The sequence below is a fragment of the Trichocoleus desertorum ATA4-8-CV12 genome, from assembly GCA_019358975.1.
GTDB lineage: Bacteria > Cyanobacteriota > Cyanobacteriia > FACHB-46 > FACHB-46 > Trichocoleus > Trichocoleus desertorum_A.
On the sequence record JAHHIL010000014.1, the window covers coordinates 1 to 108,855 of the forward strand.

95 protein-coding genes and 1 other RNA gene are annotated in these 108,855 nt (G+C 49.3%); 44 read left to right on the forward strand and 52 right to left on the reverse strand.

Annotation, left to right across the window (positions count from 1 at the left end; translation table 11 throughout):
• Window positions 1-207: 207 nt before the first annotated feature.
• Both KME12_12505 and tgt read right to left on the reverse strand, forming a co-directional pair.
• Window positions 208-345, reverse strand: coding sequence for a photosystem II reaction center protein K (locus KME12_12505; protein ID MBW4488601.1), 138 nt, complete (start codon window positions 343-345; stop codon window positions 208-210).
• 99 nt (window positions 346-444) lie between these two features.
• Window positions 445-1,575: a tRNA guanosine(34) transglycosylase Tgt gene (tgt, locus tag KME12_12510; GenBank protein MBW4488602.1), complete on the reverse strand. Its 1,131-nt coding sequence runs from the start codon at window positions 1,573-1,575 to the stop codon at window positions 445-447.
• Window positions 1,576-1,902: 327 nt separating this feature from the next.
• Here tgt and KME12_12515 point away from each other — a divergent pair, with 327 nt between their 5' ends.
• Window positions 1,903-2,703, forward strand: coding sequence for a tetratricopeptide repeat protein (locus KME12_12515; GenBank protein ID MBW4488603.1), 801 nt, complete (start codon window positions 1,903-1,905; stop codon window positions 2,701-2,703).
• 331 nt (window positions 2,704-3,034) lie between these two features.
• Here KME12_12515 and KME12_12520 read toward each other — a convergent pair whose 3' ends face one another.
• Entirely contained in the window at window positions 3,035-3,433 is a 399-nt protein-coding gene (locus KME12_12520) for a response regulator (protein ID MBW4488604.1), read from the reverse strand.
• Window positions 3,434-3,619: 186 nt separating this feature from the next.
• On the opposite strand from KME12_12520, the gene gyrA reads away from it, so the two are divergent.
• The 4 genes from gyrA (at window position 3,620) to KME12_12540 (ending at window position 8,297) form a co-directional block, all read left to right on the forward strand.
• The gene (gene gyrA / locus KME12_12525) at window positions 3,620-6,142 is read left to right on the forward strand and encodes a DNA gyrase subunit A (GenBank protein ID MBW4488605.1); all 2,523 of its coding nucleotides are present in this window, start codon (window positions 3,620-3,622) and stop codon (window positions 6,140-6,142) included.
• 204 nt (window positions 6,143-6,346) lie between these two features.
• On the forward strand, window positions 6,347-7,618 hold the full coding sequence (locus tag KME12_12530; GenBank protein MBW4488606.1) for an ABC transporter ATP-binding protein: 1,272 nt from the start codon (window positions 6,347-6,349) through the stop codon (window positions 7,616-7,618).
• Between the two features lie 124 nt (window positions 7,619-7,742).
• Window positions 7,743-7,922, forward strand: a complete 180-nt coding sequence (locus KME12_12535; protein MBW4488607.1) for a high light inducible protein — start codon at window positions 7,743-7,745, stop codon at window positions 7,920-7,922.
• 195 nt (window positions 7,923-8,117) lie between these two features.
• On the forward strand, window positions 8,118-8,297 hold the full coding sequence (locus KME12_12540; protein ID MBW4488608.1) for a high light inducible protein: 180 nt from the start codon (window positions 8,118-8,120) through the stop codon (window positions 8,295-8,297).
• Window positions 8,298-8,476: 179 nt separating this feature from the next.
• Here KME12_12540 and rpoD read toward each other — a convergent pair whose 3' ends face one another.
• The 4 genes from rpoD to KME12_12560 form a co-directional block, all read right to left on the reverse strand.
• On the reverse strand, window positions 8,477-9,619 hold the full coding sequence (gene rpoD / locus KME12_12545; protein ID MBW4488609.1) for an RNA polymerase sigma factor RpoD: 1,143 nt from the start codon (window positions 9,617-9,619) through the stop codon (window positions 8,477-8,479).
• A gap of 1,016 nt (window positions 9,620-10,635) precedes the next feature.
• On the reverse strand, window positions 10,636-10,920 hold the full coding sequence (locus KME12_12550) for a hypothetical protein (protein ID MBW4488610.1): 285 nt from the start codon (window positions 10,918-10,920) through the stop codon (window positions 10,636-10,638).
• Between the two features lie 339 nt (window positions 10,921-11,259).
• Complete coding sequence (locus KME12_12555; GenBank protein MBW4488611.1) at window positions 11,260-11,949, reverse strand: polysaccharide deacetylase family protein; 690 nt, start codon at window positions 11,947-11,949, stop codon at window positions 11,260-11,262.
• A gap of 115 nt (window positions 11,950-12,064) precedes the next feature.
• The gene (locus tag KME12_12560) at window positions 12,065-12,460 is read right to left on the reverse strand and encodes a hypothetical protein (protein MBW4488612.1); all 396 of its coding nucleotides are present in this window, start codon (window positions 12,458-12,460) and stop codon (window positions 12,065-12,067) included.
• Window positions 12,461-13,262: 802 nt separating this feature from the next.
• Here KME12_12560 and KME12_12565 point away from each other — a divergent pair.
• Window positions 13,263-13,808, forward strand: coding sequence for a hypothetical protein (locus tag KME12_12565; protein ID MBW4488613.1), 546 nt, complete (start codon window positions 13,263-13,265; stop codon window positions 13,806-13,808).
• Window positions 13,809-13,816: 8 nt separating this feature from the next.
• Here KME12_12565 and thyX read toward each other — a convergent pair whose 3' ends face one another.
• Window positions 13,817-15,190, reverse strand: a complete 1,374-nt coding sequence (thyX, locus tag KME12_12570; protein ID MBW4488614.1) for an FAD-dependent thymidylate synthase — start codon at window positions 15,188-15,190, stop codon at window positions 13,817-13,819.
• A gap of 177 nt (window positions 15,191-15,367) precedes the next feature.
• Between thyX and KME12_12575 the strand changes: the two genes are divergently transcribed.
• Window positions 15,368-15,847 carry a CRR6 family NdhI maturation factor gene (locus KME12_12575; GenBank protein MBW4488615.1) on the forward strand — a complete coding sequence of 160 codons (480 nt, stop codon included), beginning with the start codon at window positions 15,368-15,370 and terminating at the stop codon, window positions 15,845-15,847.
• On the opposite strand, the gene KME12_12580 is transcribed toward KME12_12575, so the two are convergent.
• Together KME12_12580 and KME12_12585 are read right to left on the reverse strand one after the other, a co-directional pair.
• A complete protein-coding gene (locus KME12_12580) occupies window positions 15,833-16,432 on the reverse strand; it encodes an HAD family hydrolase (protein ID MBW4488616.1) in 600 nt (199 codons plus the stop codon). The genes KME12_12575 and KME12_12580 overlap by 15 nt on opposite strands.
• A gap of 7 nt (window positions 16,433-16,439) precedes the next feature.
• The gene (locus tag KME12_12585) at window positions 16,440-17,414 is read right to left on the reverse strand and encodes a glycosyltransferase family 9 protein (GenBank protein MBW4488617.1); all 975 of its coding nucleotides are present in this window, start codon (window positions 17,412-17,414) and stop codon (window positions 16,440-16,442) included.
• 199 nt (window positions 17,415-17,613) lie between these two features.
• Here KME12_12585 and ispD point away from each other — a divergent pair, with 199 nt between their 5' ends.
• From ispD to KME12_12600, 3 genes are all read left to right on the forward strand, one after another.
• Window positions 17,614-18,306: a 2-C-methyl-D-erythritol 4-phosphate cytidylyltransferase gene (ispD, locus tag KME12_12590; GenBank protein ID MBW4488618.1), complete on the forward strand. Its 693-nt coding sequence runs from the start codon at window positions 17,614-17,616 to the stop codon at window positions 18,304-18,306.
• Window positions 18,307-18,428: 122 nt separating this feature from the next.
• Window positions 18,429-19,175 (forward strand): SDR family oxidoreductase, encoded by a 747-nt coding sequence (locus KME12_12595; protein MBW4488619.1) that lies wholly within the window; start codon window positions 18,429-18,431, stop codon window positions 19,173-19,175.
• 336 nt (window positions 19,176-19,511) lie between these two features.
• Window positions 19,512-19,847 (forward strand): hypothetical protein, encoded by a 336-nt coding sequence (locus KME12_12600; protein MBW4488620.1) that lies wholly within the window; start codon window positions 19,512-19,514, stop codon window positions 19,845-19,847.
• A gap of 14 nt (window positions 19,848-19,861) precedes the next feature.
• On the opposite strand, the gene KME12_12605 is transcribed toward KME12_12600, so the two are convergent.
• The gene (locus KME12_12605) at window positions 19,862-21,886 is read right to left on the reverse strand and encodes an alpha/beta hydrolase (GenBank protein ID MBW4488621.1); all 2,025 of its coding nucleotides are present in this window, start codon (window positions 21,884-21,886) and stop codon (window positions 19,862-19,864) included.
• Window positions 21,887-22,015: 129 nt separating this feature from the next.
• Window positions 22,016-23,134, reverse strand: a complete 1,119-nt coding sequence (locus KME12_12610; GenBank protein ID MBW4488622.1) for a transcriptional regulator — start codon at window positions 23,132-23,134, stop codon at window positions 22,016-22,018.
• A 1,038-nt stretch (window positions 23,135-24,172) separates the two neighbouring features.
• Here KME12_12610 and KME12_12615 point away from each other — a divergent pair.
• The 7 genes from KME12_12615 to KME12_12645 all read left to right on the forward strand — a co-directional run bounded on the left by KME12_12615 (window position 24,173) and on the right by KME12_12645 (window position 29,403).
• Entirely contained in the window at window positions 24,173-25,603 is a 1,431-nt protein-coding gene (locus tag KME12_12615) for a form I ribulose bisphosphate carboxylase large subunit (GenBank protein ID MBW4488623.1), read from the forward strand.
• Window positions 25,604-25,686: 83 nt separating this feature from the next.
• Window positions 25,687-26,097, forward strand: a complete 411-nt coding sequence (locus KME12_12620; GenBank protein MBW4488624.1) for a chaperonin family protein RbcX — start codon at window positions 25,687-25,689, stop codon at window positions 26,095-26,097.
• Window positions 26,098-26,143: 46 nt separating this feature from the next.
• Entirely contained in the window at window positions 26,144-26,479 is a 336-nt protein-coding gene (locus KME12_12625) for a ribulose bisphosphate carboxylase small subunit (GenBank protein MBW4488625.1), read from the forward strand.
• A 215-nt stretch (window positions 26,480-26,694) separates the two neighbouring features.
• Window positions 26,695-28,023: a ribulose bisphosphate carboxylase small subunit gene (locus KME12_12630; protein MBW4488626.1), complete on the forward strand. Its 1,329-nt coding sequence runs from the start codon at window positions 26,695-26,697 to the stop codon at window positions 28,021-28,023.
• A 51-nt stretch (window positions 28,024-28,074) separates the two neighbouring features.
• Window positions 28,075-28,171: signal recognition particle sRNA small type (gene ffs / locus KME12_12635), an RNA gene on the forward strand.
• Window positions 28,172-28,445: 274 nt separating this feature from the next.
• Window positions 28,446-28,814, forward strand: coding sequence for a phasin family protein (locus KME12_12640; GenBank protein MBW4488627.1), 369 nt, complete (start codon window positions 28,446-28,448; stop codon window positions 28,812-28,814).
• Window positions 28,815-28,995: 181 nt separating this feature from the next.
• Entirely contained in the window at window positions 28,996-29,403 is a 408-nt protein-coding gene (locus KME12_12645) for a hypothetical protein (protein MBW4488628.1), read from the forward strand.
• 28 nt (window positions 29,404-29,431) lie between these two features.
• On the opposite strand, the gene thiD is transcribed toward KME12_12645, so the two are convergent.
• The 4 genes from thiD to KME12_12665 all read right to left on the reverse strand — a co-directional run bounded on the left by thiD (window position 29,432) and on the right by KME12_12665 (window position 33,456).
• Window positions 29,432-30,250: a bifunctional hydroxymethylpyrimidine kinase/phosphomethylpyrimidine kinase gene (thiD, locus tag KME12_12650; GenBank protein ID MBW4488629.1), complete on the reverse strand. Its 819-nt coding sequence runs from the start codon at window positions 30,248-30,250 to the stop codon at window positions 29,432-29,434.
• Between the two features lie 69 nt (window positions 30,251-30,319).
• Window positions 30,320-31,609: a cell division protein FtsZ gene (gene ftsZ, locus KME12_12655; protein MBW4488630.1), complete on the reverse strand. Its 1,290-nt coding sequence runs from the start codon at window positions 31,607-31,609 to the stop codon at window positions 30,320-30,322.
• A 194-nt stretch (window positions 31,610-31,803) separates the two neighbouring features.
• Entirely contained in the window at window positions 31,804-32,667 is an 864-nt protein-coding gene (locus KME12_12660; protein MBW4488631.1) for an FtsQ-type POTRA domain-containing protein, read from the reverse strand.
• Between the two features lie 369 nt (window positions 32,668-33,036).
• Window positions 33,037-33,456, reverse strand: coding sequence for a hypothetical protein (locus KME12_12665; GenBank protein ID MBW4488632.1), 420 nt, complete (start codon window positions 33,454-33,456; stop codon window positions 33,037-33,039).
• A 115-nt stretch (window positions 33,457-33,571) separates the two neighbouring features.
• On the opposite strand from KME12_12665, the gene KME12_12670 reads away from it, so the two are divergent.
• Window positions 33,572-35,353 carry a S8 family peptidase gene (locus tag KME12_12670; protein ID MBW4488633.1) on the forward strand — a complete coding sequence of 594 codons (1,782 nt, stop codon included), beginning with the start codon at window positions 33,572-33,574 and terminating at the stop codon, window positions 35,351-35,353.
• Window positions 35,350-35,574 carry a hypothetical protein gene (locus KME12_12675; protein ID MBW4488634.1) on the forward strand — a complete coding sequence of 75 codons (225 nt, stop codon included), beginning with the start codon at window positions 35,350-35,352 and terminating at the stop codon, window positions 35,572-35,574. Before KME12_12670 ends, KME12_12675 begins: the two co-directional genes overlap by 4 nt.
• Here KME12_12675 and KME12_12680 read toward each other — a convergent pair.
• Together KME12_12680 and KME12_12685 are read right to left on the reverse strand one after the other, a co-directional pair.
• The gene (locus tag KME12_12680) at window positions 35,571-35,897 is read right to left on the reverse strand and encodes a thioredoxin family protein (protein ID MBW4488635.1); all 327 of its coding nucleotides are present in this window, start codon (window positions 35,895-35,897) and stop codon (window positions 35,571-35,573) included. The genes KME12_12675 and KME12_12680 overlap by 4 nt on opposite strands.
• A gap of 83 nt (window positions 35,898-35,980) precedes the next feature.
• Entirely contained in the window at window positions 35,981-36,685 is a 705-nt protein-coding gene (locus KME12_12685) for a hypothetical protein (GenBank protein MBW4488636.1), read from the reverse strand.
• Between the two features lie 490 nt (window positions 36,686-37,175).
• On the opposite strand from KME12_12685, the gene KME12_12690 reads away from it, so the two are divergent.
• Window positions 37,176-40,268 (forward strand): CHAT domain-containing protein, encoded by a 3,093-nt coding sequence (locus KME12_12690; protein ID MBW4488637.1) that lies wholly within the window; start codon window positions 37,176-37,178, stop codon window positions 40,266-40,268.
• Between the two features lie 129 nt (window positions 40,269-40,397).
• Here the strand turns inward: KME12_12690 and KME12_12695 are convergent, their stop codons facing one another.
• Together KME12_12695 and KME12_12700 are read right to left on the reverse strand one after the other, a co-directional pair.
• The gene (locus KME12_12695; protein ID MBW4488638.1) at window positions 40,398-41,705 is read right to left on the reverse strand and encodes a DUF3131 domain-containing protein; all 1,308 of its coding nucleotides are present in this window, start codon (window positions 41,703-41,705) and stop codon (window positions 40,398-40,400) included.
• A 23-nt stretch (window positions 41,706-41,728) separates the two neighbouring features.
• Complete coding sequence (locus KME12_12700) at window positions 41,729-42,883, reverse strand: OpgC domain-containing protein (GenBank protein MBW4488639.1); 1,155 nt, start codon at window positions 42,881-42,883, stop codon at window positions 41,729-41,731.
• A 467-nt stretch (window positions 42,884-43,350) separates the two neighbouring features.
• Here KME12_12700 and KME12_12705 point away from each other — a divergent pair, with 467 nt between their 5' ends.
• The 7 genes from KME12_12705 (at window position 43,351) to KME12_12735 (ending at window position 53,338) form a co-directional block, all read left to right on the forward strand.
• On the forward strand, window positions 43,351-43,986 hold the full coding sequence (locus KME12_12705) for a pentapeptide repeat-containing protein (protein MBW4488640.1): 636 nt from the start codon (window positions 43,351-43,353) through the stop codon (window positions 43,984-43,986).
• A gap of 83 nt (window positions 43,987-44,069) precedes the next feature.
• Window positions 44,070-45,647: a hypothetical protein gene (locus KME12_12710; protein ID MBW4488641.1), complete on the forward strand. Its 1,578-nt coding sequence runs from the start codon at window positions 44,070-44,072 to the stop codon at window positions 45,645-45,647.
• A 170-nt stretch (window positions 45,648-45,817) separates the two neighbouring features.
• Window positions 45,818-47,278: a DUF3131 domain-containing protein gene (locus KME12_12715; GenBank protein MBW4488642.1), complete on the forward strand. Its 1,461-nt coding sequence runs from the start codon at window positions 45,818-45,820 to the stop codon at window positions 47,276-47,278.
• Between the two features lie 39 nt (window positions 47,279-47,317).
• Window positions 47,318-50,230 (forward strand): DUF3131 domain-containing protein, encoded by a 2,913-nt coding sequence (locus KME12_12720; GenBank protein MBW4488643.1) that lies wholly within the window; start codon window positions 47,318-47,320, stop codon window positions 50,228-50,230.
• A gap of 67 nt (window positions 50,231-50,297) precedes the next feature.
• A complete protein-coding gene (locus tag KME12_12725; protein ID MBW4488644.1) occupies window positions 50,298-52,274 on the forward strand; it encodes a glycosyltransferase in 1,977 nt (658 codons plus the stop codon).
• 87 nt (window positions 52,275-52,361) lie between these two features.
• On the forward strand, window positions 52,362-52,682 hold the full coding sequence (locus tag KME12_12730; GenBank protein MBW4488645.1) for an STAS domain-containing protein: 321 nt from the start codon (window positions 52,362-52,364) through the stop codon (window positions 52,680-52,682).
• A 221-nt stretch (window positions 52,683-52,903) separates the two neighbouring features.
• Window positions 52,904-53,338: an ATP-binding protein gene (locus KME12_12735; protein MBW4488646.1), complete on the forward strand. Its 435-nt coding sequence runs from the start codon at window positions 52,904-52,906 to the stop codon at window positions 53,336-53,338.
• Between the two features lie 45 nt (window positions 53,339-53,383).
• Here KME12_12735 and KME12_12740 read toward each other — a convergent pair whose 3' ends face one another.
• The 4 genes from KME12_12740 to KME12_12755 form a co-directional block, all read right to left on the reverse strand.
• Window positions 53,384-54,025: a pentapeptide repeat-containing protein gene (locus tag KME12_12740; GenBank protein ID MBW4488647.1), complete on the reverse strand. Its 642-nt coding sequence runs from the start codon at window positions 54,023-54,025 to the stop codon at window positions 53,384-53,386.
• A gap of 265 nt (window positions 54,026-54,290) precedes the next feature.
• The gene (locus tag KME12_12745) at window positions 54,291-56,018 is read right to left on the reverse strand and encodes a succinate dehydrogenase/fumarate reductase flavoprotein subunit (GenBank protein ID MBW4488648.1); all 1,728 of its coding nucleotides are present in this window, start codon (window positions 56,016-56,018) and stop codon (window positions 54,291-54,293) included.
• Between the two features lie 191 nt (window positions 56,019-56,209).
• The gene (locus KME12_12750) at window positions 56,210-56,521 is read right to left on the reverse strand and encodes a hypothetical protein (GenBank protein ID MBW4488649.1); all 312 of its coding nucleotides are present in this window, start codon (window positions 56,519-56,521) and stop codon (window positions 56,210-56,212) included.
• Between the two features lie 171 nt (window positions 56,522-56,692).
• Entirely contained in the window at window positions 56,693-57,676 is a 984-nt protein-coding gene (locus KME12_12755; protein MBW4488650.1) for a GntR family transcriptional regulator, read from the reverse strand.
• A gap of 328 nt (window positions 57,677-58,004) precedes the next feature.
• Here KME12_12755 and KME12_12760 point away from each other — a divergent pair, with 328 nt between their 5' ends.
• From KME12_12760 to KME12_12770, 3 genes are all read left to right on the forward strand, one after another.
• Entirely contained in the window at window positions 58,005-58,757 is a 753-nt protein-coding gene (locus KME12_12760) for a dienelactone hydrolase family protein (protein MBW4488651.1), read from the forward strand.
• An 85-nt stretch (window positions 58,758-58,842) separates the two neighbouring features.
• Window positions 58,843-60,201, forward strand: a complete 1,359-nt coding sequence (locus KME12_12765) for a serine/threonine protein kinase (protein MBW4488652.1) — start codon at window positions 58,843-58,845, stop codon at window positions 60,199-60,201.
• A gap of 49 nt (window positions 60,202-60,250) precedes the next feature.
• Entirely contained in the window at window positions 60,251-61,591 is a 1,341-nt protein-coding gene (locus KME12_12770) for a serine/threonine protein kinase (protein MBW4488653.1), read from the forward strand.
• Here the strand turns inward: KME12_12770 and KME12_12775 are convergent.
• Entirely contained in the window at window positions 61,566-63,821 is a 2,256-nt protein-coding gene (locus KME12_12775; protein ID MBW4488654.1) for a recombinase family protein, read from the reverse strand. The two genes, KME12_12770 and KME12_12775, sit on opposite strands and share 26 nt — an antisense overlap.
• Before the next feature lie 227 nt (window positions 63,822-64,048).
• Here KME12_12775 and KME12_12780 point away from each other — a divergent pair, with 227 nt between their 5' ends.
• Window positions 64,049-64,957, forward strand: a complete 909-nt coding sequence (locus KME12_12780) for a S1 RNA-binding domain-containing protein (GenBank protein MBW4488655.1) — start codon at window positions 64,049-64,051, stop codon at window positions 64,955-64,957.
• On the opposite strand, the gene KME12_12785 is transcribed toward KME12_12780, so the two are convergent.
• The gene (locus tag KME12_12785) at window positions 64,958-65,101 is read right to left on the reverse strand and encodes a hypothetical protein (protein ID MBW4488656.1); all 144 of its coding nucleotides are present in this window, start codon (window positions 65,099-65,101) and stop codon (window positions 64,958-64,960) included.
• Between the two features lie 65 nt (window positions 65,102-65,166).
• Between KME12_12785 and KME12_12790 the strand changes: the two genes are divergently transcribed.
• Window positions 65,167-66,291 carry an alpha/beta hydrolase gene (locus KME12_12790; protein ID MBW4488657.1) on the forward strand — a complete coding sequence of 375 codons (1,125 nt, stop codon included), beginning with the start codon at window positions 65,167-65,169 and terminating at the stop codon, window positions 66,289-66,291.
• A gap of 253 nt (window positions 66,292-66,544) precedes the next feature.
• Window positions 66,545-67,165, forward strand: a complete 621-nt coding sequence (locus KME12_12795) for a TMEM165/GDT1 family protein (protein MBW4488658.1) — start codon at window positions 66,545-66,547, stop codon at window positions 67,163-67,165.
• A 125-nt stretch (window positions 67,166-67,290) separates the two neighbouring features.
• Here the strand turns inward: KME12_12795 and KME12_12800 are convergent, their stop codons facing one another.
• Window positions 67,291-68,187 carry a tetratricopeptide repeat protein gene (locus KME12_12800; GenBank protein ID MBW4488659.1) on the reverse strand — a complete coding sequence of 299 codons (897 nt, stop codon included), beginning with the start codon at window positions 68,185-68,187 and terminating at the stop codon, window positions 67,291-67,293.
• Window positions 68,188-68,555: 368 nt separating this feature from the next.
• On the opposite strand from KME12_12800, the gene KME12_12805 reads away from it, so the two are divergent.
• Entirely contained in the window at window positions 68,556-69,677 is a 1,122-nt protein-coding gene (locus tag KME12_12805) for a hypothetical protein (protein MBW4488660.1), read from the forward strand.
• A 141-nt stretch (window positions 69,678-69,818) separates the two neighbouring features.
• On the opposite strand, the gene KME12_12810 is transcribed toward KME12_12805, so the two are convergent.
• Together KME12_12810 and KME12_12815 are read right to left on the reverse strand one after the other, a co-directional pair.
• On the reverse strand, window positions 69,819-71,018 hold the full coding sequence (locus tag KME12_12810; GenBank protein MBW4488661.1) for a homocysteine biosynthesis protein: 1,200 nt from the start codon (window positions 71,016-71,018) through the stop codon (window positions 69,819-69,821).
• An 85-nt stretch (window positions 71,019-71,103) separates the two neighbouring features.
• The gene (locus KME12_12815; protein ID MBW4488662.1) at window positions 71,104-71,304 is read right to left on the reverse strand and encodes a hypothetical protein; all 201 of its coding nucleotides are present in this window, start codon (window positions 71,302-71,304) and stop codon (window positions 71,104-71,106) included.
• Between the two features lie 492 nt (window positions 71,305-71,796).
• On the opposite strand from KME12_12815, the gene KME12_12820 reads away from it, so the two are divergent.
• Window positions 71,797-72,282 (forward strand): hypothetical protein, encoded by a 486-nt coding sequence (locus KME12_12820; protein MBW4488663.1) that lies wholly within the window; start codon window positions 71,797-71,799, stop codon window positions 72,280-72,282.
• Between the two features lie 118 nt (window positions 72,283-72,400).
• On the opposite strand, the gene KME12_12825 is transcribed toward KME12_12820, so the two are convergent.
• Window positions 72,401-72,652 carry a hypothetical protein gene (locus tag KME12_12825; protein MBW4488664.1) on the reverse strand — a complete coding sequence of 84 codons (252 nt, stop codon included), beginning with the start codon at window positions 72,650-72,652 and terminating at the stop codon, window positions 72,401-72,403.
• A 204-nt stretch (window positions 72,653-72,856) separates the two neighbouring features.
• Between KME12_12825 and glcD the strand changes: the two genes are divergently transcribed.
• Entirely contained in the window at window positions 72,857-74,326 is a 1,470-nt protein-coding gene (gene glcD, locus KME12_12830; protein ID MBW4488665.1) for a glycolate oxidase subunit GlcD, read from the forward strand.
• Here glcD and KME12_12835 read toward each other — a convergent pair.
• Genes KME12_12835 through KME12_12845 form a run of 3 tightly spaced genes read right to left on the reverse strand, consistent with a single transcriptional unit; the run spans window position 74,306 to window position 79,083 of the window.
• A complete protein-coding gene (locus tag KME12_12835; protein ID MBW4488666.1) occupies window positions 74,306-75,409 on the reverse strand; it encodes a response regulator in 1,104 nt (367 codons plus the stop codon). The two genes, glcD and KME12_12835, sit on opposite strands and share 21 nt — an antisense overlap.
• Window positions 75,387-76,547, reverse strand: a complete 1,161-nt coding sequence (locus KME12_12840; protein MBW4488667.1) for a response regulator — start codon at window positions 76,545-76,547, stop codon at window positions 75,387-75,389. The genes KME12_12835 and KME12_12840 overlap by 23 nt, the downstream gene beginning before the upstream one ends.
• A 31-nt stretch (window positions 76,548-76,578) precedes the next feature.
• Window positions 76,579-79,083 carry a PAS domain-containing protein gene (locus KME12_12845; protein MBW4488668.1) on the reverse strand — a complete coding sequence of 835 codons (2,505 nt, stop codon included), beginning with the start codon at window positions 79,081-79,083 and terminating at the stop codon, window positions 76,579-76,581.
• A 353-nt stretch (window positions 79,084-79,436) separates the two neighbouring features.
• On the opposite strand from KME12_12845, the gene KME12_12850 reads away from it, so the two are divergent.
• Together KME12_12850 and KME12_12855 are read left to right on the forward strand one after the other, a co-directional pair.
• Window positions 79,437-80,786 carry an FAD-binding oxidoreductase gene (locus KME12_12850; GenBank protein MBW4488669.1) on the forward strand — a complete coding sequence of 450 codons (1,350 nt, stop codon included), beginning with the start codon at window positions 79,437-79,439 and terminating at the stop codon, window positions 80,784-80,786.
• Window positions 80,787-80,791: 5 nt separating this feature from the next.
• On the forward strand, window positions 80,792-82,177 hold the full coding sequence (locus KME12_12855) for a (Fe-S)-binding protein (GenBank protein ID MBW4488670.1): 1,386 nt from the start codon (window positions 80,792-80,794) through the stop codon (window positions 82,175-82,177).
• Here KME12_12855 and proC read toward each other — a convergent pair.
• From proC to KME12_12930, 15 genes are all read right to left on the reverse strand, one after another.
• Complete coding sequence (gene proC / locus KME12_12860; protein MBW4488671.1) at window positions 82,174-82,983, reverse strand: pyrroline-5-carboxylate reductase; 810 nt, start codon at window positions 82,981-82,983, stop codon at window positions 82,174-82,176. The genes KME12_12855 and proC overlap by 4 nt on opposite strands.
• Window positions 82,984-83,129: 146 nt before the next feature.
• Window positions 83,130-83,633 (reverse strand): cell division protein SepF, encoded by a 504-nt coding sequence (locus KME12_12865; protein ID MBW4488672.1) that lies wholly within the window; start codon window positions 83,631-83,633, stop codon window positions 83,130-83,132.
• Between the two features lie 490 nt (window positions 83,634-84,123).
• Complete coding sequence (locus KME12_12870) at window positions 84,124-84,819, reverse strand: YggS family pyridoxal phosphate-dependent enzyme (GenBank protein MBW4488673.1); 696 nt, start codon at window positions 84,817-84,819, stop codon at window positions 84,124-84,126.
• Window positions 84,820-84,869: 50 nt separating this feature from the next.
• Window positions 84,870-85,139 carry a PipX family protein gene (locus KME12_12875; GenBank protein ID MBW4488674.1) on the reverse strand — a complete coding sequence of 90 codons (270 nt, stop codon included), beginning with the start codon at window positions 85,137-85,139 and terminating at the stop codon, window positions 84,870-84,872.
• Between the two features lie 196 nt (window positions 85,140-85,335).
• Window positions 85,336-85,761 carry a holo-ACP synthase gene (acpS, locus tag KME12_12880; GenBank protein ID MBW4488675.1) on the reverse strand — a complete coding sequence of 142 codons (426 nt, stop codon included), beginning with the start codon at window positions 85,759-85,761 and terminating at the stop codon, window positions 85,336-85,338.
• An 82-nt stretch (window positions 85,762-85,843) separates the two neighbouring features.
• Window positions 85,844-87,346, reverse strand: a complete 1,503-nt coding sequence (locus tag KME12_12885) for an anthranilate synthase component I (protein ID MBW4488676.1) — start codon at window positions 87,344-87,346, stop codon at window positions 85,844-85,846.
• A gap of 15 nt (window positions 87,347-87,361) precedes the next feature.
• The gene (locus KME12_12890) at window positions 87,362-88,378 is read right to left on the reverse strand and encodes a CbiQ family ECF transporter T component (GenBank protein MBW4488677.1); all 1,017 of its coding nucleotides are present in this window, start codon (window positions 88,376-88,378) and stop codon (window positions 87,362-87,364) included.
• Between the two features lie 37 nt (window positions 88,379-88,415).
• Complete coding sequence (der, locus tag KME12_12895; protein ID MBW4488678.1) at window positions 88,416-89,777, reverse strand: ribosome biogenesis GTPase Der; 1,362 nt, start codon at window positions 89,775-89,777, stop codon at window positions 88,416-88,418.
• Window positions 89,778-89,924: 147 nt separating this feature from the next.
• Window positions 89,925-90,131, reverse strand: coding sequence for a hypothetical protein (locus KME12_12900; GenBank protein MBW4488679.1), 207 nt, complete (start codon window positions 90,129-90,131; stop codon window positions 89,925-89,927).
• Window positions 90,132-90,269: 138 nt separating this feature from the next.
• The gene (lpxB, locus tag KME12_12905) at window positions 90,270-91,490 is read right to left on the reverse strand and encodes a lipid-A-disaccharide synthase (GenBank protein ID MBW4488680.1); all 1,221 of its coding nucleotides are present in this window, start codon (window positions 91,488-91,490) and stop codon (window positions 90,270-90,272) included.
• A 63-nt stretch (window positions 91,491-91,553) separates the two neighbouring features.
• On the reverse strand, window positions 91,554-92,405 hold the full coding sequence (gene lpxA / locus KME12_12910) for an acyl-ACP--UDP-N-acetylglucosamine O-acyltransferase (GenBank protein MBW4488681.1): 852 nt from the start codon (window positions 92,403-92,405) through the stop codon (window positions 91,554-91,556).
• A 25-nt stretch (window positions 92,406-92,430) separates the two neighbouring features.
• A complete protein-coding gene (fabZ, locus tag KME12_12915; GenBank protein MBW4488682.1) occupies window positions 92,431-92,955 on the reverse strand; it encodes a 3-hydroxyacyl-ACP dehydratase FabZ in 525 nt (174 codons plus the stop codon).
• A gap of 60 nt (window positions 92,956-93,015) precedes the next feature.
• Complete coding sequence (locus tag KME12_12920; GenBank protein MBW4488683.1) at window positions 93,016-93,954, reverse strand: UDP-3-O-acyl-N-acetylglucosamine deacetylase; 939 nt, start codon at window positions 93,952-93,954, stop codon at window positions 93,016-93,018.
• A 24-nt stretch (window positions 93,955-93,978) separates the two neighbouring features.
• Entirely contained in the window at window positions 93,979-96,387 is a 2,409-nt protein-coding gene (locus KME12_12925; protein MBW4488684.1) for a BamA/TamA family outer membrane protein, read from the reverse strand.
• Between the two features lie 141 nt (window positions 96,388-96,528).
• A complete protein-coding gene (locus tag KME12_12930) occupies window positions 96,529-97,287 on the reverse strand; it encodes a phosphoribosylaminoimidazolesuccinocarboxamide synthase (GenBank protein MBW4488685.1) in 759 nt (252 codons plus the stop codon).
• A 410-nt stretch (window positions 97,288-97,697) separates the two neighbouring features.
• Here KME12_12930 and KME12_12935 point away from each other — a divergent pair, with 410 nt between their 5' ends.
• Window positions 97,698-98,741, forward strand: coding sequence for an isochorismatase (locus KME12_12935; protein ID MBW4488686.1), 1,044 nt, complete (start codon window positions 97,698-97,700; stop codon window positions 98,739-98,741).
• Window positions 98,742-99,361: 620 nt separating this feature from the next.
• Window positions 99,362-100,045: a response regulator transcription factor gene (locus tag KME12_12940; protein ID MBW4488687.1), complete on the forward strand. Its 684-nt coding sequence runs from the start codon at window positions 99,362-99,364 to the stop codon at window positions 100,043-100,045.
• An 8-nt stretch (window positions 100,046-100,053) separates the two neighbouring features.
• On the opposite strand, the gene KME12_12945 is transcribed toward KME12_12940, so the two are convergent.
• The gene (locus KME12_12945) at window positions 100,054-100,560 is read right to left on the reverse strand and encodes a low molecular weight phosphotyrosine protein phosphatase (protein MBW4488688.1); all 507 of its coding nucleotides are present in this window, start codon (window positions 100,558-100,560) and stop codon (window positions 100,054-100,056) included.
• Window positions 100,561-100,879: 319 nt separating this feature from the next.
• Between KME12_12945 and KME12_12950 the strand changes: the two genes are divergently transcribed.
• A complete protein-coding gene (locus KME12_12950) occupies window positions 100,880-102,193 on the forward strand; it encodes an SGNH/GDSL hydrolase family protein (protein ID MBW4488689.1) in 1,314 nt (437 codons plus the stop codon).
• A gap of 194 nt (window positions 102,194-102,387) precedes the next feature.
• Here the strand turns inward: KME12_12950 and KME12_12955 are convergent, their stop codons facing one another.
• The 3 genes from KME12_12955 to KME12_12965 form a co-directional block, all read right to left on the reverse strand.
• Window positions 102,388-102,732, reverse strand: a complete 345-nt coding sequence (locus tag KME12_12955; GenBank protein ID MBW4488690.1) for a YbaB/EbfC family nucleoid-associated protein — start codon at window positions 102,730-102,732, stop codon at window positions 102,388-102,390.
• Between the two features lie 139 nt (window positions 102,733-102,871).
• Window positions 102,872-103,891, reverse strand: coding sequence for a UDP-N-acetylmuramate dehydrogenase (gene murB / locus KME12_12960; protein MBW4488691.1), 1,020 nt, complete (start codon window positions 103,889-103,891; stop codon window positions 102,872-102,874).
• Window positions 103,892-104,026: 135 nt separating this feature from the next.
• Complete coding sequence (locus KME12_12965; protein MBW4488692.1) at window positions 104,027-105,589, reverse strand: UDP-N-acetylmuramate--L-alanine ligase; 1,563 nt, start codon at window positions 105,587-105,589, stop codon at window positions 104,027-104,029.
• Between the two features lie 507 nt (window positions 105,590-106,096).
• Between KME12_12965 and nadD the strand changes: the two genes are divergently transcribed.
• From nadD to KME12_12980, 3 genes are all read left to right on the forward strand, one after another.
• A complete protein-coding gene (gene nadD / locus KME12_12970) occupies window positions 106,097-106,792 on the forward strand; it encodes a nicotinate (nicotinamide) nucleotide adenylyltransferase (protein ID MBW4488693.1) in 696 nt (231 codons plus the stop codon).
• 399 nt (window positions 106,793-107,191) lie between these two features.
• Window positions 107,192-108,205 (forward strand): type I glyceraldehyde-3-phosphate dehydrogenase, encoded by a 1,014-nt coding sequence (locus KME12_12975; protein MBW4488694.1) that lies wholly within the window; start codon window positions 107,192-107,194, stop codon window positions 108,203-108,205.
• A gap of 222 nt (window positions 108,206-108,427) precedes the next feature.
• On the forward strand, window positions 108,428-108,742 hold the full coding sequence (locus KME12_12980) for a cupin domain-containing protein (GenBank protein ID MBW4488695.1): 315 nt from the start codon (window positions 108,428-108,430) through the stop codon (window positions 108,740-108,742).
• Window positions 108,743-108,855 lie beyond the last annotated feature (113 nt).

Here is a 108,855-nt window from a genome sequence, read left to right on the forward strand (position 1 = left end):
TTGAGAGAGTTAATTCGAGAGTTCGTAAAACCCGATAGATAGTAGGGCAACTCCGCTTTACTCCATTGCCGCGACATCTCATCCCCACCTTGTAGAAGGATGGGGATTTCCCGTCTAGTTAGTTAAAAAAGGATGGCTGCTCATAAACAGAGGGGCCATCCTTTTGCAATCAAGTATCTTATCGGTGATTGAACCAGGTTTATCAGCTTATCTAAAACCTACAGCCGCTTGCCAAACAAAAGCGAGCAATAAGAAAAAGACTGGGATGATGGGTAAAACGTCCACTAGGGGATCGAAGATTGAGTAAGCTTCAGGCAGTTTTGCCAACAGCAGTGCCGCTTCCATGAATAACTCTACCTCTCCAACACAGATTTCAGAATTGGTACGTATCTTAACACGCTTTGCTGGGCGGCGCTGAGGTTACAACGATTTTGACTGGCGCTTCTAGGGGACCGAAGCAGGGGTTGAAGCAGGTGCTAACCAGTGAGCAAAATCCTCTGCAAAGGAGCCTTGTAAGAGCGAGGCGCGAATTTCTTGAGTAAAGCGAACTAACTCAGTGATGTTGTGAATGGATAGCAGGGTGTAAGCGAGAATTTCCCGCGATCGCAATAAATGACTGAGGTAGGCGCGAGTAAACTTTTGGCAGGTATAGCAAGGGCATGTGGCATCCAGGGGGGTAAAGTCTTCCCGAAACCGAGCGTTCTTGATGTTCCAGCGATCGCCTCGGACTAAAGCGCTGCCATGCCGAGCCAGACGGGTGGGAATGACACAATCAAACAAATCCATACCAGCCGCGATCGCCTGAGCCATTTCCCGGTAGGTGCCCACACCCATGAGATAGCGGGGTTTGTCTACAGGTAGCAAAGGCGTCGTTGCTTTAACAATTTGTTCAATTAGTTCAGGCGGTTCTCCGACACTCACCCCTCCGATCGCGTATCCAGGGAGATTTAGGGCGGCTAGAGAGCGAGCGGCTTCTGCCCGTAAATCCAAGTGAACCCCACCTTGTACAATCCCAAACAAGGCTTGATCGGGCCGCTGATGGGCCGTGATGCAGCGTTCTAACCAGCGATAGGTTCGAGCTGTGGCTTCGGCGATCGCTTCCCGAGTCGCTGGGTAAGGCGGGCATTCGTCGAAGGCCATGATTACATCCGCGCCCAGTTGATTTTGGATCTGAATCGATCGCTCTGGGGTCAGGTGAATAATTTGACCATCTTTGGGAGAGCGAAACTTCACGCCTGCCTCATCAATTTGGCGCATTTCGCTCAAGCTAAACACTTGAAAGCCACCAGAATCAGTCAGCATCGGGCCAGACCAACCCATAAATTGATGCAACCCTCCCGCCTGCGCCACAATCTCCTCACCTGGTTGCAGGTGTAGATGGTAGGTGTTGGCAAGTACCATCTGGGCACCAGTGGCTTGGAGCTGGTCTGGTGTGATGGTCTTAACATTCGCCAGCGTCCCCACTGGCATGAATCGAGGCGTTTCTACCACACCATGTGGCGTTGTAAACAGACCTGCTCTAGCCTGAGTGCGGCAGCATCGAGCCTGACATTGAAAGGTAAACTGAGCGCTCAAGACAAATTCAACCTAGAAAGTGAATAAATGCTCTCTGGCAAGGAGGGTGGAGGCTAAGAGCGGAATACAAGGGGATCAACCTTACAGCATAGACGATGAATTACACTGGAAGTGCTACCAATGCCAACTTCCCTCCCAAATCAGCTATCTTTTCTTGGCTGACTTTTGCTTCAGGGTGTTGCCATGATTGGGGTGAGATGGTCTAAGCTAACTGAAAACTCGTGTTCTTTATCTTAGGACTGTACTGTGCCTAACCGCTTTCCTCTGCTTCCTCTCCTAATCGCCCTTGGTTTGTGGAGTGTTGCTCAACCTGCCTCGGCGCAAGCAATGATTCCCCACACACTGCAATTGAACTCTAGTCAGCTAGAGCAGCAGGGCCTCAGTCTAGCACAGGAAGCAGCTCAGCTTGCTCAGTTTCAGCAATACGAAGTAGCGCTGTCTAGAGCGCAGTTGGCGTCTCAACTGGCTCCCAATAACTCGCAAGTCTGGTCATTGCTCGGCAGTTTGTATTTACAAGAAACTGAGCTAGATAAAGGCATTAAGTCACTAGAGCGGGCGCGATCGCTAGACTCTGAAAATAGTGCCATTCTATTTGCGCTGGGTTCAGCTTATTTCCAAAAATCCCAGTACGCTAGGGCGGCTGAGTACCTGCAAGCGGGCTTGAAGTTGAAGCCAGATACATCTGGAGCTTTATTTGATCTAGGCAATGCCTACTACATGCTGAAGCGTTATCAAGAAGCGATCGCCCAGTACGAAACTGCGGTGAAGCAAGAACCCAAGTTTTGGCCAGCCGTTAACAACATTGGCCTGATTCGATATGAGCAAGGCTCGGTAGATGCAGCTATTAAGCAATGGCAGACTGCGGTTGCGATTGATGCCAAAGCTGCTGAACCCCAGCTAGCCCTGGCAGTCGCGCTCTACAACAAAGGCGATCGCGAACAAGGATTAGTGTTGGGCGAAAAAGCAATTGACTTAGACAGTCGCTATGCTGACATGAAGTTTCTCAAGGAAAACCTCTGGGGCGATCGCCTGCTCACAGATGCCAAGAAGCTACTAGATACGCCGAGAATCCAAGCAACACTAGCTCGGAACCAGACCCAGCCAGCCCCTCAGCAGGCTCCCCAGTAGCTACAAGCAGGAAAAAGCAAAGCTATAACAAGCTAGGAGCAAAGCTCCAGGTAATATTCGTAGTCGCTAGGTGAACTCAGTTTGAGACGGCTCACATGAACTCGTTGCTGACCTGAGCTAGGTGGCCTTGCTAGTAAGCCTATCAATAGGAGCCAATCAGCTGAGTAGAGGCTCTCAGCCAGTCTGAGCCCATTGTTCAGCAAGACTTGCTACAATTTCCTTAGTAGTACATTTGTATAAAATTGGCAAAACCTGCTGCATGGTTCAACCTAAGCAGTTTCCACCTGCTTGCACAGGAGGATGCTGGAATTGGACCCAGCCTTGAAGCACTCTAGTCTTGAGGCAATAGAGCGGTAATTTGATCAACAAACTGTTGATGATCGACGACAGGCTTAGAAATATAGCCGTCAGCTCCACTCTGCTTCAAAAAAGTCTCGCGATCGCCCTGCATGGCATGAGCCGTAACTAGGATGATGGGGAGTTGAGCTGTCTGCGGATCTGCTTTCAGCATTTGCGTAATTTTGATGCCATCAACCGATTTGCCTTGATAAACACTTCGAGCCAAAGAAACATCCATCAGAATAATATCGGCTTCACCAGAGCGGGCAATTTGGATTACCTCTTCGACATTTTCCGTGTGTTTCACAGCTAGACCCCCACGTTTAGTCAAAATTTTGCCAAAAACGCGAGCGTTTACCAAATCATCCTCCACAATTAAAACGGTTTTCATCTTGGTTTCCTTAATCATGGCCCCACAATGCAGTAGTTTACCCTTCGGTCTGCCGATGCCACATCCCTCCGGTTTGATCCTACTCTGAGGGATGCTGTAAGTAGGGTCGTTTGAGGTATGCTGTGCCTCACTATTCTCAAGTTATCAAGATATTGGTTTGAAGTCAGGAACTAAGGAATAAAGCTCATGGCGAAACAGTTGAACCTGATCCAAAACGGACAGGTCATCCCCACTGCCCTGCATATAGAAATGCAACAGTCCTACCTGGAATACGCCATGAGTGTGATTGTCGGGCGGGCGTTGCCAGATGTGCGGGATGGCATGAAGCCAGTGCATCGGCGTATTTTGTATGCCATGCACGAACTGGGTCTTACCCCCGATCGCCCCTACCGGAAATGTGCTCGTGTGGTTGGGGATGTGTTGGGTAAATATCACCCCCACGGCGACCAAGCGGTTTATGACGCTTTAGTCAGGCTGGTGCAAGAATTTTCCAGTCGCTATCCGCTCTTGGCAGGGCATGGCAACTTTGGCTCGGTGGATGACGACCCTCCTGCCGCCATGCGTTACACCGAAACTCGGTTAGCGCAGATTGGCAATGAAGGCTTGCTGAGTGAAATTGGCGAAGCCACGGTTGATTTTATTGGCAACTTTGACAACTCGCAGCAAGAGCCTACCGTTCTACCAGCCCAGCTACCATTTTTGCTACTCAATGGCAGTTCTGGTATTGCTGTGGGCATGGCCACCAATATTCCTCCCCACAATTTAGGCGAAGTGGTCGATGGCTTGATCGCTTTAATCGATCGCCCACAGTTATCCGATGAGCAATTGCTAGAAATTATTCCTGGTCCCGATTTTCCGACCGGAGGAGAAATTGTCGGCAAAGAGGGGATTCGCGATGCCTACACCACGGGGCGAGGCAGTATTCCCATGCGAGGAATTGCCCAAGTTGAAGAAATTCCTGTGGGTAAGGGACGACAGCGCCGCACGGCAATTGTGATCACGGAGTTGCCCTATCAAGTCAACAAAGCGGGCTTGATTGAGAAGATGGCTGACTTGGTGAACCAAGGCCGCATTGAAGGAATTGCTGACATCCGGGATGAAAGCGATCGCGATGGCATGCGGATTGTGATTGAACTGAAGCGGGATGTGAGTCCGCAACTTGTGTTACATCACCTCTACAAGCAAACTCCGTTGCAGACTAACTTTGGGGCCATTTTGCTAGCCCTCGTCGATAGCCAACCCCGCCAGCTCACTCTCAAGCAACTGCTCCAGCATTTCCTCGACTTCCGCGAAGTCACCTTGACGCGGCAGTATACCAATGAGCTGAATCAAGCCCAGAGCCGCGCTCACTTAGTAGAAGGGTTATTAACTGCCTTATCCCACCTCGACCCTGTCATCGAGATTCTGCGCCATGCTCCGGATGGCACCACTGCCAAAATCAGCTTGCAAAACGAGCTGGATCTCAGCGATCGCCAAGCCGATGCCATTTTATCCATGCCAATGCGGCGCTTGACCGGACTGGAGCGACAGAACTTGCAGACCGAATATGAGGAACTCACCCACCGGATGCAAAGTTTGCAGCGGTTGTTGGGCGATCGCCATGAACTTCTGAAAGCTCTTAAAAAAGACCTCCGGGCATTGAAGAAAAAGCATGGAGATGTTCGCCGGACTCGCATCGCTGGCAGCATTTCAGTGACCACAGTCCCGGAAGAAGAGCTCCTAGCTGAGGCACCCAGCGCCGAAGAGGAGACAGTCTTGGAGCTAACTCAACGCGGTTATGTGCGGCGGTTGTCTGTAAAAGCTTTCCAGCGGCAAAATCGTGGCAAAAACGGTCACTCCACTCCGACAGCGCCAGCGGAAAATAGTGATGTAGTCAATCAGACCCTCTGGACTAACACCGCGCAAGAACTGCTCGTGTTTACCCGGAGTGGCAAAGCCTACACCATTAAGGTGGGCGATATTCCGGTTAGTACAGGACGCAATGCCAAGGGAACGCCTCTTGTCATCTTGTTGCCTAACGCCGTCCAAGGTGATCCAGAAACAATCAGTTCTCAACTCCTGATTCCAGAGAATGTGGAAGAACTGAGCTTGGTGATGCTGACTCGACAGGGGCGAGCTAAACGGGTACCGCTTTCAGAATTTACTAACCTGACCAGTCGGGGGTTAACTGCCCTAAAGCTAAAAGACGACGATGAATTGGTCTATGCTTGTCCAGCCTTTATTGGTCAGCAAATTGTCCTTGCAACTTCAGGAGGGCGATTGCTGCGATTTGAGGTAGATGAAGACCAATTACCGCTGATGGGACGAACCGCCCAAGGTAATCAGGCTTTACGTCTCCGCAAGCAAGAGAAACTAGTAGGCTGTGTCATTCTAGAAGCCGAAAGCAACCTCTTGCTAGTCTCGGAGCGGGGCTATGCTAAACGGATGCCTGTCACTGCTTTACGGTTGACCAATCGGGGTGAAATTGGCATTCAAGCGATTCAGTTTACCGCCAAGACCGATAACCTAGCAGGCATTACAGCGGCTTTGCCTGACACTGAGGTATTGTTATGGACGAATCAAAATCGTTTGGCCCGCTTGGCCGTAGAGACGGTGGCGATTCGCGGCAAGGATAGCGCAGGCGATCGCCTCTTCCCTCTTAACTCTGGGGAGAAAGTTGCCTTGATTACAGCGCTAGAAACCTCAACCAGTTCCTTGGAGACAGATTAGCGACAGATTCATACAGCTAGCAAGGCTAGAGACCGTGCAATCTGGAGATAAAGTCCAGTAAGCTAAATTTCAACGCTATGGATCGGAGCTATCGTGGCGCAGGTTGTTCTAGAAAATATCTATAAAAGTTTTGCCAATCGGCAGGGAGAAGGGACGAGCGTTCCTGCTCCAGCGGAGCCTTTACTCGTCAAGGGCATGGCACCTATGAGTGAAGCTGAATCCACTCCAGCGGCATCTGCTACACCGCCAACGCTGAGTGTGAGTGTGCTGCGGCGCATCAACCTGACTGTGAATGATGGCGAGTTTATGGTATTGGTAGGGCCGTCAGGTTGTGGCAAAAGCACCCTGCTCCGCTTAATCGCTGGCTTAGAAGATCTCACTGGCGGCAACATTTGGGTAGGCGATCGCTTAGTCAACGATTTGCCCCCCAAAGCGCGGGATATTGCGATGGTGTTTCAGAGCTATGCGCTATACCCGCACATGAGCGTCTATGACAACCTGGCTTTTGGCCTTAGACGCACCAAACTAGGCAACCCAGAATTAGCTCATCCAGAATTAACTAATCCAGAACCAATCAGAACCCGGAGAAATAGCAGGCAGCAAGGATTACCCGTTTGGGCTGAGAATCTGCTGGTCAGCTCCACGCGATCGCTCCCTAAAGGGCTACGTTACTGGTCAGATCGCGAACGCACGGTTGATGAGCGGGTGCGAACGGTCGCCCAAATGTTGCAGATTGAGGCACTTTTGCGCCGCTTGCCCAAACAACTTTCCGGTGGGCAAAAACAACGAGTGGCTTTGGGACGAGCCATGGCCCGCAATCCCCAAGTCTTTTTGATGGATGAGCCGCTATCTAACTTGGATGCCAAACTCCGCACAGAAACCCGTGCCCAAATTGTGAAACTACAGCGGCAACTGGGCACCACCACCATTTACGTTACGCACGACCAAGTGGAAGCGATGACGATGGGCGATCGCATTGCTGTGATGAATGCGGGGCAGATTCAACAAATTGCCTCACCGCTAGAGCTGTATAACCGACCCGTGAATCGCTTTGTGGCAGAGTTTATCGGCTCTCCTACCATGAACTTTCTACCCGTCCAGGTCAAAGCTCCGTTGCTAATTACCCATCCCCAGTTCCGCCTTACCTTGCCTGAAGTTTGGGCCACAACCTTGCAAAAATATGATGGGCGATCGCTCCTGCTAGGAATTCGGCCAGAGCATGTGAGTGTCAGTGTGCCCGCACCCAAGAATTTACCCGTACAAGTAGAACGAGTCGAAGCCCTGGGCAATGAAACCCAAGTGCTTGTACGTTTAGTGGGATCTGAAACTCCAGAATCAATCCTGCAAGCGCGAATTAGTCCTGACCAAGCGGTGCGCTTAGGCGAGGAAATGTGGTTGGCGATCGCGACTGAAAAAATTCACCTCTTTGAACCTGAAACAGGCCAGGCGATTTTTGCTAATCAGCGGAAATTTTAATCGGTTGTGTTGCTGTTGCTGTCTATTCCTTATGAAAGAGGCTTTTTGAGGCCAAACTGGTTTACATTTATTTACATGGTGTTACAGCCTGCTTAACAAATTACGGCCATAGGAAGAGAAACTGATGCAAAACACTACGAAAGTAACTCCTCCAACCCTAGACGATCGCAACGCTTGGCGGCTTGGCTTTACACCTCAAGCCGAAGTCTGGAACGGTCGCCTCGCCATGATTGGGTTTTTGGCAGCTGCTTTAATCGAGTTGACCTCTGGTCAAGGCTTCCTGCACTTCTGGGGTTTGATGTAGGTTAAAGGCAGTTGGGCTGTCGTCCTCTGCTTGATAGGGAGAGCGATCGCAACAAATCCATGTTGCACATAGCAAGATTTTTGGCTACATTGTTTTACATAAGTTTATAAGACTTTGTGTTAACTCTCTTGCTTAGCTAAACCTCACTGTTCGCTGAGTGATCTCTGTTAATCTCACACCTTTGGAGAGAAAACGATGCAAGACATCACCAAGACTACTACTCCTGTCATGGACGATCGCAACGCTTGGCGTTTTGGTTTTACGCCTCAAGCAGAAATTTGGAATGGCCGCCTTGCGATGCTAGGCTTCTTAGCCGCTACTTTAATTGAACTCTTCTCCAATGAAGGCTTTTTACATTTTTGGGGCCTAATGTAAACGCTTTAGGCGAATCGTTTTGTCAACCTCAAATTACCAAAGCACTGGAAGTTTCAAATTGAGCTTCCAGTTTTTTCATGTCTGCTTTTTCGAACCACAAAAAAAGCTCAATAGCAATTGTGCTACGAGCTTTTTTTGTTGGGGCACCCACAAGTGATGCCCTGCTTGTGCTGTAAAGCTTAGCGAATGTACTCTTTAAGCACGCTGTTGCGGTTGGGGTGGCGCAGTTTACGCAACGCTTTCGCCTCAATTTGACGAATCCGTTCCCGTGTGACGTTGAAGATTTGGCCGATTTCTTCTAGGGTCTTCATCCGTCCATCGTCTAGGCCGTAGCGTAGTCGCAGTACATCCCGTTCGCGAGGGCTGAGAGTACCCAAAACGCTTTCTAAATCTTCCCGCAGTAGATTCTTAGAGACTTGATCTTCAGGTGTTTCGCCATCGGATTCAATAAAGTCACCCAAGCGAGAATCTTCTTCTTTACCAATGGGAGTTTCTAAGGAAATTGGTAATTGGGCAGACTTGGCAATAAACCGTAGCTTCTCGATGGTCATTTCCATGCGAGTCGCAATCTCTTCCTCGGTGGGCTTACGACCCATTTCTTGAGAGAGCAGCTTTGTGGTTTTCTTAATCCGAGAAATGGTTTCGTACAAGTGGACTGGTAGGCGAATCGTCCGAGATTGATCCGCGATCGCCCGTGTAATTGCCTGACGAATCCACCAAGTTGCGTAGGTCGAGAACTTGTAACCCTTTTCGTGATCAAATTTCTCGGCAGCTCGGATCAAACCTAAGCTACCTTCCTGAATCAAGTCCTGAAACGAAAGGCCCCGATTCATGTACTTCTTGGCAATGGAAACCACCAAGCGCAGGTTAGACTGCACCATTTTCTCTTTAGCCCGCCGACCCAAATGGAGGCGAGAGCGGAAAGCTTGCAGCCCCATATTGACTTCGCTCGCCCACTCACCATCATGAGGTTCGCGCTCAAGCTTATCGGAGAGCCGTTCGCGAATGCGTTCTAGTTCCAATAAATCCGCAATTTTCCGCGCTAGCTCAATTTCTTCATCTGCCCGGAGGAGTCGAATGCGGCCAATCTCTTGAAGATAAAGACGGATTGAGTCTTCGGTGTAATGCTTCTTTTTAGCTTGAGCGCGTCGTCGGGTAGCCCGACCCTTGGCAGACTTACCATCTCCTTCATCCGGTTGCACATCTAGAGAGTCATCATCTTCTTCTTCAGGTAAGAAGTCATCCAGCTCACCATCAGGCTGTTCGTCAGAAGCGTCGCGAAGCGATTCGATGGTTTCGAGTACGTTATGGGCCTGGGTCATGCCGCGTTCCTCATGCTCCTTATATGTAGAGAATCAAAAAAGTTGAGACCATTCAAGGTCTAAAGGATTGAAAAACTTGCTTGAACAAATCTCAAACAAGTTGCTTAGGTGATCATGCCGTCGAGCACGCGACGCTCATCTAGCTTTGGTATCGCCTTCCCTACAACAGCATTCACCTCAACAAGCTAACAGAGATAAAGATCTCTATCCATCATTGGTAACATGCTTTTTCAGAAGATAACCCTCTGAAGTTAGAGAATTTGGTCATAAATTTGCGAAATACTCCAATTGCTAATTGTTAGCAACGCAAAAACTGACCCCATCCCCAAACATACGATGTTTAGTTGAGGCTCTGCCAAGGTATCGGTGAGTACTGAAATTTTGAATGTCTCTCCGATTGTAGCTTTTCTCACAAAAGTTGCATCCTTTTCCTTGCCATAACTTACGAGGTGAAAGTTAGCAGGATATGCACAGTCAGCATGATGCAACCATGAGGAAGTTTGATTTTCATCGACTACACTCGTGAAGAATCCATGAGCTTTTGATGATAGCGTAAACATCACAAAGAAGTAGAACTCAGGCAAACATTTCATGCAATAGCGGGTTGACAATAACGCTAGCAAGCTCGGAATGTGACTTCCGGACCAGTGAAGCTGTGAAAGTCAGTAATTTTGACAGGGTCGTTCAGCTCCCTCGTTTTAGAATGATGAGTTTTTCATCAAGAGAAGTACCAAACCGAGAAATGTTTCGGAGAGCCTTTAGTGTGCAGCTTAATGAGCGCCAACGGCAACATTGAGATGTGTGAAATTAGCCGCAAAGGCGATCGCCCTTGCCGTAGGTTAGCTCAAAAGTCTCCAACTGTGCGGCATTGGCTGATAACTCATCAACGGCTGATTCAACTTACCCACCCTAGCTCAGCGAACCTACAGCTAAATCAGGATTATTTCGAGAGGAGATTAAAAGATCTAAATTGCTTTACTCAGATAATCAAATTTTTTCCATTAAAGCTTATGGAGCTAGTAGCTAGTTTCCTCAGGTTGAGGAGGCTCAAAAGGCTCTACTAATGAGAACGGGGGCATGTTAGGTAAGTCTGAAATTCCTGAGTTTGCCAACATGGTTTTGATGGCAGGATCACGCAGGCTGATCCAGAGGCTGCAAGTATTGATGCCAGAACTGATCACAATCGAAGTGCCTTGCTGGGAGAGTTTGCAGCCAAAGTGGTAGAGCTGAGGACGATAGCGTAGCTCTAAGGTTTGCAGGCGGCAAAACAACTCTCCTTGATAGGACAACCCATCTTGCACCTTGTTATCAAACCAAAACTTGAAAATAAGAATTTTTCTCTCATCTATAACGAAAGGTAACACTTGATGTACCTGCCAGAGAGTTGCTTGATTTTAGATTCAGTAACCTTCAGTCATAAATGAGGAAATTGCTGAGGCTCCGCAGAGCCTTGCTTCCTGATCTCTTAAGCGAGAGGGTGCAAAAATCTAGAAGACTAGAAGATTGTGGAGTTATTTAATTTTGAGTTGAACTGAAATTGTGCAGTCTGCTATAGCACCCTAAAACCTAGCTTAGGAATGAAAATCAAATCCACAAGTTGGAAAGAGAATCAAATCATGCAACCCTGATGATTATTTATTTTAGTGTTGGCTTTGCATCTGCCAAAGTTGATCGACTGTGACAAAGTGATAGCCGAGTTGTAGAAGGCGAGGAATCAACCCAGCGACGGTGGCTGCCACATCAGCTCCTCCAAAATAGCCGTCATGTAAAACAATCAGCGAACCCTGCTGCACTTGTTTGAGCACCCGCTGCGTCACAACGGAAATGCCAGGTCGCTCCCAGTCTTCAGGCACAACGCTCCACATCACAGGGCGGTAACCCCAGTTTTTTAGCAGGCTTAAGGTTTGAGGGGTAAATAAGCCGTTAGGTGGCCGAACATCGATCATGTGCTGCTGTACGTAAGCCAACTCTAAGTGACAGGCTTGGGCGATCGCGCTTTGAGTTTGCTCTAGGCTTTGTTTGAGCGCAGTAGGGGTGAGTTTAGGAAAAGCCCGATGGTCGTAGCCATGCAAGCCAATCCAGTAACCTTGTTCATAAACGCTTTGAGCGACAGTGGGAGCTTGATTCACACAAGCACCAAGCCAAAAGAAGCTAGCCGGAATCTTGTAAGTATTTAAAACTTCTAAAAGTCTAGGAGTGTGCTCTGGGTGAGGCCCATCATCAAATGTGAGGGCGATCGCGGGTGAGCTGCAATGACCGCTCCAGAGACAGCCCGGAAAAGCAGGCTTGAGAAGCTGATATAAGACTGGATAGAGGGGAGCGAGTTGCATGACTGATGGGATTCGCCTTAGATGGATCTAACTCAGTTGCTGAAGCTCAGTTGCCTAGGTTTAGCTGCCTACTAGTTGCCCAAGTGAGCGTCAACTGCCTCGATCTTACTGAACTTCAACTTCCGACTAAGCAACTGCGCCGCACTTTAGCCGATTGCACTAACGAAGAAAGAATGTCGCCACTGATCGGTTTGACTAAAAAACCATCGAATCCAGGGTTTTCTTCCTGTGGCAACCAACTAGGGGCATGACAATCGGTTAGGGCCACAATGGTCGTATTGCTAGTCCGGGTCATGCTGCGTAAATGATGAACCAAGCCCCCTGACCAAGCATGGCGATCGCCTGACAAAATTACTAGATAAGGTAGTTCTTGATTCGCTTGAGCCATTGCTTGTGCTTCTGAGCCAGCTACACTGACAGCACAGCAGAGTCGGCCTAATAGCGACTTTAATATCTCTAAATCATCTGATTGTTGGCTCAGAACCAACACATAACTCGAAAGTGACTGCATAAATAACCCAGCACGCTATCTGCCACTATATCTGTAGAGAAATCCTTATTTCATGGCCTTTGAACTGCTGGAATCTCTTGCCTAATTATCTTCTGGTTGTTTGTGAGGTAAATGTGGCTTTTCACTTTCTTCAGCTTTGAGCCACCAAGTTAACACTGGCAATATTGCTAAAGATTAAGGTCTGCTTAAATAAATTAGGTTGTTTGTAGCAAGCTGCTAACTGGGAACAGCCTCATATTCAGAATACTAAGATTTGTCTTGGCCTGACTCTGAATATATTTAATGCCCTTAGGAAAGATTGTTGTTTTTGTTTTTGACCACCAAAGCCCTTGAAATCAATACTTTCAGGGTTTAGATAAAAGAGTTTTCCGGATGAAGGCGGAAAAGTTTAAATTAAATTAAAGGAAGTCAATCCTTGAGACAGCTTTTGTTTTAGCCAAGTATTCGTAAAGATTTGGTGACACTGGCGATACCAAATAATTAAGAAATAGTTTTAAGGCCAACCCCTCCATATAGATTATGGATTCCTTTCTTAAGGAGAGATGATAAATCCTGTTAGTAGAAAGCTTGGAATCTAAGTGGAAGCCGCTATTTATTTTCTCTTGCCTTACTAAAAAACGAAATTAAATAAAAAAGGATTGAGCGGAAAAGTTAATCCTTTCTGTACTTGTTTTGTGGGAAATTAACTTGGTCGTTAATGGGTAGAGAGAAAATCTGTATTTTTAGTTTAATAAATTTTATGCCGCATTCCCTAAAAACTTCTATGAGACTTTTGTCGCCAAGCCTAAAAAATTCTAGTTGCATGGATGTAACTGAGCGATTCAAGTGCAAGCGATCGCATCAATGGCCAAGAATTCGCTGCATCTTTATGGGGCTTGGACTGGCGATCGCGCTGGCAGGGTGCGAAACTCTAACTGCCAGCCAATATGAAGCGACCGCTCGCACCACCTATACCTGGCAGGTAGAATACTCTACCAACCCAGGCCGTGATCAAGCGACTCGTACCGAAGCCTTTTCGACGACTTCTCTGCTCAATCGCAACGGCAATCGACCCGAAGGTGCAGTCACAGGGCCAGACGATCGGGGACTATGGTGGCCTGCTTTACCGCCTCGCCCTACCGTAGATGAAATGGAGCAACGACAGCGTACCTACGAGAAAATCAGCACTCCCCAGATCCTCAAAACTGTGGAGTATCAAATTACTTATCAGAGTGGCGATCGCGCAACCACCGCCGCCGCCAACTATGACGTATACCGAACCGTCGTAAAGGCATTACCAAACAACACACCCCTAGAGCTGACTTTGGGGGTAGATGAGCAATCTGTCACTAAGGCTGAGCCACAATAACTAACTAGCTATGGCGCTAAGCGAGCTTTCTTTAATCGGTTGGTTTCATACCAGTCAGCGATCGCGGGCACCCAAGCCTGGAAGTGCGGCCAGATTAGCTCACATAGCTTTTGGGCTTCCAGTTGAGCATCTGCTTTCCATCTGAGGTCGATCAAATGCATCAGCGATCGCACGTTGGCTGACATGACCCAATGCTGCCGTACATCAAAGGGAATTAAGCTGCGGGCATGTTCCTCAGAAAAGCCTTGGTCAATCCGGAGTTTGTAGCGTTCGCAACCCGCAAAACACCATTCCAGATCTTGCCTTCTCAGTTCTTCGGTGTATTCGTAGCGCTTGCCTTGGCGATCGGTGTAAAAACCAACGGGGCGTAGATAGAAGACATCTTCCACATCTCGCTTTCCCTCCACCACATCAATAATGCGCTGCCCTGTGTAACGGAAAGAGTTGTGTACTACTACGCCATTTGCTACAAAGTTATGCCAACGACCAGCCACTTCAATGTCATAGGTTTGCTGCCGTCCTAGGTACTTAACCTGAACCACTTTCATCGGATGAGCTTTGAGCTTTCGACCTTGGGGTTTTGGCTTAGGAAGTAACTCGGTAATCGGCATAAGGTTTTGCGCGAACTCTAGTTTTGGCCTCTCACCGACGACAACTCCATTTGTCATCAAATGGCAATCTTGTTTGAAGGATAAGACTTCACCATCAGCATTGGTTAGGAGTTCCAGCGCTTCACCCATGCGACTCCAACCCTCGGCAGTAAATAGCTGGTGGTTTTCGGTGCAGTCGAGGGTGCGACCGTCTTCAAGGGTGAGGCGATAAACTGGCTGCATGCCTTGATTGAAAATGTGCTGGATATGGCTGGTCTCGAAGATGCCAGTTTCTTCATTCAAGACCCGCAGCGACATTTTCTTCAAACGATTTTTGCAATCACGGCGATACTCTCCCGGCGGTTCACCGTTACGTCCTCGAACATTTCTAGTTCTGACGGCTTTTTCACCATTGGCCCAGAGGTCATAGAGGTCAGCAATTCTAATTTTGCGGAGGCTACCCGATGCTTTGACGAAGGTAATTTCTGTATCCCCCGCAAGACATTGAACATCAAAGCTCACGCCGACCCTGTGAGTTCGGATTTGCTGCATGGTGGAGTGAGGGAACCAGCCGCAGTTGAGGATAATTTGTGGATGTTCTAGCGGGCCGTAGTGTCCCCGATTGCCCGCCAGGAGGTTCTTGGTGATTAACTCGCCACATTTAGCTTCATCGGGCCAGCGATCGCGCTCTCCATAGACCCAGGCTTCGCTGTAGTCCTGGTGCATGGCTAAATAAATCGCCTGTTGGGGATTTGAGGTTGCCCTCAGGACTTCAACCTGGAATCTCTGCATGACCGCCCATCTCTAAAAATCACGGGAACTGATCATAACTTCTTTTCTGACTTCCTTCTCACCTCCCTCTCGGGCCAAGAAATTGGTAAGAATGCAATATTGCGGTTGAATTCAGCGAAAATTGAAACATTCCTAGCACACTTGCTGCCAAAACAATTTCTTCAGCCTGGAAAGTCAATGACAATCACAATTTCGCTCAAGCCTGAACATTTCAACAGTTTAGATGTATCGCCCGTGCAAACTGTGATTGAGAAGTTAATTAGAGAAGGGGCGATCGCGGCTTCTGAACAGAAGATCACCTTTGAAATTGAATATCCGCGTGAGCCTGAAGACCCAAGAGAGTTGCCCGAAATTCCTGAGATCCGCCTGTGGTTTGTGCGACTAGATGCGGCTTATCCTTGGTTGCCCTTTTTGCTCGACTGGAAAGCGGGGGAACTGGCTCGTTATACAGCCATGCAAGTGCCACATCAGTTTCATCGGGTGGAAGGGATTCAATACAACCCAGAGGCTTTGGAGTTGTTCGTGATGAAAAAAGTGTTTGTCTTGGCGGATTGGCTGAAGCAGTATGGTATCCCCAGCAAAGCTCGTGTCAAGTCAATGGCTCAGATGTTTGGCTATGAACTGGATGATGAATTTTTCAACCTAGTGGTTTCGTAGTGACAAAATCCAATCAACAGCAGCAGGGAGATCTGCGGCAATGTAGTCGGGGCGGGTGTGATGTTGGTATTCGCCACCTAAGACGCGATCGCCAAATCCAGTCTGAACTAATATCCCGGTGCAGCCTGCATTGTGAGCCATGTCGATATCAGTCGCTTTATCTCCGACCATAAAACTTTGGCTGATATCGAGGTCATGCTCCCAGGCCGCAGCAATCAGCATGCCTGTATTGGGTTTACGCCAAGTGCTCCAGCGAGTCAAATCGGGATTAATACCACCCTCCGGAGGACTTAATGTGGGGCAAAAGTACAGTGCATCCAAGTAGGCACCTGCTGCTTGGTTCAAGAGAGAGCATAGCCTTCGGTGTAAGGCTTCAACATGGCTAATTGGATAGTAGTTGCGGGCTGGCCCCGATTGGTTAGATACCAAGCAGCAAAACAAGCCTTGGTCATTCAACCGCCGCACTGCCTGAGCCACACCGGGCATTAAATGCAAGTCTTCAACCTGGTGAATGTAGCCAGCCTCAACATTGAGGACACCGTCACGATCCAAAAAGACCGCAATTTTACCTCCTGCCCCCTTCATCCGGTTTCTAATTGCCCCAAACTTTCTTGAGCACCGTTTCTGGCGTAATGTCCGCCATCTTGTCAGTAGGAGATTTGATCCCTACAAAGCGAGTTTCGCCTGAACCATCGGCTTGGGGAAGAAGTTTATTAGGATCGGTAGGCCCAAACAAGGCTAGGGTGAAGGTTTTGACGGCAACCGCGAGATGCATGGGGGCACTGTCGGTGCAGAGCATCAAGTTAGCTCCCGCAATCGTAGCTGCGAGCTTGCCAATGTCACTGGGTTTGGTCACTTTGACATCTGGGGCCGCTTCTTGTAGTTCAGTGACAAACTCCGCATCATCTGGCCCTTGAACCACCACAATGGGGAGATTCGGTTGACGCTGCCGGAAATCTTGAATAATTTTTTGCCAGTTTTGCACCGGATAAATTTTATCAATACCTTTGGCCTTAGACAGGTTGCTCGATCCACCGTGGATCAGGACATAACCACTTTCTTGAATGCCTAAGCGTTTTTGTTCTGCTTCGGCCCATTCGATATCTTTTTTAGGAACGTTAATTGTGATTTCTGGGCAGGGGGTAGAAATCCCAAGACCTTGCAGGAGGTCATGGTACATTTGCGCCGCGTACTGTTCTTGCTTCAGGGGGACTGGTTGAGTCAGGAAGCGTTCACCGCCTGCCGCATAACCAACTCGCGTAGGGATGCCCGTGAGCCAGAGGACCAGTCCGATCGCCCAACGTTGCCCTAAGGACAAGACAGTATCGTACTCACGATCGCGAATAATACCTAGGAGATTGCCCCAGTCTGCCAAGCTATTGTTTTGTTTAAAGTCGAAGGGAATGGTGTCGTGAACAGACTTACAGACTCTGTAAGCATCTTTGGCTCGCGGTTCTACGACGATATCAATTTGGGCATCGGGGTATGCCCGTTTTAGGTCATCAAGGGTCGGGAAGAACAGAAGTTGATCGCCGATCCCACCAGGGACAAGGGCCAGTACTCGCATTATTTAGAAGAGTTTAAGTTGACTGACGCTCCCTATTTTAGGTGAAGATATACCTAGCAAAACAATCCTTCTAAAGGAGTCAGTCTCCAAAACACCAATGGGACTGATGATTTTGGGTTAATTCTTAAAAAACACTGCAATTATTCCAAGCATGGTCAGTGCATGGGTCACTTAGTCATGAGCAAGTTAGGGGAGTAGCGTGTACTTATTAATTCCAGCCGCCGGAATGGGTCGTCGCATGGGTAGCGATCGCAATAAATTGTTGTTGACCCTCCTAGAAAAACCTTTGCTCGCTTGGACACTGTTGGCGGCTGAAGCGTCTCGACACATCCAATGGATTGGCATTGTCGGCCAGCCAGAAGATTGGCCTGAGTTCAAAGAAATCATGGCCAGCGTTTCTCTTTCTAAATCCGTCGAGCTGATTCAAGGTGGATCGACCCGCCAAGAATCAGTTTATAACGGCCTGCAAGCACTACCTCCAGAAGCCGATCGCGTGCTGATTCATGATGGAGCCCGATGTCTAGCTACCCCAGAACTGCTCGATCGCTGTGCCGAGGCATTGTTCGAGTGCTCCGGGCTGATTGCAGCGGTGCCCGTCAAAGATACGATCAAGGTCGTAGAGCCAGGAACCCACTGGATCAATAGCACACCCGATCGCCAATTTCTGTGGGCCGCTCAAACTCCTCAAGGCTTTGATGTCGCTCAGCTGAAGCAGTGTCACGAAACAGGGCGATCGCAAGGCTGGGAAGTGACCGATGACGCAGCGTTGTTTGAAAAATGCAACCTGCCCGTCCGAATCGTGCCCGGAGAAGAAACCAATCTGAAGGTGACAACCCCAGTGGATTTAGCGATCGCAGAATTCATCCTCCGACAACGCTTAAATTTTCTGTAGAATTAGGGGCTGTTTGAGCGGCCAATATTCTCTTAATCTCTACTACTAGTGAATTCGTGTTGCTTTACTTTCAGAAAGTTGAGTCCCTACAATGACGCAGTTGAAAACGTGGGGATGCTGGAATGGGTAAAAGATTGGCAGGTAAAGTCGCTGTAGTCACGGGCGGCTCTAGAGGGTTGGGGCAAGCCTTCGCTAAGCGACTAGCCGAAGATGGAGCGGATGTCGCGATCGCTGCAACTTCGCTAGCAACCGAAACCGAAGAAATAGTCAGAGCAACTGGACAGAAGGCAATCGCGCAAATTTGTGACGTTACCTCTCCCGAATCTGTGGCTGAGTTTGCAGCAGTTGTGCAAGCCCAACTAGGACAATGCGACATCCTGGTCAACAACGCAGGCATTTATCCCTTTCATGCCTTTGAGGACATGAGCTTTGAGGATTGGCGCAAAGTTTTAGCCGTGAGCTTGGACGGCACATTTCTCATGTGCAAAGCCTTTATTCCAGGCATGAAAAAGCGTCGCTTTGGCCGAATTATTAACCTCACTTCCACCGCCAATTGGCTCGTGATTCCTAACCTGGCACACTACAACGCCGCCAAAATGGGTGTAATCGGTTTAACCAGAGCCTTAGCCACCGAAATGGGCGAATTTGGCATTACCGTCAACGCCGTCGCTCCCGGTTTAGTTCGCACCGGAACTACAGAAACAGGGCCACAAGTGCATATGTTTGACGCGATCGCTCAAATGCAAGCCATCAAACAAACCCTCAACCCAGACGAGATTGTCGGCGTTGTGTCTTTTCTAGCCTCCGAAGACGCTGCCTTCATCACCGGACAAACACTCGCGATCGATGGCGGTTTGGTGAGGCTGTGAAAGAAGGATGAAGGAGGAGGGATGAAGGATGAAGAGGGAGGGGAGAGAAGAATCAGGAGGTAGGAGTCAGGAGGCAGAAAAAAGGAGGTAAGAGAAATGAAATAAAGAATCGAAATGCTAACAGCTAGGCTCGTTTGGAGGGGGGCTGGGGGACGCAACCGTCCCTCAGTGGGGGTTTGGGGGCAAGCGCCCCCAAGGGTTTGGCTCCATTGAATCAAAGTTGCATTAAATACTCACAGGCGATCGCCAGAACCGAGAATCGAATATCAATAAGTTGAGAGCAGGTTGGGACTGGGCATGCTAGAACTGACTAAAAATTTAGCGTGCCCTCAACTCATGCGACTTTTAAACAAATTAATCGGTTTAGCTTTGGTTTTGGTGGGGGTTTATTTCCTCGGCCAAAACATCATTTTCACCACCCGAATATCACCTTATTGGTGGCGAGACATTCCAGCTGCGGGCTCAGTGATTTCTATAGCCAGCGGTATCGGCATATTAGTTTTGGGAAGTCGAAGTATTCGCCAGACAGGATGGTTATTTGTGGGTTTGGGAATTCTCCTGGTATTTATGAGCGGAGGAGTCGTGTTGCGGCCTACTAGCCTGTGGACACTATTTCTATGTTTGCTCTGCTTAGGTGGGGGTTCCAAATTAATCACCACAGGCCGAATTTAGCGATCGCATAACTCCTACCGCTTGTCTGTAGTTGAGGTGGAGCTAGGGGGAGGGGTAGCAGTTGAGTTAGGCATGACCCAAGGCTGGCTCGGTAAGAACTTGATGGAAGTCCCTTCAATTAGAGTTTCGATTGTGCTTTGAATCACTCTGTCATCTAAAAAATTGGCAGTGATTAAGAACTTCAAAATCTGAAACGATCGCGTATTGACTTGGAAGTAACCACCATGTACATCCAGTTTTTTGATGCCAAACAAAAATAACGTTGTGTTGATTAGGTCAATCAGCAGACCATTGAAACGATTGAGCTGAAAACCTACTGCATTAATCCCACCCGTTCCTTGATCACGCCGCATTTTCCCACCCGTTTTTTGATCACCCCCCATTTCCGAGCAATCTAGGTAATTGAATTTGCGGAACAGCTCATAGGACGAAGTAGGTTGTACCGCCCGCTCTGAATGGATCATGATGCGGATATAAGGGCGGTGTTGCGTATTGCCGTCAACCTGAATCGGCTTTAGATAAATATTGCCCAGCCGCATTCCAGCCATTTGAATACTTGGTTCACTAAACCAATTACTCACTGTAGAAAGGTAGCGCAGCACAATATCGCGATCGCTCGACATCAAGTAAATCCGCCGACAGCGCCGCATGGCCGAGCGTACATAGTTGTTGCGCCCCTCCCGCATAAATTCTAGAGGGATATCCGGTGATGCCAAAATCAGCGTATCCAAGCGGAGATGCTTGCCAATGTTGTCAGCTTCCTCATTCACTGGACTGCTGGGGTCAGGTAGTAAGCTACCCTGGTCATCTTTACCAAAGCGATCGGACAAAATTCGCAGCACGCTCACAACCAACAGTCCACCCATGCTGTGACCGATGAGATTAAGGCTCAGATGGCGATCGCCTGTGGTTTGCTCCTCTATCTCGCTTGCCCGAAGTGCATCAGAAGCTGGATGGCTGGCGAGGTTGCTTAAGGCTCGATCCAGCCGCCAGAAAAACTCGGCTAAATCTGGCGCACCATAGTGAATTGCTCGGTAGCGATCGCGCAGATAAACCACAATTCGTAACAGCAGAAACACAATCGTCCACAGCAAAAACACCGTGGGCACAATCCAATACCATTGCACCGCCAAATCGACAGTTGCGACAAAATCGCTCCACTCCCATACCTGAGCAATGCCCGGAAGCAGCCCCAACAGCTTCAGCACTGGAACGCCAAACAGTTTCAAAAAAACATAGAGAATCGTGCCAAAAATCCCTGCAACGCCGCTCAACACAAACAAAAACTTGAAGACGATTCCCAAATGGCTTTGGTAGTCGGCCCAGAGCCCTGGACTGGTCACAGGTTGTTCGCTCGGCCACTGATAGCCAACGTAGAAGTGGTCGTTTTGTAGCGTGCGGGCTTGAGTGTTTGGATCGGTCTGGTTCAGCTCGTTAGCTTCATTAATAAACGATTGGTAAAAGCTGGTAGCAGGACTGGAGTAGCCGTGAGTTCTGAGGCTGAGCCGCTTGGCATCACGCTCCTCAATGATGCGAGCAAACTCATCGACGTTGAATAGAGGCCGAAATCGATGTAGGGGAGGCAGTTGGCGATCGACCTCTAGCGATACCGGAGCGGTACTCGTCACCAAAAAGGTGTTGGCATGCTCCCGGTCGGCGTAAACCTCAAAGTTACGACTAATAGCCTGCGAAAACTGACGTAACTTCCAATAGTTGAGCGTTTCAATCACAAACTCGACATCCACTTTGCGGTGAAAGTCAGGATACTCTTCTGGACTGCACAAACTCTGCAAAACTTCAGCGATCGCAGCTTCTGAACCTAGCCCCGCATAGATTGGTAAATGCCCTGGCGCTGTGACAGGTGGGTTAGGAGGTGCTGGGTAAGCCAACTGGATAATCCGCGCTTTAGTCCACCAGTCCGAAAATGGGGCGGCATTGCGCGTAATGGATTCTAGCCAACGGCGATCGTTCTGAATCGTTTCGGCAGATTTTCCTTCCCACGAGAACGGTAGATTGTCGAAAAAGCGCCGAGTTGCCATAAGGTATCTCAGAAAGGATTAGTAAACAGGCCCAGGCCAGGGAAGACACAGGCGAATTGGCAAAATTCTAAGCCTTGATGTTTCTCTTGACCTTAGAAATAACTAATCCTTTACAGTTGCTGACCTCAGTTAAGGCGTTTGAGCCTGATCGAAGTCAGTTCTTTCACGGGTGAACGCGAGATGTGACTTGGCTTCTCCCGTGGTCAAACTCACCCAACCTAGCCCTTCACTGGTGCCAACCCACACTTTATTGCCTGTGTCGGGGGAGATAGCCAAGATTTCGTCGGAAGGCAAGTTGGGAATCTGACCTGCGATCGCTCCGTTGTAGGGGTTGAGTCGGACCAATCCCTTACTAGTACCAACCCAAAGACTTCCCACTTTATCAAACTGCACCGATAAAACATTGCGACCCCGCAACTGAGTCACCGATCGCAGCACTTGTCCAGTTCGAGGGTCAACTTCCAGCAGCGCATTGGGAGTGCCAGCCCACAAAGTCCCTCTAGGGCCGAGGGTCAAAGCCTGGACACTAGTTCCAGGTACCTCCGGCTGTTGTCTGACGATTAAACCACTAGCAGTGTCGATCTGCACTAGCCCTTCTAAAGTACCAACCCAAAGTTGTCCTTGGGGGTCCAACGTCAAAGCGTTGGCGCTGACTCCGGGCAAATCCTTGACGGTGGTCATCAGCAGCCCTTGGTCGGGGCTAATCAGTGCCAAGCCACGATCGGTGCCGACCCACAAATAACCTCGGCGATCGGTTAAAAGAGACAAAACCCGGTTAGAGGGCAAGGAGAAATTTTGGGCGGTCGTCTCATTACTCCGAGGGTCAACCCGTAAAAGCCCTGTGTAAGTGCCTACCCAAACTCGGCCCACTTTGTCTTGAGCCAAGGCCCCTATCGTGTAGTTCGGTAATTTAATCCGCGCCAGAATTCTGCCCGTGTTCGGGTTGACACGTGCTAAGCCTTGCCAAGACCCTACCCACAAGCTGCCCGTGTAATCCGGTTGCAGCGCACTGACTCGGAAATCTGCCCCTAAGTTTTGGGTTTCTTGTAATTGGCGATCGCCTGGTAACGGCCTAACCCGCAGAGGCGGTGCTTCTTTGGGGTAAACAGGTGCGGCCTCCCCGCTTGCCGCTGGTTGGGCTAGGGTGCGGCTAGATGACCCATTAAACTGACTGACGATCCCCGGCAAGCTTAGCCATAGCAACGTAGCACCAAAAATTACACCAATCTGAGTTCGCGAAATTGCCATGACAAAGCTCCTACCTGGGCTCCTACCTTGGGGAAGTAAGCAATGAATTAATCAACTTATCTAGGTGATGCTCTCAGCTTAATTCAACTGCCCAAGACAATTGCCAGTTCTAGAGAGCGATCGCGCTGATCGGGAACGCGCCTTAATTACCTAGAAGTAGAGAATTTCAGCTCACCCTACTATAAGCCTTAGAGGCAGCTGAGTTGAGCCTCTAGAGCTAGAACAGTCGAGTCTGAATAGCATCTTGTGCATCAGCATACCCCGCTAATCTCTGAATCAGTCAGGAATTAAGGGGAAAATGTGCTGCTACTTAACCTGCTACTTAATCCTGCTTCTTACCCCTGGTTCAGCAAACGACTAAAAATTACTTGATCAGGAAAAATTAGCTGATCTCCATAGGACCGCGATCGCTAGTCTCGCGCTGATTAACTACCGCTACGCTAGCCTGCGGCTAGTTCTGTTGAGTACCAAATACCCTGCGCTTTTTACAGCTAAGCATCAGCTAGTCCTCTATCCGCCTTCAAAAACTCTGAGTTGCTTTCCTAGATGGAGTCAACTTAACGAATCTTGTCAAAATACTTCTAAGCTTCTTGATCCCTGATTGATTTGATTGGTTCGCAATTACGGCTTAAGGGCATAAAATGGCAAAAAAACAAATAAATTTAGTTTAGGAAAACTGCAAATCTATTGAGCCTTTACCTGGGTCATTTTTAAGAAAAGTGAAGAAAAATATTGGAAATTTACTTTTGAAATTCATCTATAAGAAAAGAATATAAGCGAGTAAAGAATGTTTAAGGTTTAGCTTATTGAATTCCTGATATATTTTGTTTAGAGCGTACTGATGGGCGCAAAGTGGACCCGGTAAAAGGTGGGGTTGCACCAGCTTTATGAAGCTTTGGCAATGGCTCAAGTCCACAGGCAGAGGTGCCTACGCACAGTATTCAGACTCAGTTAGAGAAGTATCTCTGAATGTCTCAATTTGGTCTGGATGCACTCAGTTAATCGATGTAAGTTGAGTGATTCCTAGGAAGGGAAAGTATGTCATATTCGCAAACTAAGACTCAGACAAAAACTGGGTATCAGGCTGGTGTTAAGGATTACCGCCTGACCTATTACACTCCAGACTACACACCTAAAGATACAGACCTGTTGGCTGCTTTCCGGGTAACTCCTCAGCCTGGTGTCCCTCCCGAAGAAGCTGGCGCGGCTGTAGCTGCTGAGTCTTCCACAGGTACTTGGACCACTGTTTGGACCGACCTGTTGACCGACCTCGATCGCTACAAGGGTCGTTGCTATGACATCGAACCCGTTCCTGGTGAAGACAACCAGTTCTTCTGCTACGTAGCTTATCCTCTCGACTTGTTCGAAGAAGGCTCTGTTACCAACATGTTGACCTCAATTGTAGGTAACGTGTTTGGTTTCAAAGCGTTGCGGGCTCTGCGTCTAGAAGACTTGCGGATTCCTGTGGCTTACCTAAAGACCTTCCAAGGTCCTCCTCACGGGATTCAAGTTGAGCGCGACAAACTGAACAAGTACGGTCGTCCTCTGCTAGGTTGCACCATTAAGCCTAAGCTCGGTCTGTCTGCTAAGAACTACGGTCGTGCAGTTTACGAGTGTCTGCGTGGTGGTCTCGACTTCACCAAAGACGACGAAAACATTAACTCTCAGCCTTTCATGCGCTGGCGCGATCGCTTCCTGTTCGTTCAAGAAGCTATCGAAAAATCTCAAGCTGAAACTGGCGAAATCAAGGGTCACTACCTCAACGTCACCGCTCCTACCTGCGAGCAAATGATGCAGCGGGCTGAATTCGCTAAAGAAATCGGCACCCCCATCATCATGCACGACTACCTCACCGGTGGTTTCACTGCAAACACCACCCTCGCTAAGTGGTGCCGTGATAATGGCATTCTGCTCCACATCCACCGTGCGATGCACGCGGTTATTGACCGTCAGAAGAACCACGGTATCCACTTCCGCGTTTTGGCGAAGTGCTTGCGGATGTCTGGTGGTGACCACCTGCACTCCGGTACCGTTGTAGGTAAGCTCGAAGGTGAAAAAGGTATCACCATGGGCTTCGTAGACTTGATGCGTGAGAACTACGTCGAGCAAGATCGCTCTCGCGGTATCTTCTTCACCCAAGACTGGGCTTCCATGCCTGGTGTAATGCCTGTGGCTTCCGGTGGTATCCACATTTGGCACATGCCTGCCCTGGTAGAAATCTTTGGAGATGACTCCTGCTTGCAGTTTGGTGGTGGTACCCTCGGTCACCCCTGGGGTAACGCGCCTGGTGCAACCGCTAACCGTGTGGCTTTGGAAGCTTGTATCCAAGCTCGTAACGAAGGTCGCAACCTGATGCGTGAAGGCGGCGACGTCATCCGTGAAGCTTGCAAGTGGAGCCCTGAATTGGCTACTGCCTGCGAACTGTGGAAAGAAATCAAGTTCGAATTCGAGGCAATGGATACCCTGTAAGGTTGAAGGAAATAGGAGGGATGAATTTACTTTCATCCTTCATCCTTTGTCCTTCACTCTTTTCCATTGGCTGGGGTTGTTGAATGGATATCAAGAGAATTGCCAAAGATACAACGAAGGTGCTGGTTAGCTACCTGACTTATCAGGCAATGCGGACAGTCCTAGCTCAACTGAGTGAAACGAATCCACCATTAGCGCTTTGGTTGCATCACTTCTCTGGTCAAGGCACCATCCAAGATGGGGAACTATATCTCCAAGCGCTCCTGAAGGAAAATCAGGAATTGGCATTTCGCATCATGACTGTGAGAGAGCATCTAGCGGAGTCAGTGACCGAATTTTTGCCTGAAATGGCATGCACTGACATTAAGCAAGCCAACGTTGGGCATCGGCGTCAGCAGCTGGAGCGAATCACCCAGCTCACTACGACTGATGCTTCCCCCCAGCCGGAACCAGTACAAGATTCTGAATCTAGTCTGGATAACCTTCCTGGTTAGCAGTGAGATTTAATTCCCGTAAACGTAAGAAATAGCAACAGGACCCATGAGAACTCTACCCAAAGAGCGTCGTTACGAAACTCTATCCTACCTTCCTCCTCTGTCTGACGCCCAAATCGGCAAACAGCTCCAGTACATTCTCGACCAAGGCTACATCCCTGCTGTAGAGTTCAGCGAAGATTCTGATCCTGAGCAGCACTACTGGACCCTGTGGAAGTTGCCTCTGTTTGGTGCTTCTAATACTCAAGAAGTTCTCAGTGAAGTGCGCGCTTGCCGCTCTGAGTACTCCAGCTCCTACATCCGTGTAGTTGGCTTCGACAACATCAAGCAGTGCCAAGTACTGAGCTTTATCGTTCACAAGCCCAACGCCAACCGCTACTAAGCTTGTATCTACCAAGCAAGCCAGGACAACAGTTTGCCTGTGCTTAATATCAACCTAGTGCAATCACTCTCCTAGGTGAAAGTCTGGAGGGGTAGAAAACTCTACCTCTCCTTATTTTTTGGATTAGTAAGCTTTCATCGCTCAATTTAGCGATCGCATTTGTCAGAAAAACTTAACATTAGTTTTAAGCCCAGCAGTTTACTTCCCCCAACGTCATGAGCTACTACATCTCGCCTCGCTTCCTCGACAAGCTAGCTGTTCACATCACGAAAAACTTTCTCGATTTACCCAACGTCCGGGTTCCCCTGCTCTTGGGCATCCACGGTCGTAAAGGAGAAGGAAAATCCTTTCAGTGTGAATTAGTCTTTGAGCGTCTAGGGGTGGAAGTTGTCCATATGTCGGCGGGAGAGCTAGAAAGCCCTGATGCGGGAGATCCAGCTCGCCTGATTCGCTTGCGTTACCGAGAAGCTGCCGAACTGATTCGGACGCGAGGCAGAATGACCGTGCTGATGATTAACGACTTAGATGCAGGCGCTGGCCGACTCGATCAAGGGACGCAGTACACCGTCAACACCCAGTTGGTGAACGGCACCTTGATGAACATCGCGGACAATCCTACCAACGTCCAACTCCCTGGCAGTTACGACTCAACCCCATTGCATCGGGTGCCAATCATCATCACGGGTAATGACTTGTCAACCTTATATGCCCCTCTGATTCGGGATGGGCGAATGGATAAGTTCTATTGGGAACCAAATCGAGACGACAAAATTGGCATTGTTGGTGGCATTTTTGAAGCAGATACGATTCAGCAGCAAGCGATTGAACAACTTGTCGATCACTTTATTAATCAATCGGTGGATTTCTTTGGGGCGCTCCGGGCCCGCCTTTATGATGAACAGGTGCTGAACTTCATTAAAGGTGTCGGGTACGATCGCGTTTCGCTACGAGTGGTTAACAGCGGCGATCGCCCTCCCGAATTCCACAGACCTGACTTTAGCTTGCCGCATCTGATTGAAGTCGGCGAATTCATGGTGCAAGAGCAGCAACGGGTGCAGCAAATGCGCTTGTCAGAAGAATACAATCGCAATTTGCGGCTAGGATTCCATCGGACTAACGAGGAGGAATCCCGCCCTGCTCCTCAGCCTCGTCCCGAACCAACTGCTGTCACTGCTCAACCTGGAAATGGCAATGGTTCTAAGGGCGCGGGTACTGCCGCCAACTATCGTCAGGAGCCCGCCCCTCAACAGCCGCAACCGACTGGAAAACATTTGCAGGGTGCGGTGGCAGACAAGGTGCAGCAAATTTTGGCTCAAGGCTATCGCTTAGGCATTGAATTTGTGGATGAACGGCGTTTTCGTACCAATTCTTGGCAATCCTATGCTGCGGTTCAAGGGCATGAATCAGAAGCGATCGCGGCAGTGGAAGCTTGCCTCGCAGAGCATAGTAAAGATTACGTCCGTGTGGTGGGTATTGACCCCAAAGCCAAGCGCCGCATGATGGAAACAGTCATTCAACGCCCGAATGGCAAATCGAGCTACTAATTTGAGTTGCTAGATAGAAAAATTGACGTAACTCAGGTTATAATAAGGATCGACTCGGACCCACGCGGCCATAACGCCCAAATCTTGTCAGGACCGGAAGGTAGCAGCAATACGGGATGCTTATAGCAGGCGTGGTCTCCGGGTCTCCTTTGCTTTAAAGGGTGCTGGGAAAATGCCAGAGGCGATCGCTACATCTTCCGCCTACTTGTGCTGATAGAATTTGTTCCAATATGAAGCCAGTTGATCTTCACTAGGGCTTTGGCTAGTCGAAGAAAAACTCTCAGTGGGCACTGGCTTGGATTTCTGCCTATCCTAGAATTATCTATCTGACCAATCGCGCTGTTAGGAGTTGGACGACTGTTTCACTTCTTGCCCGACTGACTATGATTAAACTTTTAAGATGCTAAGGAGCGGTTATTACTATGGCTGGATTTGGTGATCTTGTGCAAAAAGCATTTTACCTGGGTGTGGGTCTAGCCTCCTACGCAGGTGAGAAAGCAGGTGGCAAGATAGGAGAACTGCGGATACAAGCTCAAAAACTAGCGGATGAACTTGTTGCTAAAGGAGAGATGAGCACGGAAGAGGCTCGTCGATTTGTCGAGGACATGGTGAATCGAGCCCAGCAACCAGGAGCCACTCCTGCTCCGGAACCGACCAGCTCCGAACCGCGACGGATCGAAATTCTCTCGGATGATGAGGAGCCGACCAAAGCTGAAACTCAAGGTGTGGATAATTTGCGTCAGCAAGTGCTGGATTTGCAGGAGGAACTACGGCGGCTAGAGCGAGAGTAGTTGCTGTGTGTAAACAGAATGCTACGAAGTCATCTATCTAAGTTATGATTTTTGATCAGTCTCCCTCGACCAATTGCTAAGGCTGAAGTTGGTAGGTGGGGTTTTCATCTAATGTGTTGGCGCTGACTAGAGACAAGCTCGGCGCAGTCCCCGATCTCGCTTGCAGGCAAGCCACAAACCTATGGAAGATTGGTCAAAAGATTTCTTTACTAGCTTCGACCTAATAGCTGATGAAGTAGAGCTATTCTTTTTAGAAGTAAAGCGAGATATTGATGATGCAATTGATATCTTTGCCAAGCTTTCTGAAGAAATTGTAGAACAGGTACAAAGCACAGTTTTTGTTGAGGTTGATCAGCGACTTGATGAGCTAACAAGCTCGCTACTAGAGCTGTATTTTGGCTTGGAGAGTTCTGACGCAGAAGCCATTGAGCCTTTGTTCTACAATGTAGAGCCGATCGCTACTAAACATCGTGCCTGTATGGGATGCAGTCACTACCACGGACAAGTTTATGGGGGGAATCCCTTAGTCTGTGGTATGCACCCCTATGGAGTAGAAACTGAGAAATGCTCTGATTGGGAATCGTTCTAAAGGTTCGCTATACCTATAGCTAAAACTTTTAATGGGACAGTAGAGGAAAAAAGTGGCCTACGGGACCTTGGCCTTGCCCAATATTTAAGGCATGGGTTAAGGCTGTTGTGACGTAGTCTTTGGCCATTCTGGTGGCAGATAGTAAATCTTTGCCATTTGCCAGGTTGGCTGCGATCGCGGCTGAGAGGGTACAGCCAGTACCGTGGGTATTTTTTGTGTCAACGCTAAAGGTGGTTAAGGTTTCTAGATGCTGGCCATCAAACCAGACATCCACCCCTCGCAGATTGCCAACCATACCACCCCCTTTGACTAAGACTGCTTTGGCCCCCAGCTGATAAATCCGTTGAGCCGCTGTTTGCATGTCATCGAGTGTTGCGATCGTCAGACCGCTTAAAAGCTGAGCTTCGTAGCGGTTTGGCGTCACGATCGCAGCCTGGGGAATTAAGGCATCTCGTAAGGTGGCGATCGCTTGGTCATCAATCAATTGTGCTCCCGTCCGAGACACCATGACTGGATCGACCACCAAATTCTGCAATTGCAAAAGCCGCACTTGCTCTGCCACCGACACGATAATTTCTTGGTTCAGCAGCATTCCTGTCTTGGTTGCCTGCACCCCAATGTCTTGCACCACTGCTTCCATCTGAGCCACTACAGCCGCAGCAGGCAACGCATCGACCCGATTGACTCCTAGGGTATTTTGAGCCGTGATACAAGTCAGGGCACTGGTGCCATGCACTTGATGAAAAGCAAAAGTGCGTAGGTCAGCCTGAATTCCTGCTCCACCGCCGCTATCAGAACCTGCGATCGTCAGTGCCACAGGAACCTGCAAATCCCCTGTAACTGTCATATCAAATTAATCCAAAGTGACGAACTGAAGGTATCACTACCTAGGGGGACTCAAGTCTTTAGCGAGTCTTTAGCGAGTTGGGGGTCTATCTCGTCTTCTTTGGAGAAACTCAGGAATGTCGGGTTCACCCGGTCTATTTCTCGGCTCGTTAACAGAGGTTTGGGGAGCCTGAGGAGTCATTGGTGGTGTGAGACCTCGACGTAGTGGCGCGACTTTAGCAGGTTGAGCTGCGGGTTGGGCCTCGCCCGTAAAGCCTGTGGCAATGACTGTGATCCGAATTTCTCCCTGCATGCGCTCGTCGATGACTGCCCCAAAGATAATGTTGGCATTAGGATCAACGACTTCATAGATGATTTCGGCAGCCGCATTGACTTCATGGAGCGTTAAATCGGTACCGCCCGTGATATTGAAGACGACCCCTTTGGCTCCATCAATGGAGGATTCTAAAAGGGGTGATGAAATGGCTGCCATCGCCGCTTCTCTAGCCCGCGACTTGCCAGAACCAATGCCAATGCCCATCAAGGCAGAGCCTGCATCGGCCATGACGGCTCGTACGTCAGCAAAGTCAACGTTGACTAAACCAGGGATAGTAATGATGTCGGAAATGCCCTGTACCCCTTGGCGCAGAATATCATCGGCGACGCGGAATGCTTCTTGAACCGGAGTCTGCTCGGAGATCACCGACAACAATTTATCGTTGGGAATGACAATCAGGGTATCGACTCGACTTTGTAGGGCTGCAATCCCTTCATCCGCTTGGCTGGTGCGGCGTCGGCCTTCAAAGGTAAACGGACGAGTCACGACTCCTACTGTTAAAGCGCCCACTTCCTTGGCAATCTCCGCCACAATCGGAGCTGCACCCGTTCCGGTGCCACCGCCCATACCAGCGGTGATGAACACTAAGTCAGAATTTTCTAGAGCCGCTGCAATCTCATCGCGTGACTCTTCTGCTGCTTTCTGTCCGATCGCAGGATTACCACCCGCCCCTAAACCACGAGTCAGTTTTTGACCAACTTGTAAATGCTTGGGAGCCATCGCTTGAGCTAAGGCTTGAGCATCTGTATTGACGGACCAAAACTCAACTCCTGATACGTCGCTGGCAATCATGCGATTGACTGCGTTGCCACCCCCTCCCCCAACGCCAATTACTTTGATTTTGGCAACACTGCTGGGGACAATCCCATCCATTCGAGATTCTTCTAGCACAACTTTTGCGTCGCGAGATTGACCAAACCGAACTGTAGAGTTGCCAAACGGGTTTTTGGCAGTATCTGCCACTGAGAAGGAGGACTGCTCTTCTGCGTGGGAGCCTTCGGTGATAGAGCCCAATTTACTATTAGATGTACTATTAGATGTCATTGGAATCGGGGATGGTATATAAACAACTTTTTAATTCTGGACAGTGCTGGCAACTCTAATTAACTATAGGGTAAGTCGATTGAAAAACCAATGATAGCATTAGGCTCCTACTCATCTTTGCTCTGATTTGATCTGACTGATCAACAGCATTACAAAGACATTTATCGCTCACTTATTGCCAACAGGCGGCAAACTCAATTGGCAGTGGCCGTATTAGATTTTACCGAGTTATTGGGCTTCAGCATTTGAATTGAGGGTGCATCTGGATTTTGCAGATTGATATAAGCAACTTGCTTAGGATTCAGCTTCTCTGAGAGTTTTCGGAGCTGATCCATTGCCTGGATTTGCTCTGTAAATCTAGAACTATAAGACCCGAAATGAAAGATTCCTAACTCAGTTTTAAGAATTAAATTGCTTGGATCACGCCAATCAATTTCTGTCACTTTCACAGGGCTTTGGCTAACTGCTTGATAAAGCTCAGCCCACTGCGATCGCTTCTGTTCTTGGTAGCCAACAATTTTGAGAGTTGGTAACTTGAACGATTGATCAAAGGAAGTATAGCTCTCAATCGGAATCCAGACACCCTTCGCATCCAGAAACCCCACGTTTGAGAGATCGGCTGTAGGTTTTGTGTCTTTAGCGGTCTGAGCATTAGGTAGGTCAGAGATCATGGCGACGGGATATCGCTCTTTGACCTGCACGATTAGTCTGGGGGGAAACAGCTGACGCGCCACGGTTGCTTCCGCGATCGGGGCTTTAGATTCTAGTTGGGCTGCGATCGCCTGGGGTTCTAGTTGCAGCAACGATTGAGGATAAGCCATCGGTAGCAGCGATTGAATGGCCTGAGCGGAGAGAAACCGATTGCCTGCGATCGCCACTTGTTCGGGTTGCTGAATGATCCAACCGGGCAGGGTAATGACCCAAGCGAGTCCTCCCGCCAAACCGCTGACTGCAAGGGTGCGCCAACTGGCTTGCAGTGCTTTTAAGCGTCGTTCTTGGCGGAGCTTTTGGCGTCTTTGCGCGAGTTCTGTTTGAGAGACGGATGAAAGGCTAGTCATCAGCACCTCTCAGTTCGCATGAAGAGTATGGAGGGATTGGCGGAGATGCATAAGTTTGTGGGAGCAACCAGAAGGGGCAGTTGGGCGGAAAGAGAATTGGACAACAAACCATCGACTGAATTGTCTAGAAATTGACTAGAAATTGTCTATGGCTGCAACCAACCCTGTAGAAGTTTAATCGCTACTGGCTCAATTTGCGATCGCTATAGCCAAACCTAGAGTGAGGATCGCTTCAAGTCGGGGGACTAGTGGGCCGATCGCCGTCATAAGTTTGCCAGATTTAGCATTCGTCGGGGTAATTTCCTAGAATCTTACTAGCTCTCATGAAATATGAGTTTGCGATCGCCAGAGGTGCGAGGCGCTCAGTTGCTAGGAGTAGCTGGCAAGTTCCTGTTGTAGATAACGCCCCCAATCCGCTGCCAATGTGACATCCGTAAAAGGAATGCGAATGGGCGATGCTGAATTGGGCAAGGCAAATTCTAGAAGAACGCTACGGCCTTTTTGCGGTAATGCGTTTAAGTCTACTGGCTGGTCGTCCACTAGTAGGCGAATAGCTTGAACTTCCTTGAGGGAAAAAGCAGCTAAATTAATCGGGCCGCGACGGGTGGGTTGTCCCCAGGTGAGGTCACTGCCCTGCTGCCCTAGAACTGCATAAATATCGTACTTAGCTCGCTCAAATTGCTCTGCCCAGCGACGGTAAGCTTCTACTTTTTGATATTCGTTCCAACCCGCCCAAGCTAGCCAAATAAAAACACCTAGCAGGGGTAGCCACAAAAGACCTCTTTCCATAACTGATAGGAATGATCCAGAGAAATTATTAATCCGTAACTATCCTGCAATATTACCGCTACCTTCTAGTGCGTGAGTTATGGTTGAAGGCAACGAGCTGTAGTGATGAGTTTCTATGAGAAGGCTGGGGCTGGTGGGCTTGTTTTTGGCGGGGCTAATGGTAGCGATCGCCAGCTTTAAAGGATTGGCAGCAAACGGAATCTACGAGTCGATTGTGCTGGATTTTCGCGAAGATATTCCAGCGGTGCAAATTCAACAACAGCTAGATGCGATCGCGCAGCAATATCAGGTGAAGCCTCGTTTAAATAGCGAGTTTTCCCAAGCCGATCATATTTACATTGTGGAAGGAAATTCCCAACTTCTACGGTCGCTCAAAAAATCTCAACTGGCCAAAGCTACTGAGTCGATCGAGCCGAACTATATTTATCGAGCCTTTTTCGCCCCTAACGATCCTGAATACAGCAAGCAATGGAACCTCAGAAGTATCAATGTGGAAGCTGCTTGGGATGAAACCAAGGGCAGTGGTGTCACCGTCGCCGTAATTGACACCGGAGTTAGCCGTGTACCTGACCTCAAGGACACCCAGTTTGTTGAGGGTTATGACTTCGTCAGCGATCGCACCGATGCCAGCGACGATAACGGGCATGGCACCCATGTGGCAGGGACGATCGCTCAATCCACCAACAATGACTATGGCGTGGCAGGAGTCGCCTACGAAGCGAGTTTAATGCCCTTAAAAGTTTTGAGTGCAGAGGGCGGCGGTACAGTGGCCGACATTGCCGAAGCTATTAAGTTTGCGGCAGACCATGATGCTGATGTCATTAACATGAGCTTGGGGGGTGGCGGCGAAAGTGAAATCATGCAAGAAGCGATCGCCTATGCCCACAGCAAGGGTGTAGTGATTATTGCCGCAGCGGGCAACGCCAACCAGAATTCAGCTTCTTATCCCGCTCGTTATCCCCACGTCATCGGGGTTTCCGCGTTACGCCCTTCGGGGGAAAAAGCGATCTACTCCAACTATGGAGCGGGCGTCGATATCTCAGCCCCAGGCGGCCAAACTGAAGGTGACAACACCATAGGTGGAATTCTGCAAAACACCATTGATGCGGAGACTGGCGAATCCATCTTTGCCGCTTTTCAGGGCACTAGTATGGCGGCCCCTCACGTAGCGGGCGTGGCAGCGCTAATCAAAGCGTCTGGGGTACAAGAACCGGATGCAATTCGGAATGTCCTTTTGGAGTCAGCTCGCGCCATCCCAGACGATGGCCTCAACCACTATGGGGCGGGTCACTTGGATGCTGCCAATGCTGTGAAGCTGGCAATGCGTGGTCAAATCAACTTCCGCGATTTCTTCCGCTGGCTACGGGATAACGGTTATCTCAACCCTCGCTTCTGGATTGATGGCGGTGCAGTTGCTCTGCTACCCAAAGTGGCGATGGTGTTGGGGTCTTACTTGCTAGCTTGGTTTCTCCGCAACTACTTGCCTTTCTGGAGTTGGTCGCTCACTAGTGGGTTAGTCGCTGGCAGTGCGGGTCTATTTGTCTTTCGTGGCTTCTACATCATGGATTTGCCGCAATGGCCTTTCCGGGTGATGGGTAGCTCCATTCCCGAACTAGGCACAGCGCTTCAGGGAACCAGTGCGCTAAATCCCATCTTTGCCAGCGTTTTGGTTCCTTTCATCTTGCTAGCTTTGTTCCTCGGCCATGCGGAATGGAAGTGGTTTGCCATTGGTACCACCTTAGGAGTCGCTTCTTGCCTAGCGGTGAGTGCGTTTATGTCTCCGCAACTGCTGTGGCTCGGCACCGGAGCGATCGCCCAGACTTTCTTGGTGGTTAACGCCCTGCTGTGTTTCGGGTTAGCCTATCTGGTAACCAGAGGAGAAGGAGAAGCCGCATGAGTATTAAAGTCACGGGCAAGATCGAACGTAAAGGCATGGGGCCTGGTACTTGGGCGCTAGTAGGTGAGGATGGCCAATCCTACGAATTACACAATGCTCCCAGCGACTTAAAAAAGTCTGGTGTTCAGGTGACAGTAGAAGGCAAAATCCGAGAGGATGTGATGACATTCGCCATGATTGGCCCCGTTCTAGAAGTCACCCATTTTAAGGTGAAAGATTAGCTATCCCTCCCAGAAGCTGTCTCTAAGACTGCCTGCAACCGAGTCCTAAACTCACCTTTGGGGTGGCCGCCTTTGACTTCTCCCAGAATCTGAAATTCTGCATCAGGAGAGTCGCAAACAATATAGGTGGGCCACCCCATTCCTTCTTTGTCCGGATATTGGGCCAACAAAATCTTGCGGTATTGACGATAAGTGGCCGTATCTTGCATCATGCAGTTGATGAAGCGGAGACCGAGTTCTTCAGCCACTTTTTGGTCATAGAAAGACATCTTGTGGCAAGTTCCACAGTCTTCTGAAGAAAACTTGATAACAGCTCGATCCATAGAATTCCCTTGCCTTTGCTGAGCCAAACTAAAAGTAACCCTGCGATCGCGGCTCACAAGCTGACGCTAGGGTTTAATTTCGATCATAGGCTCTGATGAGCATTTACAGGGGTGGGTTGAGGATATCGCTGGAGCGATCGCAAAACTTCCTGTTGGCATACTAGCCACCAGTACAAGGCCAAATTCACCAGTCCTAAAAGCTTGCTGCCGTCTTCTAGCAGCATTCTAGCGGGTGCTCCCGGAGCCGCAATACCCAGCAAATCTACAACTCTAGAAAGCACTACTAAGCCGATTGCTGCCAACAATAAAGCGTAGGGGGTTGAGTAGATGCGTCGCCGAAAGCTAAAAATATAGCCCAAAGCAGCTAGACCATAAAGGCTCGCAATTAACACTTTGGAAACACCAAACCAAGTGACTAAGCTAATAGTAATGCGGTAAACTTCATCGATCAAAATGACCGAAATTCCGGTGGCAGAGATTAGGAGAAAAGGGTCTAACTGGCCCTGAGGATGAATCCGCTTGATCAAGCCTAAGCTAAAGGCACAATAGGCCACTGGCAAGCCCCACAGCACATTGGAGATAAGGGTGAGAAACCCAAGGTGAGGCTGTTTGGTGGGGTCTGCTTTGTGAAATAAAAACCCAATTTCTTGCGGACTACCCCAGACTTTGGCATGAGTTAGCAAAACTAGGAAAAGTATCAAGGTTAAGCCATTGATCCACAGCACAGAACGATCGCCCAAAAGCTGCTGACGAATATTTTTCGTAATCGTTAATAAAGTGGATGGCATCTGCAAAACCAGGAGCTAGCTGCTTTCCGACCATAGCATCGAGCTTATAAAGCTGCAATCAAGGCAGTTGAGCGATCGCGTCAAGCTCCAGTGAAGATTAAGATCTTGGATCAAGCTGGGATTAAGCTGCTAGAGCTGCAAAAGAAAATCCCCCAACTGCCAAAAGGAGCCAGGGGATTAAAATCAGGGTGCATCTACCAAACTACTTTTCTAGACCCCACGCCTAGATCCGGAAACTTAATCCAGATTGGGCTGTAAATTGGCAAATAACGGGTAACTTTTTGCCTCAGCCCGTCGTCATAAAACCGTAGACAAATAGTGTTTAGGCTGAGAAAACCGAGTTCTATCTACCGCATTTCCAGCTTTTGACTGGGATTGTTATTAGAGTAGAGTGAGGGCCACTTTGGCATCGGTGGTAGATGAAAGCTCTCATTTTAGACCTTGGGAGCAGGAGTGCATTTGTAGGTTAGAGGTCTTGCGGAGTGTAGCTGTGACGCAGGAATTTCATCTTTCTGTTACCCCAGTTGGGGAAGATGAGTATTTGATTCGGACGGAGCGGGTTGCCCCAGGGGTGCCCCTAGCAGAGGAACAAGTTATTTGGCCTGTTGAGGAGTGGCTCAATCAGGCACGTCAATTGATGAACGATCCACTGTTGGGGTTGTTGCAGGGAGATGCAACCCATCCTGCCGCAGATAAACTGCGTGACCCTAGCGATCGCGACTTGGACTTAGTATTAGGCAGCAGTGACCCTAGCCAAAGCCAACCGCCGCGTCACTTGGTGGATTTAGGCCAACAGCTTTACAATGCTCTATTCCAAGGCACGATTCGCGATAGCTGGATGACCGCACAAGGCATTGCCCAGCATCGACGAGAAGTTTTACGGTTACGCATCGGCCTCAAGGGTCCACGTCTAGTACGTTTGCCTTGGGAAGTTTTGCACACTGGGGAGCGGCACCGCGTTGGTGGAGCTTCGCGGCCTGTCGCTACTGGGACTGACGTTTTATTTTCTCGCTATCAACCCAGTCCAGGGTTAGTCGGGGCAACCACCGCTCTACGAGATTTGAGGCTGGAATCGCAGCAACCTCTCAGGATTTTGATGGCGATCGCTGCTCCCACTGACCAAGAACAGTTAGAACTGAAACGTGAGGCGTTACACCTACAAGAAGAACTGCGGAGTCGCAATGGCACTGTCTCAGAAACAGGTAGCGGTACGGCGGAAATTCAGCTAACTATTCTCGACCAACCCGATCGCGAGCAATTAACCCAAGCTTTAGAACAAGGGCAGTTTCAGGTATTGCACTACGCTGGTCACAGTAACTTGGGGGCCGCAGGAGGCAACCTCTACCTGGTGAACGGCAAAACTGGGCTAACCGAGGTGCTGAGTGGAGATGACTTGGCTGGGCTGTTGGTCAACAATGGCATCCGCATGGTGGTGTTTAACTCTTGCCGTAGTGCCTATACCGCTACTTCAGATTTAGAGCATGAAATTGGTGAACAAAATTTAGCCGAAGCTTTGGTACAGCGGGGCATTCCTGGCGTATTGGCGATGGCGGAGCGGATTCCCGACGATGTAGCGCTGACTCTGACCAGACTGTTCTACCGTAATCTCAAGCAGGGGTATCCAGTTGACCTTAGTTTGAGTCGGGCGCGTCAGGGGTTGATCTCTGCCTATGGCTCTCACCAGTTGTACTGGGCGTTGCCGATTCTCTACTTGCATCCTGAATTCGACGGGCAACTGGTCACCGGAACTGTACCAGACCTCTACAGTGCTGCTCAAGAAATGGCGACTGCCCGCTGGCGGAGTCCTAGCGATCGCTCCAACCCTCGTTTAGCGGCGGAAGCAGCTCACCTATCTGACAGCAACGAAGCGGCTTATCCAGCCCTAGATCAAGCTCTCGATGGCTTACCTCCAGAATTGCAAGATGATCTTTACGACTACAGCGATGAGGACTTTAGCGATTTAGATAACTTAGAGTTTGAAGACGAGTTTGGCTCTGAAGCGGATTCGGCACTGGTAGCAGAACTGCTTGAGCAATTGTCGCAGAATCCTACAGATGCCCGACTGGACACCGAAGAACCGTTTTTATCTGCCTCTGCGACTGACAGTTTGTTCGCAGAATCGCAGCCGTCTGATCTAGATTGGCCAGAGCCCGTTCCGCCTAAACCTCCTCTTAAACCTGCTGCTCTCCCAGCGATCCCTACCTCTTCAGCGTCATCCCCAAAGTCGCCTGCCAACTCAGCTGTTGATCCTCGCTTAAGCCAAGTTTTTTCTGATTTGGAGCGTGGATTAGCGGCCCCGATCAATGCCAGTACCGCGATCGCTACAGCCAGAAAAGCGATTCAAGCTAATCCCAATGATGTAGATGCCTACAACCAGTTAGGTCTGGCTCTCCATCAGCAGGGCAATTTTCCAGATGCGATCGCAGCTTACCAAGCAGCCCTAAAAATTAACCCTAGTTTGGCTGAGGTGTATAGTAACTTGGCTTTGGCGCTGTACAAGCAAGGTAAAGCCGCAGAAGCCAGAACAGCGTATCAACAAGCGTTGAGTTTGTCAGCATTGGCTGGAGGAACGCACTCAAGCGCCGGAAGGAACCCAGCGTTGCAACCTGAATACCCTGGTCGAAATCCTAGCCGCTGGGGTGCCTGGTGGCAGCAACCTCGTGGGCGCTCTAGGGTGTGGCTAATCTTGGCAGCAGCAGGAGTTACGGCGATCGCTTTAGTTGGTTTTTGGGGGTTTCAGCGAAATCGGAGTCCACAAATCTCGATTCCAGCCCTACCCGAATCGACGCCCAATAGCGTCAGCGCTTCCTTTGCCATTGACCCACAAACCAACCAAACCACCTTAGACCTAAAAACGACTAATACGGCTACAGTGACAGCGGCTGCTATCGATTACCTCAGCCGAAAGCAACTTGTAGCGGGCCAACAAGCGATCGCAGAATTGCTCGATCGCGGAGCCTTACCCCAAGCTAGTGCGGCTCTGGCTGCTGTTCCTAACACTGTGATTGATGATCCAGCCGTGAGTTTTCTGCGCGGTCGCCTTGCTTGGCAATCGATGCAAACGGGCAACCAAGACTATAGCGTAGATGATGCTCGCCGTTACTGGGAGACTGCGGTGCGTCAACAAGCTGAAGCAGAGCAGCCAGATGCCCCGACCCTGGCGCTTTATCAAAACGCGCTAGGCTTTGCTTATTACGGTGAAGGGAACTGGGAGCGAGCCAACCGAGCTTGGTTCCAAGCGCTCTATTTACAAGAGGAAACGACCGCACCAGTGTCGGCAGCGGAAACTGTCGCGCCGCCAACTACGGCAGCGAGCCCAGGGGCAACGATCGCTGCACAGCCAATCAAGCAAGAGAATCTCATGGCTTATGCTGGCTTAGCCTTAGTGATCGCCAAGTCAGCCCAAAACCAGCCTGCCGAACAGCGAGCCAGTCTCCAGAATGAAGCGGCAAAGCTGTATCAAAAAGTGATGACTGAGAATCCTGTGGCGTTTCAGCCGGAGGCTTTAAGCAAAAACTGGATGTGGACTGAAGCAGCCATCAATGACTGGGTAGCCCTAGCTAAGCTGCAACCCCAGCCATAAATTGGTCTGCTTCGATATTCACGCTTTAATACTTACGCTCTTTGGTTTGGAACATTGAGATGGTTACGGGGCGATCGCTTGAGGTAGAGTTTTCTAGTTTTTATTAGGCAAACTGGAGCTGCTGAATGATTACGAGGAAACTTGTGAACTCTTAGCCCAAACTTCTAAAGGTTGTGATGTCTGGTTATAAAGTAGCGCTTCCAAAATGATGGCGTTTGTATTTAGGGTCAGAGCCCGGTTAGGCTGTTGACTTGCTTCGTAAAAGCCAGCGAATACTCCCTGTTGGGGATCAGCTAGCCAGCGCATCCCCTTGTAGGCCCGCTCTGTATAACGAGTCCGGAACAACACATTCCAAGCGGTTGCAATCTTGGTACTGTTACCGCGAAAAGCAGTGGCATCCTCTCCCCAAGGTGTGATGGTTTGCCAAGGACGACCATTAGCAACTACGCAGTTGTAGACCTGCCAAGGAGCCTGATCTAGATTCGTTTCTGACCAGGCTGTGAGTTGATTCGTCTCTATATACCGATGCTGTTGGGCTTGGAGCAAGCGAGCCGCATATTCGACGGGCAGCGCTTTAAAGCCGCTTTCCAGGCCATCCAAAACATAAGGCTCGCTCACAACACAGTTGGGCGGCGCTCCCTGTTGGTCGGTTGGCACCTCCACATTCATCACATCGACGAATTGGGTTTGCGTCTTCACATCTAGAGCTTGGGTCGGCTTCAGCCCCAGCTTGCTCAACCCATAAGCTGCATATTGCTCGTAGCCCAGTGTGCCTTCTGGCTGCCAAACTTCCTTACTAGAGACCTTGTTTGCTGCCATCAACTGGCCATCCTTCACCAGTCGGCCCAACTTCCAACGACTTGTTACCGCTTGAGTAGCCGCCGCATGTTGGGGATAGCGTACTGCAACAATGTCCAGCCAGCGAGCCAATCTGCCCAGGTCTACTGCCGAAAACCCAACTTCCTGCCGTTTGTCTGGTTGTCCGTAGTCAATCGGCACCAAAGTCGTAGCGTTATAAGCTTTGTTGGGTAGCTCGTTACGATACAGCGGCAACTCTTTGAGAGTGGTTAGAACTTGAGCCATCCAGGGATCAAACTCTTGCGGAGAAATTAGACCCAGTTCTCGCGCTGCCACCATCCCTGCTAACTGATTGGCCGCATCCCACATCGTCGTTGCGGGGAAACCTGCGGCTGAGGTTACTAGACCCGTGGGTGAGCGATTGAGTTCAAAGTAGCGCCAAGCATTGCGAGCCAGATTTTTATCTTCGCCACTCAAGGGAATTTTTCTGGTGAGGGGAGCAGGTAAAACCGAGGTTTCGCGCCAAGCTAATGCTTTATGGACGCCAAAGGCAACCAAAAAGATAGCACTGCACAAGGCAACCTGCTGGATCAGATTTAAACGGCGATCGGAGGTTTCCATAACAACTTTTTTAATCATGAGGCTAGCGAGGGATAGGGAGCTTAGCGAGGAACCACGTTAAACAAGACTTGTTTTTTCACGAGGAACCAGAAAAATCCGATCGCGATCGCCTGTAATAGGGTTGTGACTGGAGCGCTACCTGTGGTGAGACCAGGAATCATAAACCACAGGACCGTCATGGGCACATGCATCACATAGACATAAAGGGAGTTTTGCCCCAAAGGAATTAAGAGTCTGCCTAATGCTTTGTTGAGGGGTAGCCAAAATGTGTTGACCACCATATACAGCAAGGGAAACAAACCCAATAAGGTGATTAACCGAATAGGACCATTGATACTACGGTCAGTCCACTGCAACCACTGAACTCGCTGTGAGACATTAGCAGGCCAGATACCTAATTGCATGTCGTACTGAGCCGCCACCAACGCCGCAATCACAATCGTGAGTAAAACTGTGACCAGTGGCACTTTAGGAATGCGCGCCCAAAGCTGCTGTAACTGCGATCGGTAGTAGCCTGCGGCTAAACCATGCACATACAAAATCTGCCAAGAGGCAAAGGAGAAATAAGGATGATCGCGATCGAGCGGGCTAAAGCTTAGGGCATAAGGATGTAATTGTTGCAGGCTCCACAAAGACCAAGAAATGGCCAGCAGGGGTGCCCATAAACCTTTCCGCAATAACCAAAACAGACCGGGAGAGGCTACTAAGCACAACACATAGAGCTGCAAGATATCTACCACCGGAGGAGCCAGATGAAAGGTGGCCGCAGCTAAGAGAATTTGCCACCAAGTTCCGGGAGCGGTTTCAAAGGCAGGGCGAGTCCATCCTGGAAAGAGGATCGACAACAGACCCAAAGTTGCCATCAGGATAAAGCTGGTTTTGTAGAGAGTCCAAGCCCGCTCCAGTAGCTTTTTCATCGCTTCAGGCAGGCCAATTTTTTGAATGCGCTGCCGTGTCACCAGCCCCAAAACCATGCCAGATAAAAAGACAAACCCTTCTGCCGAACTGGCGTAGATATGCCCCTGTGTGATGTTGTTGAAGTAGGAACGGCTCTCCAAGTGATTGATCACCATTGAAGCGATCGCCAAACCTCGCAGGAAATCTAGGCGAAGATCTCGCTTGGCATCCACACTAGGGTCATAAACCCACTGTTTGAGGGAGAAGAGGTAAGTCTTAGGACTGGCTGTATCAGCCATGATAGGCTTTGGCTCTGAATTGGACATTTAGTCTAGGGCAACAAGCTACTACGAACGAGAAAGCAGGAATATCGAGATAAGTCTATTTTGTTATCTGGGTTACCCTTGTCTCTCCGCGTCCATCAAATGGCTGAATTTTTGCTGAATTTGCTGCCCCCGCTGATATTAGCGCTGACATTAGCAAGGAAATAGCGATGAACTACAGCTCAATCATCCGACTAGGAGCTGGTGTGCATTACATGACAATGCGGCGCTATTAGTCACGCTTTGGGCTAGGACACATCCTGTCTTAAGGGGCAATGGGAAGCCAAACAAAAGAAGATATCTTAACGCTAGTAGAGTTGAGTAGCAAATTTCACCAGTTGCGATCGCATCTACGTAGAGAGCGAGTCAGGATTTAGCTTGCCACCCTTTTCCCCATAAGTTCGGTTTGTTAGTAATAGATTAATCAGCCAAATGTAGGATTTATGGATACTGAGACGCTCCAGAAGCAATATGACTCCGGAAAACGAGATTTTATTCAGATTGATTTGGTGGGTGCTAATTTAGCAGGCGTGAACTTAGCGGGAGCGAATCTCAGCGAGGCAAACCTGATGGGTGCTAACCTCAGCAATGCCAATTTGATGGGCGTAGACCTGTCCAAAGCCAACTTGATTGTCACCAAGCTGGTAGGCGCAAACCTTACAAGGGCTAAACTTGTGAGCGCTAACCTAGATGGAGCTAATGTCAGTCAAGCCAACTTAACGCGATCGCATTGTAATGAGGCCAACATGACAGGGGCCAATCTTTGTATGGCCGATCTGACGGAGGCCAACTTCCAAAAAACCGTTTTGAAGGGAGCAGTCTTGCTGATAGGAGCAGATTTAGTTCGGGTGGATTTCAGTGGGGCCAATTTAAGTGGGGCGGTTTTGAGTGGAGCCAATTTGACAGCAGCCAATTTAACAGGGGCCAATTTGAGTGAAGCCAATTTAAGTGGAGCGAATCTACGCCGAGCCAACTTCGATGGAGCCAATTTGCGTGGGGCAAACTTACTAGAAGCAGATCTCAGTGAAACCAATTTAGAAACAGCCAATGTGTTTGGCATCAAACGCTCAGAGTCCTAAAAAGTCAAACATAATCGCATCGTGCAGATGTCTAGAAAACCTGTGAGGCCGACTTCGAAGTGAATTTGCGGAATAAAATCACCATGTTTTTTCCAGGTTTACCACATCTGCGATCGCCCTCATTACCGCTTTGGAGTTTAGGCATCTGGATATTAGGAAGCACCGGAACTCAAGCGATCGCGACAACCTCTGTTTCCCTAGATTCCTCATCCTCCTCAATCCTGGCCGAGCTACAGCCGCACCCCGAACTATCCACTTTAGAAGTAGCCTCCAGCCCAGCTACTAAGACCGTTACAGACACCGTTGCAGACACAGTCACTCAGCAGCCATTACCTTTTCCAGACCCTAGCTTATCTACCTTAGAAAAATATTCAGAGCCTCCTAATTCACTAGAAGACTTAGAACCCGCCTCGATTGATCCAGATCATTTCGACTCTCTAGAACTTAAATCTCCTGCATCTATAGAGATTACTAACTCCCAAGCTTTAAGTCCTGATGCTGCGGTCATGGCTCCAAAAGAGGAGCAGTCCCTAGCAGAGTACCAAAAGCATCAAGCCCGCTCCGCTGCTTCACTTTTGCCCACCGTTACGATCGCACCAGAAACAGCGATCGAGCCAGAAACTATGGCTGAAGTAGCCCCGACAACCCACATTGCTGTCGCAGGGCCAGAAAACTTTAACCCTGAATTACGAGTACCCCCGCCACCGCCACCGCCGTTACCACCACCGCCCCCACCCCCAGCACCAGTAGAAACACCACAGAAGACGGAACCAACCGCATCTAGAGAGCCTGATCTTTTCAAGCTAGAAAATTTGCAAATCGATTTTCGTGATAATCAAGCTCAATCAGGGCAACATAATCAGTGGATTGAGCCAACTGCTCAATTTCAATTGGGTAATAAAGGCGATCGCCTGCTAGTCAAAACGGGATTCAATACGTTTGAGGAGCCAGACACCGAAACCGTTACCAACATCCCCATTCAAATCGGATGGCAGACCAAAGTTGGTAAATCAACCCTACAAATTGCAGCGGGTGCAGACTTCTTTAACCGCTTACCTGCGGCTTTCAATCTCAATGTGCAAGCCAGCGTTCCGCTCACACCTTCCCTGACCTTAACGGGAGTTTTAGAACAAGGCCCCTATAAAGCCAATGCCAGAACCTTAGAAAACCAAATCACTGCTTGGCGATTTGGGCCTAATTTATTTTGGCAAATCGATCGCAAAACAACTCTCTTCTCGTCCTTTCGGGTAGGACTTTATAACGACGGCAATAGTGAAACTCAATCCTTTAGCCGATTGGAACGCAAGTTTGGTCAATTTCACGCAGCTGCTAATTTGTTCAGTTGGAATGTAAGAAAGGATATGCAAGCAGAGAGTGGCTACTTCTCACCGCCAAATTTCTTGGTCTACAACGGAGAAATCGGTTGGCAGGGCCAGCCCTTCGAGTTCCTACGCTGTCGGTTAACTGCCAATCTAGGAGGTCAGCGCTTAAAAGAAACAGTCACCAGTGGCTACAGCTATCAAGGTCTTTGCACAGCCGAGTTATCACGTTCGATCGAGCTAGATCTGGGCTATACCGTCAGCAATATCTTTACGAGAGAAAGTGGGGAGAGTGGCTCCCAGAGCAACGCCATCGTCAGCCAGTTTCGGGTCAAATTTTAACCTTTTTCAGCCTTAATGCGTAGGTAAATCTCCTATAGGGTATATTTCAGGCGGCAGCTCCTCAAGTATAAAAAGTATTAACGACTACCCCCACAGATTACAAAATCATAAGACCTTGATTTTCCTGTTTATCAAACTAACGTCATTCTTGTAGTTGAACTATTTTCTCAATGGATTTTGAACCCCCTTCTAAAAGATTATCGTTACTGGCAATAGTAGGTGGAGTCCTCACCGCTGCCATCGCGATCGCTGGACTGGAGACACTTTCTCGCAACTCTCGTCAAGCTCCCCAAGCCGTGACCTCCACCAAGCCAATCGCCAAGCCGCTGCCGTCGCTCCCTCCAGGTCTACCCCCCGAAGCCACTGAGATCGCGAAGATAGATTCAAAATCCTGGAGTCTGCAAGGCACCCCTGTCCCGCAGCAACAACTCCAAGCAGCCAAAACTCCTTACGTGGCCGCAGGGGTTGGTAGCCTAACTCCAGCAGAACAGGCGATCGCGCAGACCGCTTGGAAATATTTCAAGGCCAATTGGAATGAGAAAACAGGACTCGTCAATGCGGTAGATGGTTTTGCCTCGATCACAATGTGGGACCAAGCAGCAGCGCTGGCGGCGTTAGTCAGTGCTAAGGAGCTTGGAATAGTCCCGGAAACAGAATTTAACGCCAAAATGAGCGTTAGCTTGAAAACCTTAGCCACCATGCCGCTCTACAAAGGTGAGCTACCCAACAAGGTTTACAACGCTAAAACACTGTTGCCTGTGGGCTATGGCCAGTTAGATAAGCGGCAGGAAATTGGCTGGTCGGCTCTCGACATCGGACGCATGGCCATATGGCTGAAAATCATTGGCGCTAAATATCCTCAGTTTCAAGCAGAAACCGAAGCTGTTTGGAAACATTGGAAGGTTGACCGACTTACCAGAGATGGCGAGATGTTCGGTACAGCCGTGGTTAAAGGCAAGGAACAGCTAAATCAAGAAGGCCGTTTAGGATATGAGAGCTACGCGGCTTATGGCCTCAAGCTCTGGGGTCTAGAGGTTGATAAAGCTTTAGACTACCAATCTAAGGTGGCTTACGTTAATCTCTACGGGCAAGGCGTTCCCTACGATCGCCGCGACTATTCCAACAGTCAAGCCAACAACTATGTCCTCAGCGAGCCTTTTATCCTCGATGGCATAGAAACAGGTTTCCAATCATTACCCAAGCCTTTCGCCGATCGAGTTTTAGAAGCTCAGGCTGCTCGTTATCGCGCTACGCAGAAGCTCACGGCTGTGACTGAGGATAACCTCGATCGCGCCCCCTACTTTGTCTATAGCACCTTGTTTGTCAATGGGGAACCGTGGTCAACCATTACCTCCGAGCAAGAGCCACACTACCATCTCCGCTTTCTCAGCACCAAAGCGGCAGTTGGCTGGCATGTCCTCTACAACAACGACTACACCCAAAAACTATTCGACTTTGTTAACACCAACATGAAAGCTGAAAAAGGTTGGTACAACGGCTTTTACGAATTATTGAACGAACCGAATGCAGCGTTGACTGCGAACAACAACGGAGTGGTACTAGAGAGTTTGTTGTATCGAAAAGTAGGCAAACCCCTCACGGTATGGGCAGGAGTGCAATCTACGCCATAGATCCTAGCAACAGTCTGCGTCCCTAATTTGGTTTCCAGAATGCGGAGAACTTTTCAGCCCAGATGGATTCGAGCGATCGCCCTATTTTTGGTCGGGGTCTGCTTTCAATTCCTGCTTAATACCTATCTTGCCAAACCAGTAGTAGCTCAGCAACCTGGAGCCACAGGCGGAGCTTGTGCCGAAATTACGGCTCCTTTGACCCCAGAAGAGCAAGCTTATGCCACCACTGCTTGGCAATATTTTGTCAAGAACTATCAGCCCACCACGGGGTTTGTGAACTCTGTAGGTGGTTATCCCTCTGGCTCCCTCTGGGATATGGGCAACTACTTGACGGCTCTTAATTCTGCCCGTTGGTTGAATCTAATTGATCAAAAAGAGTTTGATAACCGTCTCAACAAGTTTTTAACCACACTGGCTAGTTTAAGACTGTTTGAGGATACCTTACCGAACAAAGTTTACAACGCTGCCACTGGAGCATTAACAGATTATACGAATAAGCCTGTGGAGCGAGGGATTGGTTGGTCTGCCCTTGATATCGGGCGTCTGCTAGCCGCCATGCACATTATTCGGACTTGCCACCCTCAATATGCTGACTGGACGAAAGGTGTTCTGTCCAAGTGGCAGTTGGCTCGCTCCATCAAAGATCAACAGATGTATGGAGCCGCAGTCCTACCAGATGGCAAAACGCTTCCAGTGCAAGAAGGGCGATTAGGCTATGAAGAATATGCTGCCAGAGGCTACGAGCTTTGGAATTTGAAGCCCGCCAAGGCCTTGGAAATAGAACCTTTTAAGTTTGTTGATATCAATGGGGTGCAAATTCCAGTTGATACCCGCGACTATCAAAGCTCTAGTGCCAACAACTATGTTGTGAGTGAATCCTATATCCTTGATGCCATCGAATTTGGTTTAGACGGAACATTGGCCGATTATGCGGCTAGGGTGCTAGAAGTTCAAAAGCGCCGCTATGAATCGACAGGGCAACTCACTGCTGTTTCTGAAGATAACCTCGACCAAGCTCCCTACTTTATCTACAACACCGTCTATTCCAATGGTGTAGCTTGGGCTGCGATCAACGAAAAGAATGAGCCTTTTCCTCAATTCCGCAACATCAGTACAAAGGCCGCGTTTGGCTGGCGTTATCTCTACCCCGATAATGCCTACGCGCAAAAAGTTTTTGATGCTGTCAAAACCTTAAAAGATCCAGAGAATGCTGGTTTCTATGCAGGACTGTATGAAACCACCAAGCAACCCAACAAAGCCCTGACAGGTAACACCAATGGGCTGATTCTAGAGATTCTGTACTACAAAGCTCGTGGCAACCGTCCGTTAATTGGCTCTACTAACGTGACCTTCGCCTCTCCTCGCGGTGCTGCTACCGCATCGCAACCTGCCCCAACTCCTTCAGCACCACCTAGTGCGGCTGCGAGTCCCGCTGCACCTCCATCTACGACTGCTGCGGCTCCCTCGGCTACACAGCAACCTGCGGCTCAAGCTCAAACGCCTCCTACTCCAACGACTCCAACGACTCGTGCTACTGTGCCTCCTGTAAAGGTTGCCGCTATCTCTAGTGTCGGTTCTCAACGTTCCAAGTCTCCCTTAGCAGTTAAACGATTGACTGTGGCAGAACGTCGTTATGCAGAGGCAGCTTGGAATTATTTCAAGTCCAATTACAACCCAGATACAGGCTTAGTTAGCGATCGCAGTGATCTTAAAACTGCCTCTCTCTGGGGCATGGGTAACTATTTAGCAGCGCTCAATGCCGCGCGATCGCTAGATATTGTCTCTGCTTCCGAGTTCGACCAACGGGTGCGGCTATTTTTAGGTGCGATAAGGCAGATCTCACTCTTTGGCGGAGAACTGCCTTATCGAGGTTACGATACGAAAACCTTGCAACCTGTGGATTACGGTGGCAATCCTGTAGCAGAAGGAAATGGCTGGTCTGGAACTGACGTAGGACGGCTTCTAGCAGCCCTGCATAACTTAAAGAGTTACTATCCCGAATATACAGATGCGGTCGATCAAACCGTTCTAGATTGGTCATTTCTGCGCGTGATTCGAGATGGCAAGATCTTTGGTGCCATCACCACACGAGATCAGCAACCCCAAGGATCTGCCCGTTGGTTAACCCGAATCAAACCTGTTAACTACCTGGGATATGAAGAATATGCCGCTCGCGGCTTTCAGTTGTGGGGCTTTGGGGTCGATCGCTCTGCGGTTGGAGGTCGCTATGAAACGGCGACAGTAGATGGTGCTCCAGTGCCAACACAGCGATCGCAATCTGGTAATAAAACAGAAGGGCCAACTTACACCGTCAGCGATCCCTTCGTGTTATATGCCTTGGAGTTTGGCCTCGATCCGCAGATGAAGGAACTGGTACAACCCATCCTGCAAGCCCAAGCCGAGCGCTATCGTCGCACTGGCACCTTTACCGCCGCCGGAACCACTTTAATCAACCGTAAACCCTACATTGTGCACAGCACGCTCGTAGGAAAACAGCAGCCTTGGGCCACGCTTGCAGATGATGGTTCGGCAATTCCAGAGTTGCGGATTGTCAGCACCGCGATCGCCTTTGCGTTCCGAGCCTTGCTGCCAGAAAACAAGTACGCACGCCAACTAGGAGAGCAAGTCACAGACTTGTATAGTCCTCTGTTGGGCTACTACGAAGGGTTTTATGAGCAAACTGGGAAACCAACCGTTGCAGCTTTTAGCAGCGGCACCAATAGCTTGATTCTGCAATCCTTGCTTTACCTAAGCAGCAATCAGCAACCCCTGATTCGGCCCACCCAGTTAACAAAATCTCCTTGGTGGGAGGCGATCGCGGCAGGAGATTCCGGACGAGGATTGCCTGAGAGAGCGACGCAAGCGATCCAACTGGTGAAGGATAGAGCGGGGACTTACTGGGCCTCAGTGCCAAACAGTGCTGCGGTTCAGTCTCGCCGACCGGATCTCTAGCTCTATACCTCCCTCGCTATCACCCTCTAGTGTCATTCAATCCCTGGAACTTCTAAAGCCGTTTCGTATGATCAGCCCCATCTCCATCGTTGAAGGTAGCCCCAATTTTGCGGGTAACACCCGCTCTCGATTAAAGCAACGAACTCTCCTGTTCCGCTACTTAGCTGAAGTCAATCTGATTTTAGGAGCATGGTATTTATATTGGCGAATCAACCACTCGATCAATTTTGATGTACTGTGGCTGTCGATTCCCTTGCTCCTGGCAGAGATTTACAGCTATATTGGCGGACTCATGTTTACCATCGGGCTTTGGCGGCCCCTGACTCGGCAAGTCAAATCGCTCGATCAGCTAACTCCTGCCATGCCTCCATCTAGTTGGCCGACGCTGGATGTGTTTGTCACCTGCTACAACGAAGCAACAGACATTGTGGAGCGGACTGTTCGAGCTGCCTTAGCGATGGACTATCCTGTTACCAAATTGCGGGTTTACATCCTAGATGATGGTAACTCCCCAGAGATGCGAGCCATGTCTGAGCGTCTGGCTTTAGAAGATTTACAGCTACCACAACTGCAAGCAGAAAGCGCTCGATTAAGTCGTGAAAGAGTGCAGCTAGCCACTCGCTTAGAGGAACTAAAACAACTAGAACCTGACACGCAAGCCGCCGAAGATTTTTTGGCAGATCCCTCAACCATTAACCAAGGCAACTTAGTCTTTGGGTGGTTACAAAGCCTGCAAAAGCTGGTGCTGCTGCTAAATCCAGGCCATGCCAGCCTACGCGATCGCCTCTTAGCAGAAGCAAAGCATACAGAGGACTTGTTACATCGAAAAGAATTAGAACTGAGTGAACTGCTACGGTGCCGTTATATTGCTCGCCCAAAACCTGCGGGCAAGCCCCACTATGCCAAAGCGGGCAATATTAACTACGCTATTTTTGCAGGCGGCACCTCAGGAGAATTCATTCTCACCTTAGACGCTGACCACATCCCCAAGCCCCACTTCCTCAAGCGAGTACTTTCCTATTTCTACACTTACAACGTAGCCACAGGCCGCTACGACAGTAATCGCATTGCCTTCGTACAGACTCCGCAGGACTTCTACAACATTCCAGTGGGTGACCCGTTTGGGCATCGCGCTAATCTTTTTTATGGTCCAATTCAGCAAGGCAAAGACGGTCTCAACTCTGCGTTTTACACAGGCACAAATGCCATCCTTCGCCGGGAAGCTTTGGTTAGCGTCGGTCTCCGCTATTTCTTCAACGAGTACAGCAAAAATGAACGTCAGTTAAGTGATTTTGACCTCGTGGGTGGCATGTCGAGCAACAGCATTACCGAGGATATGAATACGGCGATGCGTTTACATGCAAATGGTTGGAAGTCGATCTACCATAACGAAATTTTGGCGGAAGGATTAGCGCCTGACGACCTGAGTTCTACGTTAAAACAACGATTACGTTGGGCACAAGGAACGATGCAAGTTATGGTTCGGGAGAATCCTTTCACGAAGCCAGGGCTGACATTTTGGCAGCGATTGCAGTACTTCCAAACCATGTACAGTTACCTGTCGGGTTTCGCGACTGTAATCTTTATTGCCTGCCCCATCATTTACTTCTTCACAGGTATTATTCCGGTTACATCCTTTGGCCCTGATTTTGCGATACACTTCTTTCCGGCATTTATTCTGAATCGCCTCACCTTTATGGTGGCAGGTTGGGGCGTTCCAGCTAGGGAGATCTGGCGATCGGAACAGTATGCGATCGCTCTTTTTCCCTTGTTTATCCAGGCCGTAGTCAGCGTTTTCACCAACCGTTCCATCAAATTCCAAGTCACTCCTAAACAGCGGCAAGCTGGCATTTACTTAGGGTTGGTCATTCCGCAATTGGCTGTTTTTGTACTGACCATACTTGGTATAGTTTGGAGTCTGTACCGCTTAGCAACAGGCACATTAGAGGACCCTGCGGTTCACCTAATCAACGCAGCGTGGTCAATTTATAACCTAGCGCTGTTATTAGTCATTATTCGTGCAGCCGTTTGGCAGCCTGAATAAGCCTTAAAAACTTACTTTCACTACTACCAACTACCAAATAGTGAGAGCAAGAGAAATTAAACCTAGTTCGTGAATGGATAGATGATGATGGATTCTCAAGTCAAAGTAATTCAAGCTTCTGGATCAATTGATAGCATTAGTGGCAATCAACTCCGGCGAGATGTGAGTGATGCGATCGCATCAGGTGCAAAAATAATTTTAATCGACTGTGAAAAAGCCACTTTTATGGACAGTTCAGGGTTAGGAGCTTTAGTCATGATCCTGAAAACCGTACGGGAAGCAGGCGGCAGACTCGCACTTTGCTCAATTATTGATCAAATTGAAATGATCCTTCAGTTAACTAGTATGGACAGTTTGTTCGAGATCTTTCCCAATCGAGAAGCCTTCGAGCAAAAGGTTGCCAGCTAGTCTGGATTTCGAAAAGCAGCTAATATTTTTTGTCAGTGTACCTACATTCATTCGCATTCTCTAGTCCATCCCTGTTTTCCCTAAGGCAATTTTTAGGAATCAGGGGTGGCATGAGTTTTAGTCACCTTAAATCTGATAGCAATTCTGGCATATCAGAAATATAATAAGCCTGTGTTTCCACTCTCAGAATCTCGCCTTATTGTTTGGTTAAGATAAACTAAATCAGGTTCCAGGTGACTCTACAAAAGCGCCTTCAGGTAACGACAGATCTTACGGAACTCAAGCAAGTATTGCTGTGGTTCGAGCAGTTACAGCAGCCAACGATTCCTAGAAAAATCTGGATTCAGTGCCAGACGGCTTTAGCCGAAGGATTTACCAATGCCGTCAAGCATGCTCATAGCAATTTACCGCCTGACACTGTTGTAGAGATCGAGGTAACTATTACACCTCAACAACTAGAAATTTACGTCTGGGATTCTGGTCCACCTTTTGATCTGATTCAGAAGCTGAAAAGCCAAGAGCAAACCTTTGATCCGACTGCTTCCAGTGGTAGAGGTTTACAGTTAATCGCTCGGATCGCTGACCAAATTAACTATGTTCGTACTGACGACCAGCGTAATTGCTTATCAATGATTAAGTACTACCAAGCATCTTAGGATTTAGGCAATCAGACGAGCGATCGCAGACATGATGTTTTGGGCTTAGAGATGACAGGTTGGATCTGGCAAAATGGCTCGACTAAAGTTCGCTGAACTCAGATCAATTTCGCCCAGATCAGCTCCGTGACAATTGGCATCACTAAAGTCAGCTTGACTGACATCAGCACCTCTAAAATCCGCTTCTCTTAAGTCGGTTAAGCTAAAATCTGCTTTAGTTAAACAAGCATTCACTAAATTTGCTCTAAGCAACTTAGCTTCACAAAGAGTTGCTTTGTTTAAGTTAGCGGACTTCAGAATTGCACCAGAGAGATCAGCGCCGCTAAAATCTGCTTCATCCAGGCTTGCTCCGTTGAAGTCTGCGTCTACTAGGGTTGCTCCCATAAATTTTGCCTGGGTAAAAATCGCTCCCTGAGCGATCGCACTCACTAAATTACTACCGTTGAGATTAGCTTGTTTGCAATCCGCTTGACTGAGGTTGCTGTTGAGTAGAATCGCTCCGCTTAAATTCACTCCACTTAGGACAGCACCTTGGAGATTAGCAAAGCTCAAATTGGCTTGAACCAAACTAATTTCTCTTAGGTCTAAGTTGCTTAAATCTACTTGAATCCCAGGGTTTTCTTTTCGCCACTGGTTCCACTGAGAAACACCTTGTCGCAATAAAGATAAATACTCTTCGTTTTTCATATCAGACTAACCTAATCATTCTCTTGCGATCGCACAGCTATGAGTTACCTGTGAGGGATTCCCAACAATTGTATTATCGAACTTGCGAGCTACAGTAGCGCTTTGCGTAGGAAGTTCTTAAGAAAAATCGTTTCGTACCTGAAGGGTGCCTCCAAGGGTAGTGTTCCACCGCGTTATGTTTTGCAGTTTGGGGAAAGGCATCATGAGATGATTGAGTAAGTGCGATCGCCGTGACCACACCTACTCAATCATTCACCACCTCGCCTCAATATTTACGCTCTTTGGGTTGGAACATAGTAATGGTCACGGGGCGATCGCGCACATCAACTCCCGCCGGAGAGTAATAAGACAGCGTGTGCTTCAGGAAGTTGTCATCATCTCGTTCTGGGTAATCTTCTCGTGAGTGTGCCCCTCGGCTTTCTTGTCGCCATAGAGCTGACGTGATGATCATTTCTCCTACGGTCATCACACTCCGCAGTTCTAGGGCTTCTAGAATTTCGGTGTTCCAGAGCTTGCCTTTGTCATCCAAGTAGATTTGTCCGTACTGTTGTTGGAGCGATCGCACTTTTTCCAGACCCTCACGCATGCGAGCCTCGGTACGAAACACTCCACAGTAATCGGTCATGCAGTCTTGGAAGGCTTGCCGCACTTGATCGATGCGGTACTCACCGGGTTGATCGAGCAAAGACTGAATTTGGTTTTGGGTGTCAATGAGGTAACGGGACTCATCTACATCGGGCAGCTTTCGGTTCTGTACATACTGCGCGATCGTTGCTCCGGTTTTGCGCCCAAAGACCACACACTCCAGCAGTGAATTGCTCCCTAAGCGGTTGGCTCCATGCACTGAGACGCAAGCGGTTTCTCCTGCTGCAAAGAAACTCTCAACCAACCCCTCAGCACTGCTTCGCACTTGACCGTCTGTATTGACAGGGATGCCACCCATTGAATAGTGAATCGTCGGTCGCACAGGCATGGGCTGATGCACCGCGTCAATACCTACCAGACGATGCGCTTCTTCCCAACAGAAGGGAATGCGGCTCATGATTTTTTCTTGGCCCATGTGCCGTAGATCTAGGTAGACAAACGGCCCCCCCGCACTGCCATCGCGATGAATGCCTCGCCCTGCCTGAATTTCTCGCGCGATCGCCCGTGAGGTAATATCCCGTGGAGCTAGTTCCATGCGGCTCGGCGCATAGTTAGCCATAAACCGCTCCCCTTCACTATTGATCAAGTAAGCGCCTTCTCCCCGCACAGCCTCGGAGATCAACACCCCCACCGGATACAACCCAGTCGGGTGAAATTGGACAAACTCCATATCCTCTAAGGGCAGACCCGCGATCGCTGTCATCGCCAAGCCATCGCCAGTAGAAGCAAAGTCATTGGAGGTGGTGTTGTAAACGCGGCCATAGCCTCCCGTGGCAAACATTACTGCCTTGGCCCGCATCACTTCCAGTTGTCCATCCTGGATGCGGTACATCACCACACCCTTGGCCTGCCCCTCTTCCAAAATCAGGCGCGTGACATACCATTCTTCGTAAAGGTGGACACCGTAACGCATCAAGTTAGTCACCAGCTCATGCAGAATTGCATGGCCCGTTTTGTCTGCTGCGTAGCAAGTACGGTTATGAGAATGCCCACCAAAGGCTCGCTGAGCAATCCGACCATCCGGTAGGCGGGAGAACAACACTCCCATGTGTTCTAAGTCAATCACCACTCCTGGCGCTTCTTTGGTCAGGATTTCGACCGCATCTTGATCCGCCAGATAGTCGGAACCCTTCACGGTGTCAAAAGCGTGGGCTTCCCAAGTGTCGCTGCTGTCCACGTTTTTGAGTGTGGCGGCAATGCCACCTTGGGCCGCTACTGAGTGGGAACGGATCGGATGGGTCTTGGCCACCAGAGCCACACTGAGATTGGGGTCAGTGCGGATCATTTCCAAGGCAGCTCGACAGCCCGCCAAACCGCCCCCAACAATAATCACATCATGGTCAATCATGCTCGAACCAGCTGGAAAACGCTTGTTCTACTATGGTGACGCAACTCAAAGTTTCCTACCCGTTGGTCGAGCACTTCTTTAGAAATCTTGAGCGCTTCAGCAAGCATAGGCAGACACAACAAAACATCACACGCCTAGTAAAGAGTGTGATGTTAATGCAAGCTCCTATGAGATTGAAAAACTAAACCAACTTAGCTAGCAGCCTGAGCGGGTCTCTGAGCTGGGATGTTGTTGGGAGCGGTTTGTGGTTTGGTCGCTGTATCTGTAGCAGTGACTTCAATGTGGTTAAACAGCGTGGTGACAAAGGCAAACAGTAGAAATGGCAGGGACAACACCAAAATCAAACCGACCGTTGCTAAGGCATAAACGGGACGACTGGCACCCATCAAAGCCAACGCTGCCGCCAAACTTAAGAAAATCACAATTAACCAAACAATAATTTGACCGTAAATATCCCCAAAGGTCAGAGTACAGATAAAACGATATTTCTGTATGTTATTCATGATGGCTCTCTAGGTATTCCTTTAAATTCCTAAGTTAATTCGCGGCTCAATTTTTGGACAACTTCTCAACGTTTCTAAATAGGATGAAATATCCCGTTACAAAACAATTACTTTAACGTTACATAAGTCATCTTTCAGGGTGCTCATTGCGATCGCTCTCCCTGAGGCGAACTATTCCAAGCCCAATTCTCGTTTGAGTAAATTAATTGACTTAGTGTTGATGTAGTTTTCACAACAGATCACCTGAGGAGGGCGAATAATATCCTCTCTCGCCGCCGCTACCGTCGCTTTCACGATCGAAAAACTGGCTTGGTCACTGATGATAATTTGAGCACTCCGCACGATCGCATTGAGCTTGTAGGTGTCTTCCAACTGCGAAGTCATCACCAGCACGTCATCTCCCCGCAAGCTGTGAATAATCACTTCAGCCGCGCGGATAATCCCAGAACTGAGACTAATTAAACCTAGGCAACTATCCTTCGAAAGCTTCTGAATGACTTGAATTTCTTGGGCGTAGTCGTAGATATCAACTGGAATTACCCGGACTGATTTGGGAGCCGCGATCGCCTCTGCGTCGCCAATAAAGTAGCGGCTAGTAACGACCGTTCCGGAGCGAGTTTGAGCCAGGGTTGATTCTAACTCCTCCATTGGCACTAGTTGTACAGGAATTTGGAGTTCTTGCTCTAGTTGGCGCACCATCAGTTCTCCCGCCCCAATATCTTGAGTGGGAGCCGTGACCAAAACTCGCGCGCTGCACCGGAGTCGCCAGTCCACTTCAGCTAAAAACAGCTCTCGCGCTTCATTCAAAGAACTGCCTTGCTTCAGCAATTCATCTAAGTTTTGCCGAATCAATTTATGGGCTTGAGGATACTGCTCTAACAGGGGCGATCGCTGTTTGGAAGATCCCTCATCTCCTTGAATCCGCACGTAGATGCCAGAGCCAGCAATAGACTCCACAAATCCCGCTTCTTCTAGTTGGCGATAGACCTTGCTGATCGTGTTGCGATGCAATCCAGTCTGCATGGCGAGCTGGCGGGTACTCGGCAAACGGTGCCCTGGTGGAAACTGCCGCGAGGCGATCGCGAAGCGAATTTGGTTGAAGAGTTGGGTTGACGCCGGAATTTCACTATCCGGTTGAATATGAAACTGGATCATGCCAAAGCCTCCAGAAGCCCCGATACAGAAACTAACAATAGACTAACCAGTAGGGGATATGAGTGTGACTCGGTGCTGTTCTTGATTATCGAAGGTTATTAAGCTCTAGGTCGTAACTTTTATTAAAAAAGTGTTTTGTCTGCCAATAGGAACGAAAAGTAGGAACAAAACCACTCCAGTATGAGGGGCGATCGCGATTAATCGCTTCCCTAGATTGGTTCACCCGATGGCATGAGTCAGCGATCGCCCTAGCTTTCTAGCTGGATGCAGCTAAATAAATTTCTTCCTCTAGAATTTGGAGGGGCACTTCACTCAAGTTGAATGGTATATGGCAGATCAAGAAATTCAAACTCAACAGGTCGAGATTTCTAGCGGTGACTTAGCGATCGCCGCTTATCTAGCTCAGCCCAGCGCTACCGGGACGTTTCCTGGCGTTGTGGTACTGCAAGAAATTTTTGGCGTGAACTCGCATATCCGGGATGTGACTGAGCGGATCGCGAAACAAGGATATGTCGCGATCGCCCCTGCTTTGTACCAGCGCCAAGCACCGGGATTTGAAACGGGCTATACACCAGAAGACATTCAAGTTGGCAGAGAGTACAAGGACAAAACCAAAGCCAGCGAGCTGCTGGGCGATATTCAAGCCGCGATTAACTATCTGAAGAGCTTGCCCAATGTGGTAGGCGATCGCATTGGCTGTATTGGTTTCTGCTTTGGCGGTCATGTGGCTTACCTAGCAGCAACTTTACCCGACATTAAAGCCACTGCTTCCTTCTACGGCGCTGGGATTGCTACGATGACTCCAGGGGGTAGTCTGCCCACCGTCAGCCGCACAGGTGAAATTCAAGGGAGCCTGTACGCCTTCTTTGGCGAGCAAGATACTAGTATTCCTCCAGAGCAAGTGCAAAAGATCGAAGCTGCTCTCAAGTTGCATCAAATTCCGCATCAGGTCTTCCGCTACCCCGAAGCTGAACACGGCTTCTTCTGTGATCAGCGAGCCAGCTACAACTCAGAGGCCGCTCAAGATGCTTGGCCGAAAGTGCTGCAACTATTTGAGACAACCCTAAAAGCTGCTAGCTAGCGCTAAAACTTCACATTTTTGGAACTCAGCAAATCTGCGGCTAGATTGGGAATGTCAATTCTCCAAGGTTCATAACCACCATCTGATGTTGCAAGCAGACCAGGTGCTTCAGGAGCGCTACCAACTCAAACAAAAACTAGGGCAGAATGCAGGACGGCAAACCTGGCTGGCTGAGGATTTACAAGTAGCGCCCCCAGAGCCTGTGATTATCAAGCTCCTCACTTTTGGCGGGGATGTGCAGTGGGATGACTTGAAGCTGTTTGAACGCGAAGCCCAAGTTCTGAAGCAACTCGATCACCCCCGCATCCCCAAGTGCCGAGATTCTTTTGCCATAGATGACCGAACGCTCTGGTTTGGGCTAGTGCAGGATTATATTCCTGGGGATTCGCTCAAGGATCTCCTTAACAAAGGCAAAAAATTTACCGAAACCGAAGTTCGCAAAATCGCGGTTTCAGTGCTGAAAATTCTGATTTACCTGCACGCACTCAACCCGCCTGTCCTCCACCGCGATATTAAGCCCAGCAACTTAATCTGGGGAGACGACCAAAACGTTTACTTGGTTGACTTTGGGGCGGTGCAAGACCGCGCAACGGCTGAGGGGGCAACGTTTACTGTGGTAGGAACTTACGGTTATGCCCCGATGGAGCAATTTGGCGGTCGCACTGTCCCTGCTTCCGACTTGTACGCCCTGGGCGCAACTTTGGTGCATTTGCTGACGGGTGTGGCTCCTGCCGACTTGCCTCAATCTGATCTGACGATTGAATTTCGCGATCGCACCAGTGCCAGCGATCGCTTACTGACTTGGATTGGAAAATTCATAGAACCCTCCCTCAAGCAACGCTTTAGCCAAGCTCAACAAGCCCTAGATGCACTCAAATCAGGTAGTTTGTCCAACACCACGAGCCGCAAACTCAGCCCGCCTACCAGTACCGGTGTCAAGGTCCAGAGGACTAAAAAACAGCTTATGATCGTGCTTCCTCCCATCAAACAGCCGTTTTGGGCAACACCAGGAGCACAAGTTCAATCCTGGTCAAGAGCAGTTGTTGCACTTCTCATGGGAAGCATGACATTGCCTTTTTTTATTTTCTTTTTTGCTCCATCCCTTCCTGGGTTCGCCATCTTTAGTGGCATCTTTTTGCCCGTGTTATTCAGCTACTTCCTAAATGTCTCTGATCAAGAAAAAATTCTTATTACCCAAGGGATCTTTTCGATTCAGGTATGGCGGTCAAATAGATGGATAGCTAGTAAACGTCAAGACTCTTCTAAAGAGATTCAAGATGTATTCCAAAGCCTACAAATATTGCCTGACAGCAACAAAGCAAAGGAAATGGTTACGATTCAAACTCAAACTGAGCGCTTTTCTTTTGGGCTCGGTTTAAGTGGGGTGGAGTGTGTTTGGATTGCTCAAGAAATTAAAAGCTGGTTAGGGTTGGAGCGTCGATAACTTGATTCCGCTAGATTGGAGAAGAACAAGCTCCAGGTGCGGCTCAGTAATGCTACAGCTACAACAGGTGATTGGCGATCGCTATCAACTCCAAGCCCAATTCAACGATCATCCTGTACGGCAGACTTGGTTAGCAGATGACTTAGCGGAACCGGAGGATGCCGCCAACCAGGTCATTATTAAACTACTAGCCGTTGAAGGGAGCACCCAATGGGAGCATGTGAAGCTGTTTGAGCGAGAAGCACAAGTCCTGGAACAGTTAGATCATCCCCGCATTCCCCGATATTACGATTACTTTTGCCTAGAAGAGAAGCCGCTGTGGTTTGCTCTGGTAGAGGAGTATATCCCTGGCGCATCTCTCAAAGAGTTAATCGTTCAAGGTGAGAAGTTTACCGAGTTAGAGCTTCGCGATATTGCCACAGCAATTCTGGAAACGTTGATCTACCTGCACGAACTTAGCCCTCCAGTGCTGCACCGAGACATCAAACCCAGCAATATTATCTGGGGCGATGATGGTGAGATTTATTTAGTAGATTTTGGGGCGGTGCAAGACCGAGCCGCTGCGGAAGGCTCTACGTTTACTGTGGTGGGAACTTACGGTTATACGCCTCTAGAGCAATTTGGCGGTCGTGCCGTTCCTGCTTCCGATCTCTATGCCTTGGGAGCCACTTTGATTCACCTAGTTACAGGCGTTGCTCCTGCTGATTTACCTCAGAAAGATTTGCGGTTGCAATGGCGCGATCGCGTTAGTCTCAATCCTCAATTGCTCGACTGGATCGATCGCCTAACGGAACCTGCTCCGGAAAACCGTTTTAGTACCGCACGTGAGGCTTTGGCTGCGTTGGAATCAGGTTTGCAGCAACAGGAGCGATCGCGCCCAAACTCTACTGCACTGACAAAACAGCCGGAGGGCACCAAGGTCCAACTCCGCAAGGCTGCAACGGAGCTACAAGTGGAAATTCCGGCGCGAGGCACAGGATTTACCTTGCCTTTTTTGTCGTTGGGTTTATTCTTTTTTGTCTGTTCGTTTTTGATTGCACTGAGCCGAGGTTATTGGGATTGGGCCTTTGGCTACTTAATTTTGTCGCTGACGCTCTCCTTTTTGACCTACACCTCCGTTTGCCCGACTCGCGTTTACTTTGATAAACACTGTTTTGTCATTTATAGAAAAATCCTGGGCTATATCCCCGAAAGTCCCGATGGCAGTATTGCTGAGATTGAGGACATCTTTTTAGATAGCGCTGAATCTAAGGTGGCGGCTGGAGCGGAACCTCGACGCAGAATCACGATTCAAGCAGGGATGCGAGAGTACTCTTTCGGGGAAGGTTTGAGTCGGGCTGAGTGTTTGTGGCTGGTGCAGGAAATCAAGAGCTGGCTGAACTTGCCATAAGTGTCTCTTCTGCCACCATCGGTTCTGTCACCATTGGCACCGAAGCATTCACCAACGACAGCAGCGTGCCCATTTGCTCTTGACCATTCGTTGCCAAGTCGCTATGGCAGAGAAACACACGATCGCCAGCTCGACCCAACAAATCCAGCAAAATCCGTTGCAACCGTCGCTCTAGAGCAGCCATCGAATCTGCCTCTGTCCAAGGCGTACTCGACCAGTTTTGCAAAAACAAAGGGGCACCAAACAACGTTTCTGAGCCTGTCAGCCAACGGGGCGAACCCGCATCGAGCCAGAATTGCCAACGATGAGATAGACGGTTGGAGCAGTACTGAAAAATCGTCGCCAGGGTCACGGCTGGGTTGGCAGCTCTGCTACTCCGCACCGGATAAGGGTCGGCGGTGATCGTGCCACCCCGCAACAGTTGAATAAAGTTGCCCACCGTGACTGACGCGGGTGTGTCTGCATTCTCGCTTTGTCGTAGCCGTGCGTCCACTTCCCAGTAGTGCTGCGCCGTTTCCATCAGTTCTCGCAGGGTCGCCAGTTGGTCAAAGGGCAGGTGACTGCCGTTCCACAAAAACTTTTGCATCGCTCGGTCGAGAATCGCGATCGCTCCTGGAACTAAGCGTTGTTCTTGTTGCACCTTCTGAGTTTCGATCCACTGCACAATCTCGTCATAAGCTTTGGTAGCTTCGTAACCCAAGCGATCCCAGCGGGGGAATTCGGTGGTGGGGAGTAAGCGGGGGCGATCGGGGTGCGGTTCAAAGCAGTGATCGGCTAGGAGGCCAGCACGGACGGGGTCTATACAAGGATGAAGGAGGAGGGAGGAAGGATGAAAAGAAGAGGCGCTAGTGTTGCTTGGATCTGGGGGTTTGGGTTGAGGAGTTTGGCTGAGGACGACTAGCATTTCGGCGACGGCGTCTCGGTTGATCAGTCGGCCTAAGTTGGGATAGACCAAAGTGAGCAGCGTCAGTAAAGCTCGCACCATTGCGGAACTGGCTAAGGGGCGCTGATCATTGATCGACTCGACGGCGATGCCATGTTTACCCAAAATTTCTCGCAGGGTGTAACGGGCGATCGCGTCCACACCGGGGCCAATCACGGCGATTTCGTGGGGTTGCGCCTGCCCTGACTCTACAGCTTCCACGATCGCTTGAGCCGTTTGCCGCAATAACTGAGCGCGAGAAGTGGTTTGTAGCGATTGCACTGCTTCTGGTAGCTGAGTGAGAAATAAGGGATCGGTGACGACTTCCACTACAGATAAACCCACCTGATTCGCTAAGCCAGGATTGACGCTGGCGGAAAGTTCTACTACCTGACATCGCGTTGCCAGATCTGCTAAATGCTGCGGATCAGCGCCCAGTCCCAGACGAATGCCACCCTTAGGGTTGTAAGTAAACGCACCTACAGCACCGTGATCCAGCAAGCATTCAAACAACTGCCGAGCGATCGCTGGGTAATTGTCCACATCATCGGCTAGGACTGCTTGATAACGCCGACTCAAATGTTGCTGATAGGTGGGGTTGGGCAAGAGATAGCGCCAGTACAGTTCGCAGAGTAAACCGTAGGTGAGCAAGCCGCGATCTAAGCACCAACTGCGCCACTGACATAACAACTCGCCAAACAAAGCCCAATCTTGTCCCGATAGTCCCACTTCAAGAATGCCAGGAATATTCTCCGTGGCAATGCCCGCCAGAGCCGCCAGTTGTAACCAATCTAAAAGCCGCCGCACTAGCCGATACTCTCCCACACCGGAGCGTTGCAGCACTTCTGGAGTCAGTTGCGATCGCCACAACCGAGTTGCCAGTTCTTGCTCATTTTCCGGTCGGAGCCGCACGGGAAATTGCGCTTTCAGTTGCAACTGCTCTACCAACAACGGCCAAAACAACAGCACTTCATCTTGGAAGAAACCGATTGGTGTAGCCGACTGAATGGGGCATTCCCCTTGCGTCGCTGAAGTCAGGCGATCGACTAGTTCCAGACGGTTATCCCCGGTGGCAGCAAACACCAAAATGGCGGAGGCCGTTTCTTGCATCCGGGCTCGTTGCGATCGCTCTACCATCAATTGTTGCAATCGCTCCGAAACTGGATGCCCCGCTTTGAGAGTGGGTTCTGTTTGGCGATCGCCGTTTGGGTCTAACCCCGCTTGCACCCAAGCTTTGAACTGGTTTACCAAATCAGTCGTCTTACCGCTACGGGTTGGCCCCACAATCCAAACAGAGTCAGCAGCCACCGGAATGCCTCAAGCGCTTATCACCCCTAGGATAGACTTTTTCCCAACTGTCCTGAATCGCCGAAGAATTGACTATATTGGGGAAACCCACTTTCTGCCGTTGACGATGCTTCGTGAAGAGTCCTGACGGAAAGCCTTCAGTTGCATCTGAGCGCGATACCTTAGAGCAAGTGGGACTGAGAATTATTGCCTCAGTTCATCTCATTATTTTCACTGTTCAATCTCATATGACTTCACAATCGCCCCGTTCTCAAGCTACTCCGTCCTTTTCGATGGATGATTTTGCGAGAGCCTTGGAACAACATGACTACGGATTTCAATCAGGTCAAGTTGTGCGAGGAAAAGTGTTCAACTATGAAGCGAATGGCGCTTATGTGGACATTGGTGGTAAATCTCTCGCCTTTGTACCAACTGAAGAAGCTGCCTTGAGACGGGTTACAGATTTATCGGCAGTTCTGCCGCTGAACGAAGAACAAGAATTCGTCATTATTCGTGACCAAGATGCAGATGGTCAGGTGACATTGTCTCGCCGCCGTCTAGAGATGAATCGGGTTTGGGAAGAAGTGGCTGAGCTGCAAAACAGTAGCCAGTCAGTGCAGGTGCGCGTCACAGGTACCAACAAAGGCGGCGTCACCGTGGATGTGCGCGGTCTGCGGGGCTTTATTCCGCGATCGCACTTGGTAGAGCGCAACGACCTGGAAGCCCTCAAAGGCCAAACTCTCACTGCAAGCTTCCTAGAAGTTGACCCCAACCGCAACAAACTCATCCTCTCTAACCGGATGGCAACTCGTGCAGCTAGCATGAGCAACCTGCAAATCGGACAACTGGCAGAAGGAAAAGTCACCAGCATCAAGCCGTTTGGTGTATTTGTAGACTTCAGCGGCACCACGGGGCTACTCCACATCAACCAAGTGAGCAATCGCTTTATCGAATCTCTCGCTGCACTATTTGAAGTGGGCCAACCCATCCAAGCCATGATCGTAGATTTGGATGCGACCCAAGGCCGTATTTCTCTCTCCACTAAAGTTCTAGAAAACTACCCTGGAGAAATGGTGGAGCAAATGGCAACCGTCATGGCCGAAGCAGAAGCCCGCGCCGAAAAAGCCAACAAGAAGCGCGATCGCGATGATACTTAATTAATTCGTAGTTCGTAATTGTAAGGTGGGCGATCGCTCACCTTTTTTTGTGCGCCAAGCCCATGAATTTAATCCGGTGCATTGCACGCACCCTACGGGGCTATGGAGAGTTCTAACTTCTGGTGGTTGCTTAGGTTGAGGCATTGCTTCTAACGTACTTCTCAATGTCGCAAGGCATTTGTTTAGGAGTCGGAGCCAAGAGGTCAACCATGATATTTACGCCCCTCGATTTTCTGCTGCGATGGCTGGCAGGACTTTTCTCGATCGCGCTGCTAGGCGGCGGAATCTACATTCTGCACGAATGGTATGAAGGGGATTTAATCTCAAACAACTGGTTGATCGCAGGTTCACTGATGACCCTTTGGTCATTTGTAGGTTTCCTGCCACTCCTACTCTTCCGCCGTCCTGGCAAGGATGAACCTAAAGCCATTCGCAGTAATGCGGTTCGCAAGATTCCTCGACCGGATGGCAGCGAAATTCATGTTGAGTTTTACGGTCCCGTCGATGCTCAACCGATTATCTTCACCCACGGTTGGGGACCGAATAGCACTGTTTGGTACTACGCCAAGCGACAACTGGGCGATCGCTTTCGTTTAGTAATTTGGGACTTACCAGGACTCGGTAAATCTAAAAAGCCGCAAAACGAAGACTACTCCCTAGGAAAATTTGCTGGTGACCTAGAAGCAGTGTTGTCAGTGGCAGGAGACAGGCCAGCGATACTCCTCGGGCACAGCATGGGTGGCATGATCATCCTCACCTTTTGCCGCTTGTTTCGGGAGCAGTTGCGCGATCGCGTTGCTGGCATCGTTTTGGTAGATACAACCTATACAAACCCGCTAAAAACCGCAATTCTCAGCCGCTTTTTACAAGCACTCCAGAAACCTTTAATAGAGCCGCTATTACACCTAACCATTTGGTTATCACCGCTGTTTTGGCTAATCAGTGGCTTGAGCTACCTCAACGGTTCCATGCACATCACCACTGAAATTTCTGGATTTACCGGACGAGAAACGCGCGGTCAGCTCAATTTCTCCACGATTCTAGGACTGATTGCTCAACCAGGCATCTTAGCGCGAGGTGTGTTAGCGATGTTGCGCTACGAGGAGCAAGCCACGCTACCAACGGTTGATGTGCCAGCGCTCGTCATTGCAGGTCGTTCAGATATTGCTACTGTGCCCGCTGCCCACGAATACATGAGCAGTCAGATTCCCAACGCCGAATTAAAGTTTCTTCGCCCCGCCGGACACATGGGCCTAATGGAACGCAACGAACAGTTTTCCGAAGCCGTTGCCTCATTTACTACTGCTTGTTCTCTCTTTAAAGGCTTGGCCTAGTTTATAGTTGGGCGATCGCGAAACTCGCAAATCCATGTATAATTACTCTAGTTTGAAGGGGAGTAGCTGCTAGCAGAGAATAGCTAGCCCATCTGAATCAACATACTGGCGATAAGCCTGGTTCAGGTGACAAGTTTTTAGATTACTTGGAAGCGAGACCTTCACTAAGTTCACATCTGTGGTGAGCTTAGTGGGGTCTTTTGCTCTACTTAAGCCACCTCAGGGCTAGAGAGATGTTGAGGAGCTTGAGTCAGTGCTAACAGCCTTTACCGCTGGGTTATCGCTAATTACGGTTTCCGAATTAGGAGACAAAACTTTCTTTATCGCGGCAATTTTAGCGATGCGTCACCCGCGTCGGTGGGTGTTTACGGGTGCAGTTTTAGCGCTTGCCCTCATGACTATTTTGTCTGTGCTGTTGGGGCAAACGGTTTCCCTGTTTCCCAAGACCCTGATGCACTATCTGGAAGTCATTTTACTCGCTGGCTTTGGGCTGAAGCTCTTGTATGACGCTCAGCAAATGCCTGCCGAGAACGCCTGTGACGAAGCCGAAGAAGCCATGAATGTGGTTAAGGAAGCGGAAGAAAAGTTACCTCAGCGCCAAACTTGGTTAGCCATTTGCATTGAGGCTTTCTCGCTGACTTTCGTCGCTGAATGGGGCGATCGCACGCAATTCGCCACCATTTTTCTATCTGCGGCTCAAAATCCGATTGGTGTCACTTTAGGAGCAATTCTGGGTCATGCCATTTGTGCCGCGATCGCCGTATTCAGTGGCCGCATGCTCTGTCAGCGCATCTCTGAACGATTCATGACCGCTGTAGGTGGCTTGCTCTTCCTCGTTTTTGCCGGAGTTGCCTGGTTAGAAGGGAATCACTAGATTGAGAAGCCAGGAGCCAGAAGTCAGAAGGGCAGGAAGTTAAAGTAAGAGTTTACGCCTGCTCTGTTGAACTTCTGATTTATGGCTCCTCTCATCCTTCATCCCTCATCCTTCCTCCTTACCTTTTAAGGTGCAACAGGGGAGGGTTGAGGCGTTGGGGTATTGATAGGTGCCTGATTCGGCGCAGTGGTCGGGGCTGCTGTGGGTGGTGTTGGCGGTTTACCACTAGCCAGTTGGTTAATCTGATCTTTGTATTCAGCGGGCGCTAGGCTGATGGCAGAGTTGAACAAGGGTTTGGCGGCTTCATCCTTACCCTGCTGCTTGAAGACAAGGGCTTTGGCTAACACGGGACGGAAATCTTTGCCGCTGCTCTTGATTGCTTCGTCGTAAATCGCGATCGCTTCATCGTAGCGTTTTTGCTCCGCGTACACCTGCCCCAGTAGCAACTGAACTGAGGGCACATCTACGCTTCCGGGTTTCACCTGATTCGCTTCATCGGCACTTTTGAGGGTGTCTTGCAGCAAGCCCACCGCAGCTTCAGGTCGTTTCTGCTCAATTAGCAAGCCCACCAACCCTTGCAACGCGATCATATCTCCTGGCTGTGCGGTCAAAAGGGTGCGATACGCTTCTGCCGCTCCTTCGCGATCGCCTGCATACTGCTTAGCTTGGGCCAGCAACACTCCATAGCGACTTTGGTCAGGATTCAGCTTGGCCAGCTTTTCTAAAGGCTCTACTACACCCTTGATGTCTTGTAGTTGCAGCCGCGCCTCTACCAACCCCCGTAAAGCCGTTTGGTTGTCTGGTTCTCGCTGCAAAACGGCCTCATATCCTTTGACTTGAGCCTTCAATTCTTCCTGCTTTGCGCTTGGCGTGGCTTGAGCTGAGGAGGGAGTTGGCTCACCCCCAGAGCGATCGGCCTTAAAAGCATCCCCTAGGAGCGGGAACAGAGAAAAGCCGACAAAGGCAACGACTGCCAGAATTAGCACAACATTAATGATCCAGCGACGCCGCTTCTCAGTCACACAACTGCCTTGAACTCTACGAACATTTTAACGGTCTAGGGGGCAGACCTTTGCTTTCAGCCAGCACCATTAGGAAGCACTCGGTAGCGCGATCGCTCCAAACCTAGAAAGTTTTTAATTTTATTTCATCCGCAAAAAAGACCTTGACAGAGCTAGATTGAATTCCTAGCGGCATAGTTTATGAACTTACAGACCCAGAATCTTGTGCTAGACACTTCTACACTTTGCGAGAATTTACGCAAGGGTTGCTTAAATCACTAATTACAATTAAAGATTGCAGAAACTTTGCGGATCGGTCCGTAGAGTGATTGCATTCAGTAAAATAAGCAGACTGATGCAATCATGCCTCCTGTCTGCAAACAACATCTATGAGTTCCTCTCCCAAGCGGCCCCATAAGCCCCCTGAGTCTGTATCATCTCATCAGGCTTCGCCTGCCTCTGACCCAACTTCCAACTTGGGTTCAGACATTGCCCATGAGCAGACTTCAAGTTCATCTACTGCTCCCACCCCTTTACAGACTCCAGCAGATCAACCATCTGAAATGACCTCAGAATTAGCTTCGACTGTAAATGCAGCAGAACTGACTCCACCGACTGCTCCTGCGGTCCCTGGGGCCAAGAGTTCTGCCGACCTAGTCTCCTCTAGCGAGGGTGACGAACTATCCGAGCAGGCATCAGTTATGCGGCAACAACCCATCCCTCCTCCAAGCGAACCCAAGCAATATCGGGCGATTGGCTTAATTCGAGGGCGATACGTTGCATCGCCAGACCACTTTACCCGTGGCAATCTAGTCACCTCTGATGGCACCGCCATTGACGCTGTGTTACTAGGTCGGGTGATGAGCTTGGTCAGAAAGCACTTAGACCTAGAACAAGAGCACCTCTGGGTTGTGTATCCGCGTACTAGGGAAAAAGAGGCAAATTTGCATGCTCAAATAGTGGGAGTTTGGGAGCCAGAGAAACTAAATCAGGCTGATGAAGGCACCGACCAACCCGCTACTCAGGAGCCGACGGAGGCTAGTACCGCCGGAGGAGCAGCTTCCACTGAGCATGAAGATGGCTATTTCTCAATTCGGGGTGAGGTAATTTATCAAGCTCCTGACGAGGAGCGAATTATTGTCAAAATTAGACAGTCTCCTCGCAAAGATGCCGATGAGGAGAAAACTTTTAAGTTATTACTTCAGGGTAATTTAGCGGGTAAAGCAGTTGGCCACTTCTGGGATTTAAACACCTATCGTCAAGGCGACGTTTTAGTGATCCGCGATGGCACCTCTATCGGTCTGTTGCCTCCGCGCAAGCGCCAAGCCCACGAAAGGCCCAGCGGAGGAGGCGCTGGTGCCAGAAGACCCAGAGATGGGCAACGTCCCAGCCGTCCGAACACACGTCCTATAGGTAATGCTGGGGGTAGTGCCGGAGTCGCACCAGTCAGAAAGGCACCCTTGCCTAAGCCTGTAAAGCGGAAGGACAGTTCAGACCCGCAACCCGAATAAAGTTAGTTTTTGCAACAGTAGGTTGAAAGGTTAGTTTTTGCTTGCGAAAGTTAACCGAACTCATTCATTATCAATGCATCTAGAAGGGGGGACAATGTCTCCCCTTGTTTATTTATGACCTGATTTATGAGCTGATCCCAGTTAATCTAGGCTCACCTGAGAACCCCACAAATTTTGGGGCATAAAAGCGCGGTCTTGAGGAATGGGAGCCACCGATTCACTGAGCAAGAATTTGCCTGCCTCAATCCACTGCTTTAGCTCTGTGGCAACTTGGCGCGACAGAAAGATGCTAGCCAAGGAAGCCACACGGACAGGTTTGCCATCAATCGTAATTCGCCCCGATTTGAGTTGGGCATAACTGATTAAGCCAAAGGTGGGGCGGACGCGGCGAGGAATTGAGAAATCGACAATGGGTGCGACTAAATCTTTATCCTGCACGGCACAGCGAGCGATGACTTCTTCGTGGAGGACAGGTAATGGTATGCCAACTCCCATCATGAGCGAGGGGCCGTAGTTTTTAAAGTAGCAACCCCTGACCCAACGCGAATCCATTTCTTTGGCATCCCCAATTAAGGCTAGTGTGGCCGCAGGGCCGATGGGAGCCCGGTTAGGCAAGCGCTTTTGCAGCGGGAAGTGTTGGGTGCCTTCCCAAGCGATGTAGCCCGTGCCACCGCCTAGAAAAATGCGAGAGCCAATGCCAATTAGTTCTAAGTCTGGGTCATTCAGTAGGGGTGAAATTGCACCTGGGTTGGAATAAACTGCATTGCCTAGGCGAGGCTGTAAAGGGCCTAGATAAGTAAAAAGTGGGCGATCGCCTCCATTCACCCCCACAATGAAATTTTGGTATAGGTTGCGGGGATTGAATAAGTAAAACTGGTTAATAGTGTCACGGGTAATCGTCGTCTCAAAAGCAGCCCTTGGATAACAGTCTGTCACTTGTCCTAAAGCTCTCAGTTGTACAGGTTTACCGGCAATCAAATCTTCGATGACATGTCCCCCACCTCTTTCGCGATTTTCTTCCCCATCAGCGGCCTCTGCCATGCCAGGGTAATCGACCACCTGGGTTGCGCCTAAGTAGAGATCAACCGCACCGAATCCTGAATAAGCCAAAACTCCATCGAGCCAGCATTGCCGAATCTTAATCGGTGGGTCAGTATGGCCCAGGTTCAGGATGGCTCCCGATGATTCCATTGGCTCAAACGTACCTGTTGTGACCACATCCACGGTTTTGGCTGTTTGGGCCACTCCAACTTCTGCGACTCTGGCTTTGACTTCTTCCGCTGTGCAAACTACGGCAGCTTGTCGGCTAATTTTGTCGTTAATTTCAGTAATCGTTCGCATAAAAGGATTTGTCTAGCCAGAGTTTGTCCAGAATTTATCGAGAATCGCTGCTGTTTAGGTTCAGCAATTCAGACGAGTTTGAAGTTCAAGATAGCGATCGCTGCCGCCAAGCGCGCCAACCTAAAGCCATTGCTAAGGCAAACGTTGGAAGCAACACCACAAATAATACAAGTACATTTCTGGGCATTGTGGGTATGGCTGACAGGGATGCCGCATATTTGATGGCGATCGCGATCAGCGCTGAAATCACCATTACTTTCGCTACAAAGCCAAGATTAGTTCTCATACAGCTGGCTCGCTCAACAAAACACGATTGCCGAATCTGTACTTGTGCCAGATCAGCACTTGGATTTAGTTAAACACTTTTGTGCCAATGTTGATTGCCATTGAGAGAACTCAGCTTAATCAGATACAGCCTCTATCCTGCTCAGGAGCGGGTTTCTCAGAATAACTGTAAGAGTCATAGACCGTAATCTCTAGCTTTGGTTTTGTAGCTTTAATAACTGCCGCTCATTTGCTCTTAAAGATTCTTTCCAGTACTGCCTTGGTTCCGTGTTAGCCAAACCTCGTATTAGCACGGAGGTGCAGAGAGCTGACTTTTTCACTTACTTGGAACTGCTTAAGCTTTGAAAAGCTTATCCGCAAAAGGATCTGAGAAGAATTAGTGTTTCTCTTCAAAAAGATCTTATCTAAAAGAAATGAATTTTTTCCGTAACTACTAAATCAGATCCTGTAGAAATACGCAGAGAGCCTGATAGACAGTTACAGAATCGTCACTATGCAAGATTTACGCACAGAAGTGGTCTTAAAACTGGCCCAAATTATTAATCCGCAAGTTCGTGCCAACGAAAAATTTTCGCTAGACATAGAGTTCTTGCGTCAGTTACCTGATGGCACCCTAGGTCGCGAAGTTGCTCATTTTCTCGATCAGAATGGTTTTGACCCGCTCAATTCAGGAGATTGGGTTCAGCGCACCCATGATATTTGGCATGTGCTCACGGGGTTATCTGCCTCAGAACATGATGAATTTGTGCTGCAAGCGTTTGTTCGCAGTCAAGTGTTTCGGCCTTCTAGCGCCATCTTGGTCATTGCTGGTTTACTGACCCGTAAATGCAATTTGAAAGAGGTGGCCCAAAGCATCAAAACGGGTCGGTTAGCTAAACATATTGTTGAGTGGGATATTGAGTCTGACTGGGAAACTCCTCTAGAGTTGGTGCGGCAGAAGCTCGGCATTGTGCCCTTAAGTGCTTACTCACTAAAGTAGGCTCACAATTACGTAGATACAAATGCACAGACACAAAAAGCGATCGCTCCTCTTGTTTTCGACGAGAGCGATCGCTTTTCTGCATCACAAGCTTTAGGAATAGTGGGGGCGAATTAAGCTAGGCACCAGGTTTTGGTAAATTAGCGCAGTATTTTTCATCTACGACAGTAGAGTTCATGTTAGAACCCGCCTTTTTGCTGGCATAGATGACAATATCTATTTTCTTACAAACAAAACTAGTTTTTTCACCGTCTACCCCTTGTACACTCCAGGCGTAAGTTTCTGACTGACTAATCGGCTTGGAGGCTCCATTGCAACTCGCTAAAAAGAGTGAAACGGCCAAGGAAATCAAGGCTGATCTTCTCAACATACCTTTTGCTTCTCCCTTTCAGTCAAGAGCTCAAGCTTGTTAGTTTAAAGCAACTTGACTCTGGCTGCTACCCAGTGATTACGGAAGCATCATTATTAGTTTCTGGATGAGTGGTTTGGTTCAGAGACGACAGAATTCCTGTCACAATAGGCATAGGGACATAATTCAAGACCTGACGAGAGCCTAAAGAAAGGAGTAACTTGCATGATCACCCGTGACAAAACTCAGGACTGGTCAGCGGTGATCAAACAATTTGAAACCGTAGTGGGCAAAAAGGGGGTCGTCCGTAGACCGGAAGAATTGTTGGTTTACGAGTGTGATGGCCTAACGAGCTATCGACAACGTCCGGCTGTGGTAGTTTTGCCTCGGACTACAGAAGAAGTGGCAGCGGTAGTGAAGATTTGCGATCGCCAGCAGCTACCTTTTGTCACCAGAGGCGCAGGCACAGGGTTGTCCGGTGGGGCTTTACCGACCGAGAACTGTGTTCTGATCGTCACGGCTTTGATGCGAAAGATTTTGCAAGTGGATTTACCCAATCAACGCATTGTGGTGCAGCCCGGAGTCATCAATAGCTGGGTTACGCAAGCCGTGAGCGGTGCAGGCTTTTATTACGCCCCTGACCCCTCCAGCCAAGTTGTGTGTTCTATCGGTGGCAATGTCGCGGAGAACTCTGGCGGAGTTCATTGCCTCAAATATGGCGTCACGACCAATCATGTTCTCGGTCTCAAGCTAGTTTTGCCCGACGGCTCGATCGTGGAAGTGGGTGGAGAGGTGGCTGAGACACCAGGCTATGACTTGACGGGGCTGTTTGTCGGCTCCGAAGGCACCTTAGGGATTGCCACAGAAGTCACATTGAGAATTCTGAAACAACCAGAAGCCGTCCGAGTTTTGTTGGCAGACTTTACCAATGTAGAGGCAGCGGGTGCAGCCGTTTCGGACATCATTAGTGCTGGCATTATCCCCGGTGGCATGGAGATCATGGACAACCTCAGCATCAATGCGGTGGAGGATGTGGTGGCCACGGGCTGCTACCCCCGCGATGCGGCGGCTGTACTTTTAGTCGAAGTGGATGGGGTAGAAGTTGAAGCGGCGGCGAGTAGCCAGCGTGTGGAAGCGATCTGTCGCCACAATGGAGCCCGCAGCGTCACGATCGCCACTGACCCAGAACAACGCTTGAAATTGTGGAAAGGTCGTAAAGCCGCCTTTGCAGCAGCAGGCAAGCTTAGCCCAGACTATTATGTTCAGGACGGTGTGATTCCCCGCACCAAACTGCCTTTCGTTTTGCAAGAAATTGAAGCCCTTGGTCAGAAATATGGGTACAAAGTTGCCAATGTTTTCCATGCTGGGGATGGGAATTTGCACCCTTTGATTCTCTACGACAACTCCATCCCTGGCGAGTTGGAGCGGGTAGAAGAATTAGGCGGTGATATTCTCAAGCTCTGTGTGGAAGTCGGTGGCAGCATTTCTGGGGAGCATGGTGTTGGGGCGGATAAACGCTGTTATATGCCTAAGATGTTTACGCCTACGGATCTAGAAACGATGATCTGGGTCCGTGAAGTGTTTGATCCCCAGCGCATCGCCAACCCTGACAAGATTTTTCCGACCCCTCGTACCTGTGGAGAAGCAGCCCGAATCGACACTAGCAAACAGTTTTCAGGAATTGATCTGTTCTAAGGGTAAAACTACCCGAACCGTAGTCTGCTGGCCTGGGATACTTTCGATCGCTAATTCGCCTTGGTGTAACTCAACTAAGCGTTTGGCGATCGCTAGACCCAAGCCTGCTCCTTGCTGCTCGTAGATCTTGCGCTCAAACTGCATATAGCCGCCCAAGTTAGCGATCGCCTCAGGCGTGATCCCACGACCTTGATCGCTCACACTGAATATAAAGGATTGCTGGCTCTGAGTAGTAGTCAGGCGGATTGGGGTTCCAGCAGGAGAAAATTTGCAAGCGTTGTCTACCAATTCTTCCACAATTCTTTTCAGTCTACTTTCTGCCATTCGTACGGGCAGATCTTCTAGCTCTAACTGGAGGTCGCTTTGCCGCTCTACCTGCTCTGCAACTTGCCGCGCCACACTCGCGATCGCTGCCTGAGTGCCGCTAAAAACCTCTTTTTGCAAGTTCTGGATTCGGGCTGGGTTGCTGGCAATGAGTTCTAGCTCGGCATACAGCAAGAACTTTTGGGTGAGTTGATACAGACGCTCCGCAGAGACATAAATGTCCTTAGCAATTTCTAAGATGTCTCCTCGTTCAATCACTTGATGTTCCTCGATCAGCACTTGCGAAAGGCCCAAGATCCCATTTAAGGGCGTGTGAAGTTCGTGGGGTAAGGCTACGGTGATGTTATGCCGCAGGTCATCAAGCTGAGTCTGGGCTTGTTGCTTCAAGACATCTTGTTTGCTGAGTCGAGTTGCGATCGCATTGAGCAACTGCATTGCTGTACAAGGTTTGGTCAGGTAATCATCTGCCCCCAATTCCATGCCTTGACGCAGGTCGCTCTTGTCTCCTTTAGCGGTCAAGAAAATAAAAGGTAGGGTGGCAGTGTAGCTGTTTTGTCGCAGCGATCGCAAAACGCTGTAGCCATCTAAATCAGGCATTTGAACATCGCAAAGTACTAAATCGGGCAAATGTTCTTGAGCCAGTTGCACTCCCCTTTGCCCATTCTCTGCGCCAATAACTTGGAAACCTTCTACCTCTAAAAGTTCCACTAGCGCCTCGCGAAATGGCTGTTCATCGTCAATGACTAAAATCTTGGGCATAGGGGGAGGATGGATAACTGGGGGTATGATTCAACGGAATAGTGACTCTAAATGTGGTGCCAACACCCAATTCGCTGATAACTTGAATGGTGCCACTGTGGGATTCAACACATTGTTTGACAATAGATAATCCCAGTCCAGTGCCAGCTATATTGCTCACATTGGTACCTCGATGAAACGGGCTGAAGAGTTGAGCTTGATCGTCAACCGGAATACCAATGCCACGATCTTGAATTTGTAAAACAACCGCCTTGGGTGCTTCGCGGGGTTGATAGGATAGGTCGAAATTGATGCTATTTTTCGGGGGGGAATATTTCAGGGCGTTTGAAAGCAAGTTAGCTAAAATATGCTGGAGTAGATTAGCATCTAAACAGGGCAGATTAGCCTCTAACTCTTCTATTTCTGAGAAAGCATGATGCTTAAAAATAATTTGATGCTCAGTCCCTAAGCTAAACTTTAGGTCTTCAATTAACTCAAGACAAAATTGATTGAGATCTAAAGGAGTTGGATGACAGATAAGTCTTCCCGCATCTGTCGCCCCAATTGCCAAGACATTATCTAACAACTGACTCATGCGTTTTACAGCAGCTTGAATGCGTTGTAGATAGGTCAGCCTTTTCTCGTCACTGAGTTTGGCTTCATATTTTTCTAATAGCTCTGCGGAAAACAAAATGGTGCTTAAGGGATTACGAAATTCATGAGAAACCACGGAAATAAAGCGAGCTCTGATTTCACCGATTTCTTTTTCTTTTTGCAAAGCCTTACGAACTGCTGACTCTGCTCGATGACGAGACAAAGCAATTTCGATAGTCGTAATCAGTTCTCGGTCTTCAAAGGGTTTCAGAATGTAGCCAAAGGGATCTGAAATCTTCGCTCTTTTGAGGGTGGTTTCGTCGGCATGAGCGGTTAAGTAAACCACTGGTATGTCAAAGCGATCGCGAATAATCTCTGCTGCTTCAACTCCATCTAAATCACCCTTGAGAATAATATCCATGAGTACTAAGTCAGGCTTGACCTCAGGGATTTTTTCTATGACTTGCTCACCGGAACTAGCGATCGCAGGCACAATGTAACCTGAGTCTTCTAGGCTTTTTTTTATATCAAAGGCAATTATTTTTTCATCTTCAACAATCAAAATTTTTGCAGACATTTTATGGGTTCCAATAGGTTTATTTTATTGGATGTACAGTGATCTTGAAAGTTGTGCCACAGCTATTATCAAGTTCGATTTTTCCCTCTAGCTGTTCAATTAACATACAGACTAGCTGCAAGCCCAAAGATTTTGTGTTCTGAAAATCTAATTCCTCAGGTAAGCCTAGTCCATTGTCGCTGACCACTATCTGGCATTCTCCTGTCTGAGTCAGCAATAGCTCCACACAAACCTCACCCTTCTGGTTTCCGGGGAATGCGTACTTCAAAGAATTAGAAACTAATTCATTAATGATGAGGCCGCAAGGAATAACTGCATCAATATCAAATAAAACATCTTCAATATTAATTTTTGCTGTAATGGTCTGCGATTTTATGCCATAAGACCGAAATAGATTGGCTACTAAACTATGAACATATTCAGTGAAGTTAACTTTGGCTAGATCCTCGGATTGATAGAGCTTTTCGTGTAATAATGCCATCGCTCTAACTCGATTTTGGCTCTCTTTAAGAATCTCTAAGACATGATGCTCTTTAATATAGCCAGCTTGTAACTTTAGAAGACTAGAAATAACTTGTAGATTATTCTTCACTCGGTGATGAATTTCTTTGAGCAAGACTTCTTTTTCTCGCAGAGATGTCTTGATCTGATTTTCTGCTCGCTGACGCTCAGCAATTTCAGTCAAGAGTTGTTCATTTAGAATCTGCAAAGCATTAGTTCGTTTCTCAACTTTTAGTTCCAAAGCTTCGTTGAGTGCTTGCAAATCTGCTTCTGCTTGCTTACGGGCTGTGATATCTGTTGCGACCCCTAATACTTGGTAAGCTTTGCCATCTGGGGATAGAAGGGGTTTCTTAATTGTTTGAAAGCAAAAAGATTGTCCCTTAGCGTCGGTTACTGTTTCTTCAGGGATGACTTTATCTTGCATGCAAAGAATTACTTCTCGATCAGCTTGCAGAAATTGCTCTACCTCTATGAGGTTGGGGTTAAAGTCCGCATCGGTTTTGCCCAGCAAATCTTCTACGGTTGTTCCATACATATCGGCCAGTGTTTGGTTGACCAATGTAAATCTGCCTTGCCAGTCTTTTACAAAGATCAGGTTGGGAACTGTATCAATGACCTGGCGGAGAAATTCTTTTTGCGCTTTTAGGGCAAGTTCTGCTTGCTTGCGATTGGTAATGTCTCGCACAATCACCAAGACCTCATCCTCACCGCTGACCGCAATTCGAGCTTCTTCTGTACGAATTTCTCCCTCTAAGTTCAACTCGAATTCGTAAACTTGTGTAATCCCGGTTTGCAAAGCTCGCTCAACGTACAACATCCGTTCCTGAGCGATCGCTGGAGGCATGATTTCATGAATGTTTCCACCCAACACGTCTGGATGAGGCGCGATCGTTTTGAAATCTTTAGCAGGTAGGAAGTCTAGGTAATCTCCAGCGCGATTCATGCGAATCATCAAGTCTGGGATTGCTTCTAGGAAGGCTCTTGTTGTGGCTTCACTTTTTCGTAAGGCGGCTTCTGCACGGACGCGATCGCTGATATCGCGGACAATCACCAGCATTTTTTGATCGAGAAATGGCAGAATTCTAGCCTCGAAATGTCTATTGCCGTTTTGTAGTAGTAGAGAATATTCGACCGCAACCAAGGTGCCAGTCGCTACCACCTGATCGATGGCAGTTTGAACTTTCTGTGCGACAGAAGCAGGCAGAATATCTCGCATTTTTTGGCAGAGGAATTCTTCTGGTGGCACATACAAGCCGTCATGGTCATTTGCGTGGTAGTCCAAGATGGTGCCATCGCCATCGATTTGAAAGTACAGATCGGGAAATGCTTGAAAAATTGTTTTTAGCTCGAAAGTCCGGCGAGACAGCTGAACTTCGGTACGGCGATGATGGACAATTTCAGCAATCAGTTCATCACTGGCGTGTCTCAGGGCTGCGGTTCGTTCTTCAAATTGATTTTCTAGCTCGACCCTCGCAATCTGTAGGGCTGCTGCTATCTGCTGAGGCTGGTTTTTGGTGGAGGGCGATCGCCGTTGCCTTGAGTGTCCTGTCGTTGCGACCCACTCCTGTTCTAGCGATTGGTCTGCATGCAAACAGGTGAGCAGTGCTAAACAGAGACGCTCTGTCGTAGCAATTCCTACGATTTGATCTTGCTCATCTGTAATGGCTAAATAAGGGGACTGTTGTTGCAAAAGAGACCCAACAGTTTTCCAATTTGCCAAGTCTGCTTGGTTCAGGGTGATCGGTAGCTCGCTCATGACTGCGGCTGCGGAGAGTCCTTGCAGATTTACCTCAGTCGCCATTAACCGAATAATTTGCTGAGCAGTGATCAGCCCGACTAAACAATTTTTCTCCATGACTAGCGCACAAGGCTCAGGTGTGGCGGTAGGAGACAGCAGGCGATCGCTCCCCATCTGCTGAGCCACCTCCAAGATCGGAGTATGCAGCGCGACTACTAAGGGATAGCGATCGACCACCCGCTCTAGAGGATTGATGGAGTGGATTGGATTGTTCAGTTGCATCATCGCCACCACCTCATAGCTGCTGTAGCGGTAGTAAATTACAGGTTGCTCAAAGGCTTTTTGAGGCTCAAAAGCGCGGTGCTAACTTTGCAAGTACTATGCCTTGTTTTATTGTGGTGTTTTCCAGCTCTGCCATTCATGGGATTTTATACGTAGGTTTTTCAGTCAAAAATCTGAAGATTCAGTAGCTAGACCTAGGAATGCTAATCTGCTAAACCAACGCCCAAGCAGACATAACTCTTGGTAAATTAAGCCAATAAGCAGTAAGTACTAAATAGATAGGTCTGCACACCTATTTCCTAGAGACGGTGCTGTGGCAATCGATTTCAAGCACAAAGTGAGTGGTAAAAAGGCGGATGGCAGCAATTCCTGCGAGTGATGCAAATGCACCTAATACGAACGCTCCGGTCGAGGAACTAACTTCTATCGTAGGAGCAGAAAACATCCGCTCTTATGGAGAATTGTCTGCACAATGGCAGCAAGCGATCGCTCAAGCAGTGACTCCCGGAACGCGGATTAGCGGTGTCATTTATCCGGGCACGCAAGCAGAATTGGCTGAAGTGGTGCGTCGAGCTAATGAGCACCAATGGGGCATTTTGCCTTGTGGCAACGGAAGCAAGTTGCATTGGGGAGGTTTGGGCTCAGAAATTAACTGGGTGGTCAGTACTCAGCGGCTCAATCGGCTGATCGAGCATGCCGTGGGAGATCTAACCGTTACTGCGGAAGCGGGCATGAAGTGGGTTGACTTGCAAACCTGCTTAGCCAAAGCAGGCCAATTCCTTGCTATTGATCCTGCCTATCCTGAAACGGCGACCCTTGGCGGCATTGTGGCGACCAGTGATGCTGGGTCATTACGGCAGCGCTATGGGGGTGTGCGGGATATGCTGTTGGGTCTATCTCTGATCCGAGCGGATGGAGCCACGGCTAAAGCAGGGGGTCGAGTGGTGAAAAATGTGGCGGGGTACGACCTGATGAAGCTGATGACAGGTTCCTACGGCACTTTGGGCATTTTGTCTCAGGTGACATTTCGCCTGTATCCCTTGCAGGTAGGGTCTCAAACGGTGGTTTTGACTGGACAGGCAGAGGCGATCGCGCAAGCCACCCAAACCCTCCTCCATTCCGCCTTAACTCCTACCGCTCTAGATGTTCTCTCAACCTCGACCGTCACTAGTCTGCAAATGGGCAAAGGCATGGGCTTAGTCATTCGGTTTCAAAGCATGGCAAGCAGTGTTCAAGTCCAAGCAGATCGGGTACTAGCACTGGGGGAAACGTTGGGCTTAGCCAGTCACTTATATGCCGATACTGACGAAAAACAGCTTTGGCAACAGTTGGGGGCACCGACGCTAGACACCTCAGAACCGATTATTTGCAAAATTGGCATCAGACCTGCTGAGGCGATCGCAGCTTTGGTCGAAACTGAGGTTATGACTTCCCAGACCGCCCCAGGGCTGATTCATGCCAGCAGCGGCCTGGGCAAGTTATACCTGGATAGCCAAGCCACTTCTGCCGCTATCCTTCTGGAACTTCGGGCCTTGTATCAAGCCAAGGGTGGTTTCCTTTCAGTGCTGCAAGCCCCGATCACCGTCAAGCAGGAGTTTGAGGTTTGGGGCTACGCTGGTAGTGGACTCGATCTCATGCGACGGCTAAAACATCAATTTGACCCGAAAAATCTATTGAGTCCCCATCGTTTTGTTGGCGGTATTTAGTGAGCATGCAAACTTCCGATCCTGCTTCCCATCCCAACCCTTCATCTAGCCACCCAGTTACTCAGCAAAGACCCGCGACTCTAGCCGACTTTCAGGGCTTTGATGATCATCACCCGCCTGATCCCAAACTGATTGATGCTTGTGTGCATTGTGGTTTCTGCCTGACAACCTGCCCTAGTTATCGAGTCCTAGGTACAGAGATGGACTCACCTAGAGGCCGTATCTATTTAATGGATGCGCTTGAGAAGGGCAAGGCTCCTTTGTCTGAAGCATCGGTGCAGCACTTTGATACTTGCTTAGGTTGTCTTGCCTGCACTACCGCCTGCCCCTCCGGGGTGCAGTACGACAAATTGATTGCAGCAACGCGACCTCAAATTGAGCGCAATTATTCGCGATCGCTACCCGACCGATTACTGCGGCGCTTAATTTTTTCGTTGTTTCCTTATCCAGAGCGTCTGCGCTTACTTCTCGGCCCCTTAGGACTCTACCAAAAATCTGGGCTTCAGAAACTCGTACGTTCCTTGGGCTGGCTAAAACAAATCTCGCCTCAACTAGCGGCAATGGAATCCCTGCTGCCCCAAGTTTCCCTCAAGTCATTTCAAAACTCGATCCCAACTTTGATTCCCGCTCAAGGCCAGCAGCGCTACCGAGTCGGAATGATTCTCGGCTGCGTCCAGCGCTTGTTCTTCCCCGATGTCAACGAAGCCACAGTGCGAGTGCTTACAGCTAATGGCTGCGAAGTTGTCGTGCCTTCCACTCAAGGCTGTTGCTCAGCGCTCCCGGCTCACCAAGGACAAGAACAGCAAGCTCAGGCGATCGCTCGGCAAATGATCGATAGCTTTGAAGGGACAGATGTCGATTTCATCATCATTAATGCAGCAGGTTGTGGCCACACCTTGAAGGAATACGGCCACATTTTGCAAGATGACCCGCTTTACCGAGAAAAAGCCAAAGCTTTTGCCAGCAAAGTTAGAGATGTCCAAGAGTTTCTCGTCAATGTTGGCTTGACCGCTCCGCTCTCTCCATTACAGGAGCAACCTCTGACCTTGGTGTACCATGATGCTTGCCATCTATTACATGGCCAGAAAATCAGTGTGCCCCCGCGCCAACTTTTGCAACAAATTCCTGGGGTACAGTTGCGCGAACCTATTGATGGAGCTTTATGTTGTGGCAGTGCTGGAGTTTACAACATGCTGCAACCTGAGATTGCCGACGAACTGGGTCAGCAGAAAGCTAGGAATTTGCTCGATACAGGGGCGCAACTGGTTGCTTCCTCCAATCCTGGCTGTAGCTTACAAATCAAGAAGCATATGCCAGATGCAGGCAAGCACTTAGCCATCATGCACCCGATCGAACTGCTCGATTACTCAATTCGAGGGGTTCAGCTTTAACTGCCCAGTTCTTTGGCGCGATCGCAGGCTTTGGTCACGGCTTGAATCAGGGCTGAGCGAAATCCTGCTTGCTCCAGTTGGGCAATTCCGGCGATTGTTGTTCCCCCAGGGCTAGTCACCCGATCCTTTAGCTCTGCGGGATGCATCCCCGACTCGTGCAGCAGTTGAGCGGTACCTAAAACTGTTTGCAAAGCCAACTTTGCTGCGATCGCCCGTGGCAACCCTGCCGCTACCCCACCATCCGTCAGGGCTTCGATTGCGATCGCCACATAACCGGGGCCAGAGCCTGACAACCCAGTCACGGCATCGATCAAGGTTTCTGGCACCTCTACCACTTCACCCACGGCCTGAAAAATGGTTCGGGCTTGTTCTAGGTGAGCAGGCTGCGCTAATTTTCCGGGGGCGATCGCAGTCATCCCCGCCCCTACCGTTGCAGGTGTGTTGGGCATGGCTCGCACCACGGGGCATTCTGGAAAAGCAGCTTCTAACTTTTGCAGTGGCACTCCCGCCAAAATTGAAAGCACAAGCGGGGGGCGATCGCGGCCAATTTGATTAAATTGGTGACCCGCAACGGCTGCGAATGCCTGCGGTTTAATTGCCAACAAGACAACCTCGGTTGCCTGGAAAGCCACTCCATTCTCTGGAGTGACAGAAACACCATATTGCTGGGCCAGAAAGTCACGTCGCTGTGGTTGTGGCTCACTGACAATGACTTCTTGCGGTAAATAAATTTTCTGAGCGACGAGGCGGGATAACAGAGCCTCCCCCATTACCCCGCCGCCAATCAAACCAAATTTTGCAGACAACCCGTTTGCTGTCCTCTATCTAAATTAGTGCGATTTAACAGGAGCTTTTTGCCAAAACTTTTACAAGTGATGCCAGCCCTCTGACTCACCCAGACTTGGCTTGCTTATGAACCACTTAGCCACCGCATGCAGTAGCTAGCGAACCATTAGGCCATGCGGGCTTGCTCAGCAGTCCAAGCTGGCGTAGGGGCAGCAGGACGGCTAGGACGAGCCTGAGGCTGAGGTGCTTCTTGAGCCCCACCTGCTTGGGTAGTGACTTGTACACAGTTGGGAGTAAAGAGGAAAATGCTTTCGCCAATCCGCTCTTGATGGCCATCAATGGCGTAAGTACCGCCAGCCACGAAATCTACTGCGCGCTGAGCCTGGTCAGGGTCCATGATCGTCAGGTTCAAAACCACTGACTTGCGTTCCCGTAATGCCTGAATGGCTTGAGGCATTTCCTCAAAAGAACGGGGTTCCATTACCATCACTTCTGAGAGGCCATTGATGGCTCCCGGCATGCCAATTACGTTATTCATGGTTGAACCAATTCCTGTTTCGGTGGCCATTGATACGCGCTCACGGATGCGACGACGATTCCGGGCATCTTCTTCCGGAGCGGCCTGGGGATTCTCTTCTCGATAGAGATTTTGATATTCTTCCCCATCCATCTCGTCATACTCATATTCATACTCGACGGGATCGTTAAAACCAACAAAATCCCGCAATTTCGTGAAAATATTGTTCACGGTTCACGCTCCATCACAACAATAGTTACCCTCAGTAAACAACTTCTAATTAGGAGGGAAAACGCCAGTAGAACTCAATTACATTAGGTTCTTTGAACAGCGTGTCTCCTACTTGAAGCTTACGGTCGGACTTTAATTAAAAATTAAGAGCCCAAGCCCATAATGAAGCTTGCGAACACCCTGCCTGACTTTCCTGAATTGACTCAACAGTATACATCAGATTTTTGACCTGTAAGCTCAGAAAAAAGATGGAAGTGCAGTGTTGATCCGTATGCATATAAGCGTGGTGATAGTTGACACAACACTGATTGACACTACCCATAGAAGCCAGGTTTCGCGAGGAGATGGGCAAGCTTTGTTACTAATACTGCCTAATAAATAAAGCATGCACATATTACCTGGGACTTAGAGTTTAAGCAAGAGGTAATTGCTCCCGTTTACCAAATAAGATAGTGCCCAAGCGAATCATCGTTGCCCCTGCTTGAACGGCCAACCTATAATCACTAGACATCCCCATTGAGAGCTGAGTGATCTGAAGGCGCGACCAACCCTGCTGTCTAATTTTGTCCGCTAGTTCCTGAGCCCGCTGAAAAACTGCTAAAGTCTCTGGCTCACTTAACCCTAAAGGCGGGATAGTCATCAGCCCTTGAATTTTTAAGTTTTGACACTGATCGAGTTCGGTCAAATCCGCTAGCAACTGCTCAGGGGACCAACCTGTTTTGTTGGGATCAGATAAAATTTTGACTTGCAAGCAGATTTGCGGTTTATTCGGCAAAGGCTCGGCCAAGCGATCTAGACGTTGAGCTAATTTCAGACTATCTACAGAATGAATCCACTGAAATAGCTCCAGTGCCTTCTGAGCTTTGTTGCTCTGCAAGCGCCCAATCAAGTGCCAGGTGATATCCGGTAGATCTTGCAGTTCAGCTTGTTTGGCTTCCGCTTCTTGAATTCGGCTCTCACCAAAATTCCGCAAGCCCGCTTCATAAGCCGTTCGCATTGCTGCTACTGGTACCTGCTTAGTCACAGCAATTAACTGGACAGCAGGGGGTAAGGTTTGGCAAATGCTGGCAATGCGTTCGTGATCAGGCGTTCGCTGTGAAGAAGTCATCGCATCGGACATGAAGGCAACAACTCTATTGGAGCATTATTGGTAGAGCATTACTGGAAGGTTTGTTTGTAAAGTGCCTGTAGTTGTTCACCCTCTTTAGATTGACCCATTCGCCGCAAGACTCGCAGCCGATTTTCTACGAGGATACGGGCATCCGTACGCCCTATCGGTTCAAACTTCAAGCCACTCGATCCGGTATGGACTACAAAAAACAGTCGTTGAGCATACAGGGTGGCAAACAGTTCCTGGCCTTCTTCGATCAGACAGATTCGGAACAGTAGGCCAAAGGTTGGATGATTTAGATAAGTTTCAGTGCTCATTCAGCTTCAAGCTGGCAGTAATAGCTAGATTTAGAATTTAGGCTTAAGCTACAAACTAAATTGGATAGTTGCGATCGCAACCCCTTTCGTGAACGTAGAACCTGTTTCAGTATCCCTCTAACGGGGCCTAAGTGTGCCTAATTAGGTCAACAGAATTAGACACAAGATTAATCTAAGCTTTAATTAAAATCATTGTTTAGGTGGGACAAAAGGCAATTGCGGTCGCGATCGCATAGTCGCCATCATGACTCAGGCTGACTTGCCAATGATATTCCCCCCACTGAGCTGCCGCGATCGCTGCTGCTCCATAGAGATACACTTGGGGTTCTCCGCTGGGCCGACGCTGCACTTCGATATCGGTGTATCGCAGACCTCGCCACCCCGTACCTAGTGCTTTTGCTACAGCTTCCTTGGCTGCCCAACGTCCTGCCAGTTTTTTGGCAGACACATCTGTCCGTTTTTCGTGAAGCAGCCCCGTCTGCTCAGGCACTTGAATTAATGATCCACAATCTCGCTGCTCGGCTGGAGTATAGACTCGCTGGAGAAACCGCTCGCCAAAACGCTCCAGAGCAGCTTGAATCCGAGGAATGTAGACAATATCTGTTCCAAGGCGAATATTCAAGCAAACTTATCTTTAATGACCAGGTTTCATCACTTTAGGAGAAATTGCGCCTTTACGCTACTGAGAGGTTGCCACTGGGTTCTTAGGGACTGGTTGGGGGCTGTAACTCTACCAGTCGTAAGGCCGCTAGTTGAGCTTGCGCTTTATGCAATGACTCATACCACTCTCGTTCTGGATCGCTATCGGCTACAATTCCAGCTCCCACCTGGCCCCATACCTTAAATTTTTGATGTTCGTTGAGTGTGGAGCGATCGCTTTTAGTGATCAATAAGGTGCGAATCAAGATGTTGAGGTCGAGTTGGCCGCGCCAGTCTAAATAGCCGCAAGAACCGTAAAATAAGCTGCGCCGTACAGGTTCTAGTTCTTCAATAATTTCCATACAGCGAACTTTGGGGCAGCCCGTAATGGTGCCGCCAGGAAACATGCTCCGAATTAAATCGATGCTGTTGCATGCAGGCTGGAGAGTGCCGACCACATTGCTGACTAAATGCATCACATGGCTGTAGTGCTCGATGGCTAGCAGTTCATTTACCGCTACCGATCCCCACTCACACACCCGTCCCAAGTCATTGCGCTCTAGATCAACGAGCATAATGTGCTCAGCTTGTTCTTTAGCACTGGCTAGTAGCTCTTGCTGATGTGCTTGGTCTTGGGCAGGAGTAGCCCCTCGCGATCGCGTCCCAGCAATGGGTCGGGTTTGAGCTTGTCGTCCTTGCAACTGCACCAGCCGCTCTGGAGAACAACTCACCACATCTCCCCAAGGAGTTTGCCAATAGCTCGCAAAGGGAGACGGGTTAATGTGCTGCAAAGTGCGATAAAGGGACCAACTATCGGCAACCAAGTCGGCTTCAAAGCGCACCGAGAGGTTCGTTTGAAAGATATCTCCAGCCTTAATGTAGTTTTTGGCTTTGAGAACGGCGGCTTCGTAATCAGTTTGAGCTGTATGAAATTTGGGAGATAGAGAGGGGGCTGTTGGAGGTGGATTCTGGCCCAGGTCGAATGATTCGCGGTTTTTAGCCTCTTGAGCGAGCGTTAAGCGTTCTTCTAGTTGATCTAGTTGCGGCTCTTGCGTTGTAGCTAACCAGAGAGTTTGCTCCCAGTGGTCTAATACGGCAAAGCAATCTGGCTCATACCAATAAGCCACTGGGAACGGTAGTGAGTCTGACTTGATCTGGGGCAAACGCTCGATTTCCCAGGCTAAGTCGTACCCCAACCAACCCAACCAGCCCCCCGTAAACGGTAAGGTACCTGGGCGCGATCGCTCATCCGCTAAACCAGAATTAGAACGTTGTAGCAGTTGCTCCAGAAACGGTAAAATGCCGCCTACCTGAGGCGTCCAGAGTTGCAGTTGGCCATCCACCACACGGGGAGTTCCCGCACAGATAGAATAGCGAGCTTGGGCTTGTTCTAGGGCGCTACTTGCAACAGGGTTGACGAGCGGATAAGGGCTTTCGAGCAGAGTCGCGATTCCAGAACGAGGATCGTCTGAAGTAGTGGATTGACGAAATAAAGCAGCAAAGACCTGCGAACCAGTGCGCTCAGCTAAGGGAAGCGATCGCCAATACCAAGGCTGAATTGGATGCATAGGAAGATACGACGACTATGAAACTTCCGATCCCCAAATTAAGCGAGCCCCCCACAGGCCCAACAGCGCCAACAATGCCAGCCAATCACCAAGGCCCAAACGCAGTTGATGCCACTGCACCCGATGCTCATTGGGGCTCGTAAAGCCACGCACTTTCATGGCACTAGCAATTTGCTCTGCCCGCAGCAACAAATTCTCTAGTAAGCGCTCGGCAATTAGCATCCAAACTTGAATGGCTCCGCGCAATCCCAATTTTTTCCAGTTAATGGCACGGGTGCGAACCGAGCGAATCAAATTTTGGACTTCTTCTAACACCAACGGAACAAACCGCAATGACAAAGTGAGGGTTAATACAATCTCAGTCACAGGCCAGTTCAGCCGCCGCAAGGGTCGCATCAGGCTTTCGAGTCCTGCGGTGATCTCCTCAGGTGCGGTGGTCAGCAAAAACAGATTTGTGCTGTAGATCAAGGTAAACAGCAAAGTGCTGACCCGAACGCCTAAGTCTAGCGATCGCCGAGTCACCAGAAACGGCTTCTGCTTAAATAGGACGTAGTTATAAGGCGTAGGCTGCGGTAAAGATTGAGCCAGAGCCTGTTGATTAGAGGGGCGATCGCCCTTGACGCCATTCTCTGCGCCCCCCGCGAACCAAGCACGAGGATCAAACCAGGCAGAACCTTGTTCAGGGCTTGAAGTCGTAGGCTGCTGAGCAAAAGCCAACTCATTTGCAGGCAGACGAGGTTGATGCTCGGCATCAAGTCCATCAGGGGCGATCGCTGTTAGCACGAAGACAAAGAAGCTCAGCATCAACAGCCAAACCATCTGCTGCCGCCACACTCGAAAAGGGATCATCGCCCCTAAGGTGATTAGCACCAGCAACACCACCAGCAACAAGCGCCAAACTGGATTAGCCAGTAGAGGAGCCAGTAAAAAACTCATCAGCCAAGCCAACTTGATCCGGGGATCAAGCCGATGGAGCCAGGTTTGCGGTTGTTCTAGGTACAGCCCTAATGGCAGCGATCGCAGCAGATCCATTCGATTTGGGGGATGAAACTCTCAATCATCTTACTGGTTAAACGCGCGTTGCCCGGTTAGGACTCCCCTTCTCCATTTCCCGCATTTTTTTGCTGCGCCAAATCAAACGAATCGGAGTTCCGGCAAAGCCCAAACTTTCCCGCAATTGTCGTTCCACATAACGACGATAGTTGTCATTAAATAGCTTGGCTTCGTTGACAAACAGGGCGATCGTAGGAGGTTGAGTGCTGACTTGAGTGCCGTAATAAATTCTACCTTGACGACCTTGGCGCGTGGTTGGGGGCGAATGCCAATTCCCTGCATCCTCCAAAACCTCATTAATCACTGAGGTCGTTACCCGTCGTTTATGCTGCTCAGCGGCGGTGTTCACTAGCTCCAGAATTTTTTCAACCCGCTGTCCTGTCTCAGCACTGACAAAAATTAGCGGAGCCCATTCGGTAAACTGCAAGCGGCTTTTGACTTGTTCTTCGTAGTCATAAATGGTGTAAGCATCTTTTTCGACTGCGTCCCATTTGTTGACCACAATAATGCAAGCTCGCCCTTCGTCCGTAATGCGACCTGCCAGTTTCTGATCCTGCTCGGTCACGCCATCTAGGGCATCAATCACCATCAAGACGACATCAGCTCGACGAATCGCTTTAAAGGCACGATTAATGCTGAAAAACTCTGGGCCGTATTCAATGTGCTTTTTCTTACGGATGCCAGCGGTATCAATCAAGCGATAAGTTTGACCTTCCCGTTCTACAACTGTGTCAATGCTGTCGCGGGTGGTGCCAGAAATGGGGCTAACAATAGCACGGTTTTCTCCCACGAAGGCGTTGAGTAGACTGGATTTACCGACGTTAGGCCGCCCGACGATCGCCACCTTGATTTCTGGGTTCTCCGGCAGTTCTTCCGGCGGTGGCAAATGTTTGAGCGCTTCATCTAAGAGCTCACCCGTGCCATTTCCGTGAATGCCAGAAACAGGATAAGGCTCACCCAAACCTAAGCTCCAAAACTGAGCGGCTTGAGCCATTCCCTGGTCGGGAGACTCACATTTGTTGACAGTTAGTAATACGGGCACTGATTGCTGGCGTAACCAAGTGGCAATCTCTTCGTCGGCTATGGTAGGGCCTTCTTGACCATCTACTACAAAAATGGCCACACTGGCTTCTGCTAAAGCGGCCATTGCTTGTTGCCGAATCAGCGGCAAAAATTCTGTGTCGTCATCAAAAATCAGGCCACCTGTATCGACCACTAAAAATTCGCGATCGCGCCAGTAAGCAGGCTGGTAAGTGCGATCGCGAGTGACACCGGGCTCGTTAAAGACAATCGCGCCCTTTGTTTCGGCCAAACGGTTCACAATCGTTGACTTGCCCACGTTCGGACGACCAAGAATAGCAACAATAGGCAAGGACATAAGGCGATCGCACTCAAGTAATTTTGTGGAGTCTAAACCTCTATTCTAAGGGCTGCGACCCATTGTTGTTCTATCTGTGCTACGTTCCCTTAGCCCTTGCAAGGTTCACTAGGTTGTAGCAGGATTAAGTGCAATGGGTTTAAGCTTTCAACTGGACTCGGCGATTTGTAGAAGGCCGTGGCGAATCCCATACAAAACCCGATCAATTAAGACTTTTTCCGCTTCCTGACCTGCCCTAGCTGTCGATAAACTAAGCAGCCATTTGTACTCCGTTGCAGTCAAGCTACCGCACAAGAAAATATTGCCAATCAATTCTTCTAAATCAGACGCTTGGGAAAGTACTAAAGACCGCATAGAGACTAGGCAAACGTTGAATTGCCAACATAGGTGACGATTCCAGAGTGCCTTGTAGGAGTTAAATTTGACACCGAGCGATTACGGACGTTTTTTGTGGGCAATTTAGTCCGATCCATAGATTCCGATCGCGAGCAGTCAGGAGGGTCGTGCGTTCTTGGGCAAGAGTTGCAGAATTTCTTTTGCAGCGCGATCGCAGGCTCCGACTTCTCCAATCGCTTGGCGCATCGCTTGGTAATCGTTTAAGGTTTGCTGGCGACGGGCAGGATTGAGCAGTAACTCCAAACCCGCTTGGGCAATATTGTCTGGTGTTGCCTGGTCTTGTAGAAACTCTGGCACGACAGCCTTCATCTCTACTAAGTTGGGCGGCGACATAAACGGGATGGAAAACTTGAGAATGTGGCGAGCAATCCAAGCTGTGACGGCTCCAACCCGATAGAGCACAACCTGGGGTACGTTGAGCAAGGCAATTTCGAGGTTGACCGTACCTGATTTCCCAATCGCCAAATCTGCTGCGGCGATCGCCCGTAATGTGATGGATTCCTCAAATTTAGAATTATTTCCCTGACCTGCCAAGCCCTGACCTGCTAATAGAGTCGCCCGCAATCCATAGTGTTGAATTGCCTGTTCAATGGGCTGGCGGTAGGCTTCCAGAGAGACGGGAATCCAAAAATGGGCTTGAGGTAACTGAGCTTGGATTTGTTGAGCCGCTTGAAAAATTACGGGCATCAAGTACTTCAGTTCTTGCCGCCGCGAAGCAGGTAAAAGAGCGATTGCAATCTGGTCATCGGGGATGCCTAACGCCTGCCTTGCACTGGTGCGATCGGGGGCAGCTTGCATCCGGTCTACCAGGGGATGCCCCACCCAACTCACTTTGGCTCCATGCTCGGCAAAATAACGGGCTTCTTCTGGAAAAATTGCTAAGAGGCGATCGGTGATATTTACAATGCGGGCTGTATTGCGCGGGCTGAGTGACCAGACCCACTCTTGAGGCGCAATGAAATAGGCGATCGGCACTTGGGGCAAATACTGCCGCACGTAGCTACCAATCGCCACATTGGGACCCAGGTAGTCAATCAAGACTACTAAATCTGGGGGATGTTGACGCAGGTATTGTTTGGCTCGCCGCTGAATTTGTAGGGTCGGCCAAATATAGGGCAATGACTCTAGGAGGCCCACCGAACCAATGGCTGTGGTGTTCCCCAACAGGGTCGCTCCCGCTTGGGCCATGCGATCGCCCCCTAGGGCCAAAATTTCCATCTCGATCCCCAGAGCTTGCGCTTGTCGCTTGAGGGCCGTTACTAGCAGCGCCCCCTGGAGATCGCCAGAAACTTCGCCTGTGCTAATAAACAAGCGAATTTTTTGGGAGGCAGCAGGAGTCTCTGCGATCGCAGCCCGCTGAGCGATCGGTTCACCCATGTCTCAATCTTCGCTCCTCATTCCTTTACGCCGTCCCGGAGTGGGACCACGCCGCCCTTCTAACTGCGAGAGTTGTAGAAACCGACACAGATGTTGCAAGTGCTCATTCTCAGGCAGTAGCTCCAATTTTTCTAGAGCCTGCTCCAGAGTTAGGCCAGAGCGATAGAGTAAGCGAAACGCCTTTTTCAAGGACTGAAACACTTGTCCATCTTCTAGATCCATCAAGCCTGCCCGCTTTAAGCCCACTTGGTTGAGGGTTCTGACCCGGATAGGGTTCCCTTCCACCAACATGTAGGGAGGGACATCTCTAGTAATTCGGCTCATGCCACCGACCATTGCTAGCTGCCCTACCCGCACAAACTGGTGAATACCGCCCACACCACCAATCACCGCTCGTGACTCGATATGGACATGGCCCCCCAAAGAGACAGCGTTGGAAATAATCACGTTATCTTCAACGATGCAGTTGTGGGCGACGTGAACATAAGCCATCAATAGGTTGCCACTGCCCACTATCGTTGCTTCGTCAGCCCGTGTGGCTCGATTAATCGTGACGTACTCCCGAATCCGATTGTCGTCACCAATTTGCACCAAACTAACGGAGCCGTCATATTTCAAGTCTTGAGGCTCTAATCCGATTGCGGCTCCTGGGAAAATGTGATTACGAGCCCCAATTTCAGTTCGACCATCTAGGACTACATGGGGACCAATGATGGTATCAGGGCCAACTTTGACTTGTGGCCCAATGACGGCATAAGGCCCGATCTGCACCGTCGGGTGCAATTGAGCATCTGGATGAATAACTGCGGTTGGATGAATCAGTGTTGTAGTCAAGGGCGCGCCTCCAGGCACCATCCCGAAGGTTTAAGGGTACAGAGCATTAGTCCACCAGGGAAAACATGAGTTCACCTTCGGCTGCCAGCTGACCATCTACTTCAGCTCGGCCCTGCATCTTACCAAAACGACGTCGCTTAACGCACAGCAGTTCCACCGTCAGGACTAACTGATCTCCTGGGGTCACAGGACGACGAAAACGAACTTTATCGATCCCTGCGAACAGGAACAATCCGCCCTGCACATCCGACATTTGGGTAAGGACGATACCCCCGACCTGAGCCATTGCTTCTACAATCAAGACGCCAGGCATAATGGGCCGTCCGGGAAAATGCCCTTGAAAATGTGGCTCGTTAAAAGTGACATTTTTGATCCCAACTGCCCGCTCTCCTGGCACATACTCAATAATGCGATCGACCAGGGAAAAGGGGTAGCGATGGGGCAGTAGCTTGTGAATGTCCTCAACTGCCAGAATTGGTTTGGTTGAGGCTGAGGGTTTGGCACTTCCATTGGCCTGTGTTTCCACATGGCTAGGAGTATCGGTGGTATTGAGATCGGTCAATGTGGACATGGGTAACTTTTGCCAGTAGTGAAGGATGTGATGCGCGTTCCGGTTAGGCAGCTATTTGGATCAAGGGGTAAGATTCCAGACAGAATCATCAGATTCATCCTTCATCCTTTGAGCTATCAACTGAGTCAGTTGGGTGTGTAGGTGGTGGCTAGCTTTGTAAGCTAAAACGTGAGCGCAAGGAAATAAATTTAATAAACTTAAATCCCCTACTAAATCTAAAAGTTTATGACGCGCTGGCTCATTTGAAAATCTTAAGGGCGGGTTAAGCCATCCTTCCTCACCACAAACTAAAGCATTTTCTAGGCTACCGCCTTTAATTAAGCCGTTGGTGCGTAATTGCTCAATTTGGTGGGCCAATCCAAAGGTACGAGCCGCCGCGATCGCCTCAGCAAAATTTTCTTGAGCGGGCGACCAGCTATGCCACTGATTGCCAATGGCAGGTAAGTCGAAGTCAATGCCGTAAGTAAATCGCAGTTCTGGAGCAGGCAACGCTGCCACAAACGCATCCCCTTGGTACACCCAAATGGGTTCGCTCAGGGTATAGGTTTGCCTAGGTGCGATTTGGGCTACCACACCTGCTTGGGCGATCGCTTCTGCCCAGCATTGGGCTGAGCCATCCAAGAGCGGCACTTCCGGGCCATCTAGTTCAATCCGAGCATTATCCACGCCCAGACCTGCCAAAGCTGCTAACAAGTGCTCTACAGTCCTGACTTTAGCTTCACCTTGAGCCAGTTCTGTAGACAGCATAGTTTGGTGCACCGAGGTTACAGAGGCAGCAACCTCAGGGGCACCTGGCAAATCCATGCGCACGAAGACCCGACCTTGACCTACGGAGGCAGGCAACACTCGCACCTGAACCTGTGACCCTGTGTGCAGTCCTACTCCAGAGCAAACAAACTCAGTCTTTAGGGTTTGCTGGGGGCCAGAAGTTAAAGGCACAGGGGCCAATAGTGGTTTTGACGATGTTGGTGGCGGGGCGTTTTGGGGCTCTGAAAGCATCTTGACCCTGAAGTGGATGGGAACTTAGAACCGTTCTCCAATACCGAAGTGGAGACGACTATCACCTGCATCGTTAAAGCCGTAATCAATCCGAATCGGCCCCAAAGGTGATTGAATTCTTACGCCTACACCATATCCTAAACCACTACCCGGTTTACCCCGAACTCCCGCCGGATCACCCGGTACGCTGGAACCAGTCCCTAGATCGGTGGCGTAGTCTACAAACAAGGCTCCACCCAAAATGGAGAAAACTGGGAACCGATATTCTGCCGTGGCTTGAATGAAGCTACGACCGCTACCCACATCTCCTTCATCAAAGCCCCGCACCGAGTTGCTACCACCTAAAGCAAACGCTTCATAAGGAGGCAAATCTCCAACCACAGTTCCTGCCTGAACGTTGAAGGCTAGGGCTTCAGGACCAGGTGCGAATTTGGTGTAGTCAACGGGGAGGTAGTAGCTGTAGCTGCCTCGTAGACGGTTAAAGAAAATACCGCCGATTGGAATAGATTGCTCTGTGCCTAACCGCAGGAGCGAGCCACTGGTAGGCCGTAGACGATTGTTACGGCGATCGCGGACTAAGCCTAGTTGAGCCGTGAGCAAATTATCTGATCCGTCATCGCTAAAGCTGAGTTGATTTCCTAGTTCATCGAATGGGCTGATGTCGCGGTCAGAGTCCCGAACTGAGACGCGCTGGTATTGCAAACCGGCTGAAGCTGTCCATTCGGAATCGGCAAAGACATCGCGGCTGAGCGGACGGGTAAAGGTAATGCCACCTCCTAAACGGTCAATCCTGGGGCGATCGCCGTTAGGCAACTCAATTTCCGGTTCGCCACCGTCAAAGATGAGGGACAGAGAACGGCGATTGAAGACATTCAGGGTGTAAGAAGTACGGTAAGGATCTCCTGCGATCCAAGGGTCGGTAAAGCTGAGATCAAATAGCAAGTCACGCTGACCGACCTGCACCTCAGCATTTAATTTCTGGTTGTTACCGCCCAAATTTTGTTGCTGGTAACTCACACTCCCAAACAAACCGCTAGCAGAACTGATGCCCAATGCTGCCCCCGCAGAGCCAGTGCTACGTTCAGCCACATTAGCGACAACAACCACTTTACGGGGGTCTTGACCTGGGTTGAGTGATAAGCGGACATCCTCAAAGATGCCTAACCCGTACACTCGTTGCAAGTCTCTCTCAGCTTGGGTGCGGTTAAACACATCTCCTGGCTTTAAGGCAAACTCCCGAGTGACGATGAAATCACGAGTACGGCCTCGGATGGGTTCACCCTCGTCGTTGGTTTCTTCCCCCTCTTTATTGAGAAATTTAACCTGAATATCTTCAATCACCCCTTCAGCAACCGCTAAAGTCACCGCGCCATCTGCACCGACCTGAGGCGTATCAATGATTTGGGCCAGAACGTAACCCTGATCCTGGTACCACTTGTTTACTTGTTTGACACCTTCTTGGAACCGCCGCAAATTGAGAATGCTGCCGTACTGATCCTTGAAAATATCGTCAACCACGCTTTGGGGCAAAACTTGGTTCCCTTCTACCCGCACCGAGTTGAGGACTGGATTCGCTTGGACATCAAACGTGACTCGAACTCCCAGTGGCGTATCTTCTGGGTTGGCCCGCACGCTAGAGAAAAATCCAGTTGCAAAGACGGCGTTAATGTCTTCTTGCAGCTGAGAACGGGTTGTGGTTCGTCCAGGACGAGTTTGAATCGCATTGTAAACTTCTGTTTCAAGCTCTCCTTCAACCCCTTGAACAACTACTTCGCCGACTAAAACGCGGGGTTCAGGTTGCTCAGGCGCAGCTTGGGTCTCTCCGTTCGTGTTTCCTTCAGGACTTACACTACCATCGGCTGGGCTGACTGAAGGGGTGGGAGAGGACGAAGGAATATTGAAATCAATTCCAGGCGTTGGCTGTGATGTGCCATCCAACTGGATTTGGTTGGGAGTTTCTTGTTCGGGTGTAGCAGTTCCTGGTGGTGGGTCTGTAGGCGCAGGCGGAGTTTCTTGGGTGGAGTCTAGCTCTATATTGGTGGGGGTAGTTTCGCTGGGCGTAATCTCAGTAGGCGTAGTCTCAGTGGGTGTCTCAGCGGGCGCAGTCTCAGCCGGAGTAACGGTTGGTGAGGATGGCGCTTGAGCCTGAAACTCGGCTGGAAAAGCTTCCGGTTGGCTGACAGTAGGCACAACAAAGCTACTGCTGGCTAAGGCCGCTCCTGGCTTTACCGTTGCTATATCACCTGCGATCGCAGGCCATGATGCCGACTTGACGGCTTGAAGCACCGCAGCTGGACTGGAATTAACAACCCCACCTGTAGATGAATCAGTTCCTGCTGCCGTAGACTCAGAGGTTTGTCCTCTAGCAGGATTGGACAAGCTTAAGGTTGCTGAAGCGGCAATAACTGCTACTAAGACCGGAGATAAGCGCATTATGTTCACGTAATTTGGCATTTCCACACACCAGACTCTGCCTTAGGCTGGCCTAAGTAGTTCAAGACATCAGGGAATTGGGTTGAGAAGGGAATCCCGTTTAACCAAGCAAATGGGGGAATTTTACCGCATTCGTGACTCTTACTCTTGAACTGGTTCCTGAACAGACTCTGAAACGGGTTGATTGAGCACCCGTTCCAGCACCCGCTGGTAAGCACCCTCTACATCCCCCAAGTCACGGCGGAAACGGTCTTTATCCATCACTCGGCGGTCTGGATCAGTTTCGGTTTGATCCCAAAGACGACAGGTATCGGGACTAATTTCATCAGCCAAGAGAATTTGCTGATTGCGGTCTAAGCCAAACTCTAGCTTGAAGTCCACTAGTGTAATGCCACACTGCTGAAAAAAAGCAGAGAGTAGCTCATTGATTCGCAGCGCCATTTGTTTAAGCTGGTCTAGCTGTTCTGGCGTAGCCAGTTCTAATAATAGGAGGCGATCGCGAGTCAACAACGGGTCCCCTAGCGCATCATTCTTGTAATAGAACTCCACCAGAGGCTGCTTCAAGACGGCACCCAATTCCAACCCAGTTTGTTGACAGAGGCTCCCGGCTGCAATGTTCCTGACAACCACTTCTAGGGGAATAATTTTTACCGCTTTGACTTGCATATCCACAGCGGTGGGGCGATCGATGAAGTGGGTAGGAATCCCATTCGCTTCTAGCAACTGAAACAAATGACTAGAAATGGCAGAGTTGATTTCACCCTTGCCTGCAATTTGTCCTCGCTTCTGAGCATTAAATGCGGTTGCGTCGTCCTTAAAGTGGGTAAGGAACACATCGGGATCATCGGTGGCGTAGATAATTTTGGCTTTGCCTTCGTAGAGCTTTTGGCGCGCAAACATGAGCAGCATTAGGGTGAAAATGAGTACTTGCTAGAAGCAAGCTTAATCATTCTATCTTCGAGTGGTTATTTTCCATGCTGATAGCTCAAACTCCCGTTTCTGTAGATCTAAACTGGCAAATTGCACCCTGTTTTGTGGGAGTGATAATATTTCTAGCCGCCCCTGTTTCTTGCTTCTCTCATAAAACACTTAGCATGGCTATAGCAATCCTTTTTGATTCTTCAATGGGGTGCAGGGGTAAAACCCTTGCGTGGGGGCGAAGCCCCCACCCCCTGTTTCCAATCCATTTAGGATTGCTATATAGGTCAGTTCTTAAAGAGCTAGAACGAGAAAGTTTGGTGCTATATTCCAGCCTGACTTTTCTGCCAGTTGCGATCGCCCTTACCGACCTAGTCCTCTAGAGGTGGCTTGTGCTTACTTACACCCAACTACCGATTCCGTCCCATTTCGACCCGCAGAAAGTTGGCGAGGTTTGGCGTGTACCTTACCAAGAACGAGCCGCTGAAGCTCAAGCTTGGGCACAGCAACACAAGCTCCAACCCGCATCTCAAGATCAAGCTCGCATCTGCTTGCTAGCAATTGATGTGCAAAACACGTTTTGTGTTCCTGGGTTTGAGCTATTTGTGGGTGGACGATCGGGCCTAGGAGCTGTAGATGATAATGTGCGGCTCTGTCAGTTTATTTACCGTAACTTAGGAGTGCTGAGCGAGATTGCTCCCACCCTGGACACGCATACAGCCATGCAGATTTTTCATCCCATTTTCTGGGTGAACCAAGCAGGTGAGCATCCCACTCCAGCAGCCACAGTGATTACTTGGAATGATGTGCAGCAAGGGCTGTGGAAAGTGAATCCTGCGATCGCGGCTAGCCTAAACCCAGGTAACTATCAATCCTTACAAGATCATGCCCTGCACTATGTCCGTCAGTTGAGTGATGATGGCAAGTACCCCCTCACGATCTGGCCTTACCACTCCATGTTGGGTGGCATCGGTCATGCCCTCGTTTCAGCGGTAGAGGAAGCCAGCTTTTTTCATTGTATTGCTCGCCACAGCCAAACCAATTTTGAGCTTAAAGGCAGTAACCCCCTCACAGAAAATTACTCTGTCCTGCGTCCAGAAGTGCTAGAGAGTCATGGGGGTGAAGCGATCGCTGAGAAAAATTCTCGTTTAATTCAGAAACTTCTGGAATTTGATCGGGTGATTATCGCAGGTCAAGCTAAAAGTCACTGCGTCGCTTGGACGATTGATGACTTGCTGAATGAGATTCAAGCTCAAAATCCCGCTCTTGCTCAGAAAGTGTATCTCCTCGAAGACTGTACCTCTGCGGTTGTGATCCCAGGTGTGATCGATTTTACCGAACAAGCAGAAGCTGCTTTTGCGCGTTTTGCTGCGGCTGGTATGCATGTGGTGAAATCCACTGAGGCGCTCCACCTGTGGCCTGATTTTGTGCTCTAAGTCTTGTGCTGGCTCGATTTGTGGCCCCGCCTGCTGGAGGGTTAGCCCGTGCCCTTAGAGATCTTAAAGATCAAAAGCTAAGATGAAGGAGCCTTGTTTGCTCAAGAGCAGGTAGCTTTGATTGATCCCTGTCGTTATTTCTGCACATCTCTCAAGGTCAGGGTTGCTGGCAGATGCAATTCTGCGCCTATGCCAGATAGAGAAAATTCGCTCCCAGTGGAGGTTTCCCGATCACGAGAAATACTCTAAGACTAAAGGTAACAAATCATCAGGCTGAATTGGATCTCTACCCCTCATGAATGCTGAGAGCCAAAGATATACAATTCAGGTGGCGTTGGTTTGTTGTTTGGGATACATAATCCCCTGGATTGCTGCTCTTAAGTGCGGTCTTCTTAACGAAAGTGCGATCTTTCTATAGGTGCGATCGCTGAAGTGCAGAAAACTTAATTGAACCTGTTAGCTCCATTCCTGCACAATCAGCATTCACTAGATATCCTTAGTACTAGGAAAGCTGCTTTGATGGCTCAAAGCTCACTGTCTATCACAATCTTTTAGTATCATCCTGACCTACTTTAAAGCTGTATTTGTCCCAACCCTAAGCGTTCATGTGCTAGCTACCCATGCCCTTGATGATTCTCGTTGCTGATGATGATGTCGGTACTCGCCTGTCCATCAGCGATTATCTCGAACTCTCTGGCTACTCAGTCGTCACGGCTGAAAATGGTCAAGAGGCGCTAGCGCTGGTTGATGAGTACCAGCCTCATCTCATTGTGACCGATATTACTATGCCTCGAATGGATGGCTATGAGCTAGTCAGACGGGTGCGCCAGAAGCTAGAGTTTCGGCTGCTACCTGTCATATTTCTCACAGCTCGCACCCATATCCAAGAGCGGATTCGGGGTTATCAGCTAGGGTGTGATCTCTATTTACCCAAACCCTTTGACTTGGATGAGCTAGGCGCGGTTGTCCGTAACCTACTGGAGCGATCGCAAATGATTCAGACAGAAATGATTCATGCAGAGCGGCGATCGCGGGCTCAAGAAGCAGAAATGCCAGCGGAGAAAAACAACGCCACATCTAGATTTACTGCAACTCCCGCTCTCTCCACCGTGAGCTTGACTGAGCGGGAACAAGAAGTTTTGCAGTTATTGGCTGATGGTCTTTCCAACATTCAAATCGGTCATCGCCTGCATCTCAGCCCTCGCACCGTCGAAAAACACGTCAGCAGCTTATTGCGTAAAACTGAAACCAATAATCGAGCAGAGCTAGTGCGCTTTGTGATGGAACATGGCTTGATGAACTAAACCACCCCTTAGAGCATTTGGTTGGAAGCTGGAGCCGCCAACTGTTGCGTTGTGATAATGTGCTGCAACAGGCCATTACAAGCATCTAACAGCAGATCAATCACATGGTTAAAGCCTTCTGAGCCACCGTAGTAAGGATCAGGAACTTCTCGCTCTGAGTAGTGAGTGCAAAAGTCACACATCAAGCGCACGCGATCGCGATACTTTCCGCTTGGGTCTAACGCCAAAATATTTTGGTAATTTTCTTGATCCATTGCCAGGATGAGGTCAAAGGCTACAAAATCTTCCTTCTGGAGTTGCCGAGCTTGACCTTGAAGCACAATGCCTCGTTGCTTAGCGGCTGCGGTCATACGCCGATCGGGGGCACTGCCGATGTGGTAACTAGAAGTTCCAGCCGAGTCACAGATAATTTCATGGCCCAACCCTGCCTGTTCGATCAGGTGGTTCATGATGTTTTCTGCCGAGGGTGAGCGGCAAATGTTACCAAGACAAACGAACAGCAGTTTGTAAGGCATGTTGTAAGGCATGGTGGTTGAGGTTTGTGAGCGATCGCTGGGAGCAGCCTTAATATATTAACCACTCTTTCCGGTTTCCGAGCAGTAACCCTTGCAGAGGTAGGGATGAGTCCGCAGAACTGACATTAAACCTTGACCTTCTGACCCTAGGGGTGCAACTCTTCTTGAATGTGCAATTTCCGACTGCATTGTTTGCAAGCATCATTTGCTCAACTTAGGCAAACACTGGTCGCTACTATTGGTATTACGAGGAAAGTACTTGATGTTTAGGCCTAGCCGTAGATCTGCTTATCGAAAACAACGTCGGCTCCCTTGGCCCTTGATCATCTTATTAACCCTGCCTCTTTTGTTTATTGCTCTAGAGGTTTTGGCCCGCACTTTTGCTGGGGTCACAGGACAAAGTAACGAATTGGCAGCTTATCAGGGCAAACCAACCAAAGCCACGGCCTACGGCCTTAGGTTTTTGGATGCGAGCCAGCAGCCTTATGATGGTTTGCCAGTCAAGGGCCAATTAGCAGCTAAGCCTAGTCTAGTGACAGGGTATAAGCTTGTCAGTCAGCAGCAAAGTGAATTTTGGCAAGTAAACGAGCAAGGGTTCCGTAGCGATCGCCCAGTGCCACTCGCAAAACCAAAAGGTGAAACGCGAATTTTTGTCCTAGGTGGTTCTACAGCCTTTGGGCAAATGAGTTCTAATAACCAGGCTACCTTTGCCCACAAATTAGAAGCTAGCCTCAATCAACAAGTTGCGCAGCAGAAACAGAACCCAGGAAAATTCCGACCGGACGTTTTACCTTACTACAAAGAAGAAGTTGATAAAGCCTTAGCGTTACCGCCTCGGATTCGAGATGGAAAATATCGAGTGATTAATGCAGCGGTTCCTGGGTACGCTTCTGGGAATGAACTAGCCCAACTCGCCATGCAAGTCTTGGCCTACCAACCAGACATGATTGTGGTTGTAGACGGCTACCGAGATCTGCTTCTCCCCAGTACCGAGGAAGGTGTGGCTGTACCCGGAGCCCAGGCTCTGCTAGAAGATGCACCCCGGCACTTTTCGGCGCATCTAAGCCAGCAGCTAGGCAATTTGGTGACCCAGTCCTACTTAGTCAAAGGCGTGCAATATTGGCTGCTCAAACCTGAACCCTCGGTGGACGAACTTAGCTTAGTGGCCGCTAGTAGCGATGCCCCCCTAGCTGAGCAAATTTCTAGCAATCCAACCGAGCTAAAGGATCGGGCGAACCGCTACCGTAGCCATCTCCAGCAAATGGCTCGTTTAGCGGCAGCGGCCAAAGTTCCTTTGATTGTTGCTCTCCAACCAGAAGTCACCAGCCGAACTGGCAAAAATATTTCTGCGGAAGAAACCAAAATTCAGCAAGCGTTAGGGGATTCCTATACCCAAAGGGCGAAGGCAGGTTATACCGAGATGGAGCGTGCAATGCTTCAGGTTCAGAAAGAATTTCCCAAAACTGTCACTGCTCTGAACCTCTACAATCTCTATGGCAACTTTTCAGGTCAAGCTTTCGTGGACACGATTCATCTGACGGATGCAGCCAATGCCGTCTTAGCCAATCGGCTTTATGGCACGATCACCAAGCTACTCAACGTCCCAGTTCAACCTAACCCCTCCCCCTACTAAATTCGAGCTACTCGCCTACTCGCCTACTCGTCCCTGAGAGAAATTCGAGAAATTGAGAAGGAGAAATTAAGCAGCCACGAACTTAGCATTGGCAAGGGCGATCGCACATTTGCAAAGTCAACACAACAAAACCGGGCAGAGAGCAGACATAAACTGCTTGCCCGGATCGAGTAGGACTTCTAAATGCTGTTGGTTTAGAGACCAGGTAGGTTTAGGCCACCTGTCAACTCTTCCATTTTTTCGCGCATGGTAGCTGTGGACTTGTTATAAGCATCCTTCATGGCAGCAGTCACCAAGTCAGAAACGACCTCAGCGCCTTCTCCTAGCACATCGGCTGCAATTTCTACTCGTCGGGGCTCCTGGTTGCCACTGAGGACCACCTTCACCATGCCCCCACCCGCTTGTCCTTCAATTTCCATTTTCTCCAAGTCTTCTTGGAGCTGTTTGGCACCTTCTTGTACTTGTTGCGCCTTCTTGAATGCTTCGGTCAGCTCTTTCATCTTGCCCAGACCGAAGCCGAATCCCTGTCCTTTGCTCATAACGTTTAGATTGGGTACGAGTTGTTTGTCTAATTAGGTTGTTGTTCCTAGTCTCTGCTATTCTGCCACTCTCACTGTCTCTTTGACAGACTTTCTCTTTGACAGACCTTTTACCTAGCCCCACCGGATGCAAGTTGGCTTAAGCGAGTTGAAACTCTCCCAGCATTTTTACTTCTGGTTCTAGCCGCAATGACCAGTGTTGCTCTACTTGTTGCTGCACGTAACGAATTAGCTGAAAAATATCGTGGGCAGTCGCACCCCCACAGTTGAGGATGAAGTTAGCATGCCGCTGAGCAACTTGCGCTCCCCCAATCCGATGTCCTTTTAACCCTGCTTGTTCTATCAGCCAACCAGCAGTTTGCGGGCCAGGATTGCGGAAAACGCTCCCACAACTGGGCAAATGATAGGGCTGAGTAGTCTGGCGCTGCTTTAAGTGAGTGGTTGTGGCTGCCATCACTTGAGCAGGATCGGCTCCTGGTTTTAATTGTAGGGTTGCTTGGGTGACTAAGCGGCGATCGCCTTGTAGTGCCGAGGTGCGGTAGTTGAAGCCCAAGTCATCAGGCAAGAGAATCTCTGTCGTGCCATTGGGTAAGAGCACATGAGCATTGACCAAAACATCAGCAGTGCAATCTCCATGTGCCCCTGCGTTCATGACCACTGCACCGCCTAGGGTGCCAGGAATTCCCACTGCCCATTCCAAACCTTCCCAACCCCGTTCTGCGGCTTGCCAAGCCAAACGAACTAGCGGTTCTCCAGCCCCAGCCGTGATTTGACCTGTTTCTGCATCGAAGTGGGCGTGGCGAAAATGCCTGGTACAAATGATTAAACCAGGCAAACCGCGATCGCTGACTAACAAATTGGAGCCTGCTCCTAGCAAGGTAACAGGCAACCCCTCCTGGTTAGCCCAATCGATGCTGGCTTGCATTTCCTCTGCTCGTCTTGGAGAAACAAACCATTCGGCTGGCCCCCCCACTCGAAAAGAGGTGAAGGGTGCTAAGGAGACTTGAGGTTTGATCAGACACTCAGTAGCAGGCAAGCGAATAGGTGAGTATTGTGAGGGGTCGGGCTTTGGTTTAGGAGGAGCAGCCTCAGCTTTAGTTTTAGAGGGGATAAAAGTGGAAGGCTTCAGAATGCTAGGCGGATCTTGGGAAAGAGTCATGATAGTCCAACTGCTCCATGCCTACGGGCCTAAGATGAAAGATTGGTTTCCGCTTCTTCAGGTTGTGGCCAATCCTGGTACAGCAATCTTTCATTCATCGTAAAACTGCTATGCGGTGATTGTTCATAGTGAACCTTAGAAGGAGGTTTGATCGCACCTTTCTTGAGAGATGCTTTTTGCGGTACGCTCCTGAAAGGCCATTACTTCCGGGATGATTTGGTTTAAGTTACCAGCCCCCAAAAATAAAGCCAAGTCTTTTGGTCGCAGCGTTTGATCCAAAAAGCTTTGGACTGCTGGCAACGAAGGTTGAAACACGACGTGATCATGGTGGGCCGCGATCGCATCTACAACCTGTTGACCTGTCAGATTCTCGGGTTGGGGTTCCCCAGCGGCATAGATGTCCGTCACTACAACTACATCAGCATCCTGAAAAGATTCAGCAAACTCTGCCAGAAAAGTTTGAGTGCGGCTGTAACGGTGGGGTTGAAAAATAGCGATGACTCGTCTTTGGTGGGCAGTGGGCAATTCGGTTGCTTGGAGATGGGCTGCTGCTAGCGTGGCGCGAATTTCACTCGGATGATGAGCGTAGTCATCCACGAATAAAATGTCGTTGTATTCGCCACGATATTCAAAGCGACGGCGAGCTCCTTCAAAAGTCGCGATCGCCTGAGCTATTTGGGCAAAGTCCAGGTTTAAGAGTCGGCCTACCGCAACCGCTGCCAGTGCATTGCTCAGGTTGTGCTGCCCCAACAGTTTGAGGTTGAGTTCTCCTAGCAATTGACCCCGTTCCCAGACTTGAGCCTTGGTGCCGTTTGCCTGATAGGTAACGCAGTCTACCGTGTAGTCAGCACCCGATTCTCGATACAAGCTATAGGTGATGTGTGGTTGGAGTGCATTTCGAACCGTGGCACAATCAATGCAACCAATTAAGGTTTTGCAGTGACTGGCAAAGGTTTTGAACGTTGAAATCACCTCGTCTAACGTGCTGTAGTGATCCGGGTGATCTAGTTCAATATTGGTGACGATGCCAATTTCAGACGAAAACTTTACGAGAGAGCCATCTGACTCATCCGCCTCAGCAACTAGGTAAGGGCCTTGGCCTAAGCGGGCATTCCCTTCCCAAGCTTTCACCTCTCCCCCCACTACAATTGTGGGGTCCAAGCCTGTCTCTAGCAGCAAATGGCCAATCATGCTGCTGGTTGTGGTTTTACCATGCGTTCCAGCAACGGAAATACTTTGGTAATCCTGAATTAGGGCTGCTAGTAGGTCAGAGCGATGAAAAATCGGACAACCCAACTCTAAGGCAGCTCGGTATTCTGCATTGGCTGGGTTAATTGCCGTGGAGCAAATCACCTGAGGTAACAGGGCCGTATCAACACTACTAGATAACTTACTGATAGAAGCTAGGGTTTCTTGGACTACCCCTCTATTCGCCGCGATCGCCACAGATGCTGCTGGTAATGCGTCATTTTTAGACGATTCAGCTTGTCGAAAAAATTCTAAATTTGTGGCATCTTGGCTCCAGAAAATGTGCGCTCCTAAATCTTGTAAGCGCTGAGTAATGTGATTTAAGCGAATATCTGAGCCAGAAACAGGTAGCCTACGTTTTGCCAGAACGTAAGCGAGGGCCGACATTCCAATTCCACCAATTCCAATGAAATGAAACGGCCTCCCGCTGAAATCAACAGAGTTCAGCATTTTAGCTCCTTACACACCACACCACACCAATAACACGCGATATCATATCAAGAATTGCTTTTTCGCGATATAGGTCGCCAAGCATTTACTTCTTTAGAGAAAGAACGTCTTTTTGAAGCTTTATCACTCCAAATTAGTTGTTCCTATTGCTCCCATTTAAGGGTTTTTGTAACCCTAGGACTGTTTTTATCTTTACTCGTCAAGGGCGTTACAGATCCGGAAATGTCCTGAAAAAACATAGCTAGAACCAAATCACTAGGCTTGTATAGGGTTGGGCTTGATTAAGACGATTCCCTGTTGGAACCTGCAGAAATTTCTAGGAATCCCTCGGTTTTCTACCAAATCTCCTGCATCCTACAACTAGCCTTTATCGTTGCAACTAGGGTTTGTACGGAGATCAGTAAGTGCGCTTAGCTGGTTTCAGGATTTCAGCAACGCAGTGTTACAGAACGGTAACTGAGTTTAGGATTCAAGCGACTTGACGCTTAGAAAAGCACCTAGTTTAGTATGCAGAAAGTGGCCATTTTTGGGGGGACGTTTGACCCAATTCATTGGGGTCATCTAGTCCTGGCTGAGGCAGCCTTACAGCAAGCCGCCCTTGACCAAGTGATTTGGGTGCCGACCCGCTTATCACCCCACAAATCTCAGCAACTCGGATTGAGTTTTGAGCATCGCCTGCAAATGGTGCAACGAGCGATCGCCAATCACCCCGTTTTCAGCGCCACCCAGGTTGAGGCTAATCGAGTGGGGCCTTCTTATGCGATCGCGACTCTGCAAGATTTACAGAAACTTTATCTACAAGTTCAGTGGTACTGGATTATTGGTTTGGATGCCTTCCGAACGTTGCCACGCTGGTATGGCCATATCGAATTAGCTGCCACCTGTGAATGGTTAGTCGCTCCTCGGCTCCAGCCTCCTAATTCCTGTAGCCCAGATTCCTGTAGTCTAGGTAATGCTTTGACATCTCTAAACACTGAGCTGGGCTGGACGGCGGAAATGATCGCGAGCTGTGAACAGGTGATCGCTTTCATGGCCCAGCAATCTATTACCATCCGCTGCCAACGGCTACCCATGCCTATGTTGGGAGTTTCTTCTAGCTTGATTCGCCAATATTGTCGAGAGAAACGCTCTATTCGCTATCTAGTTCCAGAAGCAGTTAGAACTTATATCATTGCCCATCACCTTTATCTGAAGGATGGCTAAGCGCGATCGCCAAATCAGAATTTAGGATTTAACGTTGGTTGTGGGTTTGTTGTGCAAGACCGCTTTTTTCTAAGTCAAGCTCTCCCTATTAGTTCCCCAGCAGTTTCCTTGATCTAATCCATTTTGTAGCTCTTGTCTTTGTGATCCCTTCAGGACAAAATAGCTTGAGATCCTGAGTCAAAACTGGCTGAAACCCAAGGGGCCTTCGCGAACAAACGACTAAGAATTGAAATTGGTGAATTTCTAGTTAAATCCGGAAAATATCTTGAATTCACTCATTTATCAAAATTTTCAGCGGGTGCTGGGGAACTGACTGTGAGTTCGAAATCGGCATCCTTTGCGATATGATCTGGGTCATTACTCGCTATCCGACTTTAGTATTACAGAGGGCAAGACGCAGTGATTAGAGTAGCGATCAACGGCTTTGGACGCATCGGACGTAACTTCATGCGATGCTGGATCGGCAGAGAAAATAGCCATATCGAAGTAGTCGCTATTAACGATACCTCTGACCCAAAAACCAATGCCCACCTGCTCAGATATGACACCATGTTGGGCAAATTCGATGCTGATATCAGCGCCGATGACAACTCCATCACTGTTAATGGTAAAACCGTCAAGTGTGTATCTGACCGCAACCCAGAAAACCTGCCTTGGGCAGCATGGGATATTGATTTGGTGATTGAATCCACTGGTGTTTTTACTAGCCGTGACGGAGCTTCTAAGCACTTAAAAGCGGGTGCGAAGAAAGTATTGATTACAGCTCCTGGTAAAGGAGATGATGGCACCTTCGTAGTCGGTGTAAACGATAAAGACTATGACCCTGTCAAGCATGTCATTATCAGTAACGCGAGTTGCACCACCAACTGCTTAGCTCCTGTTGCCAAGGTTCTGCATGAGAACTTCGGCATCGTCAAAGGCACCATGACCACCACCCATAGCTACACTGGCGACCAGCGGTTGTTGGATGCTAGCCACCGGGATCTACGTCGGGCTCGTGCGGCTGCAATGAACATTGTGCCAACCACCACTGGTGCGGCTAAAGCGGTAGCACTGGTTCTGCCCGAACTCAAAGGTAAACTCAACGGTATTGCTCTGCGCGTCCCTACCCCCAACGTTTCAATCGTGGATTTGGTGGTTGAAGTTGAGAAGAACACGATCGCTGAGCAAGTCAATGAAGTAATGAAAGCTGCTTCTGAAGGCGAATTGAAAGGTATCTTGGCTTATAGCGATCTGCCATTGGTTTCTACCGATTACCGGGGTACTGATGCTTCCTCTATCGTGGACGCTGAACTGACGATGGTCATGGGCGGCAACATGGTGAAAGTTGTAGCTTGGTATGACAACGAGTGGGGTTACAGCCAACGTGTGGTTGACCTCGCTGAAACTGTAGGCGAGAAATGGCAAGGCTAGACAGACGCTGATGCGCTCTAGCTAATGATCATTTGGTGCAAGCTCTCTAGCCTGAAACAAGTTCTTTAACCTAGAATTAGAACTTAGACATCAGGCGATCGCCAAGTCATCACGACTCCATCTACTAAAGCAACCGTTATCTACATTCAGACCTGGGACGTTCGATCAGAGCGTCCCTTTTTGTGGGAATCTGCTGTTGTCGTAACCAGCAACTTGCCAAGGATGAAACTCACCTCCCTCAGCAACCTAGCCGAAGAACAGGTTTCCCATAACCCAGCGATTCAGAAAAAGGTGATGCTACGGTCACACGACCTACCTCACTTGATCAACTTCGCCCAAGCTTACTTTGCACCAGGCCAAGTGGCAACTGCCCATGCTCATCAAGATATGAGTGAAGTCTTTTTTGTGGAATCTGGGTCAGGGGTGATTCACATTGATGGTCAGAATTACCCACTACAACCGGGTACTTGTATTGCCGTTGAACCCGGAGAGGTCCATGAGATCACTAACAACGGCTCTATCGATTTAGCTGGATAAGACAAAAGCCTCACACCATAATCTTCGATTTGGTGTGAGATGAATGGCGCGTTAATTGTGGGGCGGTAGGTGAACTATGTTCGACGCGAGAACTTACCAGCCCCGCAATTAAC

Bases quoted from the DNA above. Each gene is read 5' to 3' on its own strand.
- KME12_12505 (MBW4488601.1), bottom strand. From the start codon at position 345: ATGGAAGCGGCACTGCTGTTGGCAAAACTGCCTGAAGCTTACTCAATC.
- KME12_12515 (MBW4488603.1), top strand. From the start codon at position 1,903: ATGATTCCCCACACACTGCAATTGAACTCTAGTCAGCTAGAGCAGCAG.
- KME12_12520 (MBW4488604.1), bottom strand. From the start codon at position 3,433: ATGAAAACCGTTTTAATTGTGGAGGATGATTTGGTAAACGCTCGCGTT.
- gyrA (MBW4488605.1), top strand. From the start codon at position 3,620: ATGGCGAAACAGTTGAACCTGATCCAAAACGGACAGGTCATCCCCACT.
- KME12_12530 (MBW4488606.1), top strand. From the start codon at position 6,347: ATGAGTGAAGCTGAATCCACTCCAGCGGCATCTGCTACACCGCCAACG.
- KME12_12535 (MBW4488607.1), top strand. From the start codon at position 7,743: ATGCAAAACACTACGAAAGTAACTCCTCCAACCCTAGACGATCGCAAC.
- KME12_12540 (MBW4488608.1), top strand. From the start codon at position 8,118: ATGCAAGACATCACCAAGACTACTACTCCTGTCATGGACGATCGCAAC.
- rpoD (MBW4488609.1), bottom strand. From the start codon at position 9,619: ATGACCCAGGCCCATAACGTACTCGAAACCATCGAATCGCTTCGCGAC.
- KME12_12555 (MBW4488611.1), bottom strand. From the start codon at position 11,949: ATGCAACTCGCTCCCCTCTATCCAGTCTTATATCAGCTTCTCAAGCCT.
- KME12_12560 (MBW4488612.1), bottom strand. From the start codon at position 12,460: ATGCAGTCACTTTCGAGTTATGTGTTGGTTCTGAGCCAACAATCAGAT.
- KME12_12565 (MBW4488613.1), top strand. From the start codon at position 13,263: ATGGATGTAACTGAGCGATTCAAGTGCAAGCGATCGCATCAATGGCCA.
- thyX (MBW4488614.1), bottom strand. From the start codon at position 15,190: ATGCAGAGATTCCAGGTTGAAGTCCTGAGGGCAACCTCAAATCCCCAA.
- KME12_12575 (MBW4488615.1), top strand. From the start codon at position 15,368: ATGACAATCACAATTTCGCTCAAGCCTGAACATTTCAACAGTTTAGAT.
- KME12_12580 (MBW4488616.1), bottom strand. From the start codon at position 16,432: ATGAAGGGGGCAGGAGGTAAAATTGCGGTCTTTTTGGATCGTGACGGT.
- KME12_12585 (MBW4488617.1), bottom strand. From the start codon at position 17,414: ATGCGAGTACTGGCCCTTGTCCCTGGTGGGATCGGCGATCAACTTCTG.
- KME12_12595 (MBW4488619.1), top strand. From the start codon at position 18,429: ATGGGTAAAAGATTGGCAGGTAAAGTCGCTGTAGTCACGGGCGGCTCT.
- KME12_12600 (MBW4488620.1), top strand. From the start codon at position 19,512: ATGCGACTTTTAAACAAATTAATCGGTTTAGCTTTGGTTTTGGTGGGG.
- KME12_12605 (MBW4488621.1), bottom strand. From the start codon at position 21,886: ATGGCAACTCGGCGCTTTTTCGACAATCTACCGTTCTCGTGGGAAGGA.
- KME12_12610 (MBW4488622.1), bottom strand. From the start codon at position 23,134: ATGGCAATTTCGCGAACTCAGATTGGTGTAATTTTTGGTGCTACGTTG.
- KME12_12615 (MBW4488623.1), top strand. From the start codon at position 24,173: ATGTCATATTCGCAAACTAAGACTCAGACAAAAACTGGGTATCAGGCT.
- KME12_12620 (MBW4488624.1), top strand. From the start codon at position 25,687: ATGGATATCAAGAGAATTGCCAAAGATACAACGAAGGTGCTGGTTAGC.
- KME12_12625 (MBW4488625.1), top strand. From the start codon at position 26,144: ATGAGAACTCTACCCAAAGAGCGTCGTTACGAAACTCTATCCTACCTT.
- KME12_12630 (MBW4488626.1), top strand. From the start codon at position 26,695: ATGAGCTACTACATCTCGCCTCGCTTCCTCGACAAGCTAGCTGTTCAC.
- KME12_12640 (MBW4488627.1), top strand. From the start codon at position 28,446: ATGGCTGGATTTGGTGATCTTGTGCAAAAAGCATTTTACCTGGGTGTG.
- KME12_12645 (MBW4488628.1), top strand. From the start codon at position 28,996: ATGGAAGATTGGTCAAAAGATTTCTTTACTAGCTTCGACCTAATAGCT.
- thiD (MBW4488629.1), bottom strand. From the start codon at position 30,250: ATGACAGTTACAGGGGATTTGCAGGTTCCTGTGGCACTGACGATCGCA.
- ftsZ (MBW4488630.1), bottom strand. From the start codon at position 31,609: ATGACATCTAATAGTACATCTAATAGTAAATTGGGCTCTATCACCGAA.
- KME12_12660 (MBW4488631.1), bottom strand. From the start codon at position 32,667: ATGACTAGCCTTTCATCCGTCTCTCAAACAGAACTCGCGCAAAGACGC.
- KME12_12665 (MBW4488632.1), bottom strand. From the start codon at position 33,456: ATGGAAAGAGGTCTTTTGTGGCTACCCCTGCTAGGTGTTTTTATTTGG.
- KME12_12670 (MBW4488633.1), top strand. From the start codon at position 33,572: ATGAGAAGGCTGGGGCTGGTGGGCTTGTTTTTGGCGGGGCTAATGGTA.
- KME12_12675 (MBW4488634.1), top strand. From the start codon at position 35,350: ATGAGTATTAAAGTCACGGGCAAGATCGAACGTAAAGGCATGGGGCCT.
- KME12_12680 (MBW4488635.1), bottom strand. From the start codon at position 35,897: ATGGATCGAGCTGTTATCAAGTTTTCTTCAGAAGACTGTGGAACTTGC.
- KME12_12685 (MBW4488636.1), bottom strand. From the start codon at position 36,685: ATGCCATCCACTTTATTAACGATTACGAAAAATATTCGTCAGCAGCTT.
- KME12_12695 (MBW4488638.1), bottom strand. From the start codon at position 41,705: ATGATTAAAAAAGTTGTTATGGAAACCTCCGATCGCCGTTTAAATCTG.
- KME12_12700 (MBW4488639.1), bottom strand. From the start codon at position 42,883: ATGGCTGATACAGCCAGTCCTAAGACTTACCTCTTCTCCCTCAAACAG.
- KME12_12705 (MBW4488640.1), top strand. From the start codon at position 43,351: ATGGATACTGAGACGCTCCAGAAGCAATATGACTCCGGAAAACGAGAT.
- KME12_12710 (MBW4488641.1), top strand. From the start codon at position 44,070: ATGTTTTTTCCAGGTTTACCACATCTGCGATCGCCCTCATTACCGCTT.
- KME12_12715 (MBW4488642.1), top strand. From the start codon at position 45,818: ATGGATTTTGAACCCCCTTCTAAAAGATTATCGTTACTGGCAATAGTA.
- KME12_12720 (MBW4488643.1), top strand. From the start codon at position 47,318: ATGCGGAGAACTTTTCAGCCCAGATGGATTCGAGCGATCGCCCTATTT.
- KME12_12725 (MBW4488644.1), top strand. From the start codon at position 50,298: ATGATCAGCCCCATCTCCATCGTTGAAGGTAGCCCCAATTTTGCGGGT.
- KME12_12730 (MBW4488645.1), top strand. From the start codon at position 52,362: ATGGATTCTCAAGTCAAAGTAATTCAAGCTTCTGGATCAATTGATAGC.
- KME12_12740 (MBW4488647.1), bottom strand. From the start codon at position 54,025: ATGAAAAACGAAGAGTATTTATCTTTATTGCGACAAGGTGTTTCTCAG.
- KME12_12745 (MBW4488648.1), bottom strand. From the start codon at position 56,018: ATGATTGACCATGATGTGATTATTGTTGGGGGCGGTTTGGCGGGCTGT.
- KME12_12750 (MBW4488649.1), bottom strand. From the start codon at position 56,521: ATGAATAACATACAGAAATATCGTTTTATCTGTACTCTGACCTTTGGG.
- KME12_12755 (MBW4488650.1), bottom strand. From the start codon at position 57,676: ATGATCCAGTTTCATATTCAACCGGATAGTGAAATTCCGGCGTCAACC.
- KME12_12760 (MBW4488651.1), top strand. From the start codon at position 58,005: ATGGCAGATCAAGAAATTCAAACTCAACAGGTCGAGATTTCTAGCGGT.
- KME12_12765 (MBW4488652.1), top strand. From the start codon at position 58,843: ATGTTGCAAGCAGACCAGGTGCTTCAGGAGCGCTACCAACTCAAACAA.
- KME12_12770 (MBW4488653.1), top strand. From the start codon at position 60,251: ATGCTACAGCTACAACAGGTGATTGGCGATCGCTATCAACTCCAAGCC.
- KME12_12780 (MBW4488655.1), top strand. From the start codon at position 64,049: ATGACTTCACAATCGCCCCGTTCTCAAGCTACTCCGTCCTTTTCGATG.
- KME12_12785 (MBW4488656.1), bottom strand. From the start codon at position 65,101: ATGCCTCAACCTAAGCAACCACCAGAAGTTAGAACTCTCCATAGCCCC.
- KME12_12790 (MBW4488657.1), top strand. From the start codon at position 65,167: ATGATATTTACGCCCCTCGATTTTCTGCTGCGATGGCTGGCAGGACTT.
- KME12_12805 (MBW4488660.1), top strand. From the start codon at position 68,556: ATGAGTTCCTCTCCCAAGCGGCCCCATAAGCCCCCTGAGTCTGTATCA.
- KME12_12810 (MBW4488661.1), bottom strand. From the start codon at position 71,018: ATGCGAACGATTACTGAAATTAACGACAAAATTAGCCGACAAGCTGCC.
- KME12_12815 (MBW4488662.1), bottom strand. From the start codon at position 71,304: ATGAGAACTAATCTTGGCTTTGTAGCGAAAGTAATGGTGATTTCAGCG.
- KME12_12820 (MBW4488663.1), top strand. From the start codon at position 71,797: ATGCAAGATTTACGCACAGAAGTGGTCTTAAAACTGGCCCAAATTATT.
- KME12_12825 (MBW4488664.1), bottom strand. From the start codon at position 72,652: ATGTTGAGAAGATCAGCCTTGATTTCCTTGGCCGTTTCACTCTTTTTA.
- glcD (MBW4488665.1), top strand. From the start codon at position 72,857: ATGATCACCCGTGACAAAACTCAGGACTGGTCAGCGGTGATCAAACAA.
- KME12_12835 (MBW4488666.1), bottom strand. From the start codon at position 75,409: ATGCCCAAGATTTTAGTCATTGACGATGAACAGCCATTTCGCGAGGCG.
- KME12_12845 (MBW4488668.1), bottom strand. From the start codon at position 79,083: ATGATGCAACTGAACAATCCAATCCACTCCATCAATCCTCTAGAGCGG.
- KME12_12850 (MBW4488669.1), top strand. From the start codon at position 79,437: ATGGCAGCAATTCCTGCGAGTGATGCAAATGCACCTAATACGAACGCT.
- KME12_12855 (MBW4488670.1), top strand. From the start codon at position 80,792: ATGCAAACTTCCGATCCTGCTTCCCATCCCAACCCTTCATCTAGCCAC.
- KME12_12865 (MBW4488672.1), bottom strand. From the start codon at position 83,633: ATGGATGGGGAAGAATATCAAAATCTCTATCGAGAAGAGAATCCCCAG.
- KME12_12870 (MBW4488673.1), bottom strand. From the start codon at position 84,819: ATGACTTCTTCACAGCGAACGCCTGATCACGAACGCATTGCCAGCATT.
- KME12_12875 (MBW4488674.1), bottom strand. From the start codon at position 85,139: ATGAGCACTGAAACTTATCTAAATCATCCAACCTTTGGCCTACTGTTC.
- KME12_12885 (MBW4488676.1), bottom strand. From the start codon at position 87,346: ATGCATCCAATTCAGCCTTGGTATTGGCGATCGCTTCCCTTAGCTGAG.
- KME12_12890 (MBW4488677.1), bottom strand. From the start codon at position 88,378: ATGGATCTGCTGCGATCGCTGCCATTAGGGCTGTACCTAGAACAACCG.
- der (MBW4488678.1), bottom strand. From the start codon at position 89,777: ATGTCCTTGCCTATTGTTGCTATTCTTGGTCGTCCGAACGTGGGCAAG.
- KME12_12900 (MBW4488679.1), bottom strand. From the start codon at position 90,131: ATGCGGTCTTTAGTACTTTCCCAAGCGTCTGATTTAGAAGAATTGATT.
- lpxA (MBW4488681.1), bottom strand. From the start codon at position 92,405: ATGGTGCCTGGAGGCGCGCCCTTGACTACAACACTGATTCATCCAACC.
- fabZ (MBW4488682.1), bottom strand. From the start codon at position 92,955: ATGTCCACATTGACCGATCTCAATACCACCGATACTCCTAGCCATGTG.
- KME12_12920 (MBW4488683.1), bottom strand. From the start codon at position 93,954: ATGCTTTCAGAGCCCCAAAACGCCCCGCCACCAACATCGTCAAAACCA.
- KME12_12925 (MBW4488684.1), bottom strand. From the start codon at position 96,387: ATGCGCTTATCTCCGGTCTTAGTAGCAGTTATTGCCGCTTCAGCAACC.
- KME12_12930 (MBW4488685.1), bottom strand. From the start codon at position 97,287: ATGTTTGCGCGCCAAAAGCTCTACGAAGGCAAAGCCAAAATTATCTAC.
- KME12_12940 (MBW4488687.1), top strand. From the start codon at position 99,362: ATGCCCTTGATGATTCTCGTTGCTGATGATGATGTCGGTACTCGCCTG.
- KME12_12945 (MBW4488688.1), bottom strand. From the start codon at position 100,560: ATGCCTTACAAACTGCTGTTCGTTTGTCTTGGTAACATTTGCCGCTCA.
- KME12_12955 (MBW4488690.1), bottom strand. From the start codon at position 102,732: ATGAGCAAAGGACAGGGATTCGGCTTCGGTCTGGGCAAGATGAAAGAG.
- murB (MBW4488691.1), bottom strand. From the start codon at position 103,891: ATGACTCTTTCCCAAGATCCGCCTAGCATTCTGAAGCCTTCCACTTTT.
- KME12_12965 (MBW4488692.1), bottom strand. From the start codon at position 105,589: ATGCTGAACTCTGTTGATTTCAGCGGGAGGCCGTTTCATTTCATTGGA.
- nadD (MBW4488693.1), top strand. From the start codon at position 106,097: ATGCAGAAAGTGGCCATTTTTGGGGGGACGTTTGACCCAATTCATTGG.
- KME12_12980 (MBW4488695.1), top strand. From the start codon at position 108,428: ATGAAACTCACCTCCCTCAGCAACCTAGCCGAAGAACAGGTTTCCCAT.